A 115343-nucleotide genomic window follows, 5' to 3' on the forward strand; every position below is an offset into this window, starting at 1 on the left:
CCGACCGCCCCGCCGGCCCGCTCCACGACCGGCGGCTACAGACAGGCGATCAGTGGACCGCGGCCGGAGCCTCCGTTGGTCGGGTTCGTCCCGGCCGGCCCCACCGCCGCATCACCGGACGCTCCACCAGGGAGTACAGGAGCCAGGCGACGAGCACACAGGCCAGATAGGAGCCGATGAGGAACGCGAACGCGGGCAACGTGGCGAACGGCCGCGAGGTGAACATCCCGCCCAAGCCCCACTGGTGGTTGAACGCGGCCTGAAGGGAGAAGAACACCGTGATGTGGACCAGATAGAAGGCGTACGAGATCTCGCCCAGGAAGACCATGACGCGGGTGTTGAACAGCGTCCGGCGCCCGGCGAGGTCCGCCGCGGCCGTGCCGGTGATCGCCAGGGCGAGCGGGATGAGGAACGCCGTCTGGTACCCCTCCTCGAACAGCTTGAGCGGCAGGGTCGCCACGTACGCCGCCGCCACCACCGCCGCGATGATCGACGGCCGGATGTTCGGCCAGCGGCCCGTGATCAGGATCCTGGCCATGACCATCCCGACCACGAACTCGAACATCCGGGTGACCGGGAAGTAGTAGATGAACCACAGCTGGGGCCAGGAGAGCGAGGCGGAGATGGGGGTCGCCGGGCTGTCGGGCAGGAGCAGCCGCGAGAGCACCGGCATGAGCAGGGCGGCCAGGGCGGCCAGCCCGGCGTACAGCCACAGCCGGCTGGGCCGGATCCGGTTGATCAGGATCAGCAGGAGCGGGAAGCACAGGTAGAACAGCAGCTCCACCGACAACGTCCAGGTCGGCGGGTTCACCGCGAGGAGCTGGTAGTCGAAGCTCGGCACCCACGCCTGCATGAGCGGGAGGTTGGCCAGCGCCTCGGGCCACAGGATGGTGCGCCCGGCCACGAACATCAGGACCAGCAGAATGGCGTAGACCACGAGGTGGTTCGGGAAGATCTTGAAAAACCTGCGTCGGTAGTAGTTCTTCAGGCCGTCGCGCGGCTTGCCCGACCAGGTGAGGATGAAGCCGCTCAGCACGAAGAAGAACATGACGCTCAGCGGGCCCAGGTTGCGGGAGAACTCGTTGTAGGCGTTCTGCACGCCCTGGTCGGAGAAGAGCGGCTGGAACATCGCGTGGTGGATGAACACCAGGGTCGCGGCCACGGTCCGCATCGCCGTCAGGGAGGGGAGTCTGATGCCCGGAGGTGTCGGGGAATCCGTTGCCCCGTCCACCCTTTCTTGCACTGTCATCGGCGGCTGTCCTTTCGCTCCGGCCGAGGATCCCACGCGTCCGTCGCGACCACGTCTTCGTAAATGCGTTCATGTCAGCGCGCGGGCGAGGCCGGGGCGGCGGGCCGACGAACGTGACGTGGATCGATGCCGGTCATCCGATCGGCGCGGCACTCGCCGACCCGCGAGTCGCGCCCGGATGACCGGCCTGTCGTCCCTCGGCGAGGTCAGCGCATCCGTACCCGGGTGAGTTCCCGCACGGCCACCGTCGGCAGCAGGACGGAAATTCCCCCGTGGCTGTGCAACATGGACATGTCGCGCCAGACGCGCTCAAGCCGCTCGCCGTGCCGGACCGAACTCGCGCCGGCGGTCGGCATCAGGTAGTTCGCCACCGCGTCCCAACAGAGCTGGATCACGTGTCGGCAGATCGCCGAGATCCGCAGGTCCTCCTGCCGGGTGACCGCCGCGGGGCCACGGACACAGTTGTCGTGCCACTGCTGGACTCCGTTCAGCAACGCGGCCTCGGCGGTACCGATCATGCCGACGGCGTCGCCGTACCAGAACTGGTAGTCGGGATCGTGGTGCCGGGCCACGATCGGCGGGACCAGGGTCGTCCGCTCCCGTAGCAGGATCTCGTAGATGTCGAGCGCTCCCCGGGCGATGCCCACGGCCAGGGCCGCGTTGCCCAGATTCGTGAAGGAGAGCGGCCCGCCGCCGTACTCCGGGTTCCCGTGCAGGTCCCGGCCCGGCGTGCCACCCGAGACATCGGCCTCCATGACCTGCACGCCGGGCAGGGCGAGGTGCTCCGGAACGTAGGCGTTCTCCATGGTGATGCTGTGTGACCCACTGCCGCGCAGGCCCAACTGCCGGCCCCAGTCGTCCAACCGCGTCCACTGACTGCGTGGCGCGAGGAAGAACAGGGGTTTCGGCGACGCCCCGTTCACACCGGCGATCAGGGCGTGTCCGAGGAAATGCGTCGCGTAGGGCGACCCGGAGCAGTAGGACCACTTGCCGCTGATCGTCCAGCCGCCGTCCGCGGAGCGTTCGGCGGACCCGCTGGGAACGGCGGTGCCGGGGCAGATGAAGTCGCCGACGCCGAACGCCTCCGACTGCGCCCGCTCACCGAACATGGTGGCGACAACCTGCGTGTGCATGGCCCCGAGGGTGAACATCCAGCCGGTCGACGGACAGCCGCGCAGCAGGGTCGTGGAGACGCGCACGAAAGTGTCGAGGCCGAATTCGTAGCCGCCGTAACGCCGGGGCTGGAGAATTCGGTAGAAGCCGTTCCGGGCGAATTTCTCGTGGATGTCCTCGGCGTAGAAGCTGCGTTCCTCGACCTCTGCCTGGCGGTCGACGAGCTCGGGAATCATCGCCTCGGCCCGCGCCACCATCTGTGCCGGGGTGAGGTCCGGCTCGACCGGGGCAGGAAGGTCGTGTTCGGCGGTGCTGCTATTTCGTGTCACGGTGCACGATCCTTTCGGCTGCTGACGGTTCTCCCGGTCAGACGCAGCGTGTCGGAGTCCAGTCCGCAGACGATCCTTATCGCCGAGATAGGGCTGATGCCACTTCGACGGCCTCGTCGAGTGTCCCAACTCCGTCGGTCTGCCACATCTTTACGATTGCTGATCGACATCGATGCACATCGACGGCCCGTAGCGCAGTCCTGAAGGCGAAATCGATCAGCGCCGGCGGTACGTTCCCTCTTGTCAGGTCGGGTCTGCGAACGAGTGGACGGAGATGAGGCGGCATGGGTTCCAGGTCCATCCAGGAGCAGTTCGCCAGGCAGGTGGCCCGGACACCCGACGCGCCGGCGCTGACCGGAGGGAGCGTACGGCTGACCTATCGCCAGCTCGACGAGCGCGCCAACCAGTTGGCGCATCGGCTGATCAGCCTCGGCGTGCGGCCCGGCGAGCCGGTCGGGGTGCTGATCACGCGCTCGCCCGAGCTGATCGTGGCGACCCTGGGCGTACTCAAGGCCGGCGCGGTCTACCTGCCGTTGCACCACGCCCATCCGCTGGAGGCCAAGCAGCGGGTCATGGACAACGCCGGCCGGCCGGTGCTGCTGGCCGACGAGGAGACCCGCAGCGCGGGCCTGCCGGTCGGCAGGCGGACCGTGCTCGTCGACCCGGCCCCCGCGCGGCAGGACCAGCCGGTCGCCGCCCCGGACATCGACGTACGGCCCGACGACGTCGCCTGTGTCATCCACACCTCCGGGTCGTCGGGGCTGCCGCGGGGCGTCTGCGTGACCCACCGGGGCGTGCTGAGCGTCGCCCTGGACTCGTGCTGGGACAACAGTCCCCAGGACCGGGTGCTCATGGTGGCGCCGTACGCGGCGGCGGTGTCGACGTACGAGATGTGGGTTCCCCTGCTGCGCGGCGGCCACCTGGTCCTGGCACCGCACGGTCGCCTGGACCTCGGCACGCTCCGGCGGCTGATCCGGGACCACGAGATCACCTCCGTCCAGCTCACCAGCGGCCTGTTCCGGGTGGTCGCCGACCAGGCGCCGGACTGTCTCGCCACCGTCGGTGAGGTCTCGACCGGTGGTGACGTCATCTCGCCGGGCGCCGTCGAGCGGGTGCTGAAGGCGTGCCCCGGCCTCACGGTGCGACCCACCTACGGGGCGACCGAGGTCACGTTGTTCGCCACCACCACCACGGTGACCGCGCCGTTCGTTCCCGCGACGCGGGTGCCGGTCGGCCGTTCGCTGGACAACGGCGAGCTGTACGTGCTCGACGAGCGGCTCCGGCCGGTCGGCCCCGGCCAGGTCGGGGAGCTGTACGTCACGAGTGAGCGCCTGGCGCGCGGCTACCTCGGCCGACCGGGCCTGACCGCGGAGCGCTTCGTGGCGAACCGGTTCAGCGGCGCCGGGACGCGCATGTACCGGACCGGCGACCTGGTCCGCTGGGCCACCGACGACATGATCGAGTTCGTCGGCCGGGCGAACGACCAGGTGAAGATCCGCGGATTCCGGGTCGGTACCGCCGAGGTCGAGGCGGCGCTCACCGCCTACCCGGAGATCTCCGAGGCGATCGTCGTGGCCCGGCCGACCGACGACGGCGACCACCGCCTCGTCGGGTACGTCGTCGGCGAGACCGATGCGGTGGACCTCGCGGCGCTCCGCAGGCACGCGGAGAAGGTGCTGCCCGACTACTCGATCCCCGCCGCGTTCGTGGTGCTCGACTCGCTCCCGCTCACGCCGAACGGCAAGGTGGACCGTCGGGCGCTGCCCGAACCGGTCCTCGCCGGCTCGTCGACCCACACGTCCCCCGGCACCCCGCAGCAGGAGATCCTGTGCGCCGCCTTCGCCAGCGCCCTGGGCGTCGCGGAGGTGGGACTCGACGACAGCTTCTTCGAACTCGGCGGGCAGTCGCTGAGCGGGATCCGGCTGGTTCAGACGGTCAACGAGGCACTCGGTGTGGAGCTCACTCTTGACGACCTGTTCGAGCTGCCCACCGTCACCGAGCTGGACCAGTACCTCCTGGAACAAGCGGAACCAGTTGATAGGAGCCGGGATGAGCCCCACTAGGACCACAGGCGTCGACGCGCCGGAGACGATCCCGCTGTCGCTGAATCACCAGTTCGTCGACGTGTTCGACCACGGTGACGACGACGGCCCGTTCGGTCCCCGGTACCACGTGGTGGACGCGTGGCGCGTGACGGGCGGGCCGATCGACGTCGCCGCGCTGCGCGACGCGCTGCAGGACGTCGTCACGCGGCACGAGGCGCTCCGGACGCGGATCATCGGTACGACGGGGAATCGGCACCAGGAGATCTCACCGCCCGGTCCGGTGCGCGTGGAGATCCGCGACCTCCCGGAGACGCCGGAGGCGGCGCGCGCGGCGCGCGCCGACGAGCTGCGGCAGGAGGTCGAGGACGAGACGATCGGCGTGGACGAGACGCCCGCCCTGCGGGTGGTGCTGGGCAGGTTCGACGACCAGGACACGGTCCTGGTCGTGATGATCCACCACATCGTCTCGGACGGCATGTCCATGGAGGTGGTCATTCGCGACCTGGTCAACCGGTACGTCGCCCGGACGGGTCAGACCGTCCCGGACCTGCCGGCGGCACCGCAGTTCCGCGAGTTCGCCGACTGGCAGCGGAGCGGGGCCGGTGCGGGCACGGAGGCGAAGCGCGAATACTGGCGCCGCAAACTGGACGGCGGGCTGTTCACGGCGCTCCCCACGGACATCCCGCGATCCGCGAACCTGCCCGAGTCGACCGCGGCGCACTGGTTCCGGATCCCGGACGACGTGTTCTCGAACATCGACCGGCTGGCCCGCGCCCACCGCGCCACGCGGTTCATGGTCCTGGTCGCGATGTACAAGCTGCTCGTGCACCGGCGGACCGGCGCCACGGACGTCGTCATCGCGACGTTCACGCCGGGGCGTGGCGGGCAACTGTTCGAGAACACCGTGGGCCCGCTCTTCAACTTCCTGCCGCTTCGCACCGACCTTGCCGGCTGCGCGTCGTTCGGGGACCTGCTCAAGCGGACCCGGACCACCTGCCTCGAAGCGTTCTCGCACGAGATGCCGACGCTGGAGATCTTCGGACAGGCCCCGGAGCTGATGCGGACGGCCGCCTCCGACGACCACGCGGCGGCGGTGTTCCAGGCGGTGCCCGATCAGCGGCAGTACATCGAGGTGCCGGGAGAGGTGAAGTTCGGCCGGATCCCGCGGGCGACGGGCCTGCAGCCACGGAAGTCCGCCGTGCCGGACGGGGCACTGTGGACCCTGACCAGGGAACCGTCGGGTGACGCCTCGGTGTGCCTCTCCTTCAAGCGCAACCTGTTCCGTGAGGAGACCATCGCCTCGATGGCCGCGGACTTCGCGGAGATCGCCCGGACCTACAGTGCCTCGCCGGACGCGCCGCTGGGGCTGGCCTGACAAGGCGTTTTTCTACCACCGCGATTCCACCAGTCACCCGGAAGGACTGTCATGACGAACCCCTTCGAGAACGAGGACGCCACCTACCTGGTGCTGGTCAACGAGGAGAACCAGCACTCGCTGTGGCCGGCGGACGTCGACGTGCCCGAGGGCTGGCGAACCGTGGTCGAGGCCAGCTCCCGTCAGGAGTGCCTGGCGTACGTGGAGGAGAACTGGACGGACATGCGCCCGGCCAGCCTCGTCGCGGCCACCGAGGCGGCCGGCTCGGCATCGGGGCGGTAAGGCACCCGCTCCGTCTCCACCGCCGGACATCTGACCGCCTCGCCACCCTGCCCGCCTCGCCCGTCGGCATCGGTCTCGGCCACCGCGCCGAGCACGATGCCGACGTCGGCGACGTCCCGCCCGGCCTTCCGCGCGCTCCGGGAGCCCTCCCCCACCGGCGGGCCGAGCCCCGGGAGCGACCACCCGGGCCACGTCGGCTACGCCCGGAAACCCGCCTGGTCCGCCACCGGTTTTTTCGCTGCGGTTATCGCGCATCGGCGCACGTCAGCGACGTATAGCCGGGCCGGAAACCTGGGCGCTATCGAAATATTCGGCGGAACGTTCCGTTCGGACGCCCGGTTCGTCGCTGCTGTCCGGCATTGCCCTGCCGTTTCTCCGCCCTCCTCCGCGAACAGCGGGAATGCGGCGCCAATGAGCTGCGCCCACCCGGCGGACCGGAGCATGCCACCGGGGTCCCACGTCATCGCGTTTTGTCGGACCTGTCTGGACAGCGCAAACGCAACGATTCGCACGGTCTTCTGTTTCGGGCCTTGAATCAGAGATCCCCGTCGTGCATGATCACCGCGAATGTGCGACGCGCCCATCCCGGCGGACAGTCGGGCTAATTCCGCATGCGTGAGGAAGGCTCAGCAGTGTGTGGTTAGTCAAAAGCGGACCGATGATTCTCGACCCGGAGCTGGTCGGCCACAAGTTCGCCAGACAGGCAGAACTGGCCCGTGACGGATTTGCCGTACCGCCGTTACGGTGCGTGCCCGCGACCGTGTTCGACCAGGTCGTCGGCCCTCTCCTGACCGATATCCGCGCCGATTCGGCCGGGTCGACCCAGGCGCTGCTCAGCCACGCGGAAGCGCTTCGGCAGAGAGTCCGGTACCTGACAATTCCATCAGAACTCCTCGATGAAATAGACGCGCACTTCGACGAGATCGCCGGACCGGACGGACTGGTGGCGGTGCGTGCGTGTGCGGTACCCCGACCCAATCAGCGGGAGTCGGGCGAGGATTCGGCGGAGGATCCGTTCGCCGGGCTCAGTGACAGTTTCCTGTACGTTGGGCGGGCCGGTCTCGCCGAACGACTCGTCGCCTGCTGGGCGTCGGCGTTCAACCCGGAAGCGGTGCTCTACCGCGCCCGTCGGGGCCACGCCCCGTTCGCCGCACGAATCGCGGTCGGGATTCAACGAATGGCCATGGGCACCCGGTCATTCGTCGCGTTCACCCGCGATCCGCGCGACGGCGCGGCGCGTCTGGTGATCGCCGCCGCCTATGGCATTGGCGAAGGGGTGGTTCAGGAAAAGGCCGACGTCGACCACTATTTCGTGGACCCGGCGACCGGCGCGGTCGAGCCCCACGTGACGGTCAAGACCAGGGCCGTCGGGTGGGATCCGGCCCGCCCCGACCAGGGGCCGGTCGACCTGCCGGTGCCCCCGGAACTGGCCACCGAGCCGGTGCTCACGGACGCCGACCTGGTGGCGATCGCGGAACTGGCGGCGCGGGTCGAGGCCCGCTTCCACGCACCCCAGGACATCGAGGGCACGATCACCGAGGACGGCGCGATCCACCTGGTCCAGGCGCGCCCGGTCGCCACGCCGGCACGCCCCCCGGACGAGGCGGAGAGCCCGGCCCTGCTCTGGGACAACAACAACGTCACCGAGAGCTTCCCGGGCATCAGCTGCGCCCTGACCTACTCGGTGGCCCGGGAGCTGTACGAGGTGGGGTTCACCGACCTCTACCGGCGGATGGGCGTGCCCGCCCGCACGCTGCGACGCGAGCGACCGACGCTGCGTCGGATGATCGGGCACCTGGACGGCCGGATCTACTACCAACTCGACTGCTGGTACCACCTGCACGGCCTGATCCGGTGCTTCCGCCCGCTCTGGTCCACCTGGGAACGGTCCCTCGGCCTGGCCGCGACCGACAGCACCGGGCGGGACGGGACGACGGCCCGGCGCGGCGGCGTACCCGGCGGGCGGCGCGGCTCCCGCCTCACCGACGTCCTCGACGTGCTGGAGATCCTCGCCCGGCTGGTCGCGCACCCGTGGCGGGTCCGCCGCTTCCTCCGCTGGTGGGACGGGTACCACGCGGGCCTCGCCGACGTGGCGGCCCGGCGTCCGCACGAGATGGTCGACGCCTACCGGGCGCTGTGGGCGCAGGTGGCCCGCCGGTGGGGGGTCACCCTGGTCAACGGGATCTTCCTGTTCACCGCCACCCGGGCCACCGACGGGCTGCTGCGCCGGTGGGTGCCGGAGGCGGACCGCAGCCTGCTCAACGGGCTGCTGTGCGGCGGTCCGGAGAACCGCTCCACCGCGGCGCTGCACTCGGCGGTCGCGCTGGCGGCGACCGCCGCCGAGGACCCGGACACGCGGGCGGCGCTGCGGTCCGACGCGGACCCGCGGCGGATCTGGGACGACCTGGTCGCCGGCCGGCACGGCGCCCGGTTCCTGGCGGCGCTGCGGGAACACCTCCGTGACCACGGCGACCGGGGCATGCACGACCTCAAGCTGGAGACGCCCGCCCCACGGGACGAACCGTGGACCGTCCTCCAGCCGGTGCGGGCCTACCTGACCCGGGGACTCACCGTGTCGGCCAGCCGGGCCGCCGGGCGCCAGGCGCACGACCAGGCCGTACGCGAGTTGCGCGAGCGGTGCCGCAACCCGGTGAAACGGGCCGTGCTGCGCGGGCTGGGCCGGACGATGCGTACGCTGATCAATGTCCGGGAGAACACCCGGTTCTGCCGCAGCCAGCTCTTCGGCGACTCCCGGGTGCTGCTCACCCGGCTCGGTGCGGAGCTGGCCGCGCGGGGCCGCCTGGACCGGCCGGGCGACGTCGTCGACCTCACCGTCGACGAGGTGCTGGGCGCCTTCGACGGCACCCTGGCCGGGGCCGACCTGCGCGGCCTGGCGGCGGTCCGGGCCGCCGAGCGGGCCCGCTGGACGGAGACCGACCCGCTGCCCACCCGGCTGCGCACCGATCCCGACCTGCCGCTCGCGGTGGCCCTGGCCGGGGCACGCGGCACCGGCGGGGCCGCCGCCCCCGGGCCGGGAGCACCCGTCGGACCGGACGCGGCCGTCCTCACCGGGTTGGCCTCCAGCTCCGGCGTCGTCCGCGGCCCGGCCAAGGTGGTGCTCGATCCGTCGGTCGACGCCGAGCAGTGCCGCGACCACGTCCTGGTCGCCCGGGAGACCGATCCCGGCTGGCTCTACCTGATGCTCTCGGCGCGGGCGCTGGTGGTGGAACGGGGCACCCTGCTGTCGCACACCGCCATCACCGGACGCATGCTCGGCATCCCCACCGTGGTCGCGGTGGACCGGGCCACCGACCGGATCACCGACGGCAGCCTCATCGAGGTGGACGGCACGGCCGGCACGGTGCGGATCCTGGACGGAGTCCGGTGACCGGCCGCTGGGGCCGGTACGTGGCCGCCGCGTACCCGCCGGCGGTGCACGTGCCGTTCATGCTCTCCTGGGCGATCGGCCTGACCGCCCTCTTCGCGGCGGTCAGCGGGGTGTCGCGCTGGCGGCCCGACGGCGGGCTCGCCGTCACCGCGGTCACGCTTGTGGTCGGCATGCTGCTGCTGCGGGCCATGGACGACATCCGGGACCACGAGTACGACCGCCGGCACAACCCGCACCGGCCGTTGCCCGCCGGGGTGGTCCGGGAGCGGGACCTGATGGTCCTCGTCGTCCTCGGCGCCGCCGCCCTGCTGCTGCTCAACGCCGGCCGGGGCGTGGTCCTGGCGGCGCTGGTCGGGCAACTCGGCTACACGGCCGTGGTGATCACCCTGGACCGGGTGTACGGCTGGCCCGCCGGTGACCGGCTGGCCCTGCACCTCGCCGTGAACCTGCCGATCCAGCCGCTGCTCAGCATCTACGTGTACACCGCCTTCCTGCACGCCGAGGGGCGGCGGCCGGACCTGGGCGGGGTGCTCGCCATCGTCGCGGTCACGCTCAGCGGGGTGTGCCTGGAGTTCGGCCGCAAGGCCACCCGCCGGCCCCGGCCCGGGGAGCGGACGTACAGCACGGTCCTCGGCCCGTGGGGGACCACGGCCGTCGCGCTCGGCGCCGCCGTCCTCGCCACCGGCATCGTGCTGGGACTGCTGCGGCCGTGGCAGTCCGGCGCCGGGCACGCCTGGGGCTGGCTGGCGCTGGTGCCGCTGGCGTGGTCGGTGGCCGCGGCGTCCCGGTTCGTCACCGGCGCGCCCCGCTGGCCGGTGGGCCTCACCATCGCCTACATCCCGGTGACGTACGCGAGTTACCTCGCGGTCGGGTGGCTGACGAAGGGAGCACCGGCGTGAGCCGCTCCGACGGCACCGGGTTCTGGGCCCTGCTCGGGCCGGACCTCGCCGGCAAGTCGACGGTGTTGCGCCGGCTGCACGACGAGCACGGTTGGCGGGTCGTCTCCTACGACGACCGGTATCTCGGGCCGTACCCGCTGATCCATCAGCTGCGCAGCAGCTGGATCACCGACGCGTTCGGGTGGGCCGGGGAGCGCTACTCCCCCGAGCTCGTGGTGTCGGTGCTGACCCCGATCGTGCTGCACCTGCGGGAGGAACTGGCGCGGGCCGCCGGCGCGGACCGGGTCATCATCGACTCGTACTACTACAAGCTGCTGGTCAAGTGCCGCCTGCTCGGGGTGGAGCACACCCCCACGTTCGACTACTGGCGCTCGTTCCCGCAGCCCGGCCGGGTGCTCTACCTGGACGTGCCGGCGGAGACGGCCTGGGCGCGCAGCGGCGACGGCGCGCGGGTCAACCGGTTCGAGCACTACGGGCCGACCGTCGACCGCGCCGATTTCGTCAGGTTGCAGACGGACCTGCGCGCGGCGCTGCTGGCCGAGGTCCGCGACCTGCCGGTGCGGATCGTCGACGGCGCGGCGCCACCGGACGAGGTGGTCGCGGCGGTGCTGACGACGACCAAAGAGTCCACTGTGGATGCTGGGGCGAACCGGACGGCGTCCCCGGCGGTGGACCGGTGAGCGCCCCGGTGGGCCTCGACGGCGCACCGTTCCAGAGCCGGCTGGCCGAACTCCTCGCCGCGCGTGCCGCCTGGGTGGGCACCGAGCCGCACCGCGCCGCCGACGACACCGGGGGTTGCACCGTGCTGGTGCTGCTGCGCAGCGTCGACCTCGACGACCTGGTACGCGGCGCCCGGTGCTTCGCCGCCGGCCTGTCCGACGGGGAGGCGGACGCCTGGCGCCGGTCCTGGACCCGGACCCGCTTCCTGTTCGGCAACTCCGCCAACCTCACCGCCCGGAACCCGGCCCGGGTCGTCGCCCCGACGGGCAGCGCGGCCTGGTTGGGTCCCTTCCCGGCGGGCCGGTTACCGGGGCTGAGCCGCCTGCTCAAGCCGGTGACCGGGATGCTGCCGGCCCTGCCGGCGGAGCTCGACCTCCCGCCGGTCGCCGGGCCGGCGTCGGCCCACCCCGGCGCCCCCCGCGAACTGCACGTGGCCGTCCGGGCGCTGACCCTGGCCGAGTACCTCGTGCACCTGCACCACACCCTGGCCGAATCGGTCCTGCGCGGCAGCCTGCGCGCCGACGAGCCACTCCGCCTGATCCACCGGACCGACCTCGACGCCCGACTGGTCCACACCGAGCCCGGCTACGCGCGGGTCCACCACGCGCGCGACGACTCCCCGGCACTTCGCCTGTTCACCTGGCTCTCCCCCGAGCCGGGGCGATAGGGCGCCCGACCGAATGAAGAGGACCCACATGGACACACCGGACTTCACCGCGGCCGACCTGTCCCGCCTGGCGTTGTCCGCGCGGTTGCAGGCCCTGTCCGAGGCGCTGCGCCTGGCGGTCGCCACCCCCGACGGGGAGGAGCCGCTGGCCCCGAAGCTGTGGAGCCTGCTCGGCACCGAGGTCCCGGAGCTGCACGACGCGATCGTCGGGTACCTGCGCGACACCGGCGGGTCCTGGCGGGACGTGGCCGACCTGAGCGGCCTGACCGACGAGCAGGCCCGGGAACGTTGGGCCGACGCCGCGACCCCGCACCTGACCGATCCGGCCGCGACCGCCGCCGAACTCGACGCCTGGTACAGCCGGCACGCCCAGCTGGAGCCGCTGGCCCGGGTCCGCGACCCGTTCACCCGGCTGCTCAGCGGGCGCACGCCCGAGGAGCGCCAGTGCCTGGTCTGCGCCAAGTACGCCGGCCTGCCGGTGCCCGCCTGGGCGGGCTTCCCGGTGCCGCCCGGCGGGCACCTCGTGGACGACGGCATCTGGCGGGTGGGCCACGGGCCCACGCCGTACTGGCCGGTCGGCACCCTGCTCATCGAGTCCCACCGGCACTTCCTCGACTACGCCGACTTCACCGACGAGGAGGCGGCCGGCATCGGCACGCTGGTCCGGCGGTTCACCGGCCCGCTCAAGGAGGTGACCGGGGCGCCGCGGATCCACATCTTCTCCTGCATGGAGGGCACCGAACACTTCCACCTGTGGCTGGTGCCCCGCACCGTCGGCGGCGTGGCCGGCCGCACCTTCATCGCCGACCCCGGCTACTGCACGCCGGTGGAGGCCGAGGAGGTGATCGGCCGCCTCCGGAAGGCGCTGGCGGAGTCGGCGGCGGCCCGATGACGCACCCGCTCCCGCCCGGCGCCGGACCGCGGATCCTGCTGGCGCCGGTCACGGTCAGCCCCACCAAGCCGTTGACGCCGACCCACCTGAAGTACCTGCTCTCGCTGGACGTGATCGTCCGGGTCAGCGCGGTCCTCGCCGACGTGACAGTCGCCTACCAGCACGGGGCGTACGCGGGCAGCCAGCAGGTGGCGGGATTCTGGGACCACCTCGACCGGCACCACCCCGGGACGGCGTACGCCGGCCTGGACGAGGTCGGGATCGGCGAGCTGTACGTCGCGTACCACCGGACCCCACGGCTGCCGTTCGCCGCGATCGAACCGACGGTACGACGTGCCGAGGCCGGTTGGCTCCACCCGGCCAGCGCCCGGCTCCTGGACATCTGGCGGGGCCACTACGAGCTGCTGGGGATGTTCGACCCGGACCTCGGCCGGCACGGGCCCGAGCTGATGGCCGAGGCGGACCTGCTGGACCTGCTCGTCCGCCGGAACCTCTGCATCGACGGCCGTCCGGTGGGCGCGCCGGTGTACCTGGACGCGACCGCGGCGGGCCACCCGCTGCGGGTCGTCCTCGGCGCGGACGGACAACCCAACTACCTGCTCTATCTGCTCCGGGAGCTGGTGCCGCTGCTGGCCGACCACGACCTGGTGGTGCTGGCCCACGACGAGCAGCTGCGCGCCGACTACCAGACGGTGAGCCACGTCCTCACCGCGCTCGGCGCCCGCGTGGTCCGGTTCGAGGTGCCCCGGGTGCCGATCGACGGCGTCACCACGTCCACCCGTTTCGGCGGCTGGCAGGGGTACACCCTGGACGCCATCGCCGACCGGTTCGTCGACGACCACGGCGTCGACGCGTTCCGGCTCGGCCTGCGGCTGTACCTGATCGCCGGCCTCGGGCGCACCGCCCGGGAGAACTACTCGGCGCACCAACTCAGCCGGTGGATCCGGCGCGCGCGGCGGCTGCTCGACGTCCACGCCGGTGCGGACGACCACGACGCCGCCGGGGAGCGGGTGCCGGCCGAGCTGTGGGGCGCGCTGGTCGCCCGGCGCGGCTACGCGGACCCGTACCGGGTGGCCACCACGCTGATGAGTCGGCAACCCACCGTGCCGGTGGGCGCGCTGCTGGACGTGGTGACCGGTCCGGCCCGCAGCCGGGCGACCGTGGGCGGTGCGCGGTGACCGGGGTGGCCGGGGCGACCGCCGCCGGCGAGCGGGAACTGCTGGTCGCCGCGGAGTCGCTGGACTTCGCGCGTACCGTCGACCGGTCCGTGGTGCACCGGCGGAACCCGACCGAGGTGTTCCTGGCCGACGTCCGACCGGTCGGCCCGCAGGGTTTCGTCGCCGCCGCGCTGCTGCCGGCCGTGCACCCGCACTACACCGGGCACACCGGGTCGGCCAACCGGCGGCTCGATCCGCTGCTGCTCGTCGAGTGCTGCCGGCAGGCCGAGACGTACGCCGCCCACGTGCTCTTCGACGTCGAGCCGCGCGCGGCCTTCGTGCTGCGGGGCTGGTCCGCCGAGCTGTTCCGGCCCGGGTGCGCGGCGGTGGTCCGGGACGCGACGTCCGGCCCGACCGAGCTGCGGATGACGGTGACCACCGGTGTCCCCCGTCGGGTGGGGGGCCGGGTGCGGGGGTTGGACTACGAGTTCACCCTCGGGGTCGCCGGTCACCGGATCGGCGTGGTGCGCCTGGCCGTCGGCTACCTGGCCCCGGAGGCGTACACGGTGGTCCGGTCCCGGGGGCGCGGCGGCCCGCCGCCGATGTCGTCCCGGCTGGGCCCGGCGGCCGTCGCCGGCGAGCTGACGGCGCCGGACCGCGTCGGCCGTCGCCGCGCCACCGACACCGTGCTGCTCGACGTGCGGACCGCCGAGCGGGCGGTCACCGCCGGCCTGCGGGTGCCGGTGGAGAACATCAGCTTCTTCGACCACGACCACGACCACGTGCCGGGGATGGTGCTCCTGGAGGCCGCGCGGCAGGTGGCCACGCTGGCCACGGCGCACTGGGGCGGCGGCGCGCCGCACCGCACCGTGATGTCCCGGATGACCGCGTCGTTCGCGGCCTACGCGGAACTCGACCAGCCGGTGACGCTGACGGCGGTACCGGCGGACGCGGCCGGGCCGGCGGCGGAACCGGACCGGGTCGGCGGGTCGCCCCGACCGGTCGACGTGACGTTCCACCAGGGCGGCGCCGAGATCGCGCGGATGGGTCTCACCGTGGCGCTCGACGTCGACGGCACCTCGACGACGGACCGGGAGCGGGTGGCCTGATGGGGCGAGCGGCGGTGGTCGCCGGGCTGGGCGCCTGGGTGCCCCCGAGGGTCGTCACCAACGGGGAGCTCGCGGCGCGCCTGGGCGTCGACGAGGACTGGATCGTCACCCGCACCGGCGTCCGGCAACGCCACGTCATCGCGCCGGGCGAGGCCACCAGCGACCTCGCGGTCGAGGCGGGCCGCCGGGCCCTGGCGTCGGCCGGCGCCGCCGGCGCCGACGTGGTCGTGGTCGCGACCAGCACACCGGACCGGCCCTGCCCGGCGACCGCACCCGAGGTGGCCAGTCGACTCGGCCTGGACGGCGTACCGGCGTTCGACGTCGCGGCGGTCTGCGCGGGGTTCGTCTACGCCCTGGCGACCGGGGCGGGCCTGATCGCCGCCGGCACCGCGTCGAGTGTGCTGGTCATCGGCGCGGACACGTTCTCCACCATCCTCGACCCGGACGACCGGACGACCCGGGCCGTCTTCGGGGACGGGGCGGGCGCGGTGCTGCTGCGCAGCGGCACCGCCGACGAGCCGGGCGCCCTGCACGGGTTGAGCCTGGGCAGCGACGGCAGCCGCAGCGACCTCATCGAGGTGCGCGCGGGGGGATCGCGCCAACGGTCCACCGGGCTGCCGGTCAAGCCGGAGGACACCTACTTCGAGATGCAGGGGCGGGCAGCCTTCGCCGAGGCGGTCCGCCACATGTCGGCCTCGATCGGACGGACCACCGCGCTCGGCGGCTGGGCGACGGCCGACGTCGACCGGTTCGTGCTGCACCAGGCCAACCTGCGGATCATCGCCGCCGTCGCGACCCGGCTCGGGCGGTCGGTCGACCGGTTCGTCACCAACATCGACCGGGTGGGCAACACGGTGGCCGCGTCCATCCCCCTGGCCCTGGCCGACGGTGTCGCGGCCGGCGCGGTACGCCCCGGGCACCGGGTGGTGCTCGCCAGCTTCGGGGGCGGGCTCACCTGGGGGTCGGTGGCGCTCGTCTGGCCGGAGTGCCGGGCGGTACCACCTCACGGAACTGACCACAGCTAGCGGGAGCACACGGATGAAGGCAATCGAAGACCGGATCATCGACGTTCTGGCGACCCAGTTGAAGCTGGTGCCGGACGGCATCGAGCCGGACATGACGTTCGAGTCACTCGACATCGACTCGCTGGTGATCGTGGAACTCGGGCTGTTGCTCGACGGCGTGTTCGACATCGCCATCGACGACGGCGAGCTCACCAACGAGATGACCATCCGGGACGCGGCGCGGCTGGTCGAGACCAAACAGGCGGTCGCCTGATGGCCGAGCACCCGGACGGCTTCGGCGTGGCGGTCACCGGGCTCGGCCTGGTGACGCCGGCCGGCATCGGCGTGGCGGCGAACTGGGAGCGGATCCGGTCGGGTCTGAGCTGCGCGCGGGCCGACGACACCCTCCGTGGCACGCCGACCGCCCTGAGCTGCCGGGTGCCCGGATTCGAGCCGGAGGCCGCGCTCGGCGGCTTCGCGTCCTGGCAGCTGGAACGGTTCGCGCAGCTGGCGATCGTGGCCGCCCGGGCCGCCGCCGAGGACGCCGGCTGGCAGCCCGGCGGTTGGGACGGCGCCCGGGTCGGCGTGGTCCTCGGCAACTCGCTCGGCGGGGCCGGCGCCCTGGAACGGCAGCACACCGCGCTGACCGGGGGCGGGCCGCGAAAGGTGTCCCCGTTCCTGATTCCGATGTACATGGTCAACATGGCCGCCGGGTACGTCGCGCTGGACCTGGACGCCCGCGGTCCCAGCCTGGTCACCGCCACCGCCTGCGCGTCGGGGACGACGGCGGTCGGCGTGGCGCGGGACCTGCTCCGCGCCCGGGCCTGCGACATCGTGCTCGCCGGCGGCGCCGAGTCGGCACTGACCCCGCTGGTCGTCGCCGGGCTCGGCCGGATGGGCGCGCTGTCGCGGCGGGCGGACGCGCCGGCCGAGGCGTCCCGGCCGTTCGACGCCGACCGGGACGGGTTCGTGGTCGCGGAGGGCGCGGGCGTGCTCGTCCTGGAACGGATCGAGGACGCCCGGGCCCGGGCCGCCCGGACCCGGGCGGTGGTGCGCGGCTACGGCGCCGCGACCGACGCCTACCACGCCACCGCGCCGGATCCGCGGGGACGCGGGATCGAGCAGGCGTTGCGGGCCGCGCTGGCCGACGCGGGGCTCGGGCCCACCGACGTCGACCACGTCAACGCCCACGGCACCTCGACCCCCCTCAACGACGTCACCGAGGGTCGGATGCTGCACCGGGTGCTGGGCGACCGGCCGCTGGTGACCTCGACCAAGGGGGTGACCGGACACACCCTGGCGGCGGCCGGCGCGATCGAGGCCGGGTACACCGCGCTCGCCATCGAACACGGCAGCGTCCCGCCCACCGCGAACCTCGGCCGGCTGGACCCGGAACTCGACATCGACGTGGTCAGCGGCGCGCCGCGACCGGCCCGGATCGACGTGGCGGTGAGCACGTCGCTGGGCTTCGGCGGGCACAACGCCGCACTCGTGCTGACCGCGGCGTGACCGCCGCCCGACCGCACCACCCGACCCATCGGACCGACCGTCTGGAGAAGAAGTGAGCAAGCTGGACAAGATCCGCCTCGTCGCGCTCGACAGCGACGGAGTGGTGCTGAACGACACCTACAGCCCGGTGATCGAGAGCTTCGTGACCATGCACGGTGGGGCGTACACCGCCCACGTCGAACGGCACGTCTGGGGTTCGCCGCAACTGGCCGCCGGGCAGAACATGGCCCTGGCCTGCAAGCTTCCCTGGACGGCGAAGGAGACCATCGCGGCGTTCTTCGCGCACCGCGAGGAGTACCTGAGGACGCACCCGGTCGAGGTGACCGAGGGCGTCGAGGAGCTGCTCGCCACGCTGCGGGAGGTCGACGTGCGGGTGGTGTGCTACGGCGGCCGGAACCGCGAGTACACGTTCGACAGGTACCTCGGCCACCTCGCCGGCTACTTCGACGCGGAGATCCCGTACGTGGACGTGAACGACGTCCGGCCCGGCACCAAGGAGATCGTCCGGGACATCTTCGGCTACGAGTTCGACGAGGTCGTCTTCGTCGACGACATCAACCGGGTGGCCGAGGTCACCAGGGCGCTGGGCGCCGGCTTCATCGGCGTACCGGCCAGCATGCCGCACAACTTCCAGCGGGAGGAGATGGTGGCCACCGGGGTGCGACACCTGGTCGACGACATCCGGAAGATCGACGTCGACCTGCTCCGCACCGTCGACCAGGAACTGGCCGCCGGCACGCACTGGTCGGGCCGATGACCCGATGACGGGACGGACGCTGCGGCCGGTCGCCCTGGGCGCCGCCGGCCCACCGGTCGGCGCGCAGGGGCTCGGTTGCATGGGCATGAGCGAGTTCTACGGCCCGAGCGACGTCGAGGAGTCGCGGCGGACCCTCGACCGGGCGCTGGAGCTCGGGGTGACGCTCTTCGACACCGCCGACGCGTACGGGTACGGCCGGAACGAGGAGCTGCTCGGGCCGTTCGCCCGGGCCAACCGGGACCGGGTCGTCATCGCCACCAAGTTCGGCCTGGTCCGGAGCGTGGACGATCCCCGGCACCGGGGCATCGACAACTCGCCCGAATATCTCCGCCGCGCCGTGGAGGCGAGCCTGCGCCGTCTCGGTGTCGACGTCATCGACCTCTACCAGGTGCACCGGGTCGCCCCGGCGACGCCGGTCGAGGAGACCGTCGGCGCCCTGGCCGAGCTGGTCGCCCAGGGCAAGGTCCGGCACCTGGGGCTCTCCGAGGTCACCGGGGCACAGCTCCGGGCCGCGCACGCGGTGCACCCGATCGCCGCCGTGCAGTCGGAATGGTCGATCTTCTCCCGGGACGTGGAGACGACAGTCGTCCCGACGGCGGCGGAACTCGGCGTGGCGCTGGTGCCGTACGCGCCGTTGGGCCGCGGTTTCCTGGCCGGCGCCGTCACCGGTGTCGACCGGCTCGCCCCGGACGACTCCCGTCGGCACATGCCGCGCTTCACCGGTGACCGGGCCCGGCACAACGCCGCGCTGCTCAGCCCGGTCCACCGGATCGCCGCCGCCCGCTCCGTCACGGCGGCACAGGTCGCGTTGGCCTGGGTGCACCAGCGGGCGGCCGTGCACGGCCTGCCGGTGGTGCCGATCCCCGGTACCCGGGACCCGGTCCGGCTCGCGGAGAACGTGGCCGCGGCCGGTCTCGTGCTCACCGGGGCGGAACTGGCCGAGCTGGAGCCGATCGCCGCCCGGGTGGCCGGTTCCCGGGACGCCGGGCTGACCATGGCGGCGGTCCGCCGGGACTGACCCGTTCCGGCTCCCCGGCCGACCGGTCGGGCGGCCTGCCACCGCCACCGCACCCGTCGGCGCTGACGGGTGCGGTGGGGTGGATCCGGCCGGCGGCGCGGTCACGCCGGACGGGCTCCGCACCGCCGGGCGCTGTGGCCCGCGGCCGGGAATCACCAGGTCACGGGCAGCTTCGACACGCCGTAGACGGCAGCCTCACGCTGGAAGGGAAGCTGATCGAGCGGCACGGCCAGCCGCAGGTCCGGAATCCGGCGCAGCAGCGTCTCGATGACCGCCTCCATCTGGATCTTGACCACGTGCTGCCCGAGACACCGGTGCAGTCCGTGCCCGAACGACACGTTGCCGGCGTGGGTCCGGCGCATGTCGAGCGAGTCGGGGTCGTCGTACCACTGCGGGTCGAAGTTCGCCGTCGGCAGGTAGACCAGCACCGCCTCGCCGGTCTTGATCTCCTGTCCCCCGATCCGGGTGTCGCCGACCGCGATCCGGGGCAGCCCGGTGTGAAAGTTGGTGCTGTAGCGGAGCAGCTCGCCCAGGCCGCCCGCGATCAGGCTCGGGTCCTCGCGCAGCAACGCCAACTGGTCCGGGTTGAAGAACAGCGCGGCCAGGCCGAGGGAGACGCCGTGCACCGCCGGCTCGTACCCGGCGACGATCAGCACGCGGGCCATGCCGATGATGTCGGCACGGGTGAGCGCGCCGTTCGCCTCCTGCTCGGTGATGAGGCGGCTGAGCACGTCGTCACCGGGATTCGCGGCCTTGGCCTCGAGGACCTCGACGATGACGTCGGTCAGCTCGTCGCTGGCCCCGTCGAGCTTGTCCTGGCCGACGTAGTGGTCGGCGAACGTCGAGGCGACCCGCAGGAAGAGGTCCTTCTCGTACGGGATGTCGAGGATCAGGCACATCACCTGCGCCGCCAGCGGCTCGGCCAGTTCGGCGACCAGGTCGGCGGGCGGCGACTTCGCCAGCAGGTCGTCCACCAGCCGGTCGACGATCTGCTGGATCCGCGGCCGCCACCGGGCCGACGAGCGTTGCGTGAAGTCGGCGTTGACCATGGCCCGCTGCCGGGTGTGCTCCGGCGGGTCCATCCGGGCGAACGTCGGGTTGTCCTCGGTGAGCGTCTCCGACCCGGCGCTCAACAGCGGGAAGCCCGGCCGGCGGTTGTCCGCGCTGAGGCGCTCGTCCGCGAGCGCGGCACGCACGTCGTTGCGCCGCGTGATGAACCAGACCTTGCTGCCGTCCCACATGGTGACCTGGCTGACCGGGCTCTCGTCGCGGAGCGTCTGGTACCGGACCGGCGGGTGGAACGGTGACTTGCCGTCGCGCTCGGCCCGGTAGTCGTAGATGTCGGTCACGTCGGTTCCTCTGCCCTCGCTCATGCCCCGCTCCATTCGCCCGCCTCCCCGCAGCCGGAGGGCGCGTCGCTGTACACCTGTTCGATCAGCCTCACCGTCGGCACCTTTCGTCCGCATCTCCACCGTTGCGGCGCGTCCGGCGCGGCGCGGGCGGCCCGATCCGGGCCGGACACAGAGCACGATCCACGGGATGCGGCCCCGGTCCATATGGGATGGTGGGCGCGCGGCGTCCGAACACGCCGTCCGGTCCGGGCCTCCGCGACGGCAGGGGCATGACCCGGCCGGCGCCACGGTCACGACTGGAGGCAGCACTTCATGGCGCACATCGATCTCGGGATCGACGAGAAGCAGTTCCCCGGCATCTCCGGTCCCATGCGGTACCGCCCGGAGACGGCGAAGCCGCTCAACGAACTGGCCGAGGTGCTCCTGCGCGCCCCGCACACGCTCCCGGCCGGGGAACGCGAACTGATCGCCGCGTACGTCTCGGGACGCAACGAGTGCAACTTCTGCTGCGCGTCGCACTCGGCGTTCGCCGCCGCGCAGCTCGACGACGGCATGACCCTCGTCGACCAGGTCCGCGCGGACCTCGACAGCGCGCCGATCTCGGCGAAACTGCGGGCGCTGCTGAGGATCGCCGGCGCGGTCCAGATCAGTGGCCGCAACGTCACCCCCGAGCTCGTCGCCGACGCCCGCGCCCAGGGCGCCACCGACCTGGAGATCCACGACACCGTCCTGATCGCGGCCGCGTTCTGCATGTACAACCGCTACGTCGACGGCCTCGGCACCTTCGCGCCCGAGGGGCCGGACGCCTACTCCGAAACCGCCCGCCGGATCATCGACGTGGGCTACGGATCGTCCGCTCCGCTGCGGTCGACCACCGCGCCGACGGGCTGAGCACGGACGAGGAAGACCACATCCGGTCCCCCCTGCGACGGTGAAATAGGCGGGCATCATATCGAACCCGTCAACCATGCAGTTGGAGGGACCAATGGGCCGAAAACGCTCGCTACTCGGCGCCGCGGAGCGGTACCAGGCGGACATGGTCGACCGGCTGGGCACGCTCGTCTCCTGCGAATCGGCGCCGGGCTCGCTGCCCCACCTCGCCTGCTGTGCCGACCTGCTCGCCCGCTGGGGCGAGCAGGTCCTCGGCCGGCCCGCCCAGCGGGTCGAGATCGACGGCCTGCCGCACCTGCTGTGGCCGGCCGTCGATCAGCGCGTGCTGCTCCTCGGCCACTTCGACACCGTCTTCCCGGTCGGCACCGTCCGGTCCCGGCCGTTCACCGTCCACGGGGACGTCGCGACCGGCCCCGGTGTGTTGGACATGAAGGCCGGCATCGTGCAGATGTTCACGGCGCTGCGCCTGATCGAGGACACGTCGGCGGTGGGCGTGCTGCTCACCTGCGACGAGGAGACGGGCTCCGGCACGTCCCGGCCGCTCATCGAGCGGGAGGCACGGCGGTCGGGTGCGGTCCTGGTCTGCGAGGCGGCCACCCCCGAGGGGCACCTGAAGGTGGCCCGCAAGGGCGGCTCGGTCTACCGCCTCACCGTGTCCGGCCGGGCCGCCCACGCCGGCGTCGAACCGCAGCGCGGGGTCAACGCCACGGTCGAGGTCGCCCACCAGGTCCTCACGTTGGGCCGCATCGGCACGGCGGACAGCGACGGCACGTCCGTCACGCCGACGCTGCTCTCCGCCGGCACCACCACGAACACGGTGCCCGACTCCGCCTGCCTCGCCGTCGACGTACGGGCCTGGACCCGGCACGAACTCGAGCGCGTGGACCACGCCATCCGCGGACTCGCGCCGGTCCTGCCCGAGGCGACGCTGGACGTGCAGGGCGGGATCAACCGCTATCCGATGTCCCCGGACCTCGCCCGCCCGCTGCTGGAACTGGCCCGGTCGGCGGCCCGGCGGATCGGCGTCCCGAGCCCCGACGGCGCGTACGCCAACGGCGCGTCCGACGGGAACTTCACCGCCGCGATCGGGGTGCCGACCCTCGACGGCCTGGGTGCGGTCGGCGGCGGGGCGCACGCCGACGACGAGTACGTCTGCCTGGACCGGATGCCCGAGCGGACGGCGCTGCTGGCCGGCCTCGTCGACACGCTGTCCATCATGGAGCGAATCGTGCCGTCACCGGGGGACGACATCCCGTAACCTGCTCTACGTCGGCGAACGACCGGCAGCGAGGGGTCGGCGGCGTGGTGACTACGGATCAGGGCGTGCCAACCTCCGTACCCCGGCTCGGTGTCGAGGAGGAGTTCCTCGTCGTCGACGCCGCGCACCGCGGGGTCGTGCCGGAGGCGGCCACCGTCGTCGACCGCGCCCGCCCGGCCCTCGGCCCCCGGGTCGACGGTGAGATCACCAAGTTGCAGGTCGAGACGCGGACGGACCCGTGCCGGAGCCTCGACGTGCTCCACGCGCAACTCGTCGACGGACGGGCCGCGATCCAGTCCGCGGCCCGGTCGGCGGGCCTGCGGGTGCTCGCCAGCGGCTCGCCGGTGCTCGGTCGCGCCGTGCCGCCACCCGTCACCGAGGGGCCCCGCCAGGACCGGGGCACCGCCACCTTCCGTGGGCTGCACGACGAGCTGGCCATCTGCGCCCTGCACGTCCACGTGGAGCAACCCGACCGGGACCGCGCCGTGCTGATCGGCAACCACCTGCGCCCGCACCTGCCGGTGCTCCTCACCCTCACCGCCAACTCGCCCTACTGGTCCGAGCGGGACACCGGCTACGCGAGTTGGCGCACCATCACCTGGGGGCGCTGGCCGGTGGCCGGCCCGCCGCCGTACCTGACCTCCGCGAAGCAGTACGACGACCACGTGGACGCGCTGCTCGAAGCGGGCGCGCTCGTCGACCACGGCACCGTCTTCTGGGATCTCCGCCTGTCGACGAGGCACCCCACGATCGAGGTGCGGGTGGCCGACGTCCCGCTCACCGCGCCCGAGTCCGCGGCGTTCGCCGCCCTGGTGCGGGCGTTGACGGTCGTCGCCGGGGAGGCCGTCGACCGGGGTGACGAAGGGCCACGCCCGGCCCCCGAGCTGATGCGACTGGCATACTGGCGGGCCGCCCGGGACGGGATGGGCGGCCAGGGCGTCGACGTCGCCACCGGTCGCCCCCTGCCGGCGGCGACGCTCGCCGAGCGGCTGGTGGAGCGCGCCCGGCCGGCGCTCGACGAGGCGGGCGACCGCGAGCGGGTGGAGGGCTGGCTGGCCGGGCTCGCCCACGGCGGCGACGGCGCGAGCCGCCAGCGGGACGCCTGGGCGCCGCGCGGGCGCCTGACTGACGTGGTCGACACGATCGCCAGGCACACCGCGCCCGAGCGCGAGGAGCGCACCTCTGAGTAACGACACGGCGGCCACCGCCGGGACATGCTGGACGCACCTGATCAGGGGAGGTTCCAGGTGAACGACACGAGCCTGCTGCCCACGGTCCCCATCCGGCACCGTCGCCGCCCGCCGGCGGAGATGGTGCGCGAGGCGGAGGCGTTCGCCGACCGGATGGCCCAACGCCGCTCGGTGCGCGACTTCGCCGGTGACCCGGTGCCCGCCGGGGTGGTCGAGGCGGCGATCCGGGCCGCCTCGACCGCGCCCAGTGGCGCCAACGTCCAGCCGTGGCGCTTCGTCGTCCTGACGGATCCGGTCCGCAAGCGCCGGCTGCGCGAGGCCGCCGAGGCCGAGGAGCGGGCGTTCTACGACCGCCGCGCCTCGCCGGAGTGGCTGGCGGCGATCGCCGGGATCGGCACCGACTGGCGCAAGCCGTTCCTGGAGACCGCACCGGTCGTCATCGTCGTGTTCGAGGTCCATCAGGGACCGAACAGCCCGAAGCCGTACTACGTCAAGGAGTCCGTCGGCATGGCGGTCGGCGTGCTGATCACCGCGCTGCACCACGCCGGCCTGGCCACCCTGACCCACACGCCCAGCCCGATGCGGTTCCTCAACGAGGTGTGCGAGCGTCCGCCGGAGGAGCGTCCGTACGTGGTGATGCCCGTCGGGTACCCCACCCCGGACGCCCGCGTCCCCGACCTGACCCGCAAGCCGCTCGACGAGGTCATGGTCTGTCGGTGAGGTCCTCGGTCAGGAAGTCGACAAGCGGCCCGACGTGCCGGTCCGGGCGTCGCCACTCGGCCAGCAGGTCCTCCAGCAGATGCTGCTCGGCGAGCAGTTCGGCGCCGCGGTAGCGGCGGATCACCGGGTGGATGAAGGCGCTCTCCCGGGCCCGGTCGGGCGTCGGGTGCCGGTCGATGGCGAAGACGTCGCCGTAGTCGTCGCGGCCCCACCGCAGCGCGAGCGTGTACCAGTGCGTGGCGGTCCCGAAGCGTTCGACGGCGTAGTCCTCCGGCAGGTCCTCGTAGTGGTGGAAGTCGCCGGTCACGTCGTCGCGGACGAAGACGTCGCAGAGGTACTCGAACTGCGTCCACAGCGCCGAGGACCAGTTGACCCGGTCGAGCATCAGCTTGGTCAGCGACGCGGGGTCCGCCGGCGTCGGCGCGTACGGCAGCGGCACGTCGTCGTACCGCTCCCGCAGCAACCGGGTGAACGTCCGGAGGTTGTACCGGAATCCGTCGATGAACGGCGAGGACGCGTGTTTGACGTCCCGGTCCTGGGCGATGGTGCCGGCGAAGTAGAGGCCGTCGACGGTGCGCGACTGCCAGTCCGGGCGCAACCCGGGCATCCGACCGTCGCGCACCATCTCGGGACGGCACGACTCGTCGAACATCGACGTGTCCATCCGGAAGCCGGTGCACCTGAGCACGGTGTGGTAGTCGAGTTCGGCGGTCTCCCCCTCGGCGTGGGTGTACGTGATCGACACCCGGAACCGCCCGTCGACGGGCCGAATCTCGTCGATCGTGCAGTCCAGCACCGAGTGCAGTGTCTTGAACTGGTAGCTGTCCAGGATCGCGCCGTACTGGCCCCGGACGTCGCCCGGGTGCTTGGTGTTCCACGCCAGTCGCAGCGGCTGCCGGCTGGCGAGGTGCACCATCGAGGCCCGGCCCAGGATCGCCGACGCGGTCTCGAAGGCGGAGTTGCCCTTGCCGATGATCAGCACGCGTTGGCCGTCGTACGCGGTGGGATCGACGACCATGTCCTCGTACCCGACGGCGTGTTCGATCCCCTTGATCGCCGGTACGAACGGCCGGCCCCATCCGGTCGCGACGATCAGGCAGCCCGCGCGCACGTCGCCCCGGTCGGTGCGCACGGTGAAGCCGTCGTCGGTCCGGGTGATCCGTTCGACCGTCGTGCCGTAGCGGACGTTGAGCTGGTGCACCCGCTGGAACTCGGCGAGGTAGCGCACCAGGTCGTCGGCCGCCGGCAGGTACTCCTCGCTGAATCGTGGGAAGAGCAGGTCCGGCTCGTCGTTGAGCAGTGAGTTCCAGTCCCAGCGCAGGCGGATCTCGGGGTCGGTGCTGTCGGTGTGCACCTTGTTCAGGGAGATGAGGCGACGGTGCCGCGGGAACCGTCGGAAGAACCCGCCGGGGGTGTCGCCCCGTTCCAGCGTCAGGTAGTCGGCGCCCTGCCGCTGGAGGTAGTAGCTCAGTTGCAGGCCGGCGGGCCCCGCCCCGACGATCACGTACCGGTGTTCGCTGCTGACCATGCCGCGCCCTTCGACGGAGAGGTGATTCCATCGACCATGGAATGTGGAGCGAGGCGTGTCAATGCCGGACGGGGCCCGCCCCGGTGGACCGCCGGCGATTCGCGGCGCTCGCCGCGCCGCCTCACCGGTCGGCGCGGCCGGCGCCGGGGGCCGCGGGCGGGGTGGCCATCCGATGGTTCTGGCCGGGCACCCGGAAGTGGTGGAACGTGACGGTGGCGCTGAGGTCGAGCGCGTGCACCCAGTGCCACCAGCCGACGGGAATGAGCAGCATCTGGCCCGGTTCGAGGATGGTCTCCAGCACGGTGGCCTCGGCGTAGCGGGGATGCCGGTCCAGGTCGGGCCGGGCCGCGTCCACCGCGCTGAACGTCCCGCCGCGCGGATAGACCAAATGCCGCTGGTACGACGGGACCAGCCGGACGTGCTTGCGGCCGAGCACCTGGCAGAGCAGCACGGTGCTGTTGTCGATGTGCAGCGGGGTCACCGTGCCGGCGGGGCCGAGCAACAGGTGTCCCCCGCCGGCGGGATCGACGAGATGGCCCGGTGGCCGCACGTCCTCGGCGAGCGCCCGCAGCGAGCCGGTCCAGTTCTCGTTACGGGGCACCATGTAGTAGTCGTTGGTGCGCGTGCCGGAGCCCAGCAGCGTCAGGTAGTCCCGGAACGGCATGGTGGTGCGGTGCCGGTCGTACTGCCAGGCGTGGTCGGGGTTGGCCTCCCGGCCGGTCATCACCTCGACCACGGCGTCCGGGCACCGGCGGGCCATCGCGTCCAGCGTCCAGTTCCGCGCCGGCCAGTCGGCCATCAGGCTGTCGAGGACGACCGGACGGTTGGCGTAGTAGTAGCGGCCGAAGAACTCCGCCGCGGTGAGGTCGGTGCGCCGTTCCAGCTCACGACCGCCGTCGTCGTCGCGCAGCACCCGGTAGGTGTCGAGCACCGACTCCATCCAGTCGTAACGCAGCGCGAGCCGTCGGCAGACGGCGAAGTACGGGTGCGCCTCCAGGGCCGCCAGTTCCGCGTCGACGGCGTCCGGATCCGCGCCCGCGGCGACGGCCGCCGCCCGGGCCTGCCCGGCGGCGACCCCCATCGCCAGGTTCTCGGCGAGCCACTCCCGCCAGGCGGGAAGCAGGCCCGGTGCGGCGGCCACGGTCACCGGACGACCGCCAGACGCACCGGCGCCGGCGGTACGGTGCCGTCCGCGCCGGCCACGGTCGGCGGCGGGGTGAGCCGGGGCGCCCGGGTGTACTCGGAGCAGTTGACGTAGGAACCCTTGACGTGGGCCGGGATGTGGTCCGGCGAGGTGTCGGTCATGCCGGGCAGTCAACCGCCGCGCCGTCCCGGCCCACCAGGGGCAGCGGTCCCGGCCGACCCGGGACGGCGGCGCCCCGCCGGACGGGGGACGTCCCGCGTCCCGTCCGCGCGGGACATCCACCCCTGGCCGGCGGGACACCCCCGGACGCAGGCTGCGCTGCGCGTCCCGCCGACCCGGCGGGCGCACAGTGATCCGGAGGATTCCCAGTGGGTGTGATGCTATGGGCTCCCCGCCGCCGAGGGCGGTGGCGGGCGCTGGTCGCCGCGGTCGTGGCGGCGGTGGTGGTCGTGTCGCCGACGCCGGCCGTGGCGGCCGAGGACCCGGTCGACTTCCAGGCGGCGAAGTTCCACGACGGCGTGTTCGCCGCCTACCTGCGGGCGCACAACGGTGGCGTCGCGGGTCTGAAGAACCTGGTGCTCACCGCGGAGCTGCTGGACTGGCGGGGGCGCAACCCCGGCGCGTCCCGCGACGACGTGACACGGCACCTGGTCGCCACACGGCAGGCGGTCAACGCGGCGGGCATCTCCGACACCACCGCCCGTACCACGTACGCCACCATGATCAAGGTGATCGACGCGCTGTCCGGCATCCCCGGGGTCAGCATCGGCGCGCCGATGGTCAAGGGGCTGCTGGACGCCACCGTCGGCGGCACGATCACCGCCTCGGCCGAGGTCGAGGACGCGGTGACCAGCGCCTACCAGAACTACCGGTGGATGGACGCGCTCTACGCGCAGCAGGAACGCGCGTGGGGCCAGCTCACCCGGGCGGCGGCCCAGGACGCGGACCTCGCGGCGGCCTGGGACGGGGAGATCGGCGCGCAGCTCAACGTGCGCGCCACCGCGACCACCGAGCAACTGCTCGCCGACCCGCTGCTCGCCTCCTTCGTCAACACCGAGGCGATCCTGGAGCACCTGGGCAACGAGCAGGCCTACCTGGCGGCGCTGCGCGCGCAGCTGAGCGGGGCACTGGACCAGGTCGCCGCGCAGAACTCGCAGATCATCGACAAGCTGGCCGCCGCGGACCTGAAGTATCCGGTCGGTCCCGGCCCGAAGCCGACGCCGCAGGACCACACGGCCGCGCTGGCCGAGGCCGCCAGCCGGCAGGTGGCGATCGACGCCGCCGACTCCGCGGTGACGATCCTGGCCACACTCGCCGGGTTCGCCGACGCGAAGGCCGGCAAGGACGTGCTGGCGATCGGCAAGGCCGCGGTCGGCGTCGCCACCGCGATCAACAAGTACCTGCCGACGGTGGCCGGGCTCAGCCTCAGCGACGCCATCGGGTCGCTGAGCACGGTGGTGCTCACCGGCAACGTGCTGGGCGCGGTGATGACGCTACTGCCGATCTTCATGGGTTCCGGCCCGAGCGAGCACGAGCTGGTGATGCAGGAGATCGGCAAGCTGCGCGAGCAGGTCGGCGAGCTGCGTACCGAGATGCACGAACGGTTCGACCGGGTGGAGGCGATGCTCTCGGCGATCTACGACGACGTCATGTCGGTCCTGCTGAAGATGCGCGACGACATCGGCGTCGTGATGCGCGACATCGAGGCGATCAAGCACCAGATCTACGGCCTGGAGACCAAGGTCGACCAGCTCAGCCTCTCGATGCAGGAGGCGCTGAAGAAGAACGCGCTCGCCGACGCCGAGTACGTCATCAACACCTTCGTCGGATACCAGGCGCGCACCGGGCGTCCCCTCTCGGTGGCCCAGTACGACGAGACGGAGGGCCGGCTGTTCACCGCCGCCACCTCCACGGCCGCGGGCGCGCCCTTCGTCCTCACGCCGGCCGAGTGGTCGCAGTCCACGATCGAGCCGGTGAAGGTGCTCGACGAGAAGACCCCCTACGGCGCCATCGACTACCTGTCCTACCTGGCCCGGAAGTGGGATCCGGGGTATCCGGCCACGGTGAAGACCCCGCACGCCGGGGTCTGGACGATGTCGACCCGGCCGTTCACCGCGCTGGCGTTGGAGAACCCGACGCTGGCCGGCGACATGATCGGCGACGACTCCTTCGCCGCCCGGATCGGCCGCTCCGGCCAGCAGATCCTGGACGCCAGCAGCCGGTTCAGCCGGCCCAGCGCGGACGGGCACCGCAACGCGTTGTTCACCGGCCTGGTGGAGAACTACAAGAGCGCGGTCAACGCCCAGTCCGCCGAGCTGCGCAAGCTGCGCGACGAGGCCACCGGCGGCGGCTACAACCCGTGGTACGGCCCGGACCAGGCGCCGCCGACGCGCCTGACCAACACCCGCAAGTACTGGACCGCCGACAAGGAGCGCGGCTACAACGAGGACGCCAAGATGTCCGGGTGTGCGCCGTACAGCCCGCTGCCGCGGGTGCGCATTCCGACCAACGTGAACCTCGGCGACCTGCCGAACGCGTTCCAGCTGCTCAGCCACGGCACGAGCAGGCAGTTCCAGCCGCACTTCCGGATCTGCTACGACGCGGAACTCGTCAACCACACGACCACCACCGGGCCGCGCGCCGAGATCACCAAGGCCGACCTCCAGTTGACCGTGCACGCGCAGATGAGCGTCAACCAGGGCGGCTTCTGGATGGACGTGCGGACCTGGCGCAACACCAGGAGCGCCGGCATCGTCTGCTCGTGGAGCACCCGGGACGACCCGCCCACCGGCTACTGCTACGACGAGGTCTACTACATGACCTACGACGACGAATCGGTGCACCTGCCGGCCTTCGAGACGGGTGCGCGCTCGGCCGACAACCCGGAGCGGCTGACCATCGCCCGTACGCTGGGCAACCGGATGTTGTGGGGCAAGCAGAAGCGCTACTACCAGTTGGTCAACCAGAGGTTCGGCGACCCGACCTCGGAGCTCCGCAAGGCCGGCAACAAGGTCACCGAGGCGTTCCGGCTGCTTCAGGCGTACACCAGGCTCGGCTTCCCGGTGGCGTTGGACTCCGACGCCTCGCTCAGCGGCTATCTGCTCGGCGGGAACCTGCTGCCGAGCGACTACCGCCACCCGGGCGCGCCGGTCGGGCGGGAACTGCCGGACACGCACATCGGTCGGGCGTACGAGGTCGCCGAGGCCGACTACGCGCCCTGCACCCAGGCGACACCGGGTGACCCGTGCCCGGAGTCGATCTCCGAGATCGACCCCCGGGTCGGGCAGGCGCCCATCTTCAACACGGCGTGCTCGGGCGCGGACAGCCCGAACTCGCCCAACGAATATCTGGGCAACTGCATCCACGCGGTCGCCATCGAACGGGCGGGTGAGTTGGCGGCGGTCTACGAGACGTACTCGCAGCGTCTCGCCGCGAACGTCTACCGGGAGCGGTTGCCCGACGTCGCCACCGTGGTCGACCAGCTGAGGGTCAGCGGCAAGGCCGTCGCGCAGAGCTGACCCCGGACGACGGGCCGGTCGCCACGACCGGCCCGTCGTCCGGCTCACGCCGTTTCGGTGGTCCCGCCGACGGCACCGGACTGACACAGTGGACCCGACATGTCGAACGCACCCGGGACGCGGCGGTGGGCCGCGTGGACCGTCCTCGCCCTCACCGCCCTGCTCAGCCTCGGCGCGGTCGCCGCCTGGTCCGTGGCGACTCCCCCGTTCACCGCCACCGGGCTCTACTCCCTCGTCGACCTGCTCGACGGCCTCGTCTACGGGGCGGTGGCCTGGTTGATCCTCAGCCGGCAGCGCACCGGCAGCCGGCTGCCCGGCGTGATCGCCTGCGCGGCGGCGCTGGGCAGCGCGCTGTCCGCGTGCGTCGCCCAGTGGCAGCTCGCCGTCGACGGACCACCGCTGCTGGCCGTCCTGCACCACGTGGCCTGGGTGCCCGGCCTCTACGCACTCGTCGTGGTCATGCCCTGGTTGCTGCCTGACCGGCCACTCGGCCGCCTCGACCGACTCGCCGCCGCCACCGGTCTCGGCTACGTGGCGTTGACGACGGCCGTGCTCGCCACCGCGCCACCGCCGCTGGGGGCGCTCCCGCTACCGCCCGAGCTGCGCGCGGTTCGGGCCGCGCTGCTGCGCCCGCTGGCGCCGGTCCTGCCGTGGGCGCTTGTCGGTCTCGGCCTGCTGGCCTGCGCCGGGTTGGCATGGCGGTGGCGGCGCGGTCCGGCACCGCAGCGCCACGGCCTCGGCTGGGCGACCGCCGGCAGCGCGCTGCTCACCCTCAGCTTCGCCGCCTCCCTCCTGCCACCGATTGTCCCGTCGACCGTGCCCGCGCTGCTGATGCTCGCCTCGCAGGCGTTCTTCCCGGCCGCGGTGGCGGTGGTGGTGCTACGCCAGCAGTTGTGGGGGCTGCGGGTGGCCGTGCGCCGCACCCTGGTCTGGTATCTGATGACCGCCGTGGTGATCGCCGGCTACTGTGCCGCGGTGGCCCTGCTCGACCGGTTGCTGCCGCGTGCCCTGCCGCTGCCGCAGCTCGTCGTGACCGCCGCGCTCGCGGCGGCCTTCCAGCCGATCCGCCAAGCGGTGCAGCGACGCGTGGACCGGCTCGTGCACGGCGAGGCACCCGAACCGCTGCTGCACCGGGTGGTGCACAGCGTCGGCACCACCGCCGACATCGGCGCGACCATCGCCGCCGCGCTGCGGCTGGCCGAGGTACGCATCACCGAGCACGGCCCACCATCCCCACCCCACGACCACGGCCCCCCGGTCGCCGTGCCGCTGACCAGCGGCGACCGACTGGTCGGCCACCTGCACGCCTGGCCCCGGCCCGGGGAGCTGCTCGACGGCCGGACCCGTGAGTCGCTCGCCGTTCTCGCGCCGGTGGTCGCCGCCGTGGTGGACCTCGCCGGCACCAACCGGGACCTGGCCCGGTCGCGGCAACGGCTGGCGGAGGTACGCGACGAGGAACGCCGGTCCCTGCGCCGGGACCTGCACGACGGCCTCGGCCCGGCGCTGAGCGGCATCGGGTTGGGGCTGGCCGCCACCCGCAACCTGCTGCGCCGCGACCCGGACCGGGCGGAGGACCTGCTGGACCGGTTGACCGACGAGCTGACCGCACGCGCGGCGGAGGTCCGGGAACTGGCACACGGTCTGCTGCCCCCGGTGCTCGCCGACGGCGGCCTGGGCCCCGCCCTGGACCTGCTCCGCGACCAGTACGCGCGGGCCGGTCTCCATGTCGTGGTGCACGGACCGGCCGCCCTGGACCCGCTGCCGGAGCTGATCGCCACCGCCGCCTACGGCGTCACCGCCGAAGCGATCCGTAACGTACAGCGGCACGCCGGCGTGGACCGGTGCACCGTTTCGCTGGACCGGCTGCCCGACCTGTTACGCGTCACCGTCACCGACGACGGTCGGGGCGTGCCGACCGGGCCCACCAACCACGGGGTCGGCCTGCACGCCATGCGGGAGCGGGCACAGGCGGTGGGTGCGACCCTGACCGTGGGACCGGCCGGGGCCCGCGGCACCACCGTCTGCCTGACGATCCCCCTGGAGCGGCCGTGAGCGACAACCCGATCCGCGTCGTCGTGGTGGATGACCACCCGGTCTTCCGACTCGGCATGAGCGCGTTGCTCGACACTCTGGTCGGCATCGAGTGCGTCGGGGAGGCCGCCGACGCCGCCGACGCTCGCACCCTCGTCGCCCGGGTACGCCCCGACGTGGTGCTGATGGACCTGCACCTCGGCCAGGGCTCCGGGATCGAGGCGACCCGCCTGCTGCGCCGTGACCACCCGGCGGTCCGGGTCCTGGTGGTGAGCATGCTCAACGACGACGCCTCACTGGTCGCCGCGCTGCGCGCCGGAGCACGCGGCTACGTGCTGAAGGGCGCGTCGGCCGCCGACGTGGAGCGCGGCATCCGGGGCGTGGCGGGCGGCGACCTGATCCTCGGCGCGCCGCTCGCCGACCGGGCGGGCGCGCTGCTCGGCGCCCGTGCCGACGCCCCGTTCCCGCAGCTCACCGACCGGGAACGCGAGATCCTGGTGCTGCTCGCCCGGGGCCTGGCGAACCCGATGATCGCGCACCGGCTCGGGCTGAGCGCCAAGACCGTGCGGAACAACGTCTCGGCGATCCTGGTCAAGCTGCACCTGGGCAGCCGGGCCGAAGCCATCGCCCTGGCCCGTGACCACGGGCTGGGCGCGCCCGGCCCCGCGGAGGCGCCACCGGTCGACGGCCGGCGCGCGTGACCCCCCGGCACACCGTCCCTCGGCAGACAGCCGACTGACGGTCGGTCCGTCAGATCACCCGCTCGTTCCCGCCGTCCACGCTGATCTGCGCCCCGGTGGTGGCCGCGAACGTCTCCCCACAGAGGGTGGCGGCCAGCTCCCCCACCCGGGCGCTGGTGATCTCGGCGCCGAGCAGGTTCCGTCGCTTGTACTCCGCCACGGTCAGCCCGTAGTGCCGGGCCCGGGCGTCGAGCACCTCCGGGCTCCACAGCCCGGTGTCGAAGACCGCGTCGGGGTGCAACACGTTCACCCGGATGCCGTCGCCCGCCCATTCCAGCGCCGCCACCCGCGCCACCTGTGTCACCGCCGCCTTCGAGGCGGAGTAGGCGACCGCGCCGGGGCCGGGGGCGAGGGCGTTGCGGGAGGCGATCACCACCACCCGGCCGCCGCGGGGCGCGAGCGCGAGCAGCGGGTGGGCCCGGCCGAACAGGTGGGCCACGGACTCCGCGTTGACCGCCATGGTGCGCTGCCACCCGGCCGGGTCCAGGTCGGCGATCGCCCGGCTCGGCGGGAAGATCCCGGCCGCCGCGACGACGATGTCCACCCCGCCGAAGCGGTCGACGGCGGCGTCCAGGGCGGCGTCCACGGCCGCGGTGTCGGTGACGTCGACGGTCAGGCCGAGGCGGGCCGGCCCGTCGGACGCGCCGACCGAAGGGTCCCGGTCCAGGGCCACCACGCAGGCCCCGCGCGCCAGCAGCGCCTCGGCGCAGGCCCGGCCGATGCCGGAGGCCGCCCCGGTCACCACCGCCACCTCGCCGGCGAACTCCGGCGTCGGTCCGCCCCGCCGCAGCTTCGCCTGCTCCAGCTCCCAGTACTCCACGTCGAAGATGTCCTCCGCCGGCAGCGCCCGGTAGCCGCTGACCGCCTCGGCGGCCTCGATCACGTCGACCGTGTGCCGGTAGACGTCCCGGGCCATCAGCGTCTCGGCCGCCGACCGGCCGGTGGTGAGCATCCCCAGCTCCGGGTCGAGGATCACCCGTGGCGCCGGGTCGAGCATGGTCAGCGTGGTGCGGGCCCGGGAGCGGTGCTGCTCGACGTACCGGCGGTAGGCGTCGGCGTAGCCGGCCGGGTCGGTGCCGACCAGCGGGATCCGTTTGGTGCGCAGCACGTGGTCCGGGGTGACCGGGCCCCGGGTGGCGACCGCCGCCAGGTCGGGGCGGCCCAGGAAGGCCCGCACGGCCGGGTCCTCGTGGCGGCTGAGCAGCATCGGGGCGTCGGCCGTGGCGGAGACGTCCCGGCGCAGCCGGGCCAGCCGGACCCGGTCCACCGGCCGGGGCGGGACCGGCGCGACCGGGGGTCGGGGCAGACCGACCCGCTCCTCCGCCCGGCTGATCAGGTCGATGTGCCGGCGGTACGCCTCCTCGGCGTCCGCGCCGAAGGTGAAGAGCCCGTGGTGCAGCAGCACCATGCCGACCGTCCCGGCGTGCGCGTGGGCCGGGTAGACGTCCGCGCACCGCCGGGCCAGGTCGAACCCCGGCATCACGTACGGCACCACGACGACGCTGTCGCCGTAGAGTTCCTCGACCAGCCGCGCGCCGTCCGGCTGGTTGGTGAGGGCGAGCAGCGCGTCGGCGTGGCTGTGCAGCACGACCGGGTGCGGCAGCAGCGCGTGCAGCAGCGTCTCCACGCTCGGGTCCGGCGCCCGCGCGTCGAGCCGGGCACAGCGCAACTCGTTCATCATGTCGCTGTCGCCGAGGCGCTCCAGCCGCAGCAGCGCCCGCAGCCGCTCCAGGCGCAGCGCGGTGAACCCGGACGGGTCCATCGTCGCCAGGTCGGAGCCGCTGCCCTTGACGTGCAGCACCGCCACCGGCTCCCCGGTGAGGTCGGTGACCGTCGTCTTGACCGAGGTGTTCCCCCCGCCGTGCAGCACCAGGCCGGTGTCGGCACCGAGCAGCCGGGACGCGTACACGAGTCGCGCGATCGGGGCGGAGCCGTCCGGGGCGTCGGCGGCGGACCAGCGGTTACGCATCGGGGTGTGCACTCCTCGGGTCGGTGGGTCAGCTCCGGCCGATGGGGTCGTCGGGGCGACCGCCGGCGGCCGGCAGGATGACCCGACGCTCGGTGACGATGGCGGTGACCAGGTCCGCCGGGGTCACGTCGAAGGCGTAGTTGAGCGTGCCGGTGCCCTTCGGGGCCAGCGCCACCGCCCCCAGGGCGGTGATCTCCTCGGGGTCGCGGACCTCGATGTGCACGTCCCGGCCGGACGGCGTGGCGAGGTCCACGGTGGACTCCGGAGCGGCGACCACCATCGGCACCCCGGCGCGGGCCGCCGCCAGCGCCAGCGGGTACGTGCCCACCTTGTTGATCACGTCGCCGTTGGCGGTGATCCGGTCCGCGCCCACCACCACCGCGTTGACCCGGCCCTGGGCGAGCACCGACGCGGCGGCCGAGTCCACCACCAGGGTGTGCGCCGCGCCCATCTGGGCCAGCTCCCACACGGTCAGCCGGGCGCCCTGGAGCAGCGGGCGGGTCTCCGAGGCGTACACGTGGGCGAGCGCGCCGTGCTCCTGGAGGGACCGGACGACCCCGAGGGCGGTGCCCCACTCGACGGTGGCCAGCGCGCCGGCGTTGCAGTGCGTCTGCACGGCCACCTGCGGTCCGACGGTGTCGACCAACCAGCGGGCGCCGCGTTCGCTGAGTTCCCGGCAGCAGCGGACGTCCTCCGCCAGCACGGTCAGGGCCTCGGCGAGGGCCGCCTCGGCGCCCTCGGCGTCAAGGCGGGCGCGGACCCGGTCGACGCCCCAGGCGAGGTTGACCGCGGTGGGGCGGGCGGCGCGGAGCGCGTCGACGGCCTGGCGCAGCTCGGTCGGGTCCGGGTGTCGTCGGGCGGCGAGCGCCACGCCGAGCGCCCCGGCGACGCCGATCGCGGGCGCGCCCCGGATCGCCAGGGACCGGATCGCGGCGATCAGGTCCTCGACGGTGTCGATCTCCAGGAACTCGACCTCGTGCGGCAGCCGGGTCTGGTCGATCGCGACGATCCGGTCGTCCCGCCAGTCGATGGTCCGCATCCGTACCCCTCACCGCCCGGGTTGCCGATCATACGTCGAACACAGCAGGAGAGTTCCCCACGAATCGAGAGCTGTCAACAGTTCGTGCCGGACCCCGCACGGAGCGATGTTCCCGCCGGCCCGCGACCGCGACCTCCCCCGCGGCCCCGGCCGGGGCACCCGGTCGGACAGCTTTGCGGAAATGGTTCCCGCCCCGGCGAATCGCTCGGTTCGCCGCCATACAGCGACACTCCTTTCAAAAGCACCGGCACAGACCATTCATCGCGCAATCCGCTTTGTTCGACGATCCGCCGTCGCGCTCCGACAGCGCATCAGCAAAAACCACCAAAGTGGATCATAAGCGGGAAACTGCGTAACTCAGCGCACTTCCGCGAACACGGCCGGTGTATCAACTGGAAGATCCAAAGGAAAATACAAGACTGTAAATTCGTTGCGATCCTTTTTAAGCTGACCGTTCCCGGAACCGCCGGTCCCGATTCCTACGACCCCGGTCGGATATGTGTCACGACGCTTCGAGGTTGACCAGGCGTTCCGTTCTTGTTCCGAGACAGGGAGGTGCCATGCTCGGCGGGAGTAATTGTTCACTGCCCGTCCTGGTCGCCCGCGACCACCAGCGGGACCTGCTGCACGCGGCGGTGGACCGGGCCCGGCAGGGGCACGGCGGCTGCGTCTTCCTGGTCGGCGAGGACGGCACGGGCAAGACCCGGCTGGTCCTGGAGGCCGTCCGTCGGGCCTGGCAGTCCGGCATGTCGGTGCTGCCCGGGCGGGCCGGCAGCACGGGACCCGTCGTGCCGCTGCGCCCCCTCACCGAGGCCCTGGCGCACCTGTCCCGCAGCGAACCCATCCTGGAGCATCCCAGGCTGCGCCCCTACCGGTCCGCCCTGGGCGGGCTGCTCCCCGAGTACCGCTCCCCCGACGCCGCTCCGGCGCCGGCCTCGCCGGTGCTCCTCGGCGAGGCGGTGCTGCGGCTGCTGTCGGTGGCGGGCGCCGAGCGCGGCTGCCTGTTGGCGCTCGAGGACCTGCACGACACCGACCGCAGGACGCTGACGGTGGTGGAGTACCTGGCCGACAACCTCGTCGACCAGGGCACCCTGTTGCTCGCGACCGTGCGGCAGGGCCCGGGGCCGGCGTGGGACCTGACCCAGTCGCTCGGCCGGCGGTGCCGCGGCGCGGTCCTGCCGCTGGACCCGCTGGACCCGCCAGCGGTCCGCCTGCTCGCGGCGTCCCGGCTGCGGCTGTTGCCCCACCAGGTGCCGGAGGCGGTCGTGACCCGGCTCTGCCGGGACAGCGCCGGCAACCCGTTCCTCGCCACCGAGCTGCTCCAGGCCATGGTGGACAGCGGTGCCCTCGTCGTGCACCCGGGCGGGTGCCGGCTGGTCGACGAGATCCCCACCGCCGTGCCGTCGAGCGTCCGGCACACCGTCGCCGGCCAGGCGACCCGGCTCGGGCCCGCCGGCCGCCGCCTGCTCACCGCCGCGGCCGTGATCGGCGAACGGTTCCCCATCTCGGTGCTCGGGCAGGCCCTGCGGCTGGACCAGGACGATCTGCTCCGGCACGTACGCGCGGCGGTCACCGCCGGGCTGGTCGTGCCCCGCCCCGACGACCACGACTGGTACGCCTTCCGCAACCCGACCACCGCCCTGGCGCTGCTCGACCTGCTCACCCCGGCCGATCGGGCCGTCCTGGCGCAGCGGGTGACCGAGGCGGTGCACGAGCTGCACCCGGAGCTGACCGGGGGATGGTGCGCGTTCGCCGCCCGCCTGGCCGGCCGGGGCGGCGACCCGGCGCGGGCGGCCCGGCTGCTGACCCTCGCCGGCCGCCGGTCGCTCGCCACCGGCCGGCTGCACGCGGCCGTCGAGACCCTGGAACAGGCGTGGCGACTCGCCGAGACCGCCCCGGACGCCCCGCTGCGCGCCGAGGTGCTGCACGAGCTGCTCTGCGCGCTGGTGGAGACGGGCGATCCCGAACGCGGGCTGCGGCTCCTCGACAGCCTCGACGACCTCTGCCACCCGGGCGTCCCGCCCGAACGGCTGGCCGGCGTGCACGTGCAGCTCGCCCGGCTGGCCGGCCTCGCCGGGCGGTGGGCCGACGCGGTCGTCCAACTGGAGACGGCCCGGGCGGTGCTCGGCCCGGACGCCCCCGGACCGCAGACCGCGTACCTCGACGCGGTCGCGGCCCACCTCGCGGTCGGCACGCCCGACCAGGCGGTCCGGCTCGCCGAGCGGGCGGTGGACGAGGCCGAGCACGCCGGGCTGCCGGCGGTGGCCTGTCTCGGCTGGCAGGTCCGTGGCCTGCTGGCCCGCCGGCGGGAGACCGACGAGGCGCAGACGTGCTTCTTCCGGATCCGGCAGCTGGCCGACCGTCACCACCTGCCGCTGTGGCGGGCCCGCGCCGCGCTGCTGCTCGCCGAGCACCAGTGGTTGCTCACCGGCGACGCCGACGCCCTGCGCCACAGCGCGGAACGGAACGGACGGCTCGGCTCCCCGGCGCTGCGCCACACCGGGCACGCCCTGCTCGCCTGGCACCACGCCCTGCGGGGCCGGTACGACGAGGCGGAGCGCCTGGTCGCCGTGAGCGTGGCGGAGGCGGGGCGGCTGGGGTTGCGCGACGTGCTGGTCCGGTCGTCGCTGGTCCGCGCGATCTGCGCCGGGCACCGGGGCCGGCGGCCGGAGCTGGACGAGGCGCTTGTCGACCTGCGACGCCACGGGGACACCGGCTCGCCGTACCTGGCGCTGGCGCACGGGATGGCGTACGCGGTCTGCGCGCTGCTGGAGGAGGACCCGGACCGGGCGCGCGACGAGCTGGCCCGGGCGGCCCGGTACGACGCGGAACGGCCGGCGCCCTATCCGCTGACCGGCGAGCACGGGCTGGGGTTGCTGCTGGACGTGTTGGGCGGTGAGGCGAGCTGGTGTCGCGGGCGCGCGACGAGCGGCAGCGACGCGGGTCGCCTGCACTGGAACCGGCAGTTCGGGTCGCTCGCCGAGGCCGTGCTGCTGGGCCGGCAGGGCCGGCGCGAGGAGGCCGCGGCGGCGGTAGCGGCGGTGCGACGGGACGCGCACGCCCACCCGATCGCCGTCCACCTCGGCCTGCGCCTCGTCGCCGGGGCGGCCCGGACGGACCGCTGGGGAGACCCGGTCGCCTGGCTGCGCCAGGCCGAGGAGCACTTCCGCCAGGCCGGCCTCGGGGCGCCCGCTCGGGCCTGCCGGGCCGAACTGCGCCGGTGCGGCGTGGTGGTGCCGCACCGCCGCGACACCAGCCGGGTGCCACCGCCGCTGCGGCTCAAGGGGGTGACCGAGCGGGAGTACGAGGTTCTCGAACTCATGGCGGACTGGTCCGACAACCGCAGCATCGCCAACGAGCTCTTCATCTCCCCGCGCACCGTGGAGAAGCACGTGGCGAGCCTGATCGCCAAGACCGAGCAGACGAACCGGGCGGCGCTCAACCGGTACGCCGCCCGGTTCCGCGAGCGGGTCAACCCGGACTGACCGCCCGGTACCCGCCGCCGAAGAAGACGGCCGGCTCCACGCCCGCGCGGCTCTCGCACCAGTACGGCGCCCCCAGCACCAGCGCGTGGTCGGCGACCCCGATCACCTGGCTCACGGTGCAGACCGCGACCGCGAGCGCGCCGTCGAGCAGCGGCAACCCGTCCCGGTCGCGGTACGGCACCCCGGCGAAACGGTCCGGCACGCGGCCGGCGAACTGGTCGGCCAGGTGGCACTGCCGCCGGCTCAGCAGGTTCACCGCGAACCCGCCCTCGGCGGTGAGCGCGGCCAGCGTACGGCTCGCCCGCCCGAGCGAGACGAGCAGCAGGGGCGGGCTCAGCGACACGGAGGTGAACGCGTTGACCGTGCAGCCGACCGGCCGCCCGTCGGTGCGACTGGTGACCACGGCGACACCGGTGGCCCAGTTGCGCATGAACTCGCGCAGCAGCGGGCCGCTGACGCCGCCGGGCCGGGCCGGTTCGCCGGCCCGGTCGCCGGCGGGCGCGGGCGGGTCGGCGGACGGGCCACCGGCGGGCGCGGGCGGGGCCGCGTCGCCCACCGGGGAGCGGTCGGCGGCCCCGACGGGCGGGGAGCGGTCGGCGGCCCCGACGGGCGGCTGGGACGCGTCGGGCTGCGCCCCGGCGCGCGGCCCGACCGCTGTCGAGTCCCTGATCGAGGCCGTGGTGGTCATCGCGCGCCGGCCAGGTCCAGCCGCTCGGCCGCGCCGGCCGTCTCGTCGGCCCGGGTGGCCTCGGTGTCCCCGAGTTCCGCGTGACACCGGGCCCGCTGGCTCAGCAGCTCGCCCCGGTCGGCCCCGGGCAGGTCCAACGCGCGGCTGTAGTCGGCCACCGCGTCGGCCCAGCGGCCCGACGCCTGGTGGACGAAGCCCCGGTTGTACCACAGGTCCGGGTTGTCGGGCTCGACCGCCAGCGCCGCGGTCAGGTCCGCGACCGCGGTGGCGTGGTCCCCGCCGTCGAAGGCGAGGGCGGCCCGGCTGGCCAGCGCGGCAACCAGTTCCGGGTCGGCCCGCAGCGCCGCGTCGAACTGCCGCCGCGCCTGCGCCCGGTCGCCGTCGGCCAGCGCGAGCACGCCGCGCAACTGCCGCAGGCGGGGCTCGTCGGGGTGCCGCAGCAGTCCTTCGTCCAGGTGTGGGCGGGCGTCGTCGAGCAGCCCGTCGTCGAGCAGCAGGCTGACGAGGTTCACCCGGGCGTCCACCTGGTCCGGCTCCAGCTCGACGACGTAACCGAAGTCGGCCACCGCGCCGGCCAGGTCGCCCAGCTCGGTCCGGATGTCCGCCCGGTTGTAGTACAGCTCGTAGAACGGCGGCGACAGGCTGATCGCGGTGTCGCAGTCGGCGATGGCGCCGGCCAGGTCGCCCAGCCGCCGCCGCACGTCGGCCCGGTCGAAGTAGTAGTCGGCGTAGTTCGGATCCAGCTCGATCACCTTCGTCAGGTCGGCCAGCGCCTCGTCCAGCCGGCCGAGCGCGAGGTACGCCTTGCCCCGGTTGTGCACCAGCACGGACCGGTGCAGCCGGTGCTTGTCGCCGGGCAGCTCATGGTCGAGCCGGCGCAGCCCCTCGTCGACCAGCCGCAGCGCCGCCGGCAGCCGACCCAACCGCATCTCGATCAGCGCCAGACCGTTGTTCTGGAACACCGAGTGGAAGGCCCGCTTCTCCAGGTCGGGCAGGAGCGAGGCGATCGCGATGGAGTTGTTGATGTAGCCCCGGGCCAGATGGTGGTCCCGCAGCTCGTCGGGGTGGAACCGGGTGTAGAGCATCGCCAGCGCGTACCCGGTGGACATCTGCAGCTCCGGGTCGGCGTACCGGCTGCGCAGGTCCAGGTAGGTCGGTTCCGCCTCCACGGTGCGCCCGAGCACCACCATCGCCGAGCTGGCCCGCGTGCTCAGCAGCCAGAACCGTTGCATCTGGGTCTCCGGGTCCACGATCGCCCGGCCGCGGGTCCCGTAGTCGATCACCGCGTGGTAGTAGCCCATCGCGCCGCAGTGCCGGGCCGCCTCGTAGAGCGCGTCCGCGCCGGCGCCGGCCGGATCACTGCCGCGCTCCAGGTGCCACGGGATCGCGCCCAGCTCCAGGCTCCACTCGCCGCGCTCACGCAGCCGCGCCGCGCGTGCGTCGTGCAGCCGTACCCGCTGGTCCGCGTCCGTCTGCTCGTACGCGGCCAGCTCCGCCGGGTCGGTGGAGGTGCCGTCCGCGTCGACGTACGCCTGCGCCAGCTCCTCCCGGTCCCGGCCGGCGGCGGCGCCCGGCCGGGGCAGGTCCGGCAGCCGGGTCGCGTACCGCTCGAGCGCGGCGGACAGCTCGGGCTCCAGGGGGCCGCCGTCGGTGCCGATGGTCACCCGCACCCGGTCCGGCCGGACCCGACGCAGGAAGATGGCGAGGAACTCCTGGTCCGTCGGGTCCGCCTGGTCCACCCGGTCGAACGCCACCCGCAGCGGCAGCCGGCCGGTGGCGGCGGCGTGGCCGGCGACGAACTCGGTCGCCCCGTGCGCCAGCCGCCGGGTCCGGTTGGCCGGGTAGATCCGGGTCCGCTCCTCGGGTACGGCCAGGGAGGTGAGGGTCTCGGGCGCGGCGTCGATCGCGCCCCGCAGCTCTGGCGCGGCGGAGAGGATCTCGGTCAGGTGCCGGCGGACCAGGTCGGGCCGGCGCTCGTAGGTCTCCGGCACGATCAGCCGCAGCAGGCTGCCCAGCCCGGTGTACGGACCCCGCAGGCCCCGGTGCGCGTCGACCGCGAGATCGGCCCGCTCGCCGTCGGCCGGCGACGGCCCAACCCGCCATTGGTGTGCAGTCATGCCTTGCTCCTCGGTTGGGATGGGTCCGGCGGCTCGGTGGCCGTCGTGGACGGTCGTGGTGGGCGGGCGGCGGTCAGCCGGCCGGAGCGGGGCTCGGGCTCTTCGCCCGCCGGCGCTGGACCCGCCCGGCCAGCAGCGGCAGCAGCACCAGCTCGAACGCGACCAACAGGAGGGAGGCGACCGAGTCCCAGAAGCCGGGCCCGGTGGGCGAGCCGTTGACGAGGGCGCTGACCACCCGGGTGCCGAACTCCCAGATCAGCGGCGCGGTCCAGAGCGCGACGGTGACCAGCAGCACCCCGACGCCGGCGCAGGTGACAAGCGCGAACCAGGGGGCGAGCCGCCGGTCCCGCGGCGACCAGTCGCCCTCGGCCCAGTCGGCCCGGCGCACCCAGGGCAACCAGCCGAACCGGTCGCGCAGGTACGCCCGACTCACCTCGTCCAGGTTGGTGCAGCCCAGGGCCGTGGTGGCGACGTAGTACATGTCGGTGCGCAGGAAGACGTAGAACTGCCAGGACATCCGCAGCAACACGGTGTACGCCACCGCGAGCGCGAGCCGTCCCGGCCAGGACAGACCGTCGGACAGGTCGGCCGCGGCGGCGAGCACGAGCGCGCCGAAGAGCACCGCGTCGGCCAGCAGGCCGGCCGTCATCGGCAGGTAGCGCCGCCGCGCCGGCACGGTGAGCAGCGCGTCCAGCTCGGTCTCGACCACCACGTAGTAGAGCCGGCGGCCGATCTGCATCCGGGTGGGCAGGCCGAGCCGGCGGGCCGCGAGCAGGTGGTAGAACTCGTGCCAGAGGATGGCCGGCGACTGGCAGAGGGCCAGGCCCACCTGCACGCCGAGCAGGGACGGCACGAAGAACACGTGGTCGGCCTGGGGGCGCAGTTCCGGTCGGTTCACCATGGCGACGACGGCGGCGCCCATCACCAGCAGGTAGACGACCCAGGCCAGCGGGGAGAAGGCGAACCGGCCGAGCCGGTGGAAACGCACCTTCGGCGGCGTGGCCAGCGGTTCCCCCTCGGCCCGGACGAACCTCAGCTCGCGCATCGCGTCCACGAAGTCGGCCATGTCGACGGTCTCGCCGTAGGTGCGCCGGTACCACTGCTCGGCCTCGTCGACCGGCATGCCCCCGGCCAGTCGGCGCAGCAGCGCGACGCCGTCCTCGGGCAGCATGGCGAAGGAGGCGGCGTCGACGCGGCCGACCGTGATGCCGTCCCGCTCCGGCACGTAGGTGAGCGGGTGGAACTCCAAGCGGGTGGGTGACATCGGACCTCCATCGCGGTGACGGCCGGTGACGGCCGCCCCGGCGCCACAGGCGTCGGGGCGGCCGGACCGGTCAGCAGCAGTCCGTGCAGTACAGCGGCGCAGACGTGGTGAGCTTGATGGAACCGGTCTTGCGGATCGTGATCTTCTTCATGACGTTCACCTCCTCGGACGGGCGTCGGGGTGGCTGGCCGGCCGGGGCCTGGGGAAGAACCTGCCACCCGGCCGGTCCGGACGGCATGGGGAACGGCCCCCAAACTCCCGGCGGGCGGGGGCGCGAAGACGGGGCCGCTCCCCCATGTCCGGGACCGGGTCGTCACGCCACGCTGTCGCCATGCGAGATGACGCACTGTCGGTGATCGTCAGCGGCTCGAGCGCCGCGATGGCGACCTCGGGGTACCTGTCCTGGCTCCGCCAGGAGATCGACCTGCCGTTGCGGGTGCTGCTCACGGCGAGCGCCGAACGTTTCGTGCCGCCCCAGGTGGCCGCCTGGTACGCCGACGAGGTCTGGACCAGCGCCGATCCGGCGCTGAATCCGACCGAGTTCGCGAAGCGTTCCCTCGGCCTGGTGGTGCTGCCGGCGACGGCCAACATGCTCGCCGCGACGGCCCTCGGCCTGGCCGGCACGCCGGCGCAGACCGCGCTGCTGGCCAGCGACCGCCCGTCGCTCTTCTTCCCCAGCATGAACCGCTCCATGTGGGTCAAGCGGGTCACCCAGCGACACGTCGAGGCGTTGCGCGACGAGGGGCACACGGTGGTGGAACCGCAGGAACGCGTGATCTTCGAACTGTGGCAGCGGGAGAACGCGATCGGCATCGCCATGCCGCCGCCGGACACCGTCGCCGAGCTGATCGCGAGCTGGCTGGAGACCACCCTCGCCGCCGAGGGCGAGGAAGCCACCGGGGCCGAGCAGACCGTCGATCCCGTCGCCTGAGCCGACCCCGCCGCGGTACGTGGGCACGCCGATCAACCCACTCTTGGTAGGTTTGTACGGTGATCCTCCGGAACGCGCTCTACCGGCTGTACGCCCGTCGGATCTGGTCGCAGCTCGCCGACGCCCCCCTGCCGCACCACGTCGCCATGGTGATGGACGGCAATCGCCGCTGGGCACGCCAGATGGGGCTGGAGAACCCCAGCATGGGGCACCATCACGGGGCCGAGCACATCGACGAGGTGCTGGGGTGGTGCGCAGAGGCGGGGATCAGCCACGTGACGATCTTCATGGCCTCCAGCGACAACCTCCGCAAGAGGTCGCCGCGGGAGGTCCAGTTCCTCATGGAGATCATCGAACGGGTGATCGCCGCCCGACTGTCCCGACGTCCCGGCCAGTGGGAGCTGCACCTGGCCGGGCGGCTCGACGGGCTGCCCGACTCCACCCGGCACGCGCTCAAGCTGGCCCAGGAGAACACCCAGAACCAGAACGCCCCGTTCCACCTCACCGTGGCCGTCGGCTACGACGGTCGCGAAGAGGTGGTCGACGCGCTGCGCTCGATCCTCGTCCGGGAAGCCCGCGCCGGCACGACGATGGAGGAGCTGGCCGAACGACTGACCCCCGAGGACATCGGGGCCCATCTCTACACCAGCGGCCAGCCGGACCCGGATCTCGTCATCCGCACCAGTGGCGAGCAGCGGATGTCAGGGTTCCTGCTGTGGCAGGCGGCCTACTCGGAGCTGTACTTCTGTGACGTGTACTGGCCCGGATTCCGGAAGGTCGACTTTCTCCGGGCCCTTCGCTCGTACGCCGCCCGGCATCGCCGCTTCGGGGCCTGAGCGCCAGCGCGAGCGCCGATCCTTCCCCCGCCCGCCGGCGGGAGGGCGAGGACGACGACCTCACCCTCCCGCCGGGGCTGCTCATGACCCGCGGTACGCATCCCCGGCCGGGGTCAGGACGCCGTCCTCGCGATACAGCCCGAGTGCCGCCGCCTCCCCCGACGCGGGCAGCGCGAACAACGCGTAGCGCTCCACGTACGGGGCCGCCTGAAGCCGGGCGGTGGCCTCGCGGACGAACTCGGTCAACTGCCCGGCGCTCGGGTAGCGAGGATGACCGGTGAAGTTGGTCAGGCTGAACTCGGTGACCCACACGGGCAGTCCGTAGCGCTCGTGCACCGCCTGCACGTAGTTCATCAGGTGTTGCGGGGCGGCGGGGCCGAAGTCCGAGCCGTACCAGTGCAGGGCGATGAAGTCCACCCGCAGGCCGCGCTGACGCGCCCCGCTCAGGAAGCGGTCCAGCCATCCGCCGGGGACGTCGCCGCCGAAGGCGACGGCCGGGCTGCCCAGGCGCATACCGGTCCGTTCGAGCCGCGGCCACAACGTCAGCGCCTGCTCGACGCTCATGTTCGCCTGCTGCGGCAGGTCGGGCTCGTTGAAACCGAGCAGCGTGGTGCCAGAGCGCCGCGCGCTGTCGAGTTCGCCGGTGTTGACCGCGCCGGCTCCCCAGATCATCGGTACGAACTCCGCCTGCGCCGGGACGTCGTCCGGGTTCGCGGACCAGTCGTAGTACCAGCCGGCCCCCACCGCGTGGACGCCGTCAGCGACCCGGGGGAAGGCCCACGTGCTCACGCCCTTCTTCCCCGCCGCGCCGGCCGGACGCGGTGCGCCCGGCACGCTCCACCGCTGGGCCGGGCCGCCGGTGCAGGTCCACAGCCGCAGATGCGTGCCGTCGGCGTCGCCGGGGGCGTCGAGGCACTTGCCGGAGCCGGTGTTGACCAGTTGCCCGTCGGTGAACCGCCACTGCTGCGCGCCGGTACCGTTGCAGTCGAACAACTGGATGCGCGTGCCGTCCGCCCGGCCGCCGCCCGCCACGTCGAGGCACTTTCCCAGCGCCCGCACCGGCCCCGAGCCGTCGTGGAACCAGTCCTGGGCGACCGTGCCGTTGCAGTCGGCGACCTGGATCGGCGTGCCGTTGGCGGTCTGCGTCCACGCCACGTCGACGCATCTGCCGCCGGCGCCGACGATGGTCGGGTGGGAACTTGCCCGCGCGGTGGGCACCACGGCCAGACCCGCGCCGAGCACGGCCCCGACCGCACCGAGGACCACCACGGCGCGCACCGCCCGGTGCGCGCCGCCCCGCTGCCACATCTGCATTCGACCCCTCCACCACTCGCCGGACCCGCTCTACGACAGGCGGGACTGCGCCTTCAACGGTCGGGGACGACAGTCGGTTCACCGATCACGCGATCCGATCGGACCGCGACGCCGACAGGTGAGCACGCCGAACCCCCGAGCGGTCGCCGGACGGCCGCTACAGCCAGTCGTGTTCGCGGGCGTACCGGGCCGCGTCGTGGCGGGTCCGGGTCTGGGTCTTGCGCATGGCGTTGGAGAGGTAGTTGCGCACGGTGCCCGGGGCAAGGTGCAGCCGGGCGGCGATGTCGACGACCGAGTAGCCCTCCCCGGTGACCCGCAGCACGTCGATCTCACGGTCGGTCAGCGGGCAGTCCTCGGTGACGGCGAGCGCGGACACGTCCGGGTCGATCCAGCGTTTGCCCGCGTGCAGGGTGGCGATGACCGAGGTGATGTGGGCCGGCTCGGCGGACTTGCTGACGAAGCCCTGCACGCCGAGCCGCAGCGCCTTGCGCAGCACGCCCGGCCGGGCGTGCCGGGTCAGCATGAGGATCACCTGCTCCGGCCGTACGCCGCGGATCTCCGCGACCGCCTCCAGGCCGTCCACGCCCGGCATCTCCAGGTCGATGACCAGCACGTCGGGCCGGTGTCGCAGGGTCGCGGCGATCGCCGTCCCGCCGTCGGTGGCCTCGGCGAGCACGGTGATGTCGCCCTCCATCGGCAGCAGCGCGGCCAGGGCCGTACGCAACAACACCTCGTCGTCGGCGAGCACGATGCTCGTCATCGGCCGTCCTCCCTCGCCACCGTGGGGGCCGCGTCGGCGCGGGCGGGCGCGAAGACCGCAGCCGTACGGAACCGCCCGTCGCGTTGTTCCACGGACAACTCGCCACCGTCGTCCACGACCCGTTGCCGCAACGCCGCCAGGCCCCGCAGTTCGGGAAGCCCGGTGGCGGTCACGCCGTCGTTGACGATCGTGATGCCGGTCTGGGCGAGCGTGATCTGCACCCGGGCGGCCTGCGCGTGGCGCAGGATGTTGGTGGTGGTCTCCCGCAGCACCTGGCCGAGCAGTTCGCTGACCCGGGTGTCGACCTCGGCCTCCCGGGTCACCCGGACCCGGATGCCGGCGGCCTCGAACAGGTTCTTCGCGTTCTCGATCTCCGCGGTGAGGTTGAGCCGCCGCTGCGCGTACGCGAGTTCCTTGGTCTGCGCGATGGTGTCGCTGACCAGCGCGTACGTCTCTCGCAGCTCCTTGGCCACCCGTGCGGTGTCGCGGTCCAGCAGCCGCTGCGCCAGGGCGATCTTGAGCTTGACCACGTGCAGGGTGTGGCCCTGGATGTCGTGCAGGTCGCTGGCGAACCGGACCCGTTCCCGGACCACGGCCAGCTCCGCCTCGCGTTCCCGGGTCTGTTCGAGCTCCCGGATGAGGTCGTAGAACCGCTCCCCCACCACCGTCAGAACCGTCACGACGACGGTGAGGACGGTCGGCACGAGGACGTAGCGCACCACGACGTCACCCGGGTCGTCCCGTTGCACCAGCAGCCGCATCGCGCCGACCACGGCGACGAAGGAGAACAGTCCGGCCATCACCAGGGCGCGGCGCCGCCGCACCTGGCGCAGCGCGAGCGAACCCACGGCGCAGATCCCCCAGTACGCGTTGGGACTGCCGGTCACCAGCACTCCCAATGGCCACACCGGTGCCGCCACGACCGCGCAGGGCAGCGCGAACCGGTCGAGGTCGCCGGCCGTCCACCGCTCGAAGGCCACCAGGGCCGCCACCGCCCCGGGCGCCAGGACGGCGACGTGCCACCAGGTACGCGCGTCGGTGTAGACCAGCACCACGGCGGCGAACACCACCGGCGGCAGTGAGGCGGCGAGGTTGAGCCGGCGCAGCCTCTTCTGCGTCGAAGCGGTGAAGCGCGGCGTTGGTGCGGTCACCACCCCAGTATCCGACGATCACCGGCGGCGACCAGTGACACCACGTCACACGCGGTCATGACACCGCGCCACTGCCACGCCGGGCACACTCGCGCTGTCATGGGTGCATGTCCACCACACCCGTCATCGAAGTCGACCGGCTGAACCTCACCTACGGTGACTTCCACGCCGTCAAGGACCTCTCCTTCGAGGTACGACCCGGGGAGCTCTACGCGCTGCTGGGCACCAACGGGGCCGGCAAGACCTCGACGCTTGAGGTCGTCGAGGGGCACCGGAGGCAGACCTCCGGCACCGTACTCGTCCTCGGGCATCGCCCCGATGACCGGCGGACGGTGCGTCCCCGCACGGGGGTGATGCTCCAGGAGAGCGGCTTCTCCCCCGACCTCACGGTCCGCGAGTCCGTCGGTCTGATCGGACGGCTCAGCGGGCGCCACGACGACGTCGACCGGGTGCTCGACCTGGTCGACCTCACCGACCGGGCCGGCCGGAGGGTGGCCCAACTGTCCGGCGGCGAGAAGCGGCGGTTGGACTTCGCCACCGCGGTCTACGGCACCCCGGAGCTGATCGTCCTGGACGAGCCGACCACCGGCCTGGACATCCAGTCCCGCGACGCCGTCTGGGCGACTGTCGACCGGCTGCGCGAGAACGGCACCACCATCGTGCTGACCACGCACTACCTGGAGGAGGCGCAGCAGCGCGCCGACCGGATCGGGCTGATGCACCAGGGCGTCCTCCACCGCGAGGGCACCGTCTCCGAACTGACCCGCAGCCTGCCGGCCGTGATCCGCTTCTCCCTCGCGGAACCGGCGCCGGTGCTGCCGGCGCAGGCCGCCGTCGACGCCGACGGGAACGTCGTGATCGAGACCTTCGCCCTGCAGAAGGACCTGCACGCCCTGCTCGGGTGGGCCCAGGACCACGCGGTGGAGCTGCGCGACCTGCACGCCGGGTCGACCCGGCTCGACGACGTCTTCCGCGCCGTCACCCGCTGAACCTCTTTCGAACCGGAGCGTCCCATGTTGTCCATCGCGTCCAGCGAGCTGATCCAGATCTTCCGGAACCGGCTGGTGCTGATCACCAGCCTGATCATCCCGGTCGTTGTCTCCGCCGTCTTCGTCCGCCAGCACGAGATCTTCGCCGAGATCGGCAGCCTCGGCTACATCGCGGCGATCGTGCTGTTCACCGTGGCCGCGTTCGGGCTCTACGCCACCGCCGTCACCACGTTGGCCTCCCGACGCCAGAATCTCTTCCTGAAGCGGCTGCGCTCCACCGCTGTCGCCGACTCCACCATCCTGGCCGGCCTGCTGCTGCCGCCCACCACGATCGCGGTGGTGCAGGTGGCCGCGATCCTGACCGCGCTGGCCGTCGTCGCCGGCGGGCCGGCCAACGCCGCCCTGCTGGTGCTGGCGGTCCTGGCGACCCTGGCCATGATGATCGGCCTGGCCCTGGCCACCGCCGGTCTCACCAACTCTCCCGAGCACGCCCAGGTCACCACCCTGCCGGTCACCCTCGGCGTGATCGCCGTGGCCACCTGGGTGGGCATCAGCGGCACCGAGAACCTCTCCTGGCTCAAGCGGCTGCTGCCCGGCGGCGCTGCCACCGAACTGACCAGGAACGCCTGGAACGGCGGTGTCGCCGTGACCGACTCCCTGCTCCTGCTCGCGCCCACCCTGGGCTGGGTCGTCGTCGCCGTCGCCCTGGCCACCCGACTCTTCCGCTGGGAGCCCCGCCGATGACCACCGAGCACCGGTCCGACCCACCGACCCTGGTGGAGGATCTCCTGCTGCTGCTGTTCCAGCCCCGGTCCGGGACCATCGCGGGTGAGAACACGCTCTTCTACGTGCTCGGCGGGGCCGTCCTGGCGGACCTCGCCCTCGGCGACCACCTCGCCACGGAGGCCCGGGGCCGGATCAGGAGCGTGGCGGGTCACCCACCGTCGGACGACCTCCTGCGTCCGGCGTGGGACTACCTCTCCGCGAAGGCGAGGGGCGCGCAGACCGCACTCGCGGCGATCGGCCCTCCACTGCGCGAGCCGGTGTTGGACAGGCTGATCGCGCGCGGCGACCTCGACCGGAGGCCGCACAAGGTCCTCGGCCTGTTCCGTACGACAGCCCTCCGGGAGGGTGGGACCGGACGCCGGGCGGGTCTGCTCGCCGACGTCCGGCAAGCCCTCTCGGCGGACACGCCGCCACCGGCCCGCATCGCCGCGCTCGCGGCGCTGCTCTCAGCGAGCGGAACTCTCCCGCAGTTCGACCGCGAGATCCCGTGGACGTCGTCGGTGATCACGCGGGCCAAGCAACTGGAACGAGGCGACTGGGGAGCCGACGCCGCGGCGCAGGCCGTGACCCGTACCGTGACGGCCACGGTCGTCAACAGCGCCATCGTGGCCATCACCGTGCTTCCGCGCGGCTGATGCGACCGTACCGACGGACTGGATCTCACCGGCGGGCTGCCCCACTGCCGTCCCAGCCGGGAACCGTTCCCGGTGTGACGTCGTCCAGCCCGACGATGTCACCGGGGTTGGGCGCGAAGGCGTCGATCCGCACCAGCGTCTCGTACGGCAGTGGTTCCGGATCCGTGACGCCACGCCGCACGAGCGCGGCCGCAGCCACGGCGTCAGCGCCACGGTGTCACGACCGGATGTGACGTGGTGTCACGGTCGGCGCCGGTGACCACCGGATCCCGCAGGCGACCGGCTGGCATCGGGTTACCGGGCAGCCGGGTACGAGCGGGGAGTGGCCGCTTCGGCCACTCCCCGCTCGCGGTGAGCGGCGCGTTGGTCCTCGGCTCAGCCGAGACCGCCCTTGATGGCGCCGATCAGCTCACCGTTGCTGGTGTCTCCGGAGAGCTCCCAGAAGAAGGCGCCACCGAGGCCCTGGGTGTTGGCGTAGCTCATCTTCCCGCCGATGGTGGCCGGGGTGTCGTAGCTCCACCAGTTGCTGCCGCACTTGGCGTACGCCGTGCCGGGTTCTGCGCGGCCCGGGTGAAGCCGGCCGACCAGGTCCAGCCGCCGAACGACCAGATCACCTTGAGGTGCGGGTACATCTTCTTGAGTTCGAGCAACTGGTTGAAGCTGCCGCGCAGCGGCTGGTCCCAGGTGTCGGCCTTGCCGTCGACGCTGTCCGCCGCGGGGTACGCCTTGCCGGTCGTGGCGTCGGCGTCGCCCGGCGCACACCGGCCGCCGGTGGGGTTGCCGAAGGCGTACAGCAGGTGGGTCATCTTCGCGGCGGACCCGCTGGTGTGGATGTTCTTGACGTGGTAGTTACGGCCGTAGACGCCCCACTCGGCGAAGTAGCCGACCACCTTCTTGCCGCCGGTCGACGGCGGAGGCGGTGGTGGTGGTGGTGTCGGCGAGGACGTCGGGCCGGTGCTCGGCGACGCCGTCGGGGGCTTGGTGGTGGGCGCGGTCGGCGACGCCGTGACCGTGGCGCTCGCCGATGCCGTGGGGGACGTGGTCGGCGGACCATGTCACAGCTCCGACTCACTCGGGCGGGAACGTATCGCGAGGGCTGTCGCCACGGCGGAAGGTGGGCACCCCTCGCATGATGTAGATGAGGTGGGCGGCGAAGAAGGTGGACACTCCTGCCACGCCCACCACGACGGCGACCGGGAGCGTCACTCCGGCCGCGGCCAGAGCGATCGTCAGGCCCGCCCCGAAGAGCAACGCGTTGATGGCGCCCACCGTCGCCGCCGCGGTGAGCAGAAACTGCCACCACCGCGGCTTTACGCCCACGTCCGTCCAGGTCGCCTCGGACGCGCTCTGCCCGGTGGGGGCCACCTCGGCGAAGTAGCCGTCGTCCGGCATCAGGTGATCCCGATACCACGCTCGGACCTGCTGGATCCGCACGGCGAGCAGGTCGCTCTCGGTCATCGTCTGGGCCAGCCGGAGGAAGGTGAACTCTCCCAAGATCAAAACGATTGGCAGGACCGTCGCGAGAAACGGCCAGACCAAGGCGCTCTTGCCGGCCACGAGTCCCAAGCCGATGATCGCCGCGGAGAGCACCGCGAGGAATCCCGAGAGCCTGCCGTTCGCTTCGGTGATCGTGCCGGTGTATGCGGCCTGCAAGGAGCTGCGCTCGCTCGAGAAAGCCACCACCAGCGCCTGTTCCCGCTCGTCGTCGTCCATCCGAACCCCTGTTTCCCGTTCCCCGAACGGCCGATCTCGTGGTTATCCCTTGTGGGCCGCGCCTTGGTCCGGTTCCGCTGTCAGACGGTCACGATGAGGACGCCGGCCAGCGCCGCAGCGATGCCTATTCGCTGCACGGGGTCGATTCGCTCGCGCAGCACCGCGGCGACCAGCACGATGGTCACCACCGGGTGAAACGCGCTGAGAACGGCCACGATGCTCAGGTAGCCGAGTTGCGCCGCGGCGGTGTAAGCGGCGTCGGCCCCGATGATGAGAACGCCGATCAGTAGCAGACTCGGCACCACTCGCCACGGCACGTTGAGCTGCGCCCGGACGGCCAGCACGAACCCGAGTATTCCGATGACCGCGGTGAGGCGTGACACCACCAGCGCCCACGGGATCCCACCGGCTCCTGCGAAGTCCATGAAGACGAAGAACGCACCAAATCCGGCGGCGGCGACCGCCCCGTGCGCCACTGCGGCCGCCGTACCGCCGCCGGTTGATCCCCGCTGGTGCGCGGCAAGAACGATCCCGGCGACGAGGAAGCCCAGCCCTGCGAACTGCAGCAGGTTCGGCACCTCACCCAGAGCCACCCCGACACCGATCGGCACCACCGGAGCGGCCGCCGCGACCGGCGCCACCACGCTCGCTCGACAATGCGCCAGCCCTCGGTAGAGGGCAGCGACCCCCACCAACTCGCTGAGCCCCGCACCGGCCGCAGCCATCAGGTGAGCCGGCCCTGGCGGCCCCGTCCCCAGCACCGCCAGGTTCGCCGTCAGAAGGATCAGCGCCGCGGTCTGGGAGATGAGCAGCACCGGCGCCAGCCCTAGCCGGCGGCTGCGCACCCCACCGAGGAAGTCGGAGACACCCCAGCTCACGGCCGACACGAGGGCGAGGACGACCGCGCCGGTCACCATGCGTCACCGACGGTGGGCGCGAGGTTCGTCGCCGCCGTGTCCCGGTGCGGGCACCGACGCGCCCCGGCATCAAGACCCCTGACGGCATCCAGCCGCGCTTCCGGGACTTCGGCACCCCGCTCCAGGCCGCTGTCGACCCCCGCCCGCTCAGCCATCACACACTCCATAACGGTTACATGTAACCAACATCAGGCTCACCCTAGCCCGAACTTGGTTACACATCAACAAGATGCGGTTAGACTGGCGGCGTGACCAACATTCCGCCGCCTTCCCTGGCAGGTCGGCAGACAAACGCCCGACCGCTGCCGCCGGCCGACCGGCAGGCATGGGTCGCCTACCGGGAGATCCGGCTGCTCCTCGACGCCCGCGTGACCCGCGACCTCGAGGCGGCCGTCGACCTGTCCATGCCGGATGTCGACGTCCTGGCGGCCGTCAACGCGCTCGCAGAGCGCGACCCGACGCCAGAACGCACCACCTGGCTGGTCCCGCTCCTCCCCGACGCCGCCCGGTCGACGCGGGCAGCCCATTGCGTCCGCGTGGCCGCCCTCGCCGACCGAATGCGCTGGTCACGCAGCCGCCTGTCCCGTCAACTCGGCCGCATGGAGCGCCGCAATCTGATCGCACGGGTCCCCTGCACGCTTGACGGCAGAGGCGACGACATCGAGCTCACCGACCTCGGCCGCCAAGCCCTCGAACGGGCCGAGTCGCAACTCGAGGCCGCCGTGCGGACACACTTCACAGACGCGCTGACGGAGGAGCAACGAGCCACTCTCAGGCAGATCAGCGCAACGCTGAAGACCGGGGATCCCGCAGTCACTGCCGAGTGAAACGAGCGACGACGGCCTGTCGGCGCGGACGGCCGGCATCGAGTGATCCGGTAGCGACCCCGCCGGCCGGCCCACCGGTGCCATGACGGCCGGCAACTCACCGGCGGTCGTCGCGACAAGCCGTTCGCCGGCCTGTTCGCCGCCCTCGCCTACACCACGGTGATGAGCGTCCTGGACAACCTGCACCGCAAGGGCTGGGCGGAGCGGGGCTCACGGGCCACCGCCCGACCGTCCCGGCCCGCACTCGACCCACCCGGCTCGGTGGTGGCAGCACCATGTCAGTCACCTTTACTTCATACGGCGAACGAATTAAGCGGTCAAGTGGCCGAAAGGCTGATGCGGCGTACACCCGAAGCGCTTTGGCAGCGAAAACGCCGCCGACTCCAGGTGCGGTGCGCACCGGACAGGCATCGCGCGCCGCACCCACGCGCTGCGGTTTACTGGGCGACTTGTTTTCTTCTGGAAATTAAGAAAGTCCTTGCAAAGCATTGACGAGCCGCCGCGCCGGTCCCTAGCGTCTCCGGCGAAGGCCTTCCAGTGTGTACGGACCGCCGTGCTACCGGCGTCCGTCCCACGCCGCTACTCCCGGGCCTGCCGCCCCCCGGCGGCCCCACTCAGCGTCCACCCGCGACCCCCGCCGTCGGCGCAGCCGCGCCCGACGTCGTCGGCCGCTGCGCGGACCTCGCCGCACGCGAAAGGATCTGCATGCGCATCAAGGCGTTCCTGCTACCCACGGCGCTCGCCCTGGCCCTGTCCGGGACACCGGTCGTCGCCCACGCCGCACCCCCCACCGCCCGCCCCACCGACGCGGTCGACCTGGACGTGCTCTTCGTCAGCGCGCACCCCGACGACGAGGCCGGCAGCCTCGCCACCCTCGGCCAGTGGAAGGAGAAGTACGGCGCCAAGGCCGGCGTCGTCACCATCACCCGCGGCGAGGGCGGGGGCAACGCCGTCGGCCTGGAGGAGGGACCGCCGCTGGGCATCATCCGGGAGCGCGAGGAGCGCACCGCGATCGGCAAGGCCGGGGTGGAGAACCTCTACAACCTCGACCGCGTCGACTTCTGGTACACGGCCTCGGCGCCCCTGTCGGAGCAGATCTGGGGCCACGACGAGACGCTGGGCCAGATCGTCCGGGTGATCCGGCAGACCCGGCCCGAGATCCTGATGACGATGAACCCGTCCCCCACCCCCGGCAACCACGGCAACCACCAGCAGGCCGCCCGGTTCGCCGCCGAGGCGTTCCACGCCGCCGCCGACCCCAGAGCCTTCCCCGAGCAGCTCACCCGGGAAGGGCTCACGCCGTTCCGGGCGGCCAAGCTGCTGCGTACCGGCGGCACCGGCACCTCGACGGCCGGGCCGCGGTGCGCCTCCAGCTTCGTGCCGACCGTCCCCACCGACCAGGTGTTCGGCGTCTGGGAGGGCACTCGCGCCGCCGACGGCCGGACCTGGGCCGAGATCGAGGTCGACGCCCGCCGGGAGTACGTCACCCAGGGCTGGGCGAGCACCGCCGCCGCCCCCACCGACCCCGCCGCGATCCGCTGCGACTTCTACACCCTGGTCGACAGCCGCGTCCCGTACGACCCGTCGGACACCTCACCCGAGGCGATCCTGCGCGGGTCGGTGCTGCCCCCGGCCGCCGGCGGACTGCCCCGCGGCACCGAGTTCCAGCTGACCGCCGACCGGTTCGACCTCGCCCCCGGGCAGCGCGTCACGGTCACCGCCCACGTACGGGCGCCCCGCAACCGGGCGCTGACCGCGCCCCGGATCGCGCTGCGGCTGCCCGAGGGCTGGACCGCCACCGGCTCCGGCGCGCTCCGCGGCGCCGTACCGGCCGGCAAGGAGCGTACGGCCACCTTCACCGTGACCGTCCCGGCCGGCACCGGCACCAACGCCCAGCACCTGCTCGGCGCGTCGCTCACCACCGGCCAGGGCGCCGGCCGGACCGACCGCGCCGTCCGGGTGGTCGCCGACGTACGCGGCACCCTGGAGCCGCTGCCCGAGGTCGGGCTGTTCCGGAGCTGGGCCGGCGACAGCGGCTACCCGCAACTGGACACCCTGATCAAGCCGGTGCTGACCATCGGCTCGGGCAAGAGCCGGACCGTCCGGATCGACCTGCGCAACCACGGCACGACGACGCAGAGCGGCACCGTCGCCCTCGGCCTGCCGGCCGGCTTCACGGCTGACGCGGCGACGAAGAGCTACACCGGCCTGGCGCCGGGCGCCACCGGCGCGGTCACCTTCACCGTCACCAACAGCGACGCCGGCCTGCCGACCGCCAACGAGGGCGGCGACGGCGGCGACTACGGATTCACCATCACCACCACCAGCGGCACCGGCAGCACGGTGGAGACCGGCGCCCTGGAGATCGTGCCGACCAGCGTGGTCCCGCGCGCCGGGCAGAACCACGCCGTCGACGGGGTGGCCGGCCCCGGCGAGTACCCGGGCGCGGAACTGGACCTGTCCCGCATCTGGGAGGGACAGGCCACCACCGGACAGGACGCCTCGGCCACCGGGCGGATCGCCTGGACCGAGGACGCCCTCCTCGTCTTCGTGCAGGTCACCGATGACGTCCTCGGCAAGAAGGTGGTGCCCCAGGACTGCAAGCGACAGCGGCGCACCGACAGCGTCGAGATCATCGTCGACCCCAAGGGGAACTCGACGGACACCTCCACCGTGTTCAAGGCGGGCATCTTCCCGGTCACCGACGACCCCGCCAACGGCGACCCGCCGTGCTGGCAGCGGGACGCCGACAACCGGCAGGGACCGGGTGCCACGACCGCCCCCGGCATGACCGTGGTCAGCAAGGTCACCGCCCCGTACACCGGTTACACCATCGAGGCCCGCATCCCGTTCGCGGTGCTGCCCGACGCGATCGACCCGACGCACATGGGCTTCAACGTGCTGGTCTACGACTCGGACACCCAGGACCTCAGCTCCCAGTCCCGGCTCGGCTGGTCCACGTTCACCGGCGTCCGCGCCGACCCGTACCGGTACGGGCTGGTCACCCTGCCCGGCCTCACGCCGGCGGACCGGCAGCCCACCGCCCCCGTCTTCCCGGACACCGCCGCGCGCAGCGTGCACAGCGCGCAGACCATCGCGCAGTCGGCGGTGGACGGCGTCGCGCCGGCCGCCGTGGCCCGGCTGCCCGAACGGGCGCTGCGACTGACCGGCCAACGACAGGTGGCCGGCGGCGTGCGGGTGACCGTCCGGGCCGACCGCGCCGGCACGGCGTACCTGCACACCTACGACGGCGAGCGGTCGCTCGGTGAGCACACGGTGCGGCTCCGTCCCGGACGCCCGGTCACCGTCCTGGTGCCGGTGACCGGTGGCACGCCCACCTCCGTCCTGGCCGCCTTCGAAAGCGGCGGTGCGGCACTCGCCCGCCAGGTCCCGTTGACCTGATCCGCGTGCCGGAACCCCCGCCGACCGGCGGGGGTTCCGGTCCCGGCCGCGACCCGCCCGAGGTGAGTTCCGCGCCTTGTCCGGCCCTCCGGCGCTCCCGCTTCCGGGTTCGTATGCGGGCACCGGTCAGGCGCCGACGCGGCGTGTCTCGTAGGCCCACATGACGATCTCGACGCGGTTGCGGGCGTTGAGCTTGCGCATCAGGGCGGCGATGTGGGTCTTGACGGTGCTGAGGCTGATGGCCAGCTCGTCGCCGATCTCGCTGTTGGTCCGCCCGCGGGCGGCAGCGAGCAGGACCTGTTCCTCGCGAGCGGTCAGCGGCTCGACCGGCTCGGGGGGCACCGGACGCGGACGGCTGTTCGCGAAGGAGGACAGGAGCCGCGCGGTGATGTTCGGGGCGATCAGGGCGTCGCCGCGGGCGGCGGCATGGACGGCCTGGGCGAGCATCTCGGCGCCGGCGTCCTTGAGGAGGAAGCCTCGGGCGCCTGCCTTCAGCGCGCCGTAGACGTACTCGTCGAGGTCGAAGGTGGTGATGACGACGACGGGCAGCGGATCGGCGACGTCGGCGCCGGCGAGCTGGCGGGTGGCTTCGATCCCGTCGACCTCGGGCATCCGGATGTCCAGCAGGCACACATCGGGACGCAGCGAACGGGCCAGGGCGATCGCCCGGCGGCCGTCGGCGGCCTCACCGACGACGGTGATGCCCGGCTGGGCGTCCAGGATCATGCAGAGCCCGGCCCGGACGATGTCCTGGTCGTCGGCGACCAGCACGCGGATGGTCATGACGCCCGCGCTTTCCGGGGCAGCGAGGCGTCGACGCTCCAGCCGCCGTCCGGGTCAGGTCCCGCCCGGAGGGTGCCGCCGAGCAGGCTCGCCCGCTCGGCCATGCCGCGCAGCCCGTAGCCGGCGTGCGGGGAGCGGGTCGTGGTCGCCGCACCGTCGTCACGCACCCGCAGGCGCACCTGGCCGCGGGATGCGGTGACGTCGACGGTGACTCCGGTGGCGCCGGAGGCGTGGCGGGTCGCGTTGGTGACCGCCTCGGCGGCGATCAGGTAGAGCGCGGTGCCGACCGCCGGCTCGACGGTCTCGACGTCGCCGGAGACCCGCACGCGGACGCCCAGCACCTCGCCGCCGGGACGAGCGAGTCGTTCGACGTCCGCCACCCCCCGTCGGGGGGCGAGGTCGGCGTCCGTTCCGTCGCGCAGCACCCCCACGAGCGCTCGCATCTCCCTGAGCGTCCGGGACGCCTCCTCCTCGATCGTGACCAGGGTGGCCAACGCGCGCTGCGGATCCGCGGCGGACAACGCGCGACCTGCCTGTGCCTGGACGGCGATGGCCAGGACCCGGTGGCCGACCGTGTCGTGCAGCTCGCGGGCGAGTTCGTTGCGCTGACGAAGCCGCACCTGCTCGATGTCGCGCTCGTGGCTTCTGGCGCGGTAGCGCACCGCCGCGCCGAGCGCGGCCGAGAACAGGAAGAACCCGTAACCGGCGATCTTCTCCGCGGGTGAGGTCGGGTCCGCGACGAGGGTGACGGGTAGCCAGACGAGGATGATGCCGAGTCCGAGGGCGGCCTCTCGACCTGCCCCCCAGCGCAGCAGGGCGTAGGGCAGCACCAGCAGGCCCGCGATGCCCAGCAGACCTGTGGCATCGATGACCGCGATCCTCGCGATGTCGAACGCGAGAACGGTCCCGAAGGCAACGGCGACCGCGGCCAGCGGCCGCGTGCGTCGCCAGAGCAGGCACGCCGCGACCACGACGCTGACACCGACCAGCAGCGGCGCCCAGGCCCGGTCGTCGCGCAGCAGTATCTCGACGAGCGAGATCGCGACGAGAGCCGAGGACAGCGCCCAGTCCCGCCAGACCCGCACCGGCGGGCGCGCGGGACGCGGCTCAGCCCAGATCCCAGCAACCATGCTTCCCCCCTCCCGGACAAGGTAGGAGGGTCGCCGCTCGGGCGAATCAGCCGAAAGTACGGCGGCTTTCCCGTGCCGGGGACCGGGACAGCGCGAGCCCGCGAGCGGATGTGGCACCCGTCGGCGCTGCTCATAGTGAAGACGTCGGGTGAGCCGACCCGGCTGACACCAGCACCCAGGAGAACCGATGATCAGAACCGACAAACCAGCCGGCGCGCTCCAGGAGCCGCACCTCCCGGTCCAGGCGAAGCTCGCCGCGGCCTGGACCAGCTTCATGTTCCTCTACCTCTACGTCGACTACCTCGCCCTGTACAAGCCCGGCTTCATCGACGAGATCCGGGGCGGCGTCGTTCACGAGTTCGACACCGGCCCCACCTTCGTCGCCCTCGCGCTCACGCTCATGGCCGTCCCGATCCTCATGATCCTGCTCTCCACGACACTCCCGGCCCGGGTCAACCGCACCGCCAACCTCGTCGTGGCGACGCTCTACATCCCCGTCTCGGTGTACAACGCGGACGGCGAGTCCTGGACGTACGTCTCCTTCTACGGCCTCTCCATCGGGCTCGAGTTGCTGCTCCTGGCCTTCGTCCTGCGCGCCGCGTGGACCTGGCCGCGGGGAACTCGAGTCACCGCCGGCCGCGACCTCGCCGAGGCCCGGCGGTGACGGCGGCCCGGGACACGAGCCGGGCGTCCCCGACGGTCTGAGGCCACGTCGCGTCGTACGACCCGGAAACACCTACGGTGCGGGGCAAGTGTCGACCTTGCCGCGCACCGTTCAGGGTTCGGTTACCAGGGGGGACAGCCGATCGACACCTCGGGGCTCACCGCGAGCACCGTTCCCGCACCGCTTCGAATGGTCGCCTTCGCGGTGGCGAAGGCGATGATGTCCTCGGTCCAGAACGAGTGCCCGGCGATGGTGCCGTCAGGGGCCACGGTCTGGGTACGGCTTTCGGACTCCAGGTCGGACATCTGCCAGACGTCGACCGTGATGGTCACCGTCGTCCCGGGCGTCAACCCGTAGCCGTCCCCGTAACCCCAGATCTCAAGCTCGTTGCAACCGCCCCCCGCCACGGCGACAGGCGCGGCAGCCGCCACTGCGACCGTTCCGGGCGTGATCGCCAACAGGGCCGCCCCGGCCAGCGCAGTCGCGGCACGTCCTACCCTCGTCCTCAATCCGTTCATCATTTTCTCTCTCTCGACAAACAGCCGTTCGCGCGGGAGAAGGGTATGGGCGACATCTATATCCGGCCTATGTCGACGGACCCGGCCCGCCCGATCACCCGACGGACCACGGCAGCTCCCCGCGCGTCACGCGCCCGTGCAGGACAATGGTCCCCACGACCGTCCCGGTGCTCGCGACGCCCGTGCGCGATCTGCTCCCCGGGAGTCCATTCGTGGCGGCGCCGATCCGTCACTGCAGCCAGGGTGGTGCCGACCTCCATGGAGTCCCGATCGCTACGCCGCGACATCCCTGAGTCAGCGTGATACCCGAAGTGCTGGGCACCGTGGGAGTCGGCTTCATCTCGGCCTTTCTTCCCGTCGTGCCTGCCGAGCCGTACCTCGTCGGGCTGGTCGCCACGACGACGACCAACCCCGCGCTGCTGGCCGCCGCGGCAGCCCTTGGTCAGAGCGTCGGCAAGCTGACGATCTTCCTGACCGCGCGCGGGACACTGCGGTCACCGATGCTGCGTCACTGGCTCGCCAGGAAGCGGGCCCTCGTGGTCCGGCGCGGCGATTCCGCGAGCCAGCACCCCGGTCGGCTGCGCCGCATGGCGAACAGGCTGGTCACGGTGGTCTCGGCGGATCGCCACCGGATCACCGGCCCGCTGCTGCTGTTCGTGAGCGCCTTCACCGGCGCACCACCGCTCATCGTGATGACCTTCACCGCCGCCGCCGGCAAGATGCGCACGGCGGTCTTCGCGGTCGCATGCCTCCTCGGCCGCACGGCCCGCATGATGGTCGTGGCACTGCTCCCCGCGCTCGCCGGGCTGTCGCTCCATCTCTGACAGTTCGACATCCGTCCGCTGATCGGACCGACGCCGCCCCGGCAATCAGCCAAGAAAAGCTTGCACGTGTCCCGTCGACTTAGGCGTTGGCCTATATGCTCGGTAACCCGAGAGGAGATCTTTATGATCACCACGGACGGACAGCCGACCCGGTCGCCAGTGGCGCTCGATGCCAGCCACGGATGGGCTCGCGACGTCCCGACCTCGATCACCAATGTCCCCAACGCGATCACCGTTGTCCGAACCGTGGTTTCCGTCTTCCTGGCCGTCACCGCGATCTCTTCCGGGAGTGGGCCGCTGCTCGCCTGGGCCGTCGGCGCCTATTGGCTCGGCGACATCCTGGACGGTTGGGCGGCCAGGACGCTGGGACAGGAGACACGGTTCGGGGCCGTTCTCGACATCGCCTGCGACCGGTTGTGCTGCGCGCTCTGCCTCGCCGGCCTGATGCTCCGCTTTCCGGAGATGACCGCGCCCCTCGCGCTCTTCGCCGCGCAGTTCCTCGTCCTCGATCTCGTTCTCAGCCTGTCGTTCCTCCGGTGGCCGGTGCTGAGCCCCAACTACTTCCACCTGGTGCACCCCGGGGTCTACCGGTGGAACTGGTCGCCGGTGGCCAAGGCGGCGAACACCGGCGGCTTGGTGGTGCTTGCCGTGGTCGCGCCGTCGCCGGTCTGGCCGGCGCTCTTCGCCGTCGCTGTCGTCCTGGTGAAGGCGGCTTCGCTCGTGGTCGTCCGACGGCTGCCGCGCCCCTAGCCGCGCCGGCCCGAGCGCACCGCCCCGACGAGGAGCGCCTGGACGAGGCGGGGCGCGGAGCGGCAGGAGCAGAGGTGATCGAATAACCAGGCTGGAGACGGCATCCCTCCCCGCCACGCACCGGCGGGCACTCGGCCCCGACGGGCCGGTGCGCAACGTGCCGACACGCCATCACCGCGGTACGCCTGGTGGTTTGCCTCGCCCTGGCGATCCCGGCCTTCGTCCACAGCAGTGCCCCGCTCACGCTGGCCGCGATCATCGCCTACTCGGCCGGGGACGTCGCCGACGGCCAGACCGCCCGCCGGCTGCGCCAGGAGACCCGGCGCGGCGCCGTCTTCGACATCGTCGCCGATCGGGTGTCGGGTGTGGCCGTCATACTCGCGCTGACAGAGGTGCGGCCATCAATGGCAGCCCCCCTCTTGCTATTCCTCGTGCAGTTCGACGTGCTGGACTGCATCCTCAGTCTCCGATTCTTGCACTGGCCGATCCTGAGTATCAACTACTTTTACCTCGTCCACCGCGGCGCCTACCGGTGGAACTGGTCGCCGATGGCCAAGGACGTCAATACCGCGAGCCTGGTTCTGCTCGTCGCCTTCGTGCCGTCACCGGCCTGCGCCACCGTTTTCGTCATCGCCGTGATCATGGTGAAAGTCGGATCATTGCGCGCGCTTCACCGCCTTGCCGCCACGTCTTCCGAGGTGAGCGCGGCAGCACGGCAACCTGTCCGAATTATACATTAAAACGGATAAGTAAATTTCGACGCCTGCTGATTGACGACTACGCAGCGGGGGCAACAATCGTCACAAATGCGTCATAGCATGCGTCCGGAAACAGCGCCGTAACCCTGCGATGACGGAGCGTCCCCGAACGATCGAGCCACATCGCCACCGGAATCCGCCCGACTCGGCCCACCACCGGGCCCGGTGGTGATCGGATGACCGTGACCTGCGCCGGAACCGTTCGGCCGACAGGTCGCGGTCTTTGTATGGGACCACCAATAGCCCGTTGATGGGCGGCGGGTGCGGTCCCGGCCAACTAACACAGATCGCGGGAGCCTGCCAAGTGCACGCGATCGGCGCCGCACGCAATCCTCCGCTCGGATTGCCTCTTCGGTGCGGCGATGTGTACCTTCCGTGTAAGCGGTGATTGACTGGTAGATCGCAGGCAGACAAGACACCTGTTTGTGGTTGCGGTCGACGGCGGATCGTTCTGCGGAGCGCCTTAAAGATCTGTTCCGGAGATGCCCTGTCCGTCCGGCTAGTGACCTACCACGGCAGTCAACGGGGGACGTCGTGCATTTGAATTCTCGTCCGGACAGTCGGCTCCTCACGCCCACGTTGGGAACTCCCCGCGGGCGCACCTCGTCCGGCCCCTCTCCTCGCGCGATAGCCGCGCCGCCGTCCCGGTCCAGGCCGGGGCGGAGCGCGCCGGACGGTCGCGCCGCCCTCGCCGGTCCGCCGGCGGCGACGAGCGCCGTCCGCTCAGGAACTGCCTCCCACCAAGCGCCCGCGCCGCGGGGTCGAACGAAAGGCAGACGATGCAGTTCCGCATCCTAGGACCGGTCGGCCTCTGGGCCGACGATGACGAGGTGCCGCTCCACGGCATGAAGCAGCGCACCCTGATGGCCGCGCTCATGCTGTCCCGCGGACGGGCACTCTCCGACCACCAGATCGGAGAGCTGCTGTGGGGCGCGGACCCGCCCGAGACGTTCCAGGCCCAGATCTACACCTACGCGTCCCGGCTGCGACGCCTGCTGCGCGACTCCATCCAGATCGTGCGGCGGGGGGCCAGCTACACGCTGCACATGCCGGGCACCCGCTTCGACTACGAGGAGTTCACCGACCTGTCGGCGAAGGGAACCGCCGCGCTGCGGGAGGACCGGCCACAGGAGGCGAGCGAGATGCTGCGCCAGGCGCTGGACCTGTGGCGCGGGCCGGCGATGACCGACGTCACCGAGCAGCTCTCCGACCGGGAGCGCCCGGCCATGGAGGAGGCCCGGCTCACCGTCCTGGAGAACCGGATCGACGCCGACCTGGCCAACCACCGCCACGAAGAGGTCACCGCCGAACTGCTCGGCCTGGTGCGGCAGTATCCGCTGCGGGAACGGCTGAGGGCCCAGCTGATGCTGGCGCACTACCAGTCCGACCGGCAGGCCGACGCGTTCGCCGTGTTCCACGAGGGGCGCCAATGCCTCGACGACGAACTGGGTGTCCAGCCGGGAGCGGCCATGCAGTACACGTACCAGGCGATCCTGACCGGCAAGCAGAGCGCGGACAGCCCGGCGGGCCAATAGGCCGGATACCGACGAAATATAGGCCTGCGGCAGAGGGTCGGCATTGACCGACTCGCCTGGAAGGACCCGCAGATGGCCGTCGACAGCACCTGGACTCCGCTGGAGATCTCCCCGCACGACGTCGGCTGCGAGGCCGAGCCTCGCGCCCTGATCGACTACGTGCGGGGAGAACCCGATCTCACCGATCTGCTGGCTCGCGAGAAGGCCGTGGTGTTCCGCGGTTTCCAGGCCACACCGGACGCGCTGCCCGGCGTGCTCGATGAGCTCCTGCCGGACCGGCTCGCCTACGTCCACGGCAACTCGCCGCGCACGAAGGTGGGCCAGAACGTCTACACCTCGACCGAGTACCCGCCGGAATTCACCATCTCGATGCACAACGAGCTGTCGTACGGGCACGCGTGGCCCTCCCGGCTCCTCTTCTTCTGCGAGACGGCTCCCGAGACCGGCGGCGCCACCCCGGTGGTCGACGGCGAGCGCTGGCTCGAGTCGCTCGACGCCGACGTACGCGACGCCTTCGCCGGCGGGGTCCGGTACACGCAGAACCTGCACAGCGGCCGCGGTCTCGGCAAGAGCTGGCAGGACACCTTCGAGACCGACGACCGCGACGCCATCGAGGGCTTCCTCGGCGACTCCGAGGCGGAGTGGGAGTGGCGCAAGGACGGCTCCCTGCGGGTGATCCAGCGCCGGCCGGCCACCACCGAGCACCCGATCACGGGCACGCGCGTCTGGTTCAACCAGGCCGACCAGTGGCACGCGGCCGGCCTCGGCTCGGAGACCGCCGCGGCGCTGGCGCGGGTCATCCCGGCCGACGAGCTGCCGCAGTCGGTCACCTTCGCCGACGGTTCGCCGATCCCGGACACGTACGTCGAGCAGATCCGCGACCGGGGCCTGGAGCTGGCCGTCGACGTCGACTGGCACGCCGGCGACGTCCTGCTCATCGACAACGTGCTGGTCGGGCACGGCCGCCGCCCGTTCACCGGCAAGCGGCGGGTCCTCGTCGCGATGTCCAGCTGAGCTGGGGGTCGTCATGACCGCGAACCTGCACGAGCAGCGCATCGGATCGTCCCTGCGGCGTAGCGCCAGGCGGTTCGCGACCGGCGTCACGGTCGCCGCCGTCCGCCACGGCGCGGACTCGCATGCCCTGACCGCCAACTCCTTCCTGACCCTGTCGCTCGAACCGCCGCTGGTCGGCCTCTCGGTAACCGCGTACGGCCGGATGCGGGCCCTGATCGAGCCCGGTGACCTGCTCGGGATCAGCGTCCTCTGCGAGAGCCAGCACGAGTACGCGCAGCACTTCGCGGCCCGTGAGCGGGGCGTCCTCCCGTCGCACCTGCCGCCGCTGACGATGGCCGAGCCGGCCCCGCTGGTGCCCGGCTGCCTGGCCTGGTTCCAGTGCCGGATCGCCCAGATCCACCCGGTCGGCGACCACGACCTGCTCGTCGCCGATGTGCTCGAGTGCGACGTCGCCAACCGTGACGACCCACCCCTGATCTTCCTGGACGGCGGTTACCGGACGGCCGGAACCGAGGTGCGCCATGACTGACCAGCTGTCCCACCGGATCCCGCTCTCCGCGGCGCAGCAGGGCGTCTGGTTCGCCCACCGGCTGGACCCGACAGGCCAGCAGATGAACTGCGCCGAATACCTGGACATCGTCGGGCCTGTCGACGCCGGGCTGATGCGGCACGCCTGGCGGCAGGTTGCCGGCGAGGCCGACGCGGTGCGTACCGCCGCGATCGTCGAGGACGACGGCGATCTGGTGCAGATCATCGCGAGCGAGCCGCTGTCCGAACTGGAATGCCACGACCTGAGCGGGGCCGCGGACCCGGCCGCCGAGGCGCGTCGTTGGGCTACCGCCGACATCACCCGGGCGGTCCAGCCGGCGGCGGGCGGGCTCGTCTCGGCCGCGCTGCTCACGCTTGCCGACGAACGTCACTGGTTCTACTACCGCCTGCATCACGCCGTCATCGACGGCTACGGCGTGCTCCTGCTCGGGCGGCGGCTGGCCGAGGTGTACACCGCCCTCGCCGCGGGTCCCGAGCGGCAGGCCGAGGCGTCCGGCCCGCCGCTGGGGTCGATCGAGCTGCTGGTCGGGCAGGACCGCGCGTACCGCGACTCGGCGGCGTTCGCCCGCGACCGCGACTACTGGGCGGGCCGCCTCGGTGACCAGCCCGAGGTGATGCGGATGCCCGGGCGACCGGCCGCTCCCGAGCGGCCGCTGCGGCTGAGCAGCCCGGACCGGCTGGGCGACGGGGACGTCGCGGCGCTCTCCGAGGTGGCCCGCCGCAACGGCACGACCTGGCAGGTGGTCCTGCTGACCGCGATCGCCGGGTACGTGCACCGCGTCACCGACCGCCGGGACGTGATCCTGGGCCTGCCGGTGGCCGGGCGGCGAACCGCGGCGGCGCGCCTGGTTCCGGGGATGGCCACCAACTCCGTGGCGCTGCGCATCGACGTCGACCCCGCGAAGAGCCTGACCGAGCTGATCCCGGCGATGGCGGCCGAGGTGGGCGGCGCGCTCCGACACGAGCGCTACCGCGCCGAGGATCTCCGCCGGGCGCTGGGTCTCACCGGCAGCGCCAACCCCTTCCTCGGTCCGATGGTCAACTTCATGCCCTACGAGCAGGAGCTCCGCTTCGGCGCGGCGTCCGCGACGTTCCACAATCTGGCGTCGGGCCCGATCGTCGACTATTCGATCTCCATTTCCGGTACGCCCGGCGGCCCGATGCCGCTGATGTTCGAGGCGAACCCCGAGCACCACGACGAGCAGGGGCTGCTCGCGCACAAGGACCGGGCGCTCGCCTTCATCCGGGCCGTCCTGGCCACTCCGGACACGGCGGTCGGCCGGCTCGAGGTGCTGACGCCGGACGAGCGCGCGGCCGTGCTGGCCGCCTCCCAGGCGCCGGAACGCTCCGACCCGAGCGGCCGGGTCACCGTCGAGAAGCTGGTGGAGCGGCAGGCGTCCGCCACGCCCGACGCGGTCGCGTTGGTGCACGGCGACGATGAGGTGACCTATTCCGACCTGGCGGCGCGAGCCGCGGCCGTGGCCCGCTGCCTCGCGGCCCGGGCGGTCGGACCGGAGGACTTCGTCGCGCTGGCGATTCCCCGCTCCCGCGGGCTGATCGTCGCCATGCTGGGTGTGCTGCGGAGCGGCGCGGCCTACGCCCCGATCGACGTCGCCTATCCCGAGGGCCGGATCCGGTTCATGCTCGAGGACCTTCGTCCGCGGTATGTGCTGGTCACCGAGGAGACGGCCGGCTCGGTGCCGGACGGCGCGGAGCCGATCCTGCTCAGCGAGGCCGAGGCGTTCGCCGGGGACGCCGCACCGGCGGGCGCGGAGGCCGACCATCCGGCGTACGTCATCTACACCTCCGGATCGACGGGCACGCCCAAGGGGGTGGTCGTGTCGCGTCGGGCCATGCTGAACTTCGTCCTCGACCACGCCGACCGGTTCGGCTTCGACGCCGGCAGCCGCTCGTTGCAGTTCGCGTCGCCCAGCTTCGACGTCGCCACCGGGGACATCTGGCCGGTGCTCGTGCGCGGCGGACGGCTGGTGCTGCCGCAGCCCGACCAGGCCGCCGGCGCCGAGTCGCTCGTCGGGCTGCTGCGGCGACAGCGGATCACCCATGCCGCGATCCCGCCGGTGATGCTGGCCCAGCTACGCGGTGACGACCTGCCCGAACTCGTCTCACTGATCACCGGTGGAGAAACACCCGGTGACGATCTGGTACGCCGCTGGGCCGCCGGCCGTCACATGGCCAACGTGTACGGCGTGACCGAGGCCGCCGTGGCCAGCACCGTCAGCCCGCCGCTCGACACGGTGGAGACGCCCGCACCGATCGGTCACCCGATTCGGGGCACCCAGGCACTGGTCCTCGACTCGCAGCTCACCCTCACCGCGCCGGGTGTCGCGGGCGAGCTCTTCCTGGGCGGGGCCGGGCTGGCTCGCGGCTATCTCGGCCGGCCGATGCTGACGGCCGAACGCTTCGTGCCCAACCCGTACGGGCCGGCGGGATCGCGGCTGTACCGCACCGGGGACGTGGTGCGCCGGCGCGCCGACGACATGCTGGAGTTCTCCGGGCGTACCGACAACCAGGTGAAGATTCGTGGTTTCCGCGTGGAGCTGGGCGAGGTCGAGGCGGCGCTGGCGGCTCATCCCGCCGTTGCCGCGGCGGTGGTCGTGCTCCGCGAGGACCAGCCGGGGCACCGGATGCTTGTCGGCTACGCCCGGTCGGCCGACGGCGCGCAGGTGACCGGCGCGCAACTACGCCGCTTCGCCGGTGACAGGCTGCCGGAGCACATGGTCCCGGCCGCGGTGGTCCTGTTGGACGAGCTGCCGGTCACTCCCCACGGCAAAGTGGACCGCAAGGCGCTGGCGGCACCGTTGTTCCAGGCGGGCGGCGGCGACCGGCCGGACCCCACCTCCGTCGAGGGTGTGCTGTGCGAGCTGTTCGCCGAGGCGCTCGGGCAGCGCGAGGTCGGCGTCGACGACTCCTTCTTCGAGCTCGGCGGCGACAGCATCCGCGTCTTCCCGCTGGTGGCCAACGCGGCGGAACGCGGCCTGGAGTTCAGCGCCCGCGACGTCTTCCAGCACGCCACCGTGGCGCGCCTCGCCCAGGTCGTGCGCCGGACCGCACCGGAACCTGCGGCTCCGGCCGGTCAGGTGGAGCCTGACCTGCCCTGGCTGGACGGCACCCGGCGGGCGGCGCTGGCCGAGGAGTATCCGGGGATGACGGCGGTCCTGCCGGTCTCGCCGCTGCAGGAGGGCCTGCTCTTCCAGCATCTGGTGGCCCGGGGCGGCCGGGACGCCTACACCTCCCAGGTCCGCTTCCACCTGACCGGGCGGGTCGACCCCGACCGGTTGCGATCGGCCGCGGACTCGCTGCTGGAACGCCACGAGAACCTGCGGGCGGTGTTCCGCTACGACGACGGCTTCGCCGGGCCGGTCCAGGTCATCACCGGCGTACGCAGGGCGGGCTGGGCCCACACCGACCTGTCCGAGGCAGCCGACGCGGAGGCCGAGGCGGACCGGCTGGCCGCGGCGGACCGGGAACGCGGCTTCGATCTGACCCGCCCGCCGCTGCTGCGCCTGCACCTGATCCGGCTCGGCGACCGGCACCTGCTCACGCTCACCGCCCACCACGTGCTGTGGGACGGCTGGTCGACCGCGATCCTGGTGCAGGAGCTGTTCACCGCGTACGCCGGGGGAACGCTCGGCCCGGTCACGCCGTACCGAAACTATCTGCGCCACCTCGCGGGCACCGACGGGGAGGCCTCGCGCCGGGCGTGGCGCGAGGCGCTGGACGGCCTGACCGCGGCGACCCTCGTCGCGCCGGGCGCGCAGCCGGCCGCCGGCCCGCAGACCCAGCTGCGCCGGGACCTGGACGAGTCGCTGAGCGCCGCGCTCACCGACCGCGCCCAGGGCCTGGGCGTCACGCTGAACACGATCGTCGAGGCCGCCTGGGCGACCGTACTGTCCCAGCTCACCGGGCGCGACGACGTGGTGTTCGGCGCTTCCGTCTCGGGCCGGCCGCCGCGGCTGCCGGGCGTCGAGAACATCGTCGGGCTGCTCACCAACACCGTTCCGGTACGCGTGCGCCTGCGCGCCGGCGAGCCCGCCGGCGCCCTGGTCCAACGCGTCCAGAACGAGCAGGCCGACCTGATCGCCCACCACCACATGGGGCTGGGCGAGATCCAGCGGCAGAGCCCGCTCGGCGGTGAGCTGTTCGACACCGCGATCACCTTCGTCAACTACTCGTTCGACCCCGCCGCGTGGGACGCCGCGCTCGACGAGCCGCGGCTGACGGGCGTCGAGGTGGTGGACGACACCCACTACCCGGTACGGCTCGTCGTCGTGCCGGGCGAGCGGATCCACCTGCGGCTCGGCCACCGGCCCGGACTGTTCCGTCCGCGCGCCGCCGAGCAGCTGCTGGACCGGCTGGTGCGCGCGCTGCGCGACGCGGCCTGAGCACCGCGGACAACGGAAAGGAGCGCGGCGGTCGTGCGAACGCCGGACATCTTCATCAAAGGGCTCGGGACCTACGTACCCCCGACCGTACCCATCGAGCAGGCGGTCGCCGACGGGCGGTACCCGGCCGAGGAGGTCGGCCTGCACCAGCTCGCCGGCGCCGCCGTGGCCGGGGACGTGCCCGCGCCCGAGATGGCGCTGCACGCCGCCCGCGAGGCGCTCGGGCGCGGCGGGCACTCCCCCACCGACGTCAGCCTTCTGCTCTACGCCGACTCCTGGTACCAGGGGCCGGACGGCTGGCAGCCGCAGTACCACCTGCAGCGGCACCTGCTCGGCGGCGACCTGCTCGCGATGGAGGTACGGCAGGGCTGCAACGGCATGTTCGGCGCCCTGCAACTCGGCGCCGGATTCCTCGGCGACGGCGCCGCCCGGGCCCGGGCGGCGCTGCTCGTGGCGGCGGACAACTTCGGCACCCCGCTGATCGACAGGTGGCGGATGGGGCCCGGCTACGTGGCGGGTGACGCGGCGAGCGCGGTCCTGCTCAGCACCGAGCCCTCGTTCGCCCGGCTGCTCTCGGTCTGCTGCGCCGCCGTGCCCGGGGCCGAGAAGATGCACCGCGGCAACGAGCCGCTCTTCCCGCCGGGCCCGACCGTCGGGCGGTCCCTCGACTTCGCCGCCCGCAACGCCGACTTCAAGCGGGAGGTGCTGGCCGACGGCACCGGCACCGCGGCCCTGGTCGGCATCCACCGCCAGACGCTCGCCGTGGTCGACCGGACGCTCGACGAGGCGGGCATCGACATCGGCGACGTGACGCGGGTGGCGTACATGAACTACTCCCGGGAGATCGTCGAACAGCGCTGCATGGCCGTCCTCGGCCTGGCCATGTCCCGCTCCACCTGGGACCACGGCCGCACCCTCGGCCACCTGGGCGCCAGCGACCAGATCGTGGCCCTGGACCACCTCCTCGCCACCGGCGCCCTCGAGCCCGGGGATCACCTGCTCATGCTCGGCGTCGGGCCGGGCGTGACGGTGTCCAGCGCCGTGGTGCGGATCGAACACCCTGCTCCCTGGTTCGAACAGTGAGGAGACACTGATGGGGACATCCGACATCGCGCCGATCGCCGTCATCGGCGCCGGCTGCCGGTTCGCTGGCGACGTCCACAGCGCCGACGACTTCTGGCGGCTGCTGGTCGACGGCCGTGACGGCATCGGCGACCCGCCCACCGAACGGTGGGCGGCGTATCAGGACGTCGGCCCGGACCACGCCACCGCCGCCCGCCAGGCCGCCGTCCCGGGCGGCTTTCTGCGTGACATCGACGTCTTCGACGCGGCGTTCTTCGGGCTCTCGCCGCGCGAGGCCGAGCTCATGGACCCGCAGCAGCGGCTACTGCTCGAGGTGACCTGGGAGGCGCTGGAACACGCCGGCATCCCGCCGCACGACCTGGCCGGCGGGGACACCGGCGTCTTCGTCGGCGTGGGCTCAGACGACTACGGCCGCCGGATGCTGGAGGACCTGCCGTCCATCGAGGCGTGGACGGGCATCGGCAGCGCCATGTGCGCGGCGGCGAACCGCATCTCGTACGCGCTCGACCTGCACGGGCCCAGCGTCGCCGTGGACACCGCGTGCTCGGCCTCGCTGGTCGCCACCCACCTGGCCACCCAGGCGCTGCGCGACGACGAGTGCCGGATCGCCCTCGTCGGCGGCGTCAACCTGATCGTCTCCCCCGGCCTGACGCTCACGTTGCAGGCCGCCGGCGCGACCGCGCCGGACGGGCGTTGCAAGCCGTTCGACGCCGAGGCCAACGGGTACGGACGGGGTGAGGGCGGGGGCGTCCTGGTCCTCAAGCGGCTCGACGACGCGGAACGCGACGGCGACCGGATCCTCGCGGTGATCCGGGGCAGCGCGGTCCACCAGGACGGCCGCACCGGCGGAATCATGGCGCCCAACGGCGACGCCCAGCGCAGGCTGCTGGCCGAGGCGTGCCGCCGCGCCGGAGTGGACCCCGCGTCGGTCGACTACGTCGAGGCCCACGGCACCGGCACCCGGCTGGGCGACCCGCTGGAGGCGGGCGCGATGAGCGCCGTCTACGGCAGCGGCCGGCCGGCCGGGCAGCCCTGCCTGATCGGCTCGGTCAAACCCAACATCGGCCACCTGGAGGCCGGCGCGGGCATCGCCAGCCTGATCAAGGCGACGCTGGCGCTGCACCACGGGACGCTGCCGCCGAGCCTCAACTTCCACGAGCCCAATCCCCTGATCGACTGGAGCGGCTCCGGGCTGCGCGTGGTCACCGAGCCCACGCCGTGGCCGGACCATGACTCGCCGCGCAGGTGCGGCGTCTCCGGCTTCGGATACGGGGGCACGATCGGGCACGTCGTGCTGGAGCAGGCGCCGGTCGACGCCGCGGCGCGGACGGACGCCTCGGCCCCGGGTGCCCCGGACGCGACCGGGCCGCGGCTGTATCCGCTGTCGGCCGGCTCACCACCGGCGCTGGCCCAGCGCGCGGAGGCGCTCGCCGACCAGCTCACCCAGGACGAGACGCTCCCGCTCGACGCGGTCGGCCGGACCCTTGCCGTACGCCGCTCGCACCTGGGACACCGGGCGGCGATCGTCGCCACCGGCCGCGACGAACTCGTCGAACGGCTGCGGCTGATCGCCGACGGCCAGCAGGACCGGGATGCCGTCCTCGGCTCGCCCGGCGACGATTCGGGACGCGGCCTGGTCATGGTCTTCTCGGGCCACGGCGCGCAGTGGGCCGGGATGGGCCGCGACCTGCTGGTCGGTGAGACTGCCTTCGCCGAGGTCATCGACCGGCTGGAGCCGATCTTCCAGGCGGAGATCGGCTTCTCGCCGCGGCAGGTCCTGGTCGACGGCGACCTGGAGAGCGTGGACAGGATCCAGACGATGATCTTCGCGGTCCAGGTCGGCCTGGCGGCGGTCTGGCGTTCCTACGGGGTACGCCCGGACGCCGTCATCGGCCACTCGGTCGGTGAGCTGGCGGCCGCCGTCACCAGCGGTGCGCTCAGCCTCGACGACGGCGCGCGGCTGAGCTGCCGGCGCTCCAAGCTGCTGCGCCGCATCGCCGGTCAGGGCGCGATGGCCATGGTCGCCCTGCCGTTCGCCGATGTCGAGGAACGCCTGCGCGGACGCGACGACGTGGCCGCCGGCATCGCGGCGTCACCGTTCTCCACTGTCGTGTCCGGTGCGCCGGAGGCCGTCGAGGAGCTGATCGAGCGGTGGGGCGCCGAGGACGTCACCGTCCGGCGGGTCGCCTCGGACGTCGCGTTCCACAGTCCGCAGACCGATCCGTTGCTCGCCGATCTCGCCGCCGCCGCGGACGACCTGGACACCGGCAAGCCCCGGCTGCCCATGTACAGCACGGCGCTGGCCGACAGCCGCGGCGCCGGGACGCTGGACGGCGCGTACTGGGCCACCAACCTGCGTCAGCCCGTACGCCTGACCGACGCGGTCCGGGCCGCCGTCGAGGACGGTTACCGGGCCTTCCTGGAGGTCTCGGCGCACCCGGTGGTCGCCCACTCGATCCGCGAGACGCTCGGCGAGACCGACGCCCCGGACGCGTTCGTCGGCACCACCCTGCGGCGCAACCAACCCGAGCGGGCCACCCTGCTGGCCGCGGCCGGCCTGGCGCACTGCCACGGCATCGCGCTCGACTGGGATCGCCTCCAACCGGCAGGTGGCCACGCCGACCTGCCCGGCATCCCGTGGCAGCACCGACCCCACTGGCACGAGACCGCCGTCTCCGGCCCGGGCGGCCGGCGCCCGCACGACCCGGCGTCGCACACGCTGCTGGGCGCCGCGTCCACGGTGGCTGGTCCGTCCGAGATCGAGGTCTGGCGTACCGACCTCGACCGGGAGAGCCGGCCCTATCCCGGCAGCCACACCATCGGCGGTGTCGAGATCGCGCCGGCGGCCGTCTACCTGACCACGTTCCTCGGCGCGGGCGGCGCGGACCGCACCGTGCTGACCGAGGTGTCCCTGCGGCTGCCCCTGGTGGCTCAGGAGCGCCGCGAGGTTCAGGTGGTCCGGGACGGATCCGGCCTGCGGCTGGTGTCCCGGTCGCCGGGCGCGGACGGCGTCTGGCTCGTGCACGCGACGGCGACCGCCGGTCTCGACGACGGGGTCGCGGCCGCGGCGCTGCCCCGGACGCGCTGGCGGGCGGCAGAGCCGGGCGGCGTGCGGGAGTACCTGGCCGGGGTCGGCGTGCCGACGATGGCCTTCGACTGGGATGTCGAGGAGTTGCTACGCGGCGACGACGCGCTGCGGGCCCGGGTCACCGTCGGCGACACGAGTTCGTGGGCCGGGGTGCTCGACGCGGCGTTCTCCGTCGCGCCGACCGCACTGCCCGGCGAGCCCGTGCTGCGCATGGTGGCCGGCGTCGACCGGGTCCGGGTGACGGGCACGCCGCCGGCCGTCGCCGACATCCACGTGGTGCGCGACCCGTCCGCGCCGAACCGCCTCGACGTGCGGGTCAAGGGCGCGGGCACGGACGGTCGCGCCGAGATCACCGGGCTCGCCTACGCCGCCGTCGACGACGACACGCTGGCCGTCGCCGCGCCCGGGGAGCTGGTCCACGAGCTGCGCTGGCGCGAGCTCACGGCGGACGAGGACGCCGGCCCGGTTCCCGCCCTGGTGCTGGTCGGCGACCCGGATCGCACCGGCGCACTGGCCGGCGCGCTGCGCGCGGCAGGCGTCACGGTCGACGTCGCCGACCCGGCGCAGGAGGACGCCGTGCTGCCGGGCGGCGAGTCGGCGGACGTGGTCCTGGTGGCCGGTCCCGTCCCGGGCGCCGACGCCGATCTGCCGGAGCAGGCGGCCCGCGTCACCTGGGACCTGCTCGGCACCGCACAGCGGCTGCTGGCGCGGGACCGGCGCGTCCGGTGCCTCACCACCGGGGTGCTGGAGAGCGAGTCGCCGGCCGCGCTGGCCCAGTCGCCGGCGTGGGGGCTCGGCCGGGTGCTCGCCGGCGAGTACGGGGAGCAGTGGGCCGGCATCGTCGACCTGCCCGCCGGCGACCCCGCCGCGGAGATCACCACGCTGCTCGCCGTGCTGCGCGGAAGGCGGCGCGAGGAGGTGGTGACCGTACGCGACGGCGTCGCGCGGGCCGCCCGCCTGGTGCGCACGGACCGCGAGCCGGCGGGCGGGCCGCTCGCCTGCCGTGCCGACGGCACCTATCTGGTCACCGGCGGCCTCGGTGTGCTCGGCCTGGACGTCGCCCGGTGGCTGGCCGAGCGGGGCGCACGGCGCATCGTGCTGGCGGGACGAACCGGGTTGCCCGCCCGGGCCGACTGGGACACGACGAAGGACACGGAGACGGCGCGGCGGATTCGCGGCGTCCGCGAACTGGAGGGGTCGGGTGTCACCGTCAAGGTGATCGGCCTGGACGTCGCCGACGCCGCCGCGGTGGCGCGGGCCCTCGCCCCTGACGCGCTCGGCATGCCCCCGATCTGCGGCGTCGTCCACGCCGCGGGCGTCCTCGACAACCGGATGGCGCACGCGGTCGACGAGCCGTCGCTGCGCACCGTGCTGCACCCCAAGGTGGACGGCGCCTGGGCGCTGCACCGGACGTTCCCGCCGGGCAGCCTCGACTTCTTCGTGCTGTTCTCGTCGTGCGGCCAGCTGCTCGGCCTGCCGGGCCAGGCGTCGTACGGCGCCGCCAACGCGTTCCTGGACGCGCTCGCCACCCACCGCGGCGACGTGATCAGCTTCGGCTGGACGTCGTGGCGTGGCCAGGGCATGGCCGTCAACGAGACCGTCGACCAGGAGTTGCGGTCCCGCGGCACCACGCCCGTCTCCCCCGCCGAGGCGTTCGCCGCGTGGGACTACGCGCAGCAGCGCGGCCCGGGCCACTACCCGGTCCTGCGGATGCTGCCGGGTGCGGAGGTGACCGAGCCGATCGCGCTGCTGAGCGAGGTGGCCGTCGCCGAGGCGGCCGGTCCGGCCGCGGAGGAGGACCTCGGTCTCGCCGGTCTCGACGCCGGCGAGCTGCGCGAGCGTCTCCTGGGCGAGGTGAGCAGCGACATCGCTGCCGAGATGCGGATGCCGGTGGATTCGCTCGACCCCCGGCGCTCGCTCGTGGAACAGGGCCTCGACTCGGTGATGACCATCGTCATCCGGCGGCGCCTGGAGAAGCGGTTCGGTCAGCCGCTGCCGACCGCCCTGCTCTGGCAGAAGCCGAGCATCTCGGGGATCGCCGATCACCTGGCGACGCGACTCGCCGCCTGATCCGCGCAGCGTACGCACCGGAAAGGGCCGGGCCGGGATCGAATCCCGGCCCGGCCCCCTTTCCGTGGGTCAGAAGCTCGGCGCCGCGGTCGGCGCCTTCAGCGTGCCGAGGTACTTGTGCCACAGGTGGTCGGGGTTGCCCTCCACCGTGGCCAGCACCTCGCGCATGGCGGCCAGCGCCTTGGGCTCCTCGCCGTCGTAGACATCGCCCTGCAGCATCTTCAGCACGTCGAGGCGGTAGCGCGGGTCCTGGACGAACGCGGTGAAGAGCACGTTCAGCCGGTAGTAGATGGAGATGAACTCGTACCAGTACTTCACGGCACGGCGCAGCTTGTTCTCGTACGTGGCGAAACGCTCCTTGCCGAAGTCACCCGCCTGGTGCGCCGCGATGATGTCCTGCGCCGCGATGCGGGCGCTGTTCAGCGCCACGCTGACGCCGCTGGAGAAGATCGGATCGACGAACCGGGCCGCGTCGCCGACCAGCACGTACCGGTCGCCGCAGATCTGCTTCATGGAGTAGCTGTAGTCGCCCTCGGTCTTGAACGGCCGGACCTGCTGCGCGTTCTTGAGCGCGTCGTACAGGTCGGGCCGGCTGGCCACCATGTCCCAGAAGAAGCCGTCCTGGTCGCCGCCGAACTCGCGGAAGCGACTCTTCTGACTGACCACGCCGACGCTGGTGACCTTGTCGGTGATCGGGATCTGCCAGACCCAGCTGTCCTTGACCTGCAGGAAGTGCACGAAGATGTGGTCCGCCTGCGCCTCGGTGGGCGCGAGGGCCCGGCGGTTCAGCCCCTCGAACCAGCTGTGCACGGCGTACTGGTCGAAGACCGGATCCGCGACCTTCGTGCGCAACTGCCGGCCGAGCATCGTCTGCCGGCCCGACGCGTCGACCACCATCCGGGCGGTGTACGTCAACCGGCGCGGACCGGCGCTGCACTCGACCGAGACCAGCTCCGGGTCGTCGAAGTTCACCCGGTGCACCCGGATGCCGTTGAAGACGGTCGCGCCGCTCTCCTGCGCGTGTTTGAGCAGAATGGCGTCGAACCGCCCCCGGTCGACGTGGAACGTGTAGTCGCGGTCCACGCCCGGTTGGTTGCGCTCGACGAACTGGACGTCGGCGGTCCAGCCGTGGCTGAGCCCGTCGTGTCCGAGCAACGGGATGTATCCCGAGAGCCCCGAGGTCCACGAGGCGCCGTACTTCTTCGGGAAGTCCGCCTCGTCGATCCGGCCGATCGCGCCGATCTCGACGAGCACCGGCGTGGTGGCGGGGACGAGCGACTCACCGACGTGCTCGCGCGGGAAGACGGCGCCCTCGATGACGGCCACCGAGATGCCGGCCTGAGCCAGGTAGGAGGCCATCGTGGAGCCCGCGGGCCCGCCACCGACGACCACGACGTCGTAGTCGGCGGTCACCGCCGGCCTCCCGTCGCCGCCGGAACCGGGTCGGCCTCGTCGAGCAGCGCGGCGATCGAGCGTACGTCCGCGAAGTTCTCGGCGTCGATCTTCTCGAGCGGCACGAGCAGGCCGAGACGGTCCCGGATGAAGGTCATGAGGACCGCGATCCGCAGCGAGTCGAGCACCCCGGACGTCATCAGCGGAGTGGTCTCGGTGATCGGGCCGTCGTCCACGGCGTCGGGGAACTGCTCCCGCAGGAACGCGAGGATCGCCGGCTGATAGGTGTTCTCGGACATCAGAAGCCTTTCTTTGCTGGGGTACGGTCCGGTTACGCGTCAGAACTGCTGGCCACGACCTCCTCATCGGACATGCCGGCGATCTCCGCGGTGACTGCCTGCTCGACCGCCACGGCGATCTCGGCGACCGTGTCCCCGTCGAAGATCGTTCGCATCGACAGGGGAACGTCGAACGCCGCCTGGATCGCGGCGATGACCCGGATCGCGAGGATCGAGTTGCCGCCCGCGGCGAAGAAGTGGGTGCCGGCGTCGACCGGCGCGCCGAGGTGCTCGGCGAAGATCTCGGCGATGCGCTCCTGCACGACGCCGCTGACCGAGGCGCTCGGTGCCGCCTCGGCCGGCGCGGTCGCCGGCGGCAGCGCGCCGCGGTCCAGCTTGCCGTTGGCGGTCAGCGGCAGCCCGGCCAGCGGCACGAAGGCGGCGGGCACGAGGTAGGCCGGCAACCGCTCGGCGCAGAAGGCCGCGAGGTCCGCCGGAGCGGCCGCGGGATCGGCCGGGACGACGTACGCGACGAGCGCGGCGGCCTCACCCGTGCCGTTCACCACGACGGCAGCGGTGCGTACCGCCGGGTGATCGCGCAGCACCGCGGCCACCTCGCCCGGTTCGATCCGGTACCCGCGCACCTTGACCTGCTCGTCCCGCCGGCCGAGGAACTCGATCGTGCCACCGGGCAGCAACCGGACCAGGTCGCCGGTGCGGTAGATCCGCGAGCCGGGCGGCCCGGACGGGTCCGGCAGGAACCGCTCGGCGGTCGCCGCCGGTCGCCCGGCATAGCCGCGGGCCACGCCGGCGCCGCCGACGTGCAGCTCACCGACCACCCCGATGGGCTGCGGCGCCAGCCGATCGTCGAGCACGTGCAGGGTGACGCCGGGGAGCGGGCGGCCGATCGGCACGCGTTCACCGCGCACGGGCGCGGTCACCGGATGGATGCTGGCGCCGACGGTCGTCTCGGTCGGGCCGTACTCGTTGATCAGATTCTCCGGGCCCAGCGCGGCGGCCCACGCGTCGGCGAGCGGGACCGGCAACTCCTCGCCGGCGACCACGATCGTCGCGGCCAGCGCCGACATCTGCCCGGCGTCGAGCTGGTGGCGGAGGATGTCGAGGTACCCAGGGGTCAGCTTGATGAAGGAGAACGCCCCCGCGGCCAGCAGCCGGCCGCCCAGCTCGGTCAGGTCGAGGTCCTGCGGCAGCAGCCGGACGGCCTGCCCGGCCAGCAACGGCGCCCACAGGTTCGGCACCACCAGGTCGAAGGCGACCGAGAGGAACACCGGCGCGCCGCCCGTGCCGCGGGACGCGAGGTCCTGCACCGCCCAGTTGACGTGCCCGGCCAGGCCGGAGTGGGTGACCTGGACCCCCTTGGGCGAACCGGTCGACCCGGAGGTGTAGATGACGTAGGCGAGCGCCTCGACAGCCGTGTCCCGCTCCGGGCGCCGCGCGTCGGCGGCGTCGATCACGGCGGCGTCCCGGTCCATCGCGACCACGGCGACGTCGTGCACGCCGTCGCCGAGCCGGTCCAGGTGGGACTGCGCGGTGACCAGCAGCCGGGCGCCCGCGTCGGCGAGCACCAGCCCGGCCCGGGCCGCCGGCGTCTCCGGGTCGAGCGGCAGGTACGCCGCGCCGGCCTTCCAGATCCCCAGCAACGCCACCGGCAGCGCCGGCCCACGGTCGAGCAGGACACCCACGGTGGACTCCGGCCCGGCGCCCGCAGACCGCAGGTGGTGCGCGAACCGGTTGGCGGCCGCGTCCAGCTCCGCGTACGTCAGCTCATCCTGGTCGGTGACGACCGCGATCGCCCGGGGCGTGGCCGCCGCCTGCCGCTCGAAGCCGTCGAGCACCGTGACGTCGCCGGTCCGCGCCGGAACCGACCGGTACCCGGTCAGCAGTTCCCGCTCGCCGGCCGGCAGGAAGTCCAGCTCCGACAGGCGACCGGCGGGGTGTGCGCAGATCGCGGACACCAGTTCGGTCAGGTGCCCGGCCATCCGCTCGATCGTTGCCCGCTCGAACAGCGACGTGGCGTACTCCAGCAGGCCGACCATCGCGCCGTCCGGCTGCGGCCGGACGTAGAGCGTGAGGTCGGTCTTGGCGACCCGGGAGGCGTGCACCAGCGTGTCCAGGTCCGCCTCGTCCTCGGGGGCGCCCGAGAGTTCGGCGCCGTGGAAGTCGAACGCCACCTGGTACAGCGGGGTACGGGACGAGTCGCGCGGCGGCGCGAGATCGGCGACCAGTTCGTCGAAGGGCAGGCTCTGGTGCGAGAGCGCCTGTTTGCAGACGTCCCGCACCCGCTCCAGCGCCTCGGCGACCGTCATCGCGCCGTCGAGCCGGCAGCGCAGCACCACGCTGTTGAGGAAGAACCCGACCACGTTCTCGGTCTCCGGCCGGCTGCGGCCGGCGACCGGTGCGCCCACCACGACGTCCCACTGGCCGGTGTAGCGGGCCAGCAGCACGGCGAAGGCGGTCAGCATGGTCATGAACGCCGTGGCGTCGCTGTCGCGGCCCAGCTCGGTCATCGACCGGGCGAGCGGCTCAGGGATCGCGAACGGGACGACGGCGCCGGCGCTGTCGCGGACGGCCGGGCGGAGCCGGTCGGTGCGCAGCTCGGTGGCGGCGGCCCCGCCCAGGTCCGCGCGCCAGTGGTCCAGGTCCGCGCGGCGCGCCGGCGCGTCGGCGGCGGCGCGTTCCCAGGCGGCGAAGTCGGCGTACTGGATCGGCGGCTCGGGCAGGCCCGCGCCGCGGCCGGCCAGCAGCTCGTCGAACTCGCGGGTCAGGATCGCGGACGACCAGCCGTCGCTCGCGATGTGGTGCACGAGCAACACGAGGGTCCGTGCGCCGTCCGGGGCGGTCTGCGGGTCGGTGTGCAGCAGCGCCCGCACGAGGTGGCCACGTTCCAGGTCGAAGCCCGCACCGGTGGCGTCGGCGAGAACATCCCCGAGCTCCGCGCGGGGCACGGCGACGGTCCGCAGCGGGACCGGGCGCGGCTCCTGCACGTACTGCTTCGGCTCGCCGTCGACGACGGCGTACCGGGTGCGCAGCGACTCGTGCCGGGCGGCCAGCGTGTCGAGCGCCTGCCGCACCGCCGACTCGGGTACGCCGGGCGGGACCGTCAGGAAGACGCCCGAGACCCACTCCCGGCTGCCCGGGTCGAGGCGGTCCAGCAGCCAGATCCGCTGCTGGCCGGCGGAGAGCGGCAGGCCGCCCTCGCGCGGCGCCCGCTCGATCCGGTGGTGGTCGTGGCGGGCGGCCTCGACCAGCTCGGCGTGCCGGGTCACGGTCGCTGGCGACAGCAACGCGTCCAGCGCGATCGTGCGGCCGTACGCCGAGCGCAGGCGGTTGGCCAGCTGCACCAGTTGAAGTGAGGAGCCGCCCAGCCGGAAGAAGTCGTCGTCGCGCTCGACCCGGTCGACGCCCAGCACCTCGCGCCACAGGCCGGCGATCCGCGACTCCTCCGGCGACGCGGGCGCGTCGGAGGTCTCCTCGGACCCGGTGCCGGGCACGGGCAGTGCCCTGCGGTCGACCTTGCCGCTCGACGTGCTCGGCAGGGCGTCCATCGGCACGATCGCGGCCGGCAGGTGGGTGGCGGGCAGCCGCGTCGCCAGGAAGCCCGACAGCGTCGTCAGGTCGGCTCCGGGCGCGGCGACCGGGTAGGCCGCGAGCCGCATCGCGCCACTCGGCGCCCGATACGCCGAAACCGCCGCCGCCCGTACCCCTGGGTGCTCCAGCATCGCGGCCTCGACCTCGCCGGGTTCGATCCGCACGCCGTTGATCTTGAGCTGGTCGTCGAGGCGACCGGTGAACTCGAGCGCGCCGTCCGCGCGGCGGCGCACCCGGTCACCGGTGCGGTAGAGCCGGGCGCCGTCGCCGGCCGGGTCGGGCACGAAGCGCTCGGCGGTCAGCGCCGCGTCGTTGAGGTATCCGTGAGCCAGGCCGACGCCACCGAGGAGCAGCTCGCCCTCGTCGCCGTCCAGGACGGTGCGGATGCCCTCGATGGCCCGGCCGATCGCCACCGGCCCGGACCGTTGCAGCGGGTCCACCTCCTGCGCCACGGCTTCGATCGAGCATTCCGTCGGGCCGTACGTGTTCCAGACGGTGACCGACTCGGTGTGGTCCTCGACCTCCGCCAGGAAGTCCTGCACCAGCTCGGCCGTCAGCTGCTCACCGCCGCTGGACAGCAGCCGCAGCCCGGTGCAGCGGTCCCAGCCCGTCTCGTGCACGAGGGCGCGCAGCAGGGACGGCACCACCTGCAGCACGGTGACGCCGTGCTCGGCGACCAGGCGCACGAGCGACGCCGGGTCGCGCTCCGCGCCGTCGGGCGCCACCACCACGGTGCCTCCGGCGCGCAGGGCCGCGAAGATCTCCCAACCCGCCGCGTCGAAGGTGACAGGCGTCTTGAAGAGCACCCGGTCGGCGGCGCCGAACCCGTGGCAGCGGACCCGCCAGGCCAGCTGGTTGTCGAAACCGGCATGCGGGATCACCACGCCCTTCGGTCGGCCGGTGGAGCCCGAGGTGAAGAGGACGTAGGCGGCCGAGTCCCGGTCGATCGGGCGGAGAGCGGGTTCGGCCGGACGGTGCGCGGACGTGGCGAGGGCGTCGTCGAGCACGACGGCGCGGGCACCGGCGGCCGCCACGGGCGCCTGCGTGTCCGCCTCGGTCAGGGCGAGCCGGGTGCCGCTGCCGGCCAGCAGGCCGCGGAGGCGCTGCGCCGGATGGTCGGGCGCGAGCGGGAGATAGGCCCCGCCGGCCCGCCAGATCGCGAGCAGGGCGATCACCAGTTCCGCGCGGCGGCGCAGGAGCACACCGACCGGCTCACCGGGCCGCAGCCCCTGTTCCACCAGGAGTCCCGCCAGGCGGTCGGCGCTGCTGTCGAGTTCGGCGTAGGTGACCTCCCGGTCGCCGTCGGCCAACGCCACCGCGGCAGGTCGCGTCGCGGCGTGCCGGGCCACCAGCGCCGAGGTCGGTACCGCTTCAGTCGTCATGTCGATCTCCTCGCGTCGTCGCGGGTCAGCCGAGGGGGGTGAACGTGATCGGCAGCCGCTGCAGGAACCGGAAGTTGACGCTCTCCAGCCAGTCCGGCTCGGCGTCGACGGTGTGCAGGTCGCCGGCCCGGCGCAGCAGGGCCGCGATGCCGATCTCGATTTCGGTCACGGCCAGGGCGGCACCGAGGCAGTAGTGGATCCCGTACCCGAACGACAGCTGGTCGGCCGCGCGGCGGGCCACGTCGAGCCGGTCCGGGTCGTGGTAGTGCTCCGGATCTCGGTTGCCCGCGCCGAGTACGAGCGTGACGGTGTCGCCCCGCCTGATGTGCCGGCCGCCGATCTCCAGGTCGTCGAGCGCCACCCGGGAGGTGAACTGCACCGAGCCGTCGTAACGCAGGAACTCGTACGCGGCGCCGTTCGCCAGCTCGGGCCGTTCACGCAGCAGCGACTGCTGGTCCGGTTGCTGGATGAGGGCCAGCACCGCGTTGCCGATGACGTGCGTGGTGGTGGCCTGCCCGGCGTCGATGAGCAGCAGGAAGTTGGCGAAGACCTCGTCGTCGGTGTAGTCCGCGTCGTCGAGCTGTCCCGCGATCATCCGGCTGAACAGGTCGTCGGCGGTGCCGGCCCGGCGCGCCGCGGTCTGCCGGTCGAAGACGGCCCGCAGTTCGTTGATGCGCGGCACGGCCTTGCGCGACTGCGTGAAGAACTCGTGCAGCAGGCCGGGCCAGTCGCTCAGCAGGTGCAGCGCATCGTCCGGCACCCCGGCCAGGCTGCCCACGACGCGGCGGGTGAGCGGTTCCGAGAAGTCGCGGATGACGTCCATCCGCCCGCTGCCGACCACCTGGTCGAGCAGGTCGTCGGCGATCTCCTGGACGAGTGGTCGCAGCTCGCGGATGAAGCGCGGGGTCAGGCCCGGCTTGATGAGCCGCCGCAGCCGGGTGTGCCGAGGCGGCTCGTTGAACAGCATCATGTCGGCGAGCGCAGTCTTGAGCGGCTTCATCTCGGTACGCGCGCTGGCCGGCAGCTGCTCGTAGAACGACTCGACGCGCGCGCCCGTGAGCCGCTCGTCCTTGGAGAGCTGAACGATCTCCTCGTAGCCGAGGACCAGCCAGGTCCGCATCCACTCGTCCCACACCACGACGCCGTCGGTCCGCATCGCGCGATACAGCGCGTACGGGTCGAGTTTCCATTGCGGGTCGTAGAGGGCCAGCAGGCTCGGCGGCCGCGTCACGGCGGAGGTGTCAGTCACCTCTCCAAGCGTCCGGAGCGGACTATATTTCTCCGGTACCGAACCTATCGCGCCCCCGCGACGGTGGTCGCGGGGGCGCGGGTCGGCTCAGTGCCCGGGGTCAGTGGGCGTGCGCGTAGACCTCCGGCTCGGCTTGGTCGGTCTTCAGCTCCCGTTCCCGGGAAAGGCTCCGGCGCGACCAGGCGCGGTCACCCAGCAGCGCCAGCGCGGCCGGCAGCAGCACACCGCGCACCACCGTCGCGTCGATCAGGATCGCCACCGCCATGCCGACACCCAGCATCTTGTACTCGATGGCGGAGAGCGTCACGAAGACCGAGAAGACGCCGATCATGATGGCGGCGGCGCTGGTCACCACGCCGGCGCTCGCACCGACACCGCTCACGATCGCCGTGCGGGCGTCAGCACCGGCCGCCCGGCGCTCGCGAACCCGGCTGAGGATGAAGATGTGGTAGTCCATGCTCAGCCCGAACAGCAGCACGAAGATGAAGAGCGGCAGCCAGTCGGTGATGCCGCCGTACGCCGTGAAGCCCAGCAGGCCGCTCAGATGCCCGTCCTGGAACACCCAGGTGAGCACGCCGTACGCCGCGCCGATCGACAGCAGGTTGAGCACGATCGAGGCGACCGGCAGCCACCAGGACCGGAACGCGAGGCTCAGCAGGACGAACGCGAGCAGCAGCACGAAGGCGAACACGTAGATCATGCGTTGCCGTACCTGCTGGGTGAAGTCGTACGCGAACGCGGTCTTGCCGGCCACCGCGAACTTCGCACCGGGCACCTTGCCGAACGTCGCGGGCAGCACCTCCTGCCGCAGTTCGCGCAGTGCCTGATTGGAGCGCTGGTCCGTGCCGTTGCCGTCGAGCGGGACCCGGACCACCAACGCCTCACCCACCCGCATCACCGACACCGGCTCGTGCAGCAGTCCTCCGCTGGCGCCGATCCGCCGGCGCAGCTCGTCGGTCGCGGCCGTCATCTGCGGGCTTGCGGCGTCGGCACCCCAGACGACCACCTGCTCCGGTGCGGCCGCTCCGGGGAACGCGGCCTGCATCCGGACCGCGCCGTCGACGGCGGGCACACTGCGCGGCAGGCTGTTCGTCGGTCCGGCGTCCTGGAGCCGCATGTCGAGCGCCGGCACCATCAGGCCCACCAGCACGAGGACCGCGACCGTGCCCCAGAGCAGAGGGCGGCGCACGACGTTGCGGGCCACGGCCGTCCAGAAGCGCGACTCCCGCGCGACCGTGCGCCGGCGGCCGAGCCACGGCACCCGCGCCCGGTCCACCCGATGGCCGAGGATGGCCAGCAGCGCGGGCAGCGCGGTCACCGAGCCGATGACGGCGAGACCGACCACGGTGATCGTGCCCATGGTGAGGCCGCGGAAGTTGTCGAGGCCGGTCATCCAGAGGCCGCCGACGCAGAGCATGACGGTCAGCCCGGAGATGACCACGACACGTCCCGAGGTGCGGGCGGCGATCTCCAGGGCGGCGCCGGTCTCCCGGCCGGCGGCCCGTTCCTCCCGTTCCCGGCGCAGGTAGAACAGCGAGTAGTCGACGCTCACGGCCACGCCGATCAGCAGGATCATCGACGAGGTGGCGCTGTTGATCGGGACCACCAGGTCGACCACCGACAGCACGCTCATGGCGGCGGCCACGGTGGTCGCGGCGAGCAGCAGCGGGATGCCGGCGGCGATCAGCGACCCGAACACGACCAGCAGGATCAGGATCGTCAGCGGCAGCGACGTGGTCTCGGCGGTCTTGAAGTCCTTCTTGATGGCGTCGTCCACCGTGGCGGAGAGACTCCGGTCGCCCGCCTGGTCGATGCGCACGCCGGTGTGCTTGGCCGCGACGGCGCTGACCGCGTCGGTCGCCTTCTGGTAGTTGTCGAGCATCGCGTCGTCGGGCCCGGCGACGACGAAGGTGACCAGCCCGGACCGGCCGTCCGCGGACACCTGTCCGGGTGCGGCCGGGTCCAGCGGTGAGCGGACGTCGGACACCGCGGACGGCATCTCGCGCAGCTCGTCGACCACCTCGGCCGCGGCCGCCCGTGCCTCGGGGTCCGACGCGAACCCTGAGCCACCCGACCCGCTCGGATGAATGAGCACGTTCTCCCGGATGGGTAGGTACTCCGGCTGGTCGCGCAGCGCCTGCTGGGCCACCCCGGACTCGCCGGGATCATGGGCCGGTGCGCCGTTGCCGCTGATCAGCGAGCTGCCGAGGACGGTGGCCACGACCAGGACGAGCCAGCCGATCAGCACCGGCCATCGATGGCGTACGGACCAGCTCGCGACGCGTTCGGCGAACGGTTTCCGGACGTCTCCCGTATGGATGGACACAGAGACAATTCCCCTCTTGAAAAAGACGGCGTTTCTCTGTCGTGCCTCCGAGCGCCGGGCCCGTGCACCACGAGCGCTACTCGACGTCCTTGAGGATGTGCTCGATGGCGGCCAGACGCTCCTCCAGGCCGGCCATTCGGGTGTCGATCCCGGCGAGCTTCACCTCCACCGCCTCCTCAGCGGCCGTGGAACGCTTCGCCAACTCGCGATAGTCGTTGTCGCGAGCAATGGCAGCCTTGGCGCGCAGCGTCTTGGCGACCTCGCGGATCACCAGGGCAAGAACGGTGATCACCAAGGCGAAGAGCCCGATGGCTCCGATGACTTCCTGCCAGGCCAATGCGTCCATGCCAGCATTCCCCTTTTACCGCTGCGACTGTCATTTGGTGAGTGTCCGCACCGCGTCCGCGATGGCTTCCGGCGTCAGGGTCAGCGCGAAGTCACGGACCTCGTAGAACTTCAGCGCCTTGCCGTCCTCGGAGAACTCGAGCTGCGAGTCCACAAGGCCCGCCGCCTCCAGCTTGCGCAGGTGGACCTGCAGCAACGCCCGGCTGATGCCCAACTCGCGGGCCAGCTGACTGACATAGTTGCGCCGCTTCGCGAGCACCCCTATGACCCGCATGCGATGCGGGTTTGCCAGCGTCGCCAGCGTTTCGACGAGTTCGTCACCGTTCACCGTAGCGGGCTCCACGTGACCTCCTGCATGTGCATAAAAAACTTAGCACATGCCTACCCAGGCAACAACCGGACCCGGCGCGGACCGCTCACCGCGGCTCAGCCGTGCAACTGGCGCAGGTACTCGTACGTGCTCGGCAGCGTGTCCAGCAGCTCGCGCTGCTTCCGCTTGATCTCGGCGAAGATGGGCTCGGACCGCTGCATCGCGCCGTCGCGGTAGGTGAGCGCCGGCAGCGGGTGCTCCGGAAGCACGTCGAGACCCGCGAAGACGCAGTAGTAGCTGCTGTTGGTCCAGTAGTTGCGGAACTCCGCCTCGAAGTTGGCGTAGTAGGTCGACTCGTCGGTGATCGGCATGTTGATCGCCAGCCCGGCACGGTACTGAGCGATCTTCCGCTTGATGTCGTCGGCCAGGACCAGTTCCTTGCAGGCCCGCCAGAACGGGGTGTCCCGGCGCGGGGAGAGGCTGAAGTGGGCCTGCAGGAAGTCGCGCGAGTCGTCGAACATGTGCTCGATCTCGTCGTTGAACGAATCCCGCAGCGCCGGGTCGAAGTTGCGGTCCGGGAAGAACTTGCCCAACTGGTAGAGCGCGGCGGTGATGAAGTAGATGCCTGTCGACTCCAGGGGCTCGAGAAAGCACGAGGAGAGCCCGATGCTGACCACGTTGCGGACCCAGGCCCGGCGGTTGCGGCCCACCCGGAACTTGATGTGGTTCAGCGGCTGCGTCTCCGGGTCCAGCCCCCACAACTCGCAGAACTGCCGGGTGGCGGTGTCCTGATCGGCGAACCGGCTGGAGTAGACGTACCCGGTGCCGAAGCGACCCAGCATCGGAATCTTCCACGTCCAGCCCGACGGCATGGCGATCGAGGAGGTGAACGGCTCGACGCCGTCGGCCTCGTCGTCGTGCGGCACCGCCGTGGCGACCGCCCGGTCGTTCAGCAGGTTGTCGCTCATGTCCAGGAACGGCTCGCGCATCACCTTGTTGATCAGCAGGCTGCGGAAGCCGGTGCAGTCGACGAACAGGTCGCCGTCGACGGTCCGGCCCGACTTCAGCCGCAGCGAGGTGATGTGGCCGCGCTGATCGACCTCCGCGTCGACCATCTCGTCCTCGATGTGGATCGCACCCTGCTTCTCGGTGGCGAACCGCCGCAGGAACGCCGCGACGAGGCTGGCGTCGAAGTGCCAGGCGTAGTTCGTCCACTTGGTCCCGTCGGCGAACCGCGGCGCCAGGTTGGCGTCCAACACGGGCGACTCGCGGTAACACGCGTAGTCGAACGGCTCGTCCGTCTCACCGGCGAAACGCTTCGCCGCCCAGTAGTGCGACAGCGGCAGGTTCTCCGAGTTCGGCAGGATCCCGAACAGGTGGTAGAAGTGGTCGCTGTAGCCGTTGAGCTGCCGCGGCTTCGGGGAACCGGCGCCGGGCGTACGCCAGTTGACGAATTTGATCCCCATCTTGAAGCTGGCGTTGCACTCCCGCATCCAGTCCTCCTCGGCCAGTCCGAGGAAGTCGAAGAAGGTCTTGTGCAGGTTCGGCACGGTCGCCTCGCCCACGCCGATGCTCGGGATGGACGGCGCCTCGACGACCGTGATCCGGACGTGCGGCCCGAGCGCCCGGCCGAGGTAGGAGGCCGACATCCAGCCGGCCGTCCCGCCGCCGAGGACGACGACACTTTTGAGCCTGTTGTCTTCCATTCGCATGGCACCCTTCGGATCGGATCCGTGTCCCGGGTCGGGGACGGATCGTGGCCTGCCGCGCGGCGAATCCGCGCCGACGCCACTGTCGCGAAGGGCCTTGATAGGCGGCCTATATTCCAGCTATCCGGGCGAATCCCGGACAGGATGACGGCCCGGCGCGCCGAAGCGCGCCGGGCCGTCGTGGCGAAAGGTCAGACGGCAACCGGCTCCCGGCGCTCGACCTTCCGCCGGGCGCCGACACCGAGCCGCGGGGGGTCGGCTGTGGCGGCGGCGCGTCGGGCGGCACGACGGGCCCGGACCTGGAGGACGACGGCGACCGCCGCACCCAGGACGATGCCCGGAATCGCACCGATGAGGGGATGATCGGCGAAGGCCATGCCGCCGAGACGTCCGAGGCCGTTCATGTAGAGCGACCACAGCACGCCGGCGAGCACGCTCACCGGCAGGAACCGGCGCAGCGGGAACCCCACCGAGCCGGCCGCCAGCGTGGCGGCCGTACGCCCGCCGGGCAGGAAGTGGGCGATCAGCAGCGCCACGCCGCCGCGCCGCTCCAGGGCGCGTTCCGCGCCGGCGAGCGCCGCGCCGAGGGCGCCGACGCGACTCCGACGGAGCCGCCCGAACGTGCTACGGCCCAGCAGGTAGGCCAGGTGGTCGGCCGCCACCGAGCCGGCGGCGGCTGCCACCAGCAGGCCGACCGGGTGCGGCCGGCCTGCGACGGAGAGCGCGCTCAGGCAGATCGTCAGCGAGTCGGACGGCAGGGCGGGGAAGATACCGTCGACCGTGACCACGAGTGCGGTGAGAACGTAGATCCACGGCGATCCGGTCAGGTGCGTCAGGTGCGCGAGCATCGTTCCACCTCCTGTCCGATCACGGCAGGCGCTGCCTTGGTGATGTGCAAAACCAGACTTGCACATGCCGATCGGAGTTAACAAGAGCGACGCCCCGGAGATTGACCCTGACGTTTCTCGGCGTCGATCTGCCGACCATCAGGGGGATTCGGCGGACACCAGGTGATCCGCCAGCTCAGCGAGCCGCGGATGGCGGTACAGCTCCCTCAGCGGTAGGCGTGGCAGCCCCCGCTCGCGCATGAGGGACGCGATACGGACCGCGTACAGCGAGTTGCCGCCCAGCTCGAAGAAGTTGTCCGAGCCGTCCACCGGCACGCCGAGCACGTCCTGCCAGACGGCGGCCATCGCCCCCGCCAGACCCCCGTCGGCAGCAACCGCGGGCGTGGACGCCAGTGCGGGCGGACGGCCGACGGCGGGTGCCGGCAGCCGGTTGCGGTCCAGCTTGCCGTTGACGGTCAGCGGCAGGGACTCCACCGCCGTCACCGTCGCGGGCACCATGTACTCCGGAAGCATCCGGGCCGCCCGCTCCCGGATCTCCGTCACGCCTTCCCCGCGCAGCACGACGTAGGCGTCCAGGCGCTGCTCGGCGGCGTCACCGTTGCGGCCGCCACCGACCACGACGGCGGCCGCGGTGACGGCCGGGTCGGCGAGCAGCACGGTACGGATCTCGTCCAGCTCGATCCGGAAACCCCGGATCTTGACCTGGCTGTCGATCCGCCCGAGATGCTCCAGGCTGCCGTCGGCGCGCAGCCGGCCACGGTCGCCGCTGCGGTACATCCGACCGCCGGTCCACGGATCGGGGACGAAGCGCTGCGCCGTCAGGGCGGGCTTGCCCAGATAGCCGGCCGCCACTCCCCGACCGCCGACGCAGATCTCGCCCGGCGCTCCGATCGGCTGCAGGCGGCCCTGCTCGTCGACGACCCGCAGCGACCAGCCGGGCAGCGCGCGCCCGACCGAGCGCGACCCGGCCAGCGCGTCGCCGCGGGTCACCGTGTGCTCGGTGACGTGCACCGTCGTCTCGGTGATGCCGAACATGTTCACGGCACGGCACGCCGGCTCGGGGTAGCGGTCGTGCCACCGCAGCAGCAGCCGCGCGTCCAGCGGCTCACCGCCGAAGATCACCAGGCGAACCGCGAGCCGCCGATCGGACCGCGCGTCCTCCGCGACCAGCTGCGCGAAGGCCGACGGCGTCTGGTTCAGGACGGTCACCCGTTCCTGGGCGAGCAGAGCGTGGAAGTCCTCCACCGAACGCGACGTCCAGTACGGCACGACGACCAGCCGGCCGCCGGTCAGCAGCGCCGCCCAGATCTCCCAGACGGAGAAGTCGAACGCGCCGGAGTGGAAGAACGTCCACACGTCGGCCGTCCCCAGCCCGAAGTTCCCCCGGGTGGCCGCGACCAGCGCCGTGACGTTCTCGTGCGGGACCACCACGCCCTTCGGGCGCCCGGTGGAACCCGAGGTGTAGATGACGTACGCGGGCGCGCCGTGGTCCCGGTGCGGGACCAGCCCGTCCGCCTCCCCCGCCGCCAGCTCGGCGGTGGTCAGGACCGGCGGGAGGCCCGGTCCGTCGAGCACGCTCCCGTCCGCGACGATCAGGACCAGGCCCGCGTCCCGCACGGTGTACTCCAGCCGGGCCCGTGGGTAGGCGGGGTCCAGCGGGACGTAGACAGCGCCCGCGCGGACCGCCGCGAGCATGGTGACGACCAGGTGCGACGAACGCTCGAGGCAGATGCCCACCCGGTCGCCGGGCCGTACGCCCGCCGACCGCAGCGCCGCGGCGAACCGGCCGGCCCGCTGGTCCACCTCGCGGTACGTCAGCGTGTGCCCGTCGCAGGTCAGCGCGGGCGCCTCCGGGTGCAGCGCGACCTGGGCCGTGAAGAGCTCGTCGAGATGGGCGCGCGATCCGGGCGGCTCGGGCGTCTCACCGAGGGCCGCCACCCGCGCGCACTCGTGCTCGTCGAGCAGCTCGACGTCGCCGGGCTTCGCGGCCGGGCCGCCCAGTTGGGCATGCACGTGGGCGACGTGGGTGGCGAACCGGCGGGCCGACGCGCCGTCCACCGCGCGCTCCTGATGACGCAGCTCCAGGAAGCGCTCGTCGCCGCCGCGCCGGACGAGGAAGGTGAGCGGGAACGGCGCCGCCGGGCCGGGACGGTAACGGGCGTCGAACTCGCCGAGCAGGACTCCGGCGTACGGGCCCTGGTCGCCGCCCGTGACGAACGGTCCGGGGGCCTGTGGCGCCGGGCCCAGCGTCGCGACGGCGGGAGACCGCTCGTCGTCGTAGCGGGCGAGGACGGCGGCGACCGCGTCGGCGAGCAGGCCGTCGGTCGGTCCGGGGCCGAGCGGCACGCGTACCACCCCGGTACGCCCGTGCGCCGCGGGGTCGGGCACCGCCCAGTCGAACGGCGACGCCCCGGGCTCGGGCAGCGGCACGGGCGCGGCAGCGCGCGACCCGGGCTCGCCGCGGTGGCCGAGTACGACGTCGGCGACGAGCGCGAGCGAGGCCGCGTCCACCGCGCCACGGTCGGCCACGAGGATCAGCTCGGCCGCACCGCCCGGGTAGGTCAGCACCACGGCCCGCAGCGGATCGGCCGGGTGCGCCAGCTCGGCCCGCCGCCGCCGGTCGGCGAGGTCCGATCCCACGGGCGCGGGCACGTGGTCGACCCACAGGCGCGGGCGTCGCGGGCCCGGCCACCAGACCGCGGCCGCCTCCTGAAAACGCCGTTCGAGATCGGCCGGGTCGCCTGGGGCGGCGACGCACCAGCCGTGGTTTCCGGACAACACGGTCAATCTCCCTCGCACTCAGCGGGCAGTGAAACCGCCGTCGACGGTCAGCACGCTTCCGGTGACCTGGCGGGCGCCGTCACCGGCGAGCCAGAGCACCGCACCGGCCACGTCGTCCGGCTCGATCAGGGTGTTCATCGGCTGGTCACGGACGAACGTCTCCTCGTGCTCGGCGACCGGCACCTCGAGCGACCGCGCGATCTCGGCAAGCATCCGGCCCTCGACCCGCGGGTCGTCGCGGACCGAGCCGGGGCACACCGCGTTCACCCGCATCCGGTACGGCGCGTAGTCGAGCGCGGCGGCCCGAGTCAGTCCGATCAGGCCGTGCTTGGCCGCGACGTACCCGGCGAAGTGGCGATAGCCGACCAGGCCGGCGGTGGAGGAGACGTTCACGATGCTGCCGGAGCGCCTGCGCATCATCAGGCCACCGACGGCGTGGATCGTGCGCCAGGCGCCGCTGAGGTCGACGTCGAGCATCAGCTCCCACTGCTCTTCGTCGATGTCGTGGACCGCCCGGCCGGACGGCGCGGCGATGCCCGCGTTGTTGACCAGCACGTCGATCGTGCCGAACCGCTGCGTGGCGGCGTCGACGGACTCCTCGATCGCGCGCAGGTCCCGCACGTCGGCCTGCCGGGCCAGCACCGCGGCGCCGGCGTCGCGGCAGAGCGCGGCCGTGTGCTCCAACTGGCTGGGCGAGGCCATCGGGTACGGCACCCCGGGCAGGTCCCGCGCGACGTCGAGCAGGACCAGGTCGGCGCCGGCACCGGCCAGCGCCACCGCGATGGCCCGGCCCAGGCCACGCCCGGCCCCGGTCACCATCGCGGTTCGGCCGGTCAGGTCGTTGGCGGTCGTCGGCACGGCGGTCATGACATCCCCGGCCGGGCGAACAGGCTGCCGTCGATCAGCCGCAACAGCGCGCGCTCGCCGCCGGGCTCGGTCAGGTACATGTGACCGCCGGGCAGCTCGGCGCTGGTGAAGGCGGCGGTCGTGGTGTCCGCCCACTGGCCGCACTCGGCCGGCGTGACCAGGTCGTCGCCGTCGCCGCGCACGGCCGTCACGGGCGTCCGCAGCGGCGGTCCCGGCGGCGGGCGGTAGCCCTCGTGCATCGCGACGTCCGCGCGCAGCATCGGCAGGATCATCTCGCGCATCTCCGGGTCGTCCATCGCCGGATGGCGGTAGCCGGCCAGGCGGCGGACGGCGGCCAGGAACGCGTCGTCGTCCAGGCCGGCGGCCGGATCCTCGCGTACGGTCCCCGGGCCGGGCGATCCACTGACGACAAGCCCGGCGATCGGGCCGTCGGCGGACATCCGCCGCGCCAGCTCGTACCCGAGGACGGCGCCCAGGCTGTGCCCGAAGATCACGATTCGCCCGGCGTCGTCCAGCCGGGGACGCAGCCAGGCGTGCGCCTCGTCGACCGCGGCGGCGACGGTGGTGTGCGGCTCGTCGTCCAGCCGCTCCTCGCGGCCGGGCAACTGGACCGCCAGCACCCGCCAGTCGGCGGGCGCGGAGGACTGCCACTTCTTGAAGAATGACGCGCCCGACCCGGCGAAGGGCAGGCAGATCAGCGTGACCGACGGCACGGTGGTCTCCTCAGCTCGGCTGGTGGACGGGGTCGACCACGTCGCCGCGGAACAGCCCGGAATCTTCGGGAACCTCGGCCGGGTCGTCACCGAGGAGGCGGATCCGGTTGCGCTCGTCGACGAAGACCACGCGTGGCCGTGCCGTCCGCACCTCGGCCTCGGTGTACATCCCGTACGCGATGATGATCACCAGGTCGCCGGGGCTGATCAGCCGCGCCGCGGCGCCGTTGATACCGATCATTCCGGTCCCGCGCGCCCCCTCGATGACGTACGTCGAGAGCCGGTTCCCGTTGTCGACGTCGACGATGTCCACCTTCTCGTCGACGGCCAGGCCGGCCGCGTCCATGAGGTCGCGATCGACGGTCAGTGACCCGACGTAGTGCAGGTCGGCCTGGGTCACCGTAGCGCGGTGGATCTTCGACTTCAGCAGCGTCGTAAACATGATTCGTCCCTCGACAGTCGTCAGTCGCCATGTGCACGCCACCGTCGGTCGATCTCCGATATTGCGCCTATATGCCGCCTATCACGGCAGCCACCGTCCGTGGCCGCCGCGCCGCCGCCCGGCCGTCCGTAGCTGGTGTATAGGCGGAATATCGGCGGGGCCGCAGGATCGCTAGCAATGACACCCGTCCGGTGAAGGAGGCGTCGTGGCCGACGAACGCGAAGACAACCAGCGGTACAAGGTCGTGCTCAACGATGAGGAGCAGTACTCGATCTGGCCGGCCGACCGGGACGTCCCCGCCGGCTGGCGCGGCGACGGCGTCGAGGGCACCCGTGACGAGTGCCTGAAGCACATCGGCGAGGTGTGGACCGACATGCGCCCGCTGAGCCTGCGCCGCCGGATGGCGGAGACGGCGAGCTGAGCGGCGCCGCCGGATGGCGGAGACGGCGAGCTGAGCGGCGCCGCCGGATGGCGGAGACGGCGAGCTGAGCGGCGCCGCCGGATGGCGGTGTGCCCACGGGCACACCGCCATTCGCGCGTGCACTCCCCGGGATCATGCCTGGGTGAGCAACTCCATCAGCTCCTGCGGCAGGTCGTTGAGGTAGAAGTGCCCACCCGGCATGCTGCGCGCCACGAAGCCGGAAACCGTGTGCGCACGCCAGCGCCGCATGTCCTCGACCGTGGCGGACTCGTCCCGCGAACCGGCGACGGCGACGATCGGGCAGCCGAGCGGCGGACCCGGCCGGTACTCGTAGCTGCGGATGGACCGCAGGTCGGCCCGCAGGGTCGGCAGCAGCAGGTGCCAGACGTCCTCGTTCTCCAGCACCACCGCGCCGGTGCCGCCCAGGTCGCGGACGAACTCGCGGATGCCCGCGTCGTCCAGCAGCGGCTTGCGGGCCACCACGTCGGAGGGCGCCTTGCAGGCCGACACGATGAGCCGCGCCAGCGGCGCCGGAAACCGCGGGCGTAGCCGGCGGGCCACCTCGAAGGCGACCATGGCGCCCATGCTGTGACCGAACAGGGCGGTGTCGCGGCGGATGCCCGGCCCGATCGCCTCGACGATCTGATCGGCGAGCGCGGCGATCCCGACGGGCATCTCGGCACCCAGCCGGTCCTGCCGCCCGGGGTACTGCACGGCCGCCACCTCGACGTCCGGCGGGGCGGCCAGGGCCAGCGGCCGGAACGCGGCGGCCGTGCCGCCCGCGTGCGGGAAGCAGATCAGCCGTCGCGTCGCGGCCGGCCGCGGGTCGAAAATCCGCAGCCATTCGCGCGTCGCGGACGTGCGGTCATCCACGGTCGTCATCCGGGCCTCCTCGAGATGCGCGCGCGCTGCGCACGGCGGGGCTGAGTACGGCGGCCACCGCGAGGGCGAGCATCACCCCGCTGATCCCCGCCACCGCGGCCGCGGTCGGCACGGCGGCCAGCAGGAAGCCGGCCCCGAGCGCGCCGAGCGAGTTGGCGCCGGAGCCGAGCAGCCCGGCCACGCTGCCGACCCGGCCCTGTAGGGCATCCGGCGTGATGCTCAGCTGGTAGGTGCCGGCCACGACGTTGAGCAGCGCACCCAGCATGGTGGTCGACGCGAAGAGCAGCGCCAGCAGCGGGATCGGCGGGCCGAGCGAGATCAGGAACATCAGCACGGCCCACGCGATCAGCACCGAGACCAGCACGGTGACCAGGTCCAGCCGGCGGTTGACGGCGGACCCGGCCAACGCGCCGATCACGCCACAGATGCCGGAGACGGCGCCGATCACGCCGATCACGGCAGGCGAGCTGCCGGCGTCGCGCACCATCACCAGCAGCGCCAGCGACAGTATCTGGAACAGGATGTTCGTCACCGCCACCAAGCCCAGCGCGCTGCGCAGAAACCTCTGGTGCAGCACCCAGGAGATGCCCTCGGTCAGGTCCCGGCGCAGGTTGCGTGCGGTGCTCGCGCGCTCCTGCTGGAAGCTGCCCCGGACGAACAGCAGACTGCCCAGCGCGAGCAGGTGGCTGAGCGCCGCGAACAGGAACGGCGCCGCGCGCAGCAGCACGAACAGCGACGAGCTCAGCGGCTGCCCGACCAGCCCGGCGGCGCGGGTACGCGCCTCGTTCTGCGACATCGCGGAGCTGAGCTGCGGCGCGGGCACCACGTTGCTGACCGCGGCCCGCTCGGCGAGCCGGTAGACGATCGCCGCGGTGCCCTCGACGAAGGCCGCCGCCATGAGCAGCGGCAGCCAGAGCGCGCCGAGGGCGACCGCGACGCCGACGGCGCCGACCGCGGCCAGTGCGGTCACGTTGCACCAGATCATCGTGCGGCGGCGGTCCCACCTGTCGACCATGACCCCGGCCGGCAGCTGCACCAGCAGCATGGGCAGCAGCCCGGCGAACCCGGTCCAGCCGGCCGCCACGGTCGAACGGCCCGCGAACACCAGCAGCATCGGGAAGCCGACGGTGGCGACGGTGCCGCCCAGGCTGGTCAGCCCGGCGCCGATCCAGAGGGCCAGGAAGTCCCGGTTGCGGCGCAGCGGCACGACGGGCGTGTCGGTCAGTGCGGTCATCGCGACTGCCCGCCGTCCACGCCGGCGACGAGCCGCTTCGCCACGGCGGCACCGGCGTCGGAGTTGGTCAGCACGACCACCCCGGAACCCCGCCTCAGCCGGCACAGCGAGATCGCGTGGTAGCCGTCGGCCGAGCCACCGTGGCCGTACCCGAGTTCGGTCGCGCTCTCGTCGACGACCGTGCCCAGGCCGTACGCGCTGTCCGGATGCTGCACGGTCAGCAGGTCGCCGGCCGCCGGCCGGGACAGCAGCGCCTGCGGGCGACCCAGGTGCGCGCGGCGTATCTCCAGCGCCAGCCGGGCCAGGTCGGCCGCCGTGGTCCACAGACCACCCGCGGCCATGTCCGGCCAGCGCAGCCAGCCGCCGTCGAGCGGCCGGCCGGCCACGGTGTGCCCGGTGGCGACCGAACCCGCGTACCGTTCGGGGAACTCCTGGCCGAAGTCGCTGGCCGCCATCCCCACGGGGTCGAGCACCAGCTCCCGCATCAGGTCGGCGAGCGGCGTGCCGGTGACGTCGGTGAGCACCTGCTCGACCACCCAGTAGTGCGCGTTCGCCTTCTCGAAGGCGTCGCCGGGCGAGCCGTGGACCCGGAAGTCCGGCCCGCGGAGCAGGTCGGTCACGGCGGGCAGCCCGCCCTCCCGCGGGTAGCCCGGCGCCGGGGCCGGCGCGATGCCGGACCGGTGCGCGAGCAGGTGCCGCAGCGTGATCGGGGAGCCCGGCGGCAGGAAGTCGCCGCGAAGGTAATCGCGCACCGGCCGGTCGAGGTCGAGCACGCCGCGGTCGGCCAGGCGCAGCACCCCGAACGCGGTGACGTGCTTGCTCAACGAGCCGGCCTGGAACAGGGTGTCCGCGGTCACCGGCTCCGGCCGTCCGGCCGTCAGCAGGCCCTCGGCGTGCAGGTCCACCAGTTCGCCGTCGCGCAGCACCGCCACGCTCACGCCGGGAACCTCCGGAGTGGTGAGCGGGTCGTGCCAGGCGGCGGAGACCGGCGCGACCTCCGCCCGCACCGGCTCCGCGGTCGCGGCGACGGCGCGCAGGCTGTCGTCGGCGTAGACCTGGACCAGCGAGAGCGCCAGTCCGTCGGCAGCCGCCGCCGAGATCAGCCGGAAGACGACGAGCGAATTGCCGCCCAGCTCGAAGAAGCGGTCGTCGCGGCCGACCGGGTCGACGCCGAGGACCTGTGACCACAGCTCGGCCATGCGCCGCTCGGCCGCCGACCGCGGTGGCACGTACGGCCGGTGCGCGAGCGCGGCGCCGTCCGGGTCGGGCAACGCGGCCCGGTCCAGCTTCCCGTTGTGGGTGAGCGGGATGGCGGGAACCGAGACGTACGCGGACGGCACCATGTACTCCGGCAGCCGCCGAGCCAGCCACTCCCGCAGGTGCAGCCCGCTCACCGGCTCGCCGACCGGCACCAGGTACGCGGTGAGCCGGTCGCCGCGCAGCAGCACGCGCGCCTCGTTCACCTCCGGGTGGTCGCTGAGCACCGACTCGATCTCGCCCGGCTCGACCCGGTTGCCGCGCACCTTGACCTGCTCGTCGAGGCGGCCGAGATGCTCGAGCGTGCCGTCCGGCAGCACCGTGGCGAGATCGCCGGTGCGGTACAGCCGGGCGCCGGGGGCGCCGAACGGGTCGGGGACGAAGCGGGCCGCGGTCAGTCCGGGACGGTCGAGGTAGCCGCGGGCGATCGACTCGCCGCCCAGGAACAGTTCGCCCGGCACGCCGACCGGCAGCAGGTCCAGCCGCTCGTCGAGCACGTACGCGCTGGTCCCCGCCATCGGCCGGCCGATCGGGACCGTGTCGCCGCCCCGCCAGCCGGTCAGGACGTGCTCGGTGCTCGCCACGGTCGCCTCGGTCGGCCCGTACGAGTTGATGACCCGGCCGTCGCCGAACGCGCCGTACAGCCGCGCCGCCGCCGCGCCGCGGAACGCCTCGCCGCCCAGCGACAGCCGGTCGGTGACGACCTCGAACTGCTCGTCGGTCAGCTGGCCGGCCAGCAGGTCGAACAGGCTGGGCGTCAGGTCGACGAGGTCGAACGGCCCGTGCCGCAGCAGCCACTCACCCAGCCGCCCCAGGTCGAGGTCCTGCGGCGCGAGGTGCACCGGCAGGCCGTCGGAGAGCGCGATGAACAGCGAGGTCACCGACACGTCGAAGGAGATCGAGCAGAACAGCGCGCTGCCCGCCCGCCGGCCGCCGCCGAGGTACTGCGGCCGCGCCCAGCGCAGGTAGTTGGCGAGCGCACCGTGGCTGATCTGCACGCCCTTCGGCACACCCGTCGAGCCGGAGGTGAAGATGACGTACGCGGTCAGATCCGGGTCGTCCATCCGCGGCGGCCGCCCGGCGGGGGCGCTGTCGACGGTGGCGGCATCGTCGTCCAGCAGGACGCCGCGGCTGGCGAGATCCGGGTCCGCCGCGATGATCCCCGCGAGCGCCGCCTCCGAGACGATCACCTCGGGGTCGGCGGTACGCAGCAGGTCCCGCAGCCGCTGCGGCGGGTTCGCCGGGTCGAGTGGCACGTACGCGCCGCCGGCCTTCCACACGCCGAGCATGGTGGCGACCAGGTCGGGGCCGCGGCGCAGCAGCACCGCCACGCGCGACTCCGCCGTGACGCCACGGCTGCGCAGGTGCTGCCCGATCCGGTCGGCGCGGGCGTCCAGCTCGGCGAAGCTGAGGCGCCCGTCGTCGGTGACGACGGCCGGGGCGTGCGGCGTCCGGGCCGCGTGCTCCTCGATCTGGTGGAGCGCGGTGGTCCCGGCGGGGCCGGCCGGCGCGATGCCCTGGGCGAGCAGCCAGTCCCGTTCACCCGCGGGCAGGTGCACCCGGTCGGCGCGGGTGCCGGCGGCCATCGCCTCGAGCACCGCCCGGTACATCGCGATCACCCGCTCGCCGTGCTCGCGGTCGAGCACCGCGTCGTCGGCCTGGAGGACCAGGCGCTCGTCGCTCGCGGTCACGGCGTACGGGAACTCGTTCCGGCTGAAGCCGCCGCCGTCCGTGGTCGGTGGGCGCCGGCCCGCGGGGGTGCCGAATTCCTCGTAGCTGAAGAAGGTGTGCAGCAGCCGCCCGCCGTCGGTGAGTTCCACCTGCATCGCCGGCATCGGGAAGTTCCGGTGCGGCCACATCTCCAGCTCGCGGTCGAAGGCGCGGCGCACCTCGTCCGCCCAGTCGGCGGCGGCCGGGTCGACCGGGAACGGCACCGTGTTGAGGTGCGAGCCGTACACCAGCTCGGCGCCCGCGGCCTCCGGGCGGCAGTGCACCACCAGGCCGGTGTGGAACCGACGCTCGGGGCTGAGCTGCCGCAGCACGGCGAGGTGCGCCGCCAGCAGCACGCTCTTGATCGGCACGTCGGCCCGGGAAGCGAGATCCCGCAGCGGGCCGGCGAGGTCACCGAACTCGAGGTCGAACCGGTGGGACCCGGTTCCGCTGCCGCCCAGTCCGGCCGGCAACACCAGTGGCCCCCGCCCGGTGACCAGGTGACGCCAGTACTCGCGGTCGTCCGGCGCGGCCAGCGCGCGCACCTCGGCGGCGATGGTGTCGGCGAAGCGCACCGCCGGCCGTGGCCGCTCCGGCGGCTCCTGCCCGGCGCGGATCGCCCGGTACGTGTCGAGCAGGTCGGCACGGAGCCGGCTGAACGTCCACCCGTCCACGATCAGATGGGACTGGGTGATGAAGAGCGTCCACTCGCCGCCGGGCAGCAGGTGCACCCGGATCCGCAGCAGGGGCGCGGCCTCGTGCGGCAACGGTGTGCGGCTCTCCTCGTCGAGCGCGTCACGCAGTGCCCGTTCACATGCGTCCGCCGATTCGCCACGCAGGTCGGCAACCCGCACCGGCAGCGCCGCGGCGGCGTGCACCACCTGCAGTGGAACCGTGTAACCGGTCAGGTCGACCGAGGTACGCAGCACGTCGTGCCGGGCGACCAGGCCGTCCACGGTGCGTTGCAGCGCGTCGGCCGAGAACGGCTCCGTCGCCGGGATGCGCGCGGTGGCGACCCGATGGTAGTTGAGCGGCCCGGCCGACGCCGTCATCTCCACCAGCATGCCGAGCTGGTTCTGCGACAGCGGGTAGGCGTCGGCCGCATCCGCCGGAAGCCTGGTCCGGTCCTCGTCGCCGATCAGCGCGAACGGCTCGACGCCGGTTTCGGTGGCGTGGCCGCCCGCGGTCAGCCGCTCGGCGAGGGCGGTCACCGTGCGGCCGGAGAGCACGTCCCGGGCGGTGACGGCGAGGCCGTCCTCGCGGAGGCGGCCGGCGACGGCCACGGCGCGGATGGAGTCGCCGCCGAGTTCGAAGAAGCTGTCCCGGATGCCGACCCGGTCCACGCCGAGCACCTCGGCCCACACCACACACAGCCGCTCCTGCACCACGTTCTCCGGCGGCACATAGCCGGTCTGGCCAAACGCCCGACCGTCCGGCTCCGGCAACGCCCGCTTGTCGAGCTTCCCGTTCGCCGTCAACGGCAACCGATCCAGCACCACGAACGCCGCCGGCACCATGTACTCCGGCAACGACACCGCCAACGCCCGCCGCAACGACGCCACATCCAACCGCACACCCGGCACCGCCACCACATAGGCCACCAGACGGGCCTCCACCCCGCTGCCACGCAGCAACACCACCGCGTCCCGGACCCCGACACAACCAGACAACACCACCGTGATCTCACCCAACTCGATCCGATAACCACGCACCTTCACCTGGTCATCGGCCCGACCCACAAAATCCAGACTCCCGTCCGCACGCCGCCGCGCCAGATCCCCCGAGCGATACAACCGCCCACCCGACCCGAACGGATCCGGCACGAACCGCTGCGCCGTCAGATCCGGCCGACCCAGATACCCACGCGCCACCCCCGGACCCGCCACACAGATCTCACCGGTGACACCCACCGGAACGAGTTCTCCGTACGCGTCGAGCAGGTGGACACGCAGATCGCTCAGCGGCCGCCCGATCGGGTTGCCGGCGCCGGCGTCCAGGTCGTCACCGGTCAGCCGGTGGTAGGTGGTGTGCACGGTGGTCTCGGTGATGCCGTACATGTTCACCAACGCCACCCGCGCCAACGGATGCACCCGCACCCACGGCACCAACTCCGCAACCTCCAACCGCTCCCCCGCGAACACCACCACCCGCACCACCAACGCACCCACCCGCACATCACCCTCCGCCGCCGCCGACACCAACGACCGGAACGCCGACGGCGTCTGCGACAACACCGTCACCCCCGAACCCACCAACACATCCAGGAAATCCTCCGGCGAACGCGTCACCTCCTGACCCACCACCACCACCGACGCCCCATGCGCCAACGCCGCCCACATCTCAAAAACCGACACATCAAACGCAAACGAATGAAACAACGAAAAAACATCCGACGCATCAAACGCAAAATGCTCCTGCGCCGACGACAACAAACGCACCACATTCGCGTGCGACAACACCACACCCTTCGGCCGACCCGTCGAACCCGACGTGTAGATCACATACACCACACCATCCGGCGACACCACCGAACCCACATCCACCACCGGCATACCATCCAACACACCCGGCTCATCCACCACCAACACCACACCACCACAATCAACAAGCCCCACCGTCTCCCGCTCACACACCAACACGCCCACACCCGCATCCCCCACCACAAAACTCAGCCGCTCCACCGGCACCGCCGGATCCAACGGCACATAACCAGCACCCGCCTTCAACACACCCAACAACACCGGCAACAAATGCACACCACGAGTCAGACACACACCCACCAACGACTCCGCACCCACACCCCGCCCACGCAACCAATGCGCCACCCGATTAGCCCGCGCATTCAACTCCCCATACGACAACGACACCCCACCCACCACCACCGCCACCGCATCCGGCGACCGCCGCACCCGCTCCTCGAACAACTCGTGCAGGCAGCGGTCGACGGGCGTCCCGTGGGACGGTGACGCCTGCCGGAGCAGCAGCTCCCGCTCGCCCGCGGGCAGGTAGGTGGCCCGGGCGTCGCCGTCGCCACCGGCGGCCATCGACTCCAGCACCGCGCGCAGCATGCCGGCCAGCCGGTCCGCGCTCGCCGGATCCAGGTGCCGCTCGCTGCTACCGAGGTGGAACCGGCCGTGCTGGCTGATCAGCGAGAGGGCGAACTCGTTGGGCGAGTTCGTCGTCCGGGTGCCGGCCGCCACCCGGCCGGTGTCCACGCCGCGGAAGTCGAGGTGGTTGAAGAAGATCTGGATCAGCGGGTCGCCGCCCGCGTCGCGGCGGATCGCGGGCATCGGGTAACGCCGGTGCTGCCACACGTCGAGCTCCTGGGCGAAGACCCGGGTGACGAAGTCGTGCCAGGTCGCCGCGGTCCGGTCGGCGGCGATCGGCAGCGTGTTGACGTACATGCCGGGCACCCGGTCGGCGCCCGGCTCCTCCGGCCGGGTGTCGACGACCATGCCCGCGTGGTAGGCCGGCTCGTCGGTCAGCTGACCCAGCACCTTCAGGTACGCCGACAACAACACGGTCTTGAGCGCCGTGCCGGTCTCGGCGGCCAGCGCGTTCAGCCCGTCGAGCAGATCGTCGTAGGGAATCTGCCGGAACACTCGCCGGTCCGAGTCGCCCGCCCAGCCCCGCGGCAACGTCACCCCGGCGTTGTCACCGGTGATCCGCTCCCAGTAGGCGCGGTCCTCGTCCGAGGCCAGCGCGGCACGCTCGGCGGCGATCGCGTCGGCGAACCGGACTCCGGGCCGGTCGTAGGGCTCCGGCTCGGCGCCTCGGCGCAGCCGGTCATAGCAGTCCAGCAGCTCCATCAGCACCTGGTGGGTGCTCCAGCCCTCGGTCAGCGCGTGCGTCTGGGTCAGGGTGAGCCACCACGCCTCGTCGCTCTCCTGGTGCGCGAGCACCCGAAGCAGCGGCGCGACCGCGACATCGAACGCTTCGGCGCGCTGGCGCGCCACCAGGCGCTCGCGAATCGCGGGGTGCTCGGCCGGGTCCACGTCCCGCAGGTCGTGCACCTCGACCGGAACGTCCACCTGCCGATGCACGAGCTGCATCGGCGCGGAGAAGCCGGTCAACCGGATCGAGGTGCGCAGCGTCTCGTGCCGGTCGGCCACCACCGCGACGGCCCGGCGCAGCGCGTCCTCGTCCAGCGGGTGCCCGTCGGTCACCCGGAACATGTTGACCATGTGATACGCGCCGCGGCCGTCACCGGACATCGCCTCGATGACCATGCCCAGCTGGGTACGGCCCAACGGGTAGGCGTCCACCACGTCCGGCGGAAGCAGATCACGGTCCGCACGTCCGATCTGGGCGTACGCCTCGACGTACCGCCGGCCCGCGCCCGTCCCGACCGGGCGCAGCCGCTCGCAGAGCCGCTCGACGGTCCGGGCGTCCAGCACGTCGCGCACGGTCGTCTCGTATCCGGCCGCTCGCAGGTCGCCGACGAGCGCGACCGCCCGCAGCGAGTCGCCGCCGAGCGCGAAGAATCCGTCGCGCAGGCCGACCCGCTCCACGCCGAGCGCCCGCGCCCACAGCCCGGACACCTCGGCCTGGAGGCCGTCGGCGGGCGCGACGAACTCGGTCACCGCCAGCGCCTCGGCGCCGGGTTCGGGCAGCGCCGCGCGGTCGACCTTGCCGTTCGGGGACAGCGGAATCGCGTCCAGCACCACGAAGGCGGCCGGAATCAGGTAGGCGGCCAGCTCGGCCTCCAGCGCGGCGCGCAGCGCGGCCGGGGTCGGCCGCTCGTCCGCCGCCGCCACGTAGCCGATCAACCGGTCGTCGCGGTGCACGACGACCGCCTGCCGCACCAGGGGGTGCCGGGTCAGGGCTGCCTCGATCTCGCCCGGTTCGATCCGGTGCCCACGGACCTTCACCTGCTGGTCGGAGCGGCCGAGGTAGTCAAGCGTGCCGTCGGGCAGCCGGCGGGCGAGGTCGCCGGTGCGGTAGAGCCGGCCGCCGGCCGGGCCCCACGGGTCGGGGACGAACCGCTCGGCGGTCAGCGCCGGCTGGTTCAGGTAGCCGTCGCCCACGCCGAGGCCGCCGACGTGGAGTTCGCCGGGCACACCGTCGACCACCGGCGCGCCCCACTCGTCGAGGACGTACAGTCTGGTGCCGCGGACCGGCCGGCCGATCGGCACCCGGATGAGCCCGTCGGCAGTGGTCAGCGCGTGGTGGGCGACGTCGTCCGCGCACTCGGTCTGCCCGTACGAGTTCAGCAGGCTGACCTGCGGGAACCGCGCCAGCCACCGGGCGGCCAGCTCAGCCGGGAAGGCCTCGCCGGTCACCACCAGCCGCCGCAGCGCGGCGCCGGGCGGCAGGGTGACGCCGCCGTCGAGCGCCGCGCGCAACAGCGTCGGCACGACCTCCAGCACGGTGACCCCGCCGTCAGCGACCAGGGCGAAGAGGGAGCGCGGGTCGCGCGCGACAGCCTCCGGGACGACCCGGACGCAGCAGCCGGTGGCCGTACCGGCGAGCATCTGCCAGATCGACACCACGAACGTGGGCGGCGCGTTCTGCGCGAGCGTGTCGGCCGCCGTCATGCCAAGGTCGGCCACCTTGGCGAGCAGGTGGTTGCCGGCGCCGCGGCGGGTGATCGACACGCCCTTCGGCTGTCCCGTCGAGCCCGACGTGTAGAGCAGGAAGGCCGGGTCCGACGGCTCGGGTTCCGGTGCCGGTTCGCCTTCGGGCGCCGCCGCGGTCCCGTCGCCAGTGACAAGTACCGGCAGGTCGGTGTCGAGCGCGGACTCGCGGTCCGCGACGACGACCCGGGCCCGGGCGTCGGCGAGCTGGAACGCGAGCCGCTTGACCGGGGTCTCGGGATCGAGGGGAAGGCAGACGCCACCCGCCCGCAGGACGGCGAGGACCGCGGTGACCCGCTCCACGACGGCCGGCAGGCAGACCGCCGCCACGACACCGGGTCCGACACCGGCGGCGCGCAGCCGGCCGGCCAACCGGTCGACGTCCGCGCCGAGCTGTCCCCAGCTGACGGTCCCGACGTCGCCGGCGAGCGCGGGCGCGTCCGGGGTCTCGGCCGCCCACGTCGCCAGTCCGCGCACCGGGTCGAAGGTGAACGGCTCCCGTTCGGCCGCGTCCGGTCCGGGGCCGGCGTGCGACAGCACCGACGCCCGCGCGTCGCCGTCGGCGTCCTGCGCCATCCGTTCCAGCACGGTGCGGTACATCTTCGCCAGCAGGGCGCCGTTCTCCCGGCTCATCACCCCGGTACGGGTCGTCAGGTTGATCCGGTCGGGCCGACAGTGCACGGTCAGGTCGAACTCGGTGTGCGACTGGCTGAGCGTCGCGCCGATGTCGCCGTCGGCGTCCTGCCGGCGCGGGCCGACCCCGGCCAGGTCCACGTAGTTGAACGCGGTCAGCACCTGCCGCCCGGCCGAGGAGTCCCGCTGGATCGCGGGCATCGGATACCGCCGGTGCGGCCACAACGCGGTCTCCTGGGCGAAGACGCCGCGAATCAGATCCCGCCAGCGGGCGGCGGTCCGGTCCACGGCGAACGGCACCGTGTTGAGGTGCATGCCGTAGACCCGGCTCGCGCCCGCGAGTTCGGGGCGCGCGTCGGTCACCAGGCCGACATGGCCGCGCCGGGTCTCGGTGAGCCGGCCCAGCACCGCCACGTGCGCCGCCAGCAGGACGCTCTTGACCGGGACGCGCAGCCCGGCGGCCAGTTCCCGCAGCCGTGGCTCCAGGTCGTCGAGCGGCACCAGGTGCTGGTAAGGCACATCGTCCGGCCCGGCCCAGGCCGCGGGAACGCCGATCCCCTCTCGATCATCCACCACCGATCTCCAGTACGCGGCGTCCTCGTCCCCGGCCAGGGACCGCAGCTCGGCGGCGATGAAATCGGCGTAGCGCACCGGCGGCGCCTCGTACGGTGGCGGTGTGTCCCCGGCGGCCAGCGCCCGGTACGCCGCGTGCAGCTCGGCCTGGACCATCGCCAGGCCCCAGCCTTCGCTCAGCGCGTGCGGCAGGCCGAGGCCCAGCCACCAGCGGGTGTCCTCGAGGCGGGCGACGACCACCCGCAGCAGGGGCGGGCGTGCCACGTCGTACGGCGCGTTCTGGTCGGCGGCGAGCCGCTTCCGGAACTCCTCGTCGCGCCGGTCGGCCGGCACGTCGCGCAGGTCGTGCACGGTCACCGGCACGTCGGCCGGGCCGTGCACGACCTGCGTCGGCACCGAGAACCCGGTCAGGTGCAGCGAGGTGCGCAGCGCGTCGTGCCGTCCGGTCACCTCGACCAGCGCGGCCCGCAGTGCCGCCTCGTCGAACTCGGAGCCGATCACCTCGTACGCCACGAAACTGCGGTACGCCGTGGGATCCTCCAGCATCTCGACGACCATTCCGGCCTGCACCTGCGAGAGCGGGTACGCGTCCACCGCCGTCGGCGGCAGCTTCGCCCGGTCGTCGTCGCCGATCAGGGCGAACGGCGCGACCGGCTCGTCGTCGCCGGGGCGCCGGTCGCGGCCGGCCAGCCGATCGGCGAGCTCGGCGACGGTCGGGTGGCGGAACAGGTCGCGGACCGAGACGTCCAGCCCCTCCTCGCGCAGCACACCGACCGCGGCCAGCGCCCGCATCGAGTCGCCGCCCACGTCGAAGAACATGTCGTTGACGCCGATCGGGGTGCGGCCCAGCACCTCCTGCCAGATGGCCGCGATGCGGCTCTGCAGCGGGGACCGCGGTGGCTCGTACTCCGATTCGCCCTCCTCGCCGTCGTCGGCCGACGACGGCTGCGGCACCAGCGCGCCGTCGGCGCGGACAGCCGCCCGGTCCCCGGTGGCGAACAGGCGGGACCCGGCCGGCCCGAAGGCGTCCGGGCGGAAGCGGTCCGCCGTGAGCGCGGGACGCCCGATGAAGCCGCGCGGCACGATGCCGCCCAGGTGGAGGTCGCCCGGCACACCGTCGGGCACCGGGCGGCCCTGCGCGTCCAGCACCCGCAGCTCGCGGCCGGGCAGCGGGTCGCCGATCGGGAACCGCGCATCGTCGAGGTCGGCCGGCTCGAGCTGCCGCCAGCAGGCCCGCCGGTAGCGGCTGACCACCGCCGGGCCGTCGCCGTCCGCCGCCACCAGCGGGCGCAGGTCGTCCGGGTGGCCCGCGTCGCCGGTGAGCAGCACCAGGCGTACGGCGAGATCCTCGTCCCGGGCGATCGGCGCGGCCAGGTCACGCAGGTCGTCCGCCCGGCTCGACAGCACCGAGACCTCGTGCCGGCGCAGCCGGTCCAGCAGTCGCGCCGGAGTCTCGTCCGGCGGCAGCACGACCAGCCGGCCGCCGTACAGCAGCGCACCCCAGATGGGCAGCGGGTCGTCCGCCCAGCCGGCGTCGAGGCTCCAGGCGTCGAACTCGTCGAACTCGGCCGCCTGGTGCGCGGCGGTCACCTCGCTGAGCACGTCGGCGTGACTGACCACGGCGTACGGCTCGGCCGGGCCGACCAGCATCGCCGTCTCCGGATCGACAGTCACCTCGGGGGCGGCGGCGTCGCCGGGACCGTCCGGCGCGACCGTGACCGGGTGCAGCGACGAGTCGCCGGTGACGATGGCGGTGAGCCCGAGTTCCCGGGTGGGTGCGAGGTCGCCGCCCGGCGCGAGCGGCAGATAGGCGCCGCCGGTCTTGAGCACGCCGAGCACCGCGCAGATCGCGTCGGCGCCGGGCGGCAGGCAGATGCCGGTCACCGTCTCCGGGCCCGCGCCGGCCGTGCGCAGCCGGTGGGCCAGGCGGTTCGCCCGCTCGTCCAGCTCGCGGTAGGTCAGCTCGGTGTCGCCGTCGATCACGGCGACGGCGGAGGGGGTCCGCGCCGCCCGGTCGGCGAACACCTCGTGCGGGGTCTGGCGCCGGCGTCCGCGGCCCGGGCGCCGGACCTTGCGCAGCGCCGTCCGCGGCTTCGGCTCGGGCCGGAACGTCGCGCGGGCGTCGCCGTCCGGATCAGCGGCCATGGCGGCGAGGACGTCGCGGAACATGCCGACGATCTGCCGCGCGCGCTCGTGGCTGAGCACGTGGCTGTTGCTGCGCAGGCTCAGGCGTCCGCCGAGGGTGACGATGCCGACCGCGAACTCGTTCGGCGCGTCGCTGAACGCCTGGCTGTCGTCGGCCGCCTCGGTGTCCATCCGGTGGAAGTCGAGGTAGCAGAAGAACACGTCGACCAGGCGGCCGGTGCCGGCCGGGCGCTCGATGGCGGGCATCGGGAAGTGCCGGTGGTCCCAGATCTCGATCTCGGTGTCCGAGACCTGGCGTACCAGGTCGCGCCAGGTGCGCGCGTCCGGGCGTACGGGAAATGGCAGGGTGTTGAGGAAGTTGCCGTAGACCCGGTCGCCGCCCGGCTCGGCCAGCCGGGTGTGCGTGACCAGTCCGGTGTGGAAGCCGGGCGCGGTGGTCAGCTGGCTCATCACCTTCGCGTGCGCCGCGACCAGCACGCTCTTCACCGACGTCCGCGCGGACGCGGCCAGGCGCCGCAGGCCCTCCTCCAGGTCGGCGTAGGACATCCCGGCGCGGACGACCTCGGCGGGCGCGTCCCGGTCGCCGCTCCACCCGGCCGGCATGGTCAGCTTCACGTGGTCGCGGACCATGTCTCGCCAGTACGCGCGGGTCCGCTCGGACTCCAGCGCCCGGCGCTCGGCCGCCACCGTGTCGGCGAACCGCACCGCCGGCGCGTCCCACCGCTCCGGCGCGGTCCCGTCGCGCAGCCGCCGGTAGCACTCCAGCACGTCCATCAGGAACAGCTGGTTGCTCCAGCCGTCCAGCAGCGCGTGGTTCTGGGTGAAGCCACACAGCCACTCGGAGTCCGAGGTGACGTGGGCGTGCACCCGGAGCAGGGGCTCGTCGGAGGACAGGTCGAACAGGTCCGCCCGCTCCGCGGCCACGAACGCCGACATGTCGTCGAACTGTTCCCTGGCGTCGAGGTGCCGCAGGTCGCGCCACGAGCACGGCGCGGCGGCCACCCGGTGCACGAGCTGCATCGGCTCCGAGTAGCCGGTCAGCCGGACCGAGGTCCGCAGCACGTCGTGCCGCCGGATCACCTCGCGCACCGCCCGCTCGAACGCGTCCGGGTCGAAGCCCTGGTCGTCGCGCACCTCGTACACGTTGACGTTGTGGTAGCTGCGCCTGTCGTCGTTCCCGGCAAGCAGCTCGATCAGCATGCCCGACTGGTTCATCGACAGCGGGTACGCGTCGGCCAGCCCGTCCGGCAGCCGCTCCCGGTCGACGGCCGGCACCAGCTCGAACGGCGCCACCGCCGCGCGGTCGCCCGCGTCCAGCGCGTCCCGGCCGGTGAGCAGCCGCGAGACCGCCTCGACCGTGCGGTGCTGAAGGATCTCACGGACCGACACGTCCCAGCCCTCGGCCCGCAGCGCGCCGATCAGGGCCACCGCCCGGATGGAGTCGCCGCCGAGGTCGAAGAAGTCGTCGCGGACGCCGGCCTCCCGGCCGAGCACCTCGGACCAGACCGCGACCAGACGTTCCTGCAACGGGGTGGCGGTCTCGAAACCGCTCGACCCGGGCGCGGTCTCCTCCGGGGCCGGCAGGGCGTGCCGGTCCAGCTTGCCGTTGGCGTTCAGCGGCAGCCGTTCCAGCTGCACGAACGCCGACGGCACCAGGTAGTCCGGGAGCGCGCGGGTGAGCCGCTCGCGGATCGACGCGCGGTTCATCTCGCCGTTCGCCACCAGGTAGGCGACGAGCTGCCGCTCGCCGTCCGGCCCGGATTCGCGGGCCACGACCCGGCAGTCGGTGATCTCGTCGAGGCCGCCGAGCGTCGCCTCGATCTCCCCCAGCTCGACCCGGTAGCCACGAATCTTGAGCTGGCCGTCGCGGCGCCCGCGGAAGTCGACGGCGCCGTCCGGCAGCAGCCGCACGAGGTCGCCGGTGCGGTAGAGGCGCGCGCCCGGCGGACCGTACGGGTCGGGCAGGAAGCGGTCGGCGGTCAGGTCCGGGCGGCCCAGGTAGCCTCGGGCGACGCCGGCGCCTCCGACGTACAGCTCACCCGTGACGCCGGTCGGCAACGGACGCAGGTCCCGGTCGAGAACCCGCATGACCATGCCCGGCAGGGGCAATCCGATCGGGACGACGTCGGGGACCGGCCCGTCGACCGGGTGGACGCAGGTGCCGACGGACGCCTCGGTCGGACCGTACTCGTTGATCAGTTCGACCGCGGGCGCCTTCGCCTGCCAGGCGCGCACCACATGCCGGGTCAGCGCCTCGCCGGCGACGACAAGCACCGGAGCCAGGCGTGCCGCCTGGTCCGCGGCGAGCTGGGTGGTGAGCACCTCCAGGTGGCCCGGGGTCAGCTTGATGAAGCTGTACGGGCCGTACCGGTCGAGGTGGGCGCCGAGTTCGCCGAGGTCCACCTCGTTCGGCACCATCGTCACCGGCTGCCCGGTGACCAGCGGTCCCCACAGATTCGGCACGACGAGGTCGAACGCGACCGAGGAGAAGAGCGGCGCGCCGCCGGTTCCCCGGGAGGCCAGGGTCCGCGCCGCCCACGAGACGTGGTTGGCGAGCCCTCGGTGCGACACGGCGACGCCCTTGGGGCGGCCGGTCGAGCCGGAGGTGTAGATGACGTACGCCAACTGGTCGGCATCCGGCCTGGGCCGTCCGGTGACCGCGGGACGGTCGGCGGGCAGGTCCTCGGCCAACAGCCGCCGGTCCGCGGGGACGTCGGCGATGCCGGGCAGGAGGTCCCGCTCGGTGATCACGACGGCGGCGTGGGCGTCCGCCACCATCCCGGCGACCCGTTCGGCCGGGAAGCCGGCATCGAGCGGCAGGTAGGCCGCGCCCGCCTTCCAGGCGCCGAGCAGGGCGGCGGCGAGTTCCGGGCCGCGGTCGAGCAGCACGGCGACGACCGACTCCGGGCCGGCGCCGCGGGCGGTGATCGCGGCCGCGTACCGCTCGGCGCGGTCGTCCAGCTCCGCGTACGTGAGCGTGTGGCCGCCGGTCACCACGGCGGCGGCGTCCGGCGTACGGGCGGCCTGCTGCTCGAAGAGCTCCAGCACCGGCTGGTAGTCGCCGGGCAGCGGCGCGCCGACCGCCCGATCCTGCTGGTCACGCAGTTCGTCAGGGGTGGCGAGCGCGATGGTGGCGTCGCCGTCCGGGTCGGCGGCCATCGCGGTCAGCACGGTCCGGAACAGGCCGGCGATCCGGTCGGTGTTCGCCGGGGTGAGCGAGCGGACGTCCGAGGTCAGGAAGATGTGCCCGGCCCGCGAGGAGACGGTCAACGGGAACTCGGTGGGGCTGTCGTCCAGCCCCTGGGTGGCGTCGACCAGCTCGGTGTCGATCTGGCGGAAGTCCTGGTAGTTGAAGAAGACCTCGATCAGCCCCTGCCGGCCGGGGTTGTCGCGCTGGACCGCGGGCAGCGGGTAGCGCCGGTGCGACCAGGACTCGACCTCGCGGCGGAAGGTCCGGGTCACCAGGTCGCGCCAGGTGCCCCGGATCGGGTCGAACGGGAACGGCAGCGTGTTGAGGTACATGCCGAAGACCCGGTCGGCGCCGAGCACCTCGGGGCGGGTGTCGTAGACCAACCCGGCGTGCACCGCGGGCTCCTCGCTGAGCCGGCTGAGCACCTTGCCGAACGCGGACACCATGACGGCCTTCATGGACGCGCCGGCCTGGGCCGCGAGCCGCCGCAGCCCCGGCTCCAGGTCGGTCCACGGGATCCGGGTGTGGTACGCGGTCCGCTCGGCCACGCTCCGGTCGCCCCAGTCGCGCGGAAGGGTGAACTTCTCGTACCGGCCCACCACGTCACGCCAGTACGCCCGGGTCTCCGGTGAGTTGAGCGCGGTGAGCTCGCCGGCGATGGCGTCGGCGAAGCGCACCGCCGGCATCGGCTCGGCGTCAGGCTCCTGACCCGCGGCGATCCGCTGGTACGCCCGCACCAGCTCCATCAGCATGGTGTGGTAGCTCCAGCCCTCCATGACCGGGTGGCATTCGGTGATCGAGATCCACCACGAGTCGGGCTCGGTGACGTGCACGAAGAAGCGCATCAGGGTGGGCCGGGTCAGGTCGAACGGCCGGGCACGCTCGCTGGTCGCGAATTCCTGCAGCACGTGCTCGGTCCCGGCCGCGTCGAGCGTGCCGTGGTCGGTCCAGCCGATCGGCACCTCGGCCGTTCGGTGGACCAGCTGCATCGGCACCGAGTATCCGGTGAGGTGGACCGAGGTACGCAGCGTGTCGTGCCGGGCGACCAGCCAGGCGGCGGCGCGCTCGAAGGCGGCGAAGTCGAACGGCCGCTCATCCATGATCCGGAACGCGCTGGAGTTGTGGTAGTTGTTCTGCTGGTCGTCGGCCAGCATCTCGATGACCATGCCGGTCTGGATCTGCGACAGCGGGTAGGCGTCGACCACCCCGTCCGGGACCAGCGCCCGGTCGTCGTCGCTGATCAGCGCGAACGGCTCGACCAGGGCGTGGTCGTCGGCGACCAGGGTGGACCGCTCGCCCAGCAGGCCTGCGAGTTCGGCGACGGTACGCCTGTCGAACACGTCCCGCACGCTCAGGTCGAAACCCTCGGCCCGCAGCGCGCCGACCAGGGAGACGGCGCGGATGGAGTCGCCGCCGAGTTCGAAGAAGCTGTCCCGGATGCCGACCCGGTCCACGCCGAGCACCTCGGCCCACACCACGCACAGCCGCTCCTGCACCACGTTCTCCGGCGGCACATAGCCGCCCTGGCCGAACGCCCGACCGTCCGGCTCCGGCAACGCCCGCTTGTCGAGCTTCCCGTTCGCCGTCAACGGCA

Annotated in this window: 77 protein-coding genes and 1 pseudogene (1 of these 78 only partly in view); 41 read left to right on the forward strand and 37 right to left on the reverse strand. The window is 72.7% G+C overall.

The window, feature by feature from the left end:
- Positions 1-49: 49 nt before the first annotated feature.
- Together OG767_RS20740 and OG767_RS20745 are read right to left on the reverse strand one after the other, a co-directional pair.
- Positions 50-1249, reverse strand: a complete 1200-nt coding sequence (locus OG767_RS20740; protein WP_405090084.1) for an acyltransferase family protein — start codon at positions 1247-1249, stop codon at positions 50-52.
- A gap of 206 nt (positions 1250-1455) precedes the next feature.
- Positions 1456-2619 (reverse strand): acyl-CoA dehydrogenase family protein, encoded by a 1164-nt coding sequence (locus OG767_RS20745; protein ID WP_405094263.1) that lies wholly within the window; start codon positions 2617-2619, stop codon positions 1456-1458.
- A 356-nt stretch (positions 2620-2975) separates the two neighbouring features.
- On the opposite strand from OG767_RS20745, the gene OG767_RS20750 reads away from it, so the two are divergent.
- The 15 genes from OG767_RS20750 (at position 2976) to OG767_RS20820 (ending at position 19513) form a co-directional block, all read left to right on the forward strand.
- Positions 2976-4754, forward strand: coding sequence for a non-ribosomal peptide synthetase (locus tag OG767_RS20750; protein ID WP_405090085.1), 1779 nt, complete (start codon positions 2976-2978; stop codon positions 4752-4754).
- Positions 4741-6111 carry a condensation domain-containing protein gene (locus OG767_RS20755; RefSeq protein ID WP_405090086.1) on the forward strand — a complete coding sequence of 457 codons (1371 nt, stop codon included), beginning with the start codon at positions 4741-4743 and terminating at the stop codon, positions 6109-6111. Before OG767_RS20750 ends, OG767_RS20755 begins: the two co-directional genes overlap by 14 nt.
- A 51-nt stretch (positions 6112-6162) precedes the next feature.
- Positions 6163-6393, forward strand: coding sequence for an MbtH family protein (locus OG767_RS20760; protein WP_405090087.1), 231 nt, complete (start codon positions 6163-6165; stop codon positions 6391-6393).
- Between the two features lie 658 nt (positions 6394-7051).
- The gene (locus OG767_RS20765; protein WP_405090088.1) at positions 7052-9781 is read left to right on the forward strand and encodes a PEP/pyruvate-binding domain-containing protein; all 2730 of its coding nucleotides are present in this window, start codon (positions 7052-7054) and stop codon (positions 9779-9781) included.
- A complete protein-coding gene (locus OG767_RS20770; RefSeq protein WP_405090089.1) occupies positions 9778-10680 on the forward strand; it encodes a hypothetical protein in 903 nt (300 codons plus the stop codon). Before OG767_RS20765 ends, OG767_RS20770 begins: the two co-directional genes overlap by 4 nt.
- Entirely contained in the window at positions 10677-11360 is a 684-nt protein-coding gene (locus OG767_RS20775; protein WP_405090090.1) for a dTMP kinase, read from the forward strand. The genes OG767_RS20770 and OG767_RS20775 overlap by 4 nt, the downstream gene beginning before the upstream one ends.
- A complete protein-coding gene (locus tag OG767_RS20780) occupies positions 11357-12067 on the forward strand; it encodes a DUF6182 family protein (RefSeq protein ID WP_405090091.1) in 711 nt (236 codons plus the stop codon). The genes OG767_RS20775 and OG767_RS20780 overlap by 4 nt, the downstream gene beginning before the upstream one ends.
- A 28-nt stretch (positions 12068-12095) precedes the next feature.
- Positions 12096-12959, forward strand: a complete 864-nt coding sequence (locus OG767_RS20785; protein WP_405090092.1) for an HIT family protein — start codon at positions 12096-12098, stop codon at positions 12957-12959.
- Positions 12956-14137 (forward strand): hypothetical protein, encoded by a 1182-nt coding sequence (locus OG767_RS20790; RefSeq protein WP_405090093.1) that lies wholly within the window; start codon positions 12956-12958, stop codon positions 14135-14137. Before OG767_RS20785 ends, OG767_RS20790 begins: the two co-directional genes overlap by 4 nt.
- A gap of 5 nt (positions 14138-14142) precedes the next feature.
- On the forward strand, positions 14143-15225 hold the full coding sequence (locus OG767_RS20795) for an AfsA-related hotdog domain-containing protein (RefSeq protein ID WP_405090094.1): 1083 nt from the start codon (positions 14143-14145) through the stop codon (positions 15223-15225).
- Positions 15225-16250, forward strand: a complete 1026-nt coding sequence (locus OG767_RS20800) for a beta-ketoacyl-ACP synthase III (RefSeq protein WP_405090095.1) — start codon at positions 15225-15227, stop codon at positions 16248-16250. Before OG767_RS20795 ends, OG767_RS20800 begins: the two co-directional genes overlap by 1 nt.
- 13 nt (positions 16251-16263) lie before the next feature.
- Positions 16264-16503 (forward strand): acyl carrier protein, encoded by a 240-nt coding sequence (locus OG767_RS20805; RefSeq protein ID WP_281942566.1) that lies wholly within the window; start codon positions 16264-16266, stop codon positions 16501-16503.
- Positions 16503-17738 (forward strand): beta-ketoacyl-[acyl-carrier-protein] synthase family protein, encoded by a 1236-nt coding sequence (locus OG767_RS20810; RefSeq protein ID WP_405090096.1) that lies wholly within the window; start codon positions 16503-16505, stop codon positions 17736-17738. Before OG767_RS20805 ends, OG767_RS20810 begins: the two co-directional genes overlap by 1 nt.
- Positions 17739-17790: 52 nt before the next feature.
- Positions 17791-18495, forward strand: a complete 705-nt coding sequence (locus OG767_RS20815) for an HAD family hydrolase (protein WP_405090097.1) — start codon at positions 17791-17793, stop codon at positions 18493-18495.
- Between the two features lie 4 nt (positions 18496-18499).
- Positions 18500-19513, forward strand: a complete 1014-nt coding sequence (locus OG767_RS20820) for an aldo/keto reductase (protein ID WP_405090098.1) — start codon at positions 18500-18502, stop codon at positions 19511-19513.
- A gap of 152 nt (positions 19514-19665) precedes the next feature.
- Here the strand turns inward: OG767_RS20820 and OG767_RS20825 are convergent, their stop codons facing one another.
- Positions 19666-20886: a cytochrome P450 gene (locus OG767_RS20825; protein ID WP_405090099.1), complete on the reverse strand. Its 1221-nt coding sequence runs from the start codon at positions 20884-20886 to the stop codon at positions 19666-19668.
- 291 nt (positions 20887-21177) lie between these two features.
- Here OG767_RS20825 and OG767_RS20830 point away from each other — a divergent pair, with 291 nt between their 5' ends.
- From OG767_RS20830 to OG767_RS20845, 4 genes are all read left to right on the forward strand, one after another.
- The gene (locus OG767_RS20830; protein WP_405090100.1) at positions 21178-21756 is read left to right on the forward strand and encodes a carboxymuconolactone decarboxylase family protein; all 579 of its coding nucleotides are present in this window, start codon (positions 21178-21180) and stop codon (positions 21754-21756) included.
- 94 nt (positions 21757-21850) lie between these two features.
- The gene (locus OG767_RS20835) at positions 21851-23014 is read left to right on the forward strand and encodes a M20 family metallopeptidase (protein ID WP_405090101.1); all 1164 of its coding nucleotides are present in this window, start codon (positions 21851-21853) and stop codon (positions 23012-23014) included.
- A gap of 65 nt (positions 23015-23079) precedes the next feature.
- On the forward strand, positions 23080-24204 hold the full coding sequence (locus OG767_RS20840; RefSeq protein ID WP_405090102.1) for a glutamate--cysteine ligase: 1125 nt from the start codon (positions 23080-23082) through the stop codon (positions 24202-24204).
- A gap of 24 nt (positions 24205-24228) precedes the next feature.
- Positions 24229-24924 carry a nitroreductase family protein gene (locus OG767_RS20845; RefSeq protein ID WP_405090103.1) on the forward strand — a complete coding sequence of 232 codons (696 nt, stop codon included), beginning with the start codon at positions 24229-24231 and terminating at the stop codon, positions 24922-24924.
- Here OG767_RS20845 and OG767_RS20850 read toward each other — a convergent pair.
- The 3 genes from OG767_RS20850 to OG767_RS20860 all read right to left on the reverse strand — a co-directional run bounded on the left by OG767_RS20850 (position 24908) and on the right by OG767_RS20860 (position 27757).
- Positions 24908-26452: an NAD(P)-binding domain-containing protein gene (locus OG767_RS20850; RefSeq protein WP_405090104.1), complete on the reverse strand. Its 1545-nt coding sequence runs from the start codon at positions 26450-26452 to the stop codon at positions 24908-24910. The two genes, OG767_RS20845 and OG767_RS20850, sit on opposite strands and share 17 nt — an antisense overlap.
- Before the next feature lie 121 nt (positions 26453-26573).
- Positions 26574-27599, reverse strand: a complete 1026-nt coding sequence (locus OG767_RS20855; protein ID WP_405090105.1) for a cupin-like domain-containing protein — start codon at positions 27597-27599, stop codon at positions 26574-26576.
- Positions 27596-27757: a hypothetical protein gene (locus OG767_RS20860; protein ID WP_405090106.1), complete on the reverse strand. Its 162-nt coding sequence runs from the start codon at positions 27755-27757 to the stop codon at positions 27596-27598. Before OG767_RS20860 ends, OG767_RS20855 begins: the two co-directional genes overlap by 4 nt.
- Positions 27758-27964: 207 nt before the next feature.
- Between OG767_RS20860 and OG767_RS20865 the strand changes: the two genes are divergently transcribed.
- The 3 genes from OG767_RS20865 (at position 27965) to OG767_RS20875 (ending at position 33846) form a co-directional block, all read left to right on the forward strand.
- Entirely contained in the window at positions 27965-31114 is a 3150-nt protein-coding gene (locus tag OG767_RS20865; protein ID WP_405090107.1) for a hypothetical protein, read from the forward strand.
- A 99-nt stretch (positions 31115-31213) separates the two neighbouring features.
- Positions 31214-33166 carry a histidine kinase gene (locus tag OG767_RS20870; protein WP_405090108.1) on the forward strand — a complete coding sequence of 651 codons (1953 nt, stop codon included), beginning with the start codon at positions 31214-31216 and terminating at the stop codon, positions 33164-33166.
- Positions 33163-33846, forward strand: coding sequence for a response regulator (locus OG767_RS20875; RefSeq protein WP_405090109.1), 684 nt, complete (start codon positions 33163-33165; stop codon positions 33844-33846). The genes OG767_RS20870 and OG767_RS20875 overlap by 4 nt, the downstream gene beginning before the upstream one ends.
- Before the next feature lie 49 nt (positions 33847-33895).
- Here OG767_RS20875 and OG767_RS20880 read toward each other — a convergent pair whose 3' ends face one another.
- Positions 33896-35854 (reverse strand): bifunctional aldolase/short-chain dehydrogenase, encoded by a 1959-nt coding sequence (locus tag OG767_RS20880; protein ID WP_405090110.1) that lies wholly within the window; start codon positions 35852-35854, stop codon positions 33896-33898.
- A gap of 28 nt (positions 35855-35882) precedes the next feature.
- A complete protein-coding gene (mtnA, locus tag OG767_RS20885; protein ID WP_405090111.1) occupies positions 35883-36893 on the reverse strand; it encodes an S-methyl-5-thioribose-1-phosphate isomerase in 1011 nt (336 codons plus the stop codon).
- Between the two features lie 560 nt (positions 36894-37453).
- Between mtnA and OG767_RS20890 the strand changes: the two genes are divergently transcribed.
- The gene (locus OG767_RS20890; protein WP_405090112.1) at positions 37454-40378 is read left to right on the forward strand and encodes an AAA family ATPase; all 2925 of its coding nucleotides are present in this window, start codon (positions 37454-37456) and stop codon (positions 40376-40378) included.
- Here the strand turns inward: OG767_RS20890 and OG767_RS20895 are convergent.
- From OG767_RS20895 to OG767_RS20905, 3 genes are all read right to left on the reverse strand, one after another.
- On the reverse strand, positions 40365-41066 hold the full coding sequence (locus tag OG767_RS20895; RefSeq protein WP_405090113.1) for a flavin reductase family protein: 702 nt from the start codon (positions 41064-41066) through the stop codon (positions 40365-40367). The two genes, OG767_RS20890 and OG767_RS20895, sit on opposite strands and share 14 nt — an antisense overlap.
- Positions 41063-43183: a tetratricopeptide repeat protein gene (locus OG767_RS20900; protein ID WP_405090114.1), complete on the reverse strand. Its 2121-nt coding sequence runs from the start codon at positions 43181-43183 to the stop codon at positions 41063-41065. The genes OG767_RS20895 and OG767_RS20900 overlap by 4 nt, the downstream gene beginning before the upstream one ends.
- Before the next feature lie 73 nt (positions 43184-43256).
- Positions 43257-44447: a hypothetical protein gene (locus tag OG767_RS20905; RefSeq protein ID WP_405090115.1), complete on the reverse strand. Its 1191-nt coding sequence runs from the start codon at positions 44445-44447 to the stop codon at positions 43257-43259.
- A 331-nt stretch (positions 44448-44778) separates the two neighbouring features.
- Here OG767_RS20905 and OG767_RS20910 point away from each other — a divergent pair, with 331 nt between their 5' ends.
- Positions 44779-45378 (forward strand): flavoprotein, encoded by a 600-nt coding sequence (locus tag OG767_RS20910; RefSeq protein WP_405090116.1) that lies wholly within the window; start codon positions 44779-44781, stop codon positions 45376-45378.
- A gap of 59 nt (positions 45379-45437) precedes the next feature.
- Positions 45438-46214 carry a polyprenyl diphosphate synthase gene (gene uppS / locus OG767_RS20915; protein ID WP_405090117.1) on the forward strand — a complete coding sequence of 259 codons (777 nt, stop codon included), beginning with the start codon at positions 45438-45440 and terminating at the stop codon, positions 46212-46214.
- Between the two features lie 81 nt (positions 46215-46295).
- Here the strand turns inward: uppS and OG767_RS20920 are convergent, their stop codons facing one another.
- The 3 genes from OG767_RS20920 to OG767_RS20930 all read right to left on the reverse strand — a co-directional run bounded on the left by OG767_RS20920 (position 46296) and on the right by OG767_RS20930 (position 49439).
- Positions 46296-47528, reverse strand: a complete 1233-nt coding sequence (locus OG767_RS20920) for a glycoside hydrolase family protein (protein WP_405090118.1) — start codon at positions 47526-47528, stop codon at positions 46296-46298.
- A 157-nt stretch (positions 47529-47685) separates the two neighbouring features.
- Positions 47686-48288, reverse strand: a complete 603-nt coding sequence (locus OG767_RS20925) for a DNA-binding response regulator (protein ID WP_405090119.1) — start codon at positions 48286-48288, stop codon at positions 47686-47688.
- Positions 48285-49439 (reverse strand): sensor histidine kinase, encoded by a 1155-nt coding sequence (locus tag OG767_RS20930; RefSeq protein ID WP_405090120.1) that lies wholly within the window; start codon positions 49437-49439, stop codon positions 48285-48287. Before OG767_RS20930 ends, OG767_RS20925 begins: the two co-directional genes overlap by 4 nt.
- A gap of 107 nt (positions 49440-49546) precedes the next feature.
- Between OG767_RS20930 and OG767_RS20935 the strand changes: the two genes are divergently transcribed.
- From OG767_RS20935 to OG767_RS20945, 3 genes are read left to right on the forward strand one after another with little or no spacing between them, the layout of a single operon-like run.
- On the forward strand, positions 49547-50428 hold the full coding sequence (locus OG767_RS20935; protein ID WP_405090121.1) for an ABC transporter ATP-binding protein: 882 nt from the start codon (positions 49547-49549) through the stop codon (positions 50426-50428).
- A 24-nt stretch (positions 50429-50452) separates the two neighbouring features.
- Complete coding sequence (locus OG767_RS20940) at positions 50453-51172, forward strand: ABC transporter permease (RefSeq protein WP_405090122.1); 720 nt, start codon at positions 50453-50455, stop codon at positions 51170-51172.
- Positions 51169-51849 (forward strand): GPP34 family phosphoprotein, encoded by a 681-nt coding sequence (locus tag OG767_RS20945; protein ID WP_405090123.1) that lies wholly within the window; start codon positions 51169-51171, stop codon positions 51847-51849. The genes OG767_RS20940 and OG767_RS20945 overlap by 4 nt, the downstream gene beginning before the upstream one ends.
- Before the next feature lie 25 nt (positions 51850-51874).
- On the opposite strand, the gene OG767_RS20950 is transcribed toward OG767_RS20945, so the two are convergent.
- The 4 genes and pseudogenes from OG767_RS20950 to OG767_RS20965 all read right to left on the reverse strand — a co-directional run bounded on the left by OG767_RS20950 (position 51875) and on the right by OG767_RS20965 (position 54479).
- Entirely contained in the window at positions 51875-52048 is a 174-nt protein-coding gene (locus OG767_RS20950; RefSeq protein ID WP_405090124.1) for a hypothetical protein, read from the reverse strand.
- A 176-nt stretch (positions 52049-52224) separates the two neighbouring features.
- Positions 52225-52880, reverse strand: a pseudogene (locus OG767_RS20955) (glycosyl hydrolase family 18 protein); the annotation flags it as partial.
- 37 nt (positions 52881-52917) lie between these two features.
- Positions 52918-53562: a hypothetical protein gene (locus OG767_RS20960; protein WP_405090125.1), complete on the reverse strand. Its 645-nt coding sequence runs from the start codon at positions 53560-53562 to the stop codon at positions 52918-52920.
- An 80-nt stretch (positions 53563-53642) separates the two neighbouring features.
- Positions 53643-54479 (reverse strand): EamA family transporter, encoded by an 837-nt coding sequence (locus OG767_RS20965; protein WP_405090126.1) that lies wholly within the window; start codon positions 54477-54479, stop codon positions 53643-53645.
- Positions 54480-54727: 248 nt separating this feature from the next.
- Between OG767_RS20965 and OG767_RS20970 the strand changes: the two genes are divergently transcribed.
- Both OG767_RS20970 and OG767_RS20975 read left to right on the forward strand, forming a co-directional pair.
- A complete protein-coding gene (locus OG767_RS20970) occupies positions 54728-55306 on the forward strand; it encodes a MarR family winged helix-turn-helix transcriptional regulator (protein ID WP_405090127.1) in 579 nt (192 codons plus the stop codon).
- A 705-nt stretch (positions 55307-56011) separates the two neighbouring features.
- The gene (locus OG767_RS20975; protein WP_405090128.1) at positions 56012-58708 is read left to right on the forward strand and encodes a sugar-binding protein; all 2697 of its coding nucleotides are present in this window, start codon (positions 56012-56014) and stop codon (positions 58706-58708) included.
- Between the two features lie 126 nt (positions 58709-58834).
- On the opposite strand, the gene OG767_RS20980 is transcribed toward OG767_RS20975, so the two are convergent.
- Both OG767_RS20980 and OG767_RS20985 read right to left on the reverse strand, forming a co-directional pair.
- Positions 58835-59491 carry a response regulator gene (locus OG767_RS20980; RefSeq protein ID WP_405090129.1) on the reverse strand — a complete coding sequence of 219 codons (657 nt, stop codon included), beginning with the start codon at positions 59489-59491 and terminating at the stop codon, positions 58835-58837.
- Positions 59488-60621: a sensor histidine kinase gene (locus OG767_RS20985; RefSeq protein ID WP_405090131.1), complete on the reverse strand. Its 1134-nt coding sequence runs from the start codon at positions 60619-60621 to the stop codon at positions 59488-59490. Before OG767_RS20985 ends, OG767_RS20980 begins: the two co-directional genes overlap by 4 nt.
- Positions 60622-60808: 187 nt before the next feature.
- Between OG767_RS20985 and OG767_RS20990 the strand changes: the two genes are divergently transcribed.
- The gene (locus OG767_RS20990; RefSeq protein WP_405090133.1) at positions 60809-61285 is read left to right on the forward strand and encodes a DUF6326 family protein; all 477 of its coding nucleotides are present in this window, start codon (positions 60809-60811) and stop codon (positions 61283-61285) included.
- Positions 61286-61407: 122 nt separating this feature from the next.
- On the opposite strand, the gene OG767_RS20995 is transcribed toward OG767_RS20990, so the two are convergent.
- Positions 61408-61743, reverse strand: a complete 336-nt coding sequence (locus OG767_RS20995) for a hypothetical protein (RefSeq protein WP_405090134.1) — start codon at positions 61741-61743, stop codon at positions 61408-61410.
- Between the two features lie 371 nt (positions 61744-62114).
- Here OG767_RS20995 and OG767_RS21000 point away from each other — a divergent pair, with 371 nt between their 5' ends.
- The 9 genes from OG767_RS21000 to OG767_RS21040 all read left to right on the forward strand — a co-directional run bounded on the left by OG767_RS21000 (position 62115) and on the right by OG767_RS21040 (position 77877).
- A complete protein-coding gene (locus tag OG767_RS21000; RefSeq protein ID WP_405090135.1) occupies positions 62115-62627 on the forward strand; it encodes a hypothetical protein in 513 nt (170 codons plus the stop codon).
- A 207-nt stretch (positions 62628-62834) separates the two neighbouring features.
- Positions 62835-63377, forward strand: a complete 543-nt coding sequence (locus OG767_RS21005) for a CDP-alcohol phosphatidyltransferase family protein (protein WP_405094264.1) — start codon at positions 62835-62837, stop codon at positions 63375-63377.
- A gap of 170 nt (positions 63378-63547) precedes the next feature.
- Positions 63548-64117: a CDP-alcohol phosphatidyltransferase family protein gene (locus tag OG767_RS21010; RefSeq protein ID WP_405094265.1), complete on the forward strand. Its 570-nt coding sequence runs from the start codon at positions 63548-63550 to the stop codon at positions 64115-64117.
- 797 nt (positions 64118-64914) lie between these two features.
- Positions 64915-65670, forward strand: a complete 756-nt coding sequence (locus OG767_RS21015) for a BTAD domain-containing putative transcriptional regulator (RefSeq protein WP_405090136.1) — start codon at positions 64915-64917, stop codon at positions 65668-65670.
- Positions 65671-65742: 72 nt separating this feature from the next.
- Positions 65743-66684: a TauD/TfdA family dioxygenase gene (locus tag OG767_RS21020; RefSeq protein WP_405090137.1), complete on the forward strand. Its 942-nt coding sequence runs from the start codon at positions 65743-65745 to the stop codon at positions 66682-66684.
- A gap of 13 nt (positions 66685-66697) precedes the next feature.
- Complete coding sequence (locus OG767_RS21025; protein ID WP_405090138.1) at positions 66698-67213, forward strand: flavin reductase family protein; 516 nt, start codon at positions 66698-66700, stop codon at positions 67211-67213.
- Entirely contained in the window at positions 67206-71636 is a 4431-nt protein-coding gene (locus tag OG767_RS21030; protein ID WP_405090139.1) for an amino acid adenylation domain-containing protein, read from the forward strand. The genes OG767_RS21025 and OG767_RS21030 overlap by 8 nt, the downstream gene beginning before the upstream one ends.
- A 33-nt stretch (positions 71637-71669) precedes the next feature.
- Complete coding sequence (locus tag OG767_RS21035; RefSeq protein ID WP_357299568.1) at positions 71670-72719, forward strand: ketoacyl-ACP synthase III family protein; 1050 nt, start codon at positions 71670-71672, stop codon at positions 72717-72719.
- Positions 72720-72729: 10 nt separating this feature from the next.
- Positions 72730-77877, forward strand: coding sequence for an acyltransferase domain-containing protein (locus OG767_RS21040; protein WP_405090140.1), 5148 nt, complete (start codon positions 72730-72732; stop codon positions 77875-77877).
- A 69-nt stretch (positions 77878-77946) separates the two neighbouring features.
- Here the strand turns inward: OG767_RS21040 and OG767_RS21045 are convergent, their stop codons facing one another.
- The 13 genes from OG767_RS21045 to panD form a co-directional block, all read right to left on the reverse strand.
- Positions 77947-79290: an NAD(P)/FAD-dependent oxidoreductase gene (locus OG767_RS21045; RefSeq protein ID WP_405090141.1), complete on the reverse strand. Its 1344-nt coding sequence runs from the start codon at positions 79288-79290 to the stop codon at positions 77947-77949.
- Entirely contained in the window at positions 79287-79568 is a 282-nt protein-coding gene (locus OG767_RS21050) for an acyl carrier protein (RefSeq protein WP_405090142.1), read from the reverse strand. Before OG767_RS21050 ends, OG767_RS21045 begins: the two co-directional genes overlap by 4 nt.
- 32 nt (positions 79569-79600) lie before the next feature.
- On the reverse strand, positions 79601-84538 hold the full coding sequence (locus tag OG767_RS21055; RefSeq protein WP_405090143.1) for an amino acid adenylation domain-containing protein: 4938 nt from the start codon (positions 84536-84538) through the stop codon (positions 79601-79603).
- 25 nt (positions 84539-84563) lie between these two features.
- Positions 84564-85787: a cytochrome P450 gene (locus OG767_RS21060; protein WP_405090144.1), complete on the reverse strand. Its 1224-nt coding sequence runs from the start codon at positions 85785-85787 to the stop codon at positions 84564-84566.
- Positions 85788-85887: 100 nt separating this feature from the next.
- A complete protein-coding gene (locus OG767_RS21065; RefSeq protein WP_405090145.1) occupies positions 85888-88035 on the reverse strand; it encodes an MMPL family transporter in 2148 nt (715 codons plus the stop codon).
- A 154-nt stretch (positions 88036-88189) separates the two neighbouring features.
- A complete protein-coding gene (locus OG767_RS21070; RefSeq protein ID WP_405090146.1) occupies positions 88190-88459 on the reverse strand; it encodes a hypothetical protein in 270 nt (89 codons plus the stop codon).
- Between the two features lie 30 nt (positions 88460-88489).
- Positions 88490-88801: an ArsR/SmtB family transcription factor gene (locus OG767_RS21075; RefSeq protein WP_405090147.1), complete on the reverse strand. Its 312-nt coding sequence runs from the start codon at positions 88799-88801 to the stop codon at positions 88490-88492.
- Positions 88802-88884: 83 nt separating this feature from the next.
- On the reverse strand, positions 88885-90474 hold the full coding sequence (locus OG767_RS21080; RefSeq protein ID WP_405090148.1) for a tryptophan halogenase family protein: 1590 nt from the start codon (positions 90472-90474) through the stop codon (positions 88885-88887).
- Between the two features lie 194 nt (positions 90475-90668).
- Positions 90669-91325, reverse strand: a complete 657-nt coding sequence (locus OG767_RS21085) for a DedA family protein (protein ID WP_405090149.1) — start codon at positions 91323-91325, stop codon at positions 90669-90671.
- 138 nt (positions 91326-91463) lie between these two features.
- Entirely contained in the window at positions 91464-93977 is a 2514-nt protein-coding gene (locus OG767_RS21090) for an amino acid adenylation domain-containing protein (protein WP_405090150.1), read from the reverse strand.
- A gap of 147 nt (positions 93978-94124) precedes the next feature.
- The gene (locus OG767_RS21095; protein ID WP_405090151.1) at positions 94125-94973 is read right to left on the reverse strand and encodes an SDR family oxidoreductase; all 849 of its coding nucleotides are present in this window, start codon (positions 94971-94973) and stop codon (positions 94125-94127) included.
- The gene (locus OG767_RS21100; protein ID WP_405090152.1) at positions 94970-95686 is read right to left on the reverse strand and encodes a thioesterase II family protein; all 717 of its coding nucleotides are present in this window, start codon (positions 95684-95686) and stop codon (positions 94970-94972) included. Before OG767_RS21100 ends, OG767_RS21095 begins: the two co-directional genes overlap by 4 nt.
- Positions 95687-95696: 10 nt before the next feature.
- The gene (gene panD, locus OG767_RS21105) at positions 95697-96128 is read right to left on the reverse strand and encodes an aspartate 1-decarboxylase (protein WP_281939234.1); all 432 of its coding nucleotides are present in this window, start codon (positions 96126-96128) and stop codon (positions 95697-95699) included.
- Between the two features lie 205 nt (positions 96129-96333).
- On the opposite strand from panD, the gene OG767_RS21110 reads away from it, so the two are divergent.
- Positions 96334-96549 carry an MbtH family NRPS accessory protein gene (locus OG767_RS21110; RefSeq protein WP_281939232.1) on the forward strand — a complete coding sequence of 72 codons (216 nt, stop codon included), beginning with the start codon at positions 96334-96336 and terminating at the stop codon, positions 96547-96549.
- A 132-nt stretch (positions 96550-96681) separates the two neighbouring features.
- Here the strand turns inward: OG767_RS21110 and OG767_RS21115 are convergent, their stop codons facing one another.
- The 3 genes in view from OG767_RS21115 to OG767_RS21125 are tightly spaced (each overlapping or abutting the next) and all read right to left on the reverse strand, a layout consistent with a single transcriptional unit that may run on beyond the window.
- Positions 96682-97431, reverse strand: a complete 750-nt coding sequence (locus OG767_RS21115; RefSeq protein WP_405090153.1) for a thioesterase II family protein — start codon at positions 97429-97431, stop codon at positions 96682-96684.
- On the reverse strand, positions 97415-98665 hold the full coding sequence (locus tag OG767_RS21120; RefSeq protein ID WP_405090154.1) for an MFS transporter: 1251 nt from the start codon (positions 98663-98665) through the stop codon (positions 97415-97417). Before OG767_RS21120 ends, OG767_RS21115 begins: the two co-directional genes overlap by 17 nt.
- A protein-coding gene (locus OG767_RS21125; RefSeq protein WP_405090155.1) for an amino acid adenylation domain-containing protein crosses the window boundary here: on the reverse strand, positions 98662-115343 show its 3' portion. The gene runs 2947 nt beyond the window's last position; only the last 16682 of its 19629 coding nucleotides appear in the window; the start codon falls outside the window, past its right edge; its stop codon occupies positions 98662-98664. Before OG767_RS21125 ends, OG767_RS21120 begins: the two co-directional genes overlap by 4 nt.

The sequence above is a fragment of the Micromonospora sp. NBC_01392 genome (genome assembly GCF_045040125.1).
Classification (GTDB): domain Bacteria; phylum Actinomycetota; class Actinomycetes; order Mycobacteriales; family Micromonosporaceae; genus Micromonospora.

Coding starts and splice junctions, on each gene's coding strand:
- OG767_RS20740 (WP_405090084.1), bottom strand. CDS start 1,249: ATGACAGTGCAAGAAAGGGTGGACGGGGCAACGGATTCCCCGACACCT.
- OG767_RS20745 (WP_405094263.1), bottom strand. CDS start 2,619: ATGGTGGCGCGGGCCGAGGCGATGATTCCCGAGCTCGTCGACCGCCAG.
- OG767_RS20750 (WP_405090085.1), top strand. CDS start 2,976: ATGGGTTCCAGGTCCATCCAGGAGCAGTTCGCCAGGCAGGTGGCCCGG.
- OG767_RS20755 (WP_405090086.1), top strand. CDS start 4,741: ATGAGCCCCACTAGGACCACAGGCGTCGACGCGCCGGAGACGATCCCG.
- OG767_RS20760 (WP_405090087.1), top strand. CDS start 6,163: ATGACGAACCCCTTCGAGAACGAGGACGCCACCTACCTGGTGCTGGTC.
- OG767_RS20765 (WP_405090088.1), top strand. CDS start 7,052: ATGATTCTCGACCCGGAGCTGGTCGGCCACAAGTTCGCCAGACAGGCA.
- OG767_RS20785 (WP_405090092.1), top strand. CDS start 12,096: ATGGACACACCGGACTTCACCGCGGCCGACCTGTCCCGCCTGGCGTTG.
- OG767_RS20790 (WP_405090093.1), top strand. CDS start 12,956: ATGACGCACCCGCTCCCGCCCGGCGCCGGACCGCGGATCCTGCTGGCG.
- OG767_RS20800 (WP_405090095.1), top strand. CDS start 15,225: ATGGGGCGAGCGGCGGTGGTCGCCGGGCTGGGCGCCTGGGTGCCCCCG.
- OG767_RS20805 (WP_281942566.1), top strand. CDS start 16,264: ATGAAGGCAATCGAAGACCGGATCATCGACGTTCTGGCGACCCAGTTG.
- OG767_RS20810 (WP_405090096.1), top strand. CDS start 16,503: ATGGCCGAGCACCCGGACGGCTTCGGCGTGGCGGTCACCGGGCTCGGC.
- OG767_RS20820 (WP_405090098.1), top strand. CDS start 18,500: ATGACGGGACGGACGCTGCGGCCGGTCGCCCTGGGCGCCGCCGGCCCA.
- OG767_RS20825 (WP_405090099.1), bottom strand. CDS start 20,886: ATGAGCGAGGGCAGAGGAACCGACGTGACCGACATCTACGACTACCGG.
- OG767_RS20830 (WP_405090100.1), top strand. CDS start 21,178: ATGGCGCACATCGATCTCGGGATCGACGAGAAGCAGTTCCCCGGCATC.
- OG767_RS20835 (WP_405090101.1), top strand. CDS start 21,851: ATGGGCCGAAAACGCTCGCTACTCGGCGCCGCGGAGCGGTACCAGGCG.
- OG767_RS20845 (WP_405090103.1), top strand. CDS start 24,229: ATGCTGGACGCACCTGATCAGGGGAGGTTCCAGGTGAACGACACGAGC.
- OG767_RS20850 (WP_405090104.1), bottom strand. CDS start 26,452: ATGGTCAGCAGCGAACACCGGTACGTGATCGTCGGGGCGGGGCCCGCC.
- OG767_RS20860 (WP_405090106.1), bottom strand. CDS start 27,757: ATGACCGACACCTCGCCGGACCACATCCCGGCCCACGTCAAGGGTTCC.
- OG767_RS20870 (WP_405090108.1), top strand. CDS start 31,214: ATGTCGAACGCACCCGGGACGCGGCGGTGGGCCGCGTGGACCGTCCTC.
- OG767_RS20880 (WP_405090110.1), bottom strand. CDS start 35,854: ATGCGTAACCGCTGGTCCGCCGCCGACGCCCCGGACGGCTCCGCCCCG.
- mtnA (WP_405090111.1), bottom strand. CDS start 36,893: ATGCGGACCATCGACTGGCGGGACGACCGGATCGTCGCGATCGACCAG.
- OG767_RS20890 (WP_405090112.1), top strand. CDS start 37,454: ATGCTCGGCGGGAGTAATTGTTCACTGCCCGTCCTGGTCGCCCGCGAC.
- OG767_RS20895 (WP_405090113.1), bottom strand. CDS start 41,066: ATGACCACCACGGCCTCGATCAGGGACTCGACAGCGGTCGGGCCGCGC.
- OG767_RS20900 (WP_405090114.1), bottom strand. CDS start 43,183: ATGACTGCACACCAATGGCGGGTTGGGCCGTCGCCGGCCGACGGCGAG.
- OG767_RS20905 (WP_405090115.1), bottom strand. CDS start 44,447: ATGTCACCCACCCGCTTGGAGTTCCACCCGCTCACCTACGTGCCGGAG.
- OG767_RS20910 (WP_405090116.1), top strand. CDS start 44,779: ATGCGAGATGACGCACTGTCGGTGATCGTCAGCGGCTCGAGCGCCGCG.
- OG767_RS20920 (WP_405090118.1), bottom strand. CDS start 47,528: ATGCAGATGTGGCAGCGGGGCGGCGCGCACCGGGCGGTGCGCGCCGTG.
- OG767_RS20925 (WP_405090119.1), bottom strand. CDS start 48,288: ATGACGAGCATCGTGCTCGCCGACGACGAGGTGTTGTTGCGTACGGCC.
- OG767_RS20935 (WP_405090121.1), top strand. CDS start 49,547: ATGTCCACCACACCCGTCATCGAAGTCGACCGGCTGAACCTCACCTAC.
- OG767_RS20940 (WP_405090122.1), top strand. CDS start 50,453: ATGTTGTCCATCGCGTCCAGCGAGCTGATCCAGATCTTCCGGAACCGG.
- OG767_RS20945 (WP_405090123.1), top strand. CDS start 51,169: ATGACCACCGAGCACCGGTCCGACCCACCGACCCTGGTGGAGGATCTC.
- OG767_RS20960 (WP_405090125.1), bottom strand. CDS start 53,562: ATGGACGACGACGAGCGGGAACAGGCGCTGGTGGTGGCTTTCTCGAGC.
- OG767_RS20965 (WP_405090126.1), bottom strand. CDS start 54,479: ATGGTGACCGGCGCGGTCGTCCTCGCCCTCGTGTCGGCCGTGAGCTGG.
- OG767_RS20975 (WP_405090128.1), top strand. CDS start 56,012: ATGCGCATCAAGGCGTTCCTGCTACCCACGGCGCTCGCCCTGGCCCTG.
- OG767_RS20980 (WP_405090129.1), bottom strand. CDS start 59,491: ATGACCATCCGCGTGCTGGTCGCCGACGACCAGGACATCGTCCGGGCC.
- OG767_RS20985 (WP_405090131.1), bottom strand. CDS start 60,621: ATGGTTGCTGGGATCTGGGCTGAGCCGCGTCCCGCGCGCCCGCCGGTG.
- OG767_RS20990 (WP_405090133.1), top strand. CDS start 60,809: ATGATCAGAACCGACAAACCAGCCGGCGCGCTCCAGGAGCCGCACCTC.
- OG767_RS21015 (WP_405090136.1), top strand. CDS start 64,915: ATGCAGTTCCGCATCCTAGGACCGGTCGGCCTCTGGGCCGACGATGAC.
- OG767_RS21020 (WP_405090137.1), top strand. CDS start 65,743: ATGGCCGTCGACAGCACCTGGACTCCGCTGGAGATCTCCCCGCACGAC.
- OG767_RS21025 (WP_405090138.1), top strand. CDS start 66,698: ATGACCGCGAACCTGCACGAGCAGCGCATCGGATCGTCCCTGCGGCGT.
- OG767_RS21030 (WP_405090139.1), top strand. CDS start 67,206: ATGACTGACCAGCTGTCCCACCGGATCCCGCTCTCCGCGGCGCAGCAG.
- OG767_RS21040 (WP_405090140.1), top strand. CDS start 72,730: ATGGGGACATCCGACATCGCGCCGATCGCCGTCATCGGCGCCGGCTGC.
- OG767_RS21050 (WP_405090142.1), bottom strand. CDS start 79,568: ATGTCCGAGAACACCTATCAGCCGGCGATCCTCGCGTTCCTGCGGGAG.
- OG767_RS21055 (WP_405090143.1), bottom strand. CDS start 84,538: ATGACGACTGAAGCGGTACCGACCTCGGCGCTGGTGGCCCGGCACGCC.
- OG767_RS21070 (WP_405090146.1), bottom strand. CDS start 88,459: ATGGACGCATTGGCCTGGCAGGAAGTCATCGGAGCCATCGGGCTCTTC.
- OG767_RS21080 (WP_405090148.1), bottom strand. CDS start 90,474: ATGGAAGACAACAGGCTCAAAAGTGTCGTCGTCCTCGGCGGCGGGACG.
- OG767_RS21085 (WP_405090149.1), bottom strand. CDS start 91,325: ATGCTCGCGCACCTGACGCACCTGACCGGATCGCCGTGGATCTACGTT.
- OG767_RS21095 (WP_405090151.1), bottom strand. CDS start 94,973: ATGACCGCCGTGCCGACGACCGCCAACGACCTGACCGGCCGAACCGCG.
- panD (WP_281939234.1), bottom strand. CDS start 96,128: ATGTTTACGACGCTGCTGAAGTCGAAGATCCACCGCGCTACGGTGACC.
- OG767_RS21115 (WP_405090153.1), bottom strand. CDS start 97,431: ATGACGACCGTGGATGACCGCACGTCCGCGACGCGCGAATGGCTGCGG.
- OG767_RS21120 (WP_405090154.1), bottom strand. CDS start 98,665: ATGACCGCACTGACCGACACGCCCGTCGTGCCGCTGCGCCGCAACCGG.